General features: G+C 71.3%; 50 protein-coding genes and 1 pseudogene (2 of these 51 cut by a window edge). 37 read left to right on the forward strand and 14 right to left on the reverse strand.

Translation table 11 applies throughout. The features are described 5' to 3' along the window. The 6 genes from ACH4S9_RS18095 to ACH4S9_RS18120 all read left to right on the forward strand — a co-directional run. A protein-coding gene (locus tag ACH4S9_RS18095; protein WP_398372847.1) for a lonely Cys domain-containing protein crosses the window boundary here: on the forward strand, window positions 1-52,372 show its 3' portion. Its footprint begins 9,209 nt before the window's first position; only the last 52,372 of its 61,581 coding nucleotides appear in the window; its start codon lies off the left edge, out of view; its stop codon occupies window positions 52,370-52,372. A 50-nt stretch (window positions 52,373-52,422) separates the two neighbouring features. Continuing rightward, window positions 52,423-53,130 carry a type VII secretion system-associated protein gene (locus tag ACH4S9_RS18100; protein ID WP_311721711.1) on the forward strand — a complete coding sequence of 236 codons (708 nt, stop codon included), beginning with the start codon at window positions 52,423-52,425 and terminating at the stop codon, window positions 53,128-53,130. Continuing rightward, window positions 53,127-56,345 (forward strand): hypothetical protein, encoded by a 3,219-nt coding sequence (locus tag ACH4S9_RS18105; protein WP_398372850.1) that lies wholly within the window; start codon window positions 53,127-53,129, stop codon window positions 56,343-56,345. The genes ACH4S9_RS18100 and ACH4S9_RS18105 overlap by 4 nt, the downstream gene beginning before the upstream one ends. A 48-nt stretch (window positions 56,346-56,393) precedes the next feature. Further along, complete coding sequence (locus ACH4S9_RS18110) at window positions 56,394-57,740, forward strand: RICIN domain-containing protein (protein WP_398372852.1); 1,347 nt, start codon at window positions 56,394-56,396, stop codon at window positions 57,738-57,740. Between the two features lie 94 nt (window positions 57,741-57,834). Further along, window positions 57,835-58,482, forward strand: coding sequence for a HEAT repeat domain-containing protein (locus tag ACH4S9_RS18115; RefSeq protein WP_398372854.1), 648 nt, complete (start codon window positions 57,835-57,837; stop codon window positions 58,480-58,482). Window positions 58,483-58,485: 3 nt separating this feature from the next. Then, window positions 58,486-59,490 carry a HEAT repeat domain-containing protein gene (locus ACH4S9_RS18120; RefSeq protein WP_398372856.1) on the forward strand — a complete coding sequence of 335 codons (1,005 nt, stop codon included), beginning with the start codon at window positions 58,486-58,488 and terminating at the stop codon, window positions 59,488-59,490. A 25-nt stretch (window positions 59,491-59,515) separates the two neighbouring features. On the opposite strand, the gene ACH4S9_RS18125 is transcribed toward ACH4S9_RS18120, so the two are convergent. Genes ACH4S9_RS18125 through ACH4S9_RS18135 form a run of 3 tightly spaced genes read right to left on the reverse strand, consistent with a single transcriptional unit; the run spans window position 59,516 to window position 64,194 of the window. Then, entirely contained in the window at window positions 59,516-60,115 is a 600-nt protein-coding gene (locus tag ACH4S9_RS18125; protein ID WP_398372858.1) for a YdcF family protein, read from the reverse strand. A gap of 27 nt (window positions 60,116-60,142) precedes the next feature. Beyond that, window positions 60,143-62,128, reverse strand: a complete 1,986-nt coding sequence (locus ACH4S9_RS18130) for a hypothetical protein (protein WP_398372860.1) — start codon at window positions 62,126-62,128, stop codon at window positions 60,143-60,145. A gap of 56 nt (window positions 62,129-62,184) precedes the next feature. Then, window positions 62,185-64,194: a beta-galactosidase gene (locus ACH4S9_RS18135; RefSeq protein WP_398372862.1), complete on the reverse strand. Its 2,010-nt coding sequence runs from the start codon at window positions 64,192-64,194 to the stop codon at window positions 62,185-62,187. A gap of 563 nt (window positions 64,195-64,757) precedes the next feature. Between ACH4S9_RS18135 and ACH4S9_RS18140 the strand changes: the two genes are divergently transcribed. From ACH4S9_RS18140 to ACH4S9_RS18180, 9 genes are all read left to right on the forward strand, one after another. Beyond that, window positions 64,758-66,425 (forward strand): ABC transporter substrate-binding protein, encoded by a 1,668-nt coding sequence (locus ACH4S9_RS18140; protein ID WP_398372864.1) that lies wholly within the window; start codon window positions 64,758-64,760, stop codon window positions 66,423-66,425. Between the two features lie 44 nt (window positions 66,426-66,469). Beyond that, window positions 66,470-67,474 carry an ABC transporter permease gene (locus tag ACH4S9_RS18145; RefSeq protein ID WP_361182093.1) on the forward strand — a complete coding sequence of 335 codons (1,005 nt, stop codon included), beginning with the start codon at window positions 66,470-66,472 and terminating at the stop codon, window positions 67,472-67,474. 6 nt (window positions 67,475-67,480) lie between these two features. Beyond that, window positions 67,481-68,380, forward strand: a complete 900-nt coding sequence (locus ACH4S9_RS18150) for an ABC transporter permease (protein WP_311721721.1) — start codon at window positions 67,481-67,483, stop codon at window positions 68,378-68,380. Between the two features lie 73 nt (window positions 68,381-68,453). Next, window positions 68,454-69,512: an ABC transporter ATP-binding protein gene (locus ACH4S9_RS18155; RefSeq protein ID WP_398372867.1), complete on the forward strand. Its 1,059-nt coding sequence runs from the start codon at window positions 68,454-68,456 to the stop codon at window positions 69,510-69,512. 50 nt (window positions 69,513-69,562) lie between these two features. Continuing rightward, window positions 69,563-70,651 (forward strand): ABC transporter ATP-binding protein, encoded by a 1,089-nt coding sequence (locus ACH4S9_RS18160; RefSeq protein WP_398373023.1) that lies wholly within the window; start codon window positions 69,563-69,565, stop codon window positions 70,649-70,651. After that, window positions 70,648-71,691, forward strand: coding sequence for a LacI family DNA-binding transcriptional regulator (locus ACH4S9_RS18165; protein WP_311721723.1), 1,044 nt, complete (start codon window positions 70,648-70,650; stop codon window positions 71,689-71,691). The genes ACH4S9_RS18160 and ACH4S9_RS18165 overlap by 4 nt, the downstream gene beginning before the upstream one ends. 215 nt (window positions 71,692-71,906) lie before the next feature. Next, window positions 71,907-73,508 carry an FAD-dependent oxidoreductase gene (locus ACH4S9_RS18170; RefSeq protein ID WP_398372869.1) on the forward strand — a complete coding sequence of 534 codons (1,602 nt, stop codon included), beginning with the start codon at window positions 71,907-71,909 and terminating at the stop codon, window positions 73,506-73,508. Window positions 73,509-73,620: 112 nt separating this feature from the next. Further along, window positions 73,621-75,792: a glycoside hydrolase family 3 N-terminal domain-containing protein gene (locus ACH4S9_RS18175; protein ID WP_398372871.1), complete on the forward strand. Its 2,172-nt coding sequence runs from the start codon at window positions 73,621-73,623 to the stop codon at window positions 75,790-75,792. Window positions 75,793-75,974: 182 nt separating this feature from the next. Further along, window positions 75,975-77,666: a right-handed parallel beta-helix repeat-containing protein gene (locus ACH4S9_RS18180; protein ID WP_361181810.1), complete on the forward strand. Its 1,692-nt coding sequence runs from the start codon at window positions 75,975-75,977 to the stop codon at window positions 77,664-77,666. Between the two features lie 71 nt (window positions 77,667-77,737). On the opposite strand, the gene ACH4S9_RS18185 is transcribed toward ACH4S9_RS18180, so the two are convergent. From ACH4S9_RS18185 to ACH4S9_RS18200, 4 genes and pseudogenes are all read right to left on the reverse strand, one after another. After that, entirely contained in the window at window positions 77,738-78,712 is a 975-nt protein-coding gene (locus ACH4S9_RS18185; RefSeq protein WP_385338632.1) for an acetylxylan esterase, read from the reverse strand. 51 nt (window positions 78,713-78,763) lie between these two features. Further along, window positions 78,764-79,822: a hypothetical protein gene (locus tag ACH4S9_RS18190; protein ID WP_398372874.1), complete on the reverse strand. Its 1,059-nt coding sequence runs from the start codon at window positions 79,820-79,822 to the stop codon at window positions 78,764-78,766. A 255-nt stretch (window positions 79,823-80,077) separates the two neighbouring features. Further along, window positions 80,078-81,184: pseudogene (locus tag ACH4S9_RS18195) on the reverse strand (polysaccharide lyase family 1 protein); the annotation flags it as partial. Window positions 81,185-81,443: 259 nt separating this feature from the next. After that, a complete protein-coding gene (locus ACH4S9_RS18200) occupies window positions 81,444-82,367 on the reverse strand; it encodes an LLM class F420-dependent oxidoreductase (RefSeq protein WP_311721729.1) in 924 nt (307 codons plus the stop codon). Window positions 82,368-82,665: 298 nt separating this feature from the next. On the opposite strand from ACH4S9_RS18200, the gene ACH4S9_RS18205 reads away from it, so the two are divergent. Together ACH4S9_RS18205 and ACH4S9_RS18210 are read left to right on the forward strand one after the other, a co-directional pair. Next, window positions 82,666-83,880, forward strand: coding sequence for an acyl-CoA dehydrogenase family protein (locus ACH4S9_RS18205; RefSeq protein WP_398372877.1), 1,215 nt, complete (start codon window positions 82,666-82,668; stop codon window positions 83,878-83,880). A 53-nt stretch (window positions 83,881-83,933) separates the two neighbouring features. Beyond that, window positions 83,934-84,419 carry an RrF2 family transcriptional regulator gene (locus tag ACH4S9_RS18210; protein WP_398372879.1) on the forward strand — a complete coding sequence of 162 codons (486 nt, stop codon included), beginning with the start codon at window positions 83,934-83,936 and terminating at the stop codon, window positions 84,417-84,419. Between the two features lie 89 nt (window positions 84,420-84,508). Here ACH4S9_RS18210 and ACH4S9_RS18215 read toward each other — a convergent pair whose 3' ends face one another. Continuing rightward, the gene (locus ACH4S9_RS18215) at window positions 84,509-85,717 is read right to left on the reverse strand and encodes a S8 family peptidase (protein WP_398372881.1); all 1,209 of its coding nucleotides are present in this window, start codon (window positions 85,715-85,717) and stop codon (window positions 84,509-84,511) included. A 504-nt stretch (window positions 85,718-86,221) separates the two neighbouring features. On the opposite strand from ACH4S9_RS18215, the gene ACH4S9_RS18220 reads away from it, so the two are divergent. From ACH4S9_RS18220 to ACH4S9_RS18230, 3 genes are all read left to right on the forward strand, one after another. After that, entirely contained in the window at window positions 86,222-86,305 is an 84-nt protein-coding gene (locus ACH4S9_RS18220) for a putative leader peptide (protein WP_385338848.1), read from the forward strand. 124 nt (window positions 86,306-86,429) lie between these two features. Next, a complete protein-coding gene (locus tag ACH4S9_RS18225) occupies window positions 86,430-87,632 on the forward strand; it encodes an LLM class flavin-dependent oxidoreductase (protein WP_398372883.1) in 1,203 nt (400 codons plus the stop codon). A 21-nt stretch (window positions 87,633-87,653) separates the two neighbouring features. Next, entirely contained in the window at window positions 87,654-89,027 is a 1,374-nt protein-coding gene (locus tag ACH4S9_RS18230; protein WP_398372885.1) for an NtaA/DmoA family FMN-dependent monooxygenase, read from the forward strand. A 25-nt stretch (window positions 89,028-89,052) separates the two neighbouring features. Here ACH4S9_RS18230 and ACH4S9_RS18235 read toward each other — a convergent pair whose 3' ends face one another. Continuing rightward, a complete protein-coding gene (locus tag ACH4S9_RS18235; protein WP_311721735.1) occupies window positions 89,053-89,982 on the reverse strand; it encodes a WYL domain-containing protein in 930 nt (309 codons plus the stop codon). Window positions 89,983-90,038: 56 nt separating this feature from the next. On the opposite strand from ACH4S9_RS18235, the gene ACH4S9_RS18240 reads away from it, so the two are divergent. Together ACH4S9_RS18240 and ACH4S9_RS18245 are read left to right on the forward strand one after the other, a co-directional pair. Continuing rightward, a complete protein-coding gene (locus ACH4S9_RS18240; protein ID WP_311721736.1) occupies window positions 90,039-90,506 on the forward strand; it encodes a hypothetical protein in 468 nt (155 codons plus the stop codon). Next, window positions 90,503-91,084: an NIPSNAP family protein gene (locus ACH4S9_RS18245; RefSeq protein WP_398372888.1), complete on the forward strand. Its 582-nt coding sequence runs from the start codon at window positions 90,503-90,505 to the stop codon at window positions 91,082-91,084. Before ACH4S9_RS18240 ends, ACH4S9_RS18245 begins: the two co-directional genes overlap by 4 nt. A gap of 22 nt (window positions 91,085-91,106) precedes the next feature. On the opposite strand, the gene ACH4S9_RS18250 is transcribed toward ACH4S9_RS18245, so the two are convergent. Next, window positions 91,107-91,631 (reverse strand): hypothetical protein, encoded by a 525-nt coding sequence (locus tag ACH4S9_RS18250; RefSeq protein ID WP_311721738.1) that lies wholly within the window; start codon window positions 91,629-91,631, stop codon window positions 91,107-91,109. 456 nt (window positions 91,632-92,087) lie between these two features. Here ACH4S9_RS18250 and ACH4S9_RS18255 point away from each other — a divergent pair, with 456 nt between their 5' ends. Further along, complete coding sequence (locus ACH4S9_RS18255; RefSeq protein WP_311722335.1) at window positions 92,088-92,645, forward strand: adenine phosphoribosyltransferase; 558 nt, start codon at window positions 92,088-92,090, stop codon at window positions 92,643-92,645. A gap of 179 nt (window positions 92,646-92,824) precedes the next feature. On the opposite strand, the gene ACH4S9_RS18260 is transcribed toward ACH4S9_RS18255, so the two are convergent. Then, on the reverse strand, window positions 92,825-93,661 hold the full coding sequence (locus ACH4S9_RS18260; RefSeq protein ID WP_311721739.1) for an alpha/beta hydrolase: 837 nt from the start codon (window positions 93,659-93,661) through the stop codon (window positions 92,825-92,827). 381 nt (window positions 93,662-94,042) lie between these two features. Here ACH4S9_RS18260 and ACH4S9_RS18265 point away from each other — a divergent pair, with 381 nt between their 5' ends. From ACH4S9_RS18265 to ACH4S9_RS18290, 6 genes are all read left to right on the forward strand, one after another. Continuing rightward, the gene (locus ACH4S9_RS18265; protein ID WP_398372891.1) at window positions 94,043-94,768 is read left to right on the forward strand and encodes an alpha/beta fold hydrolase; all 726 of its coding nucleotides are present in this window, start codon (window positions 94,043-94,045) and stop codon (window positions 94,766-94,768) included. 280 nt (window positions 94,769-95,048) lie between these two features. Continuing rightward, window positions 95,049-97,856 (forward strand): helix-turn-helix transcriptional regulator, encoded by a 2,808-nt coding sequence (locus tag ACH4S9_RS18270; protein WP_398372893.1) that lies wholly within the window; start codon window positions 95,049-95,051, stop codon window positions 97,854-97,856. A 90-nt stretch (window positions 97,857-97,946) separates the two neighbouring features. After that, window positions 97,947-98,717 carry an alpha/beta fold hydrolase gene (locus ACH4S9_RS18275; RefSeq protein ID WP_385338600.1) on the forward strand — a complete coding sequence of 257 codons (771 nt, stop codon included), beginning with the start codon at window positions 97,947-97,949 and terminating at the stop codon, window positions 98,715-98,717. Window positions 98,718-98,866: 149 nt separating this feature from the next. Further along, window positions 98,867-100,120 carry an ABC transporter substrate-binding protein gene (locus tag ACH4S9_RS18280; RefSeq protein WP_398372896.1) on the forward strand — a complete coding sequence of 418 codons (1,254 nt, stop codon included), beginning with the start codon at window positions 98,867-98,869 and terminating at the stop codon, window positions 100,118-100,120. Further along, window positions 100,113-100,916 (forward strand): carbohydrate ABC transporter permease, encoded by an 804-nt coding sequence (locus ACH4S9_RS18285; RefSeq protein WP_398372898.1) that lies wholly within the window; start codon window positions 100,113-100,115, stop codon window positions 100,914-100,916. Before ACH4S9_RS18280 ends, ACH4S9_RS18285 begins: the two co-directional genes overlap by 8 nt. A gap of 81 nt (window positions 100,917-100,997) precedes the next feature. Continuing rightward, window positions 100,998-102,008, forward strand: a complete 1,011-nt coding sequence (locus tag ACH4S9_RS18290) for a helix-turn-helix domain-containing protein (protein ID WP_398372900.1) — start codon at window positions 100,998-101,000, stop codon at window positions 102,006-102,008. Between the two features lie 64 nt (window positions 102,009-102,072). On the opposite strand, the gene ACH4S9_RS18295 is transcribed toward ACH4S9_RS18290, so the two are convergent. Genes ACH4S9_RS18295 through ACH4S9_RS18305 form a run of 3 tightly spaced genes read right to left on the reverse strand, consistent with a single transcriptional unit; the run spans window position 102,073 to window position 105,381 of the window. Continuing rightward, entirely contained in the window at window positions 102,073-102,810 is a 738-nt protein-coding gene (locus ACH4S9_RS18295; RefSeq protein ID WP_398372902.1) for a YoaK family protein, read from the reverse strand. Beyond that, on the reverse strand, window positions 102,791-103,963 hold the full coding sequence (locus ACH4S9_RS18300; protein ID WP_398372904.1) for a low temperature requirement protein A: 1,173 nt from the start codon (window positions 103,961-103,963) through the stop codon (window positions 102,791-102,793). The genes ACH4S9_RS18295 and ACH4S9_RS18300 overlap by 20 nt, the downstream gene beginning before the upstream one ends. A gap of 50 nt (window positions 103,964-104,013) precedes the next feature. Beyond that, on the reverse strand, window positions 104,014-105,381 hold the full coding sequence (locus ACH4S9_RS18305; protein ID WP_398372906.1) for a dihydrolipoyl dehydrogenase family protein: 1,368 nt from the start codon (window positions 105,379-105,381) through the stop codon (window positions 104,014-104,016). A 238-nt stretch (window positions 105,382-105,619) separates the two neighbouring features. Here ACH4S9_RS18305 and ACH4S9_RS18310 point away from each other — a divergent pair, with 238 nt between their 5' ends. The 8 genes from ACH4S9_RS18310 to ACH4S9_RS18345 form a co-directional block, all read left to right on the forward strand. Further along, complete coding sequence (locus ACH4S9_RS18310) at window positions 105,620-106,198, forward strand: DNA starvation/stationary phase protection protein (RefSeq protein ID WP_311721750.1); 579 nt, start codon at window positions 105,620-105,622, stop codon at window positions 106,196-106,198. 149 nt (window positions 106,199-106,347) lie between these two features. After that, the gene (locus ACH4S9_RS18315) at window positions 106,348-107,421 is read left to right on the forward strand and encodes a LacI family DNA-binding transcriptional regulator (protein ID WP_398372909.1); all 1,074 of its coding nucleotides are present in this window, start codon (window positions 106,348-106,350) and stop codon (window positions 107,419-107,421) included. Window positions 107,422-107,677: 256 nt separating this feature from the next. Beyond that, window positions 107,678-108,910, forward strand: a complete 1,233-nt coding sequence (locus tag ACH4S9_RS18320; RefSeq protein WP_398372911.1) for an extracellular solute-binding protein — start codon at window positions 107,678-107,680, stop codon at window positions 108,908-108,910. An 8-nt stretch (window positions 108,911-108,918) separates the two neighbouring features. After that, window positions 108,919-109,872 carry a sugar ABC transporter permease gene (locus ACH4S9_RS18325; RefSeq protein WP_311721753.1) on the forward strand — a complete coding sequence of 318 codons (954 nt, stop codon included), beginning with the start codon at window positions 108,919-108,921 and terminating at the stop codon, window positions 109,870-109,872. A gap of 5 nt (window positions 109,873-109,877) precedes the next feature. Further along, complete coding sequence (locus ACH4S9_RS18330) at window positions 109,878-110,693, forward strand: carbohydrate ABC transporter permease (protein ID WP_311721754.1); 816 nt, start codon at window positions 109,878-109,880, stop codon at window positions 110,691-110,693. Between the two features lie 105 nt (window positions 110,694-110,798). Beyond that, window positions 110,799-112,217 carry a GH1 family beta-glucosidase gene (locus tag ACH4S9_RS18335; protein ID WP_398372914.1) on the forward strand — a complete coding sequence of 473 codons (1,419 nt, stop codon included), beginning with the start codon at window positions 110,799-110,801 and terminating at the stop codon, window positions 112,215-112,217. 1 nt (window position 112,218) lies between these two features. Beyond that, the gene (yicI, locus tag ACH4S9_RS18340) at window positions 112,219-114,537 is read left to right on the forward strand and encodes an alpha-xylosidase (protein ID WP_311721756.1); all 2,319 of its coding nucleotides are present in this window, start codon (window positions 112,219-112,221) and stop codon (window positions 114,535-114,537) included. A 185-nt stretch (window positions 114,538-114,722) separates the two neighbouring features. Beyond that, window positions 114,723-115,343 carry the start of an ABC transporter substrate-binding protein gene (locus ACH4S9_RS18345; RefSeq protein ID WP_398372917.1) on the forward strand. 660 nt of this gene lie beyond the right edge of the window, so 621 of the gene's 1,281 nt are visible here — the first part of the coding sequence; it begins with the start codon at window positions 114,723-114,725; its stop codon lies beyond the right edge, outside the window.

The raw sequence follows: 115,343 nt of genomic DNA on the forward strand, positions 1-115,343 counted from the left end.
GAAGGTCATCAAGATGGCCTATGAGGCCAAGCTGAATCCGCCGCCGGGCGTCGATCCCTTCGATGTGGAGTGGCCGGACGGGATACGGCGGGACCTGAATGGTGTACCGGCCGAAAACTATTCCTCGACGAACGAGTTCGAGTATTTCGCTCAGGCTGTCTGCGCGTATCTGGGGGTGAACGCGGGGACGGACGCGTACACCGGGCGGCCGCGGAACAACGGGGCGGCCTGGGTGCGGGAGCACGAGCCGGCGCTGCTGCCGATTCTGGAGCGGCTGTTCGGCCGGGATCCGCAGGATCCGGGTCCCGCGAATCCGGTGGAGTACACGCGGGAGGAGCGGCTGTGGGAGGGGTTCCGCGCCTTCTGGGACCAGGTGGAGGGGGTGTACCGGCCGCAGCCGCACGCTCTGGCCCCGGTGGCACCGATGGCCCAGGTGGTCCACCAGCGCACCGCCACCGCCCCGGCACCCGGCGGCGAGTTGCCGGACCTGGAGCCGGACGCGGAGTCCGGCACCAGCGACACCGACATGTCCAGCGACACGTCCAGCGAGGGGGGCGTGCCGCTGCCCCCGCCCCCCGCCCCGGCGCAGGACGTCGAGGACCTGTGGTCGCTGCACCTGTTCTTCGGGACCGGCGCCATGGACCACCACTCGTTCGACACACTCATGGCCGCGGCCGGGGCGCTGCGGCGGCTCGCCCTGGCGGGCGCGGAGCGGCCGGGCACGTCCCCGGACCCGCTCAACAGGATCCACGGCCTGGCCCGGCGGGTCCTGAACCTCGGTGCCGACGGCGAGGTGGACGTCGAGCACCTCCGCCGCCTCGGCTCGCTGGCCCTCGCTGTCCCCTCGGATCAGCTGACCAGTGAGGCGGTCCTCGCGTCGCGCCGGGCGGACATGGACACCGCGCTGGGCAGCGAAAGCGACGCGGATGGCGACAGGAACAGCGACGCGGACATCGAGGACCCCGCTCCCCGCGACGGGATCGACGCGCGCCGGGCCAGGCCGCTGACGACCAGGGACTACACCGTCGTGGACAACCGCGGCGACGGCGTGCTGTTCCGCAGGCCCGGGGAGACCCGGGGGGACTGGCGCACGCCCCGCGCGTTCGACCGGCGAGCGGATCCCCCGGAGTTCGCGGTGTCGGTGCAGGACCACGCCGAGATCCTCGCCACCGAGCGGCCCGCCCTGCGGATCTCCGCCGACCGTACGCTCGCCGTGGAGGACGGCGCGCTGGGACAGCAGGTCTTCGCGACGGCCGAGGCCGTCGCCCGCTCCTCGGTCAAACTGGCGCGCGCGGGCAGCGGGGTACGGCTGGAGACCGACGAGAACCTGAGCATCATCCTCCCCACCCCCGACGGGGGAAGCAGGCAACTGTTCCGGGTCACCCCCGTGTTCATGACCCGCACCGGGGAGTCCGGGGAGTCCACCAAGGAGGTGTGCCGGGACTTCGCCGACCAGGTGTCCGGTGGTCACCCCACATCGCATCTGGTCCTCTCGGATCCCCGGAGCGGTGAGGTGGCCACCGCTCCGGTCGATGCCTCCGACGGCGGGGAGACCACCGGGACCCACTACCTCGCCGAAGCCCTGGCACGGGTGGCGGACGGCGAGACCCCGCCGGACGCGGTGCGTCCGGAGTGGGCGGCCGGCCTGCTGCGCCGGGACGACCGGCCCATTGGCGGGTACGACGGTCCGCTGCCCGGTCAGTCGTACGGCAGCGCGCTGAGTCTTGCCGAGCCCGCGGACCCGCGACGGGATGCCCTGTCGGACGCCGGACGGCGTATCGGGGTCAACGAGCACGCCTGGGCCGATGTCGGCGACGGGTATGTGGTGCAGTCCATCGCCGCGCCCGGGGCAGACGGCCGGCCGAGCCTGGAGCACAACCACGCCAAACCCGGCGAACAGCCCGGCGGCGGCCGTTTCGGCTACCACTTCCTGAGCGTGGTCCTCGCCAGCGAGGACGGCACCCACCAGATCTCTCTGGAGAACCGCGCACGGAGGTCGGCGCGGGCGGACCGGCGCCGCGCGGCCATCGGGGCGAACCTCAACAGCCTGGGTCCTGACAAGCTGCGGGAGACGGCGGCGGAACTGCGCCAGGAGATCGAGCGGCAGGAGGCCGCCGGTATCGACGAGTACCTCGCCGAGGTGCGCGACTACCGTGATCTGACGCTGGCCCTGATCGGGGCGGAGCAGGCCCAGGAAGCGGTGAGCGCGGCGCCCGAGGGCTCTGAGGAGCGCGCGCGTGCGGAGCTGGCGCTGGAAGTCGCCATCAACAGGGCGGCGTTCTGGCTCGGGAAGGTCGAACCGGTCATCCCCGGCGAGCGCCAGTGGTACATGCGGATGTACGCACAGCGTCCCGGCGAGTCCGTGCATGACGTCTACGCGGGCCTGTTGAGCGAGGCCCCCTCGCGGATGGTCAACCCGATCACCGGCGTGGTGCTCCGCGGCCACGAAACAGACCCGGTGCCCATCACCTTCGCCAGTGGGGTCACGGAGGCGCCCGCCGACGCCGCCAACATCGTCAGGTACCCGGCGAGCGTGGCGGCAAGGGCCGGGGTGTGGAACACCGATCACCAACTGCCGCTGCCGAGACTGGAGATCACCTACGAGAGGGGCGGCCGCGGGTCCGTCAAGGCCGGGAAGGCGCGCGCCGCGGCGATCGAGGCGTTGTACAGGAGCCATCTGGACGCGGAGTTGGAGCGGCTCCAGGAGGGTTCGCCGGGACAGCGCATCACCGCCGACGACTTCACCGTCGAGGTCGTCGAGCACCGGGGCGGCCGGTCCGGTACCGGACCGGGCCTGGACACGCTGACCCTCACGCTCGACGACCGGCGCGGCGGCCCGCGCCAGGTGGCCACCCGCGGCCCCGGCCGCCCGGGCATGAGCGCTGCGGACGCCGTCCCCCCGGCCCCGGCTCCGGCCCCCGCCCCGGCCCTGGTTCCGGACGGCGACCGGCCCGGGTCCACGTCCGTTCTCACCGGCCCGTCGACGGACAGCCTGCGCGCGATCCGCCCGTACGACCGGGAGTCGGGCGGCCTCGACCGGCCGTCGGAGGCCGACGAGCGGCGGCTGCACGACGTCTTCCCGGTCGATCTCGACGGCGCGTACCAGCGCTTCCCCGACCCGCGCGGCGCCCACTTCGGGCTGGCCGCGCCCGTCCGCAAGCTGAACCGCAGGCTCCCCTACAACACCCTGTTCACCGACGCCGGCGGCGCACCGTGGGTGCGGCGCCTCAACGGCGGCTGGGCCGACCCGGCGCGCCAGCTCAACTGCCTCGACGTGGCCCGCTCGGCACTGGTGTCCTGGTTCGGCCGACCCACCGCGGCCGCGCCCGTCCAGGCCCCGGGGCCCGGACGCAGGCTTGAGGTCGAGCGGGACAGCATGCAGCGGACCGCGCGCTGGCTGGGCACCGGATGGCGGTTCCACGCCGAGGACCCGGGCACCAGCGCCCACACGGCCACCGCGAACGCCGTCCGCGCCGTCGAGCGGCGGCTCGGCCGGGGCGACGCCGAGCGCCACGGCTCGGCGGCGATCCTCCGCTTCCAGCGGCCGAACGGCACCGTCCACGCGGTCAACGCCTTCAACCACGAGGGCCGCATCGACTGGGTCGACGGCCAGTACGGGCGCGTGAGCGACCGCCCCCTTTACGAGGGCCACAACTTCCTGTCGATCGAGTTCGGCCCCGACGGCCGGCCCATCGACCCGGTGCCACTCTCCGACGGTCCCGGCCATCAGACGACCGTGCGCACGCCCCGCGGCCCGGAGCGCCTGCCGCTGCCCGGCGCGCTCACGGCGCCGTCCTCCCCGGCGTCCACCCCGGAAGTGACCCCGCCGTCCACCCCGCCGTCCACCCCGGCAGTCGCCCCGACGGCCGCCGGGCGGGCCGGGCCCTCCACCGCCCGCCCGCCCCGGCAGTCCGAGCTGTTCCTCGACACGCCGTCGCCCCACAAGTCGGCCGTCGAGGGAGACCGGCCCGCCGTACGCCGCCGCTCCGCGACGATGCCCGCCCCCCGTAACACGATGACCTTCTCCGCCGACCAGAGCCCGTCGCACGTCAAGGCGGACCGGGACGCCGGGAGATGGCGGAACCCCCTGCGGCGGATCGACACCTTCGGGGTCTTCGGGCGCCCCGGCTCCGCCGCGTCCCCGACGAGGGACTCGGCGCCCTCCCCGCGCCCCGGGAGCGACCAGGCCCGCGAGGGTTTCGAGCGCGTGAGCTCCGGATCCTCCCTCTCCGGCTCTTCCAGCCAACGGGCCGGGCTGGCCCATGTCCAGCAGCCGACCCCGCCGTTCCCCGGGGCACAGATCGACGACGAGCTGATGGACCGCCGCCCGCCGCGGGTGGACCGCGCCCTGCTGCCCCCTCCGGTCGTCCAGCGGGTCAGCAACTTCGCCGACGACAGCCGCATGCCCGCGTACGTCGACGGCCTGCTGCCGTTCTCCACCGACGGCACACCGGAGGAGGCCGAGGACGCGCTGCTCGCCTTCGGCCAGGGCCACCCCTACCTGCGCGGCCCCGACACCGCCGCGCGGGCCGTCACCGACCTGCTGCGCGGCGAGGACGAGGAGACCCGGCCCGTCGACACCAAGGAGCCGCGCCACCCGGCGCGCTCCGGCGACATCGACGTGGGCGTCGAGCACCGGCTGCTGCGGGCCATGCGGGAACAGCCGCGCACCTTCGCCGGCGACGGCCGGGAGTTCACCTACCGCGCCGAGTCCGGGCGGCTGCGCACGCTGCGCGTACGGATCCGCAACTACGGCGCCTGGGAGAGGTTCGCCGACAGCACCGGGCCGACCAAGATCGACAACCAGTACCGCGCCAAGACCACCGTCGGCGGCAGCAAGGTCCTCAGCACCACCCGGCAGATCGGCCCGGCCGTGCCGATCGGCCCGCTGCCGTTCGCCTTCGCCGCCTTCGGCCGGCTGGGGATGCGGTTCGCCCGCTCCCACGACACCGCCTACACCATGCAGGACGACGTGGTGAGCCAGGGAGAGACCAAGGCCGACGACCACTCACACGTCCACATCGACGACGTGTACTACGAGGTGACCGTCACCGACGCCCTGCCCCCGCGCCCCGCCAAGGAGGGCGTCCTCGGCACCCGGTGGCGCGCCAGGCCCGCCAGGACCAGCGCCCCGGACTTCACCTCCGGCGTGCCCCTGCGCGACGGGCTCGGTCTGCGACTGGCGGACACCCTCACCGAAACGCAGGAGACGGTCCGCACCCCGCAGCGGATGCAATTGGGCCCCGAGTCCGACTACCGGGTCGTCACCACCGTGGGCTACGGGCCCGTGGAGGAGATCCGGGACTGGGCGGTCAACCGGGTCGGCGCCGAACCGGGCACCACCGCCCACGACGAACTGTCCGCGTTCTTCTCCACCGGCAACTTCGACCAGATGGCGGAGCGGCTCTCCCGATCCGTGGTGCCGGGCAAGCCGCTGTTCGCCGACGACAAGAAGCGCACCCCACTGGGCGCGTTCGTCATCCCGCGGGTCGTGCCGGGGAGGGCCGTCCTGGCCAACGAGAGCGACAAGGCCAAGCTGGCCCAGACCGGGCAGCTGACGAAGCAGAACACCCGCAAGCAGACGAGGGCGCACACCCTGGAGTTCTTCGGCGTCGTGGGGCCGACGTTCAACCTGCCGGTGGTGGACGTGCTGAACCTGATCCCCGGCTTCATGGAGAAGATCAAGCCGCGCTTGCAGTTCGGCCCGGGCGGACGCCGGGGACACACCCGCGGGCGGTACCTGACGGTCGGCGGATCCGGCGCGGTCAAGTCCGCCATCCAGACCACGAAGACCGCCACCGATCTGTACCGGGTCGAGAAGACCGTGTACGTGCTGAAGACCGGGGACGCCGAGCCGACCGCGTTCCGCACCTGGAGCCTGGACTGGATGACGCACCGGGAGGCGCGCCGCCTGGCCGGCCTGGACGACGGCACCACCCTCGCCAAGCGCGACGGCCGGGAGCCGTACGCCCCGGCCTATCTGACCGAGGACCACCCGCCGACCCTCGGCATGAGCCGGGTGGTGCAGTTCCTGTACCCCGACGGCCGGTACACCGACCGTACCGCGTCGGGCGACAGCCCCGCGGACACCCGGCTGGCCACGATCACCCGGCAGGTGGTGGCGGCCCTCGCCCGCGAGTTCCCCGGGATGATCGCCCCGCTCGAAGACCTCGGTGACCCCGACGACAGCAGGTGGCGCAACCACGCGCACTACCAGATGGTGCTGCACAACGTTCTGACGGTGTACAACGCGCTGTCCTCCCACCACGCCATGGAGGGAAACCTGGACGCGATGAGAACCACCGGCCTGCGCGTCCCCCTGCAGGACCCGGGCCGGTTCACCCGCGGCCACCGCTACATCCGGCTCTACGCCGACATGACCGGCCGCCGCTTCGAGGGCACCATCGACAACCTGCTGACGCGCAGCTCCCCCGGCGTCACCAACGCCGACGGCGGACGGTACGGAGCGCGGAGCACGGAGGCCACGTTCGAGGCCCTGTTCTCGACCATCGACGCCGGCGCCACCGACGAGCGCGGCGCCCCCGCGCACTCCGTCACCGCACAGTTCGGCTACCGGGGGAACTGGCAGGAACGGGCGGAGACCCCCTTCGGCTCCACCGCGTCCGCCGAACCGTCGGCGGACACCACCGAACCCGCGCACCTCTACAGCTACGACCTGTCCATCACGGTGAGCACGGGCGGCTACTGGCGGTTCCGCAGCCTGCTGCGCGGCATCACCTCGCTCGGCCTGCTGGGCACCCAGCTGTTCGTCTTCCGCGCCCCGCGCCGCGGCCTGGTCCCCCCCATACGCGCCAAGGTGCTGCTGGCCGTCCCCGCCGAGCACAGCCCGGACACCGACCCGCACGCCCCGGGCGCGGCCAACCCCTACCGGGGCCCCGACCGGGTCACCCAGGGCACCCTGTCCGTCCGCGAGACCAGGGACCTGGTGGACCGCGCGCCCACCGCCCCCGTCCACCCCCAGGAGCCGGGGCCGCTGGACGGGCAGCCGCACCAGACCGTCTCCGTCCTGGCGCCGCCGCACGGCGAGGGCATCATGGACGCCGTCCTGGAGGAGGCGTCCCAGGGGCGGTGGCACCTGACCTACGAGGGGGCGCCCGCGCACGACGCCGCGGTCCGCACGCACCAGCCGCAGCTTCTGACGGCCAACTTCGACCAGACCGCGACACCGCTGGGGCTCCGCGCCACGGGCCTGTTCAGCAAGGGGCCGTACCTGGACTGGCTGGCGACGGTCGTCCACCGGATCCGGGTCACCGGGCTGCGCGCCCTGGGACGGCCCGAGCCGGTGAAGGCCTCGGTGACGGTCGGTGCAAGCACCGCGATGACCGGCACCCAGACCAAGTCCTCCAGCCATTCCGCCGGTGTCAGCTTCGTCTACGGCCAGTCCCACTCCGCGGGGCCGGGCCTCACCGGCAACTACGGGGCGGTCTGGCGCCCGTGGGTGCGCTCGGAGAGCGAGACGGAGACCGTCACCCGGACCGTCACCACCGACACCTCCTGGTCGAACTCCGACTACCAGGTGCTCACCGCGGGCGACGCCGAGCACCAGGTCGCGGCCTATGTACGCTCCATCGGTCTGCTGAAGCCGGTCGGCAGGCTCCTGCTGCAGAAGGGACGCCACCGGGCCGGACGGTGGCAGCGGATCACGGGCGGCTGGCTCGGCCACATCCCGGAGCGGACCGCCGCCGAGATGGGCCTGATCCGCGACGGCCTCGGCGCCGGGCCGATGTACGCGGACCGGACGTGGTCCCTGCCCGGCTGGCTGCGCCGCCACCCGTTCGCCCAGTACCCCGTCGACTCCCTGAACGTCACGGAAGCCCTGACCGCCTTCGACCAGAAGCTGGACGACCTCGGCCACGACCTCGACAGTGCCGGCCGGGAGGCGGTCCGCCGGCTGGTGTCGGGCCGCGTCGCGCGCGCACTGCGCCGGGAGATGACCGGAACCGGCTCCGCACTCCCCGCCAGGATCGGCGGCCCGGGGTGGAAGAAGGTCCGGATCGGCAAGCGGGACGTACGGGTACGGGCCCGGCTCATACCGGTCGAGGACGGGCAGGACTTCGACCGGCTGTGGCCCGGCGCCGAGCTGGGGGAGTCCCGTACGGCCGTGGAGACCCGTACCCGCGCGTTCGAGCAGGGCCGCGGCTCCGACGCGGGCACGACCATCACCGAGGGCGTGCGCACCGACAACCCGTCCGTGCCGACGGCGGGCCCGTCCCTCGCCGAGTTCGGCTCCAACCGCCAGATCATCTCCGGCTCCTCGGGCATCTCCCTCACCCGGTCGCGGAAGGCGACCACCAAGGGGCCGCACGCCCAGTTCACCACCCGCTACCGGCTGGAGCTCACCCTGGAGATCGGGCGCACCCGCGGGGACATGCCGCGCGACTCGGACGCCTCCCGGATCTCCCACGAGCAGGACGTCGGCACGCTGAAGGACATCATCCCGCTCAGCCTGCTGCGGCCCGACCCCGCCGACGACGGCCAACCCGGCGCCGCACCGGACCCGTTGCGCCCGCCGGAGCCGGTGGACGAGCCGCCCGCGGTGAACGTGCTGACGTCGGCCACCAGCCGTATCCCGTCCGAGGAGCTGTGGGACCGGGTGCGCGCCTGGCGCTCCGTCCCGCAACCCGACGGCGGCGAGGCGCCGTTCGAGATGCCGTCCAACGGCTTCGACGTCCGTGCCGTCATCGGCGCCGAGGGGGTCGAGGCGGCGGGGCTCCTCGCCCTGGCCAAGGCGTACGACAACCGGCTCGCCCAGGTGTCGGGGCAGCTGACCGGTGACGCGCTCGAAGAGGCCCTGCGCTGGGCCCGGCTGACCCCGCTCACCGCCGAGGGCACCGGCGCCGCGCAGGTGCTGGAGGACTCCTCCGGCAACGTGGCGCTCAGCACGTTCGCCGAGGACGCGACGGGGGACAGCGGCTACCACACCGCGGGTATCACGGAGAACAACATCCTGGACTCCGCGACCGGCAACCTCGCCCGCTACATGCGGCCGGACCTCAGTGGCGCCCAGCTGCTGACGGTGGCCGACGGCAGCGACATGGAAGCCGCGCAGCAGCACACCCACAACGACACCGCGAACACCAACTACGGCGGCGTCACGGACACCGCCATCGGCGGCTTCCCGCTGATCAAGACCCAGCCGCTCGGTACGGTCAACCTGGGTGTGAGCGGCACCGGCGCCAACGCGCAGGACTCCGACGGCCAGGCCATCACCAACGAGCAGGTGCACCAGACGAAGGTGAAGCCCACCACGGGCCGGATGTTCGCGTTCGCCATCCCCACCGCCTGGCTGACCGTCGCCGAGGTCGACCGGCAGCTCAAGGACAGCCCAACCGCCGCCTGGGTCCGTGAGCACCTGATGGGCCCGTTCGGCGGGGTCAAGCCGGGCATCCAGGCCGTGGAGACCCAGACCCAGATCATCGCCTGGGTACGCGAGGACATCGCACGCCAGCTCGGACTGATCACCGACGAGAACTTCCCCGAGCAGGTCGCCACGGCGTGGGACAAGGTCAGCGAGGCGGCGAAGGCCCTGACCGAGGCGGACCAGGAGTACTGGCGCCTGCGCCGGGACGTCCCCGACCTGGACAAGGCCGTGAACGAGGCCGAGGCGGAGTACGCCCGGGCCCGGCGGAACCGCTCCGCGGCCGAGCGCGCCGAGCGGGCCGCCAAGCGCAGCGCCCGCCACCACTACCGCGCCGCCGAGGCGGCCGCGGACGAGGCGGCGAGGGGGCCCGCGGCGGAGTTCCGCGAGGGGGTCCGGGACCGCCTCCTGGCCGCCGAGGAGGAGGCGGCGGCGAAGGCCCAGGCCGTCCGCGACGCCCTGTGGGCACAACTCCTGGAGACCACCGCCGGGCAGCCGGAGACCGGGCAGACGCAGCCGGAGGCCGAGCAGACCGAGGAGCGGTGGACCGCCGCGGACCAGCGGCTCGCCGAGGCCCGCGAGGAGCAGGCCGCCGCCGACCGCCTCGTTGCCCGCATCCGGCAGGACGAGCGGGACTGGCTCGTCACCGAGGCGCGGCGGGTGCACGACGAGGTCACCGGCGGGGCGGCCCGGCGCGTGGTGAGCGCTGACGACGCCGTCCAGGCCGCCCACCACACCCTGCGCACGGCCGAGCGCGCCCGGGACACCCGGCTGGCGGAGCTGGCCAAGCAGCGCACGACCGCCGAGACCGCCGCCGACACCCTGCACCGTCTGCACGGCGAGACCATCCGGCTGACCCGCTGGCACCAACTGCCCGACGACCCGCGCAGCGGCGAGGAGGGCGCGGTCCGCACCCGCGCCGGGGTGCCCGAACCCCGGCTCACGAGCGGAGAGCTGACCGGCGGAGAGCTGACGGGCCGGACAGGGACCGCAGTCCTGGAGACGGTCACCGAGGAATCCGAGGAATCCCCGGTCTACACCCCCGCCACCGTCCTTGATGACGGCTCGCCCGCCCTGACCTCGCCCGAGGGCACCACCCACCCGCTGCGCGACGTGCCCGAGGACGGCAAGTCCTTCTACCACGCGTTCATCGCCGCCCACGGCGGGATCACCGACGACGCCGACACCCTCCGCGGCCGGTTCGCCGAAGCACTGGCCGCCCTCCCCGACGACTCCCCGCTGCTTGCCTACCTAGCCCCGGACGAGAAGGACACCTTCAGCGCAGCCGAGGTCGAGGCCGCCGGGCTCGACCTGGGCACCGACACCCCCGAGCGCCGCGAGTTCGACGCCTTCGGCGTGATCCCGCACTCCGCCGGGGACCAGCCCACCCCCGACCGGCGCCACCAGCCGCTGACCCCGGCCCAGCGCCGCGGCCTGGCGGCCGCGCAACTGCGCCGCCTGGCCGCCCACGTCGACAAGCAGACCTGGGACAACGCCGCCGCCGACCTCCTGCCCGCGCTCGCGGCCCGGATCCACGACACCGTCGTCCGCGTCGTCCGCGAGGACGGCAGCTTCCTCGACTACGCCCCGGACCCCGAACCCCTGCCCGACGACGCCCCCGGCGTCGTACTCCACCTCGCCGACGAGCGCTTCCGCGCCGTACTGCCGGACGAGGTGGAAGCGGGACCGGCCGCCCCCGCCCCGGCCACCCCCGACGAGCCCCCGGCGGACGACGCGCTGCCCGCCCACGCCCACCGCCCGTGGACCTGGGAGGGCCTGACCGACGACGAGTCCGAGCCGGAGCCCAAGTACGACGCGGCATCGGACCTCAACCGGCTGACGGACCCCGACGGTTACGCGCACCGGCTCGTCGTGCCACCCGGCGACGGAAACCGCTTCTACGCCGCCCTGGCCATGGCCATGAACGCGGCCGGGCTGCGCCTCCCCGACGGCGGCGAGTACCAACCCGACCACCTGTCCTGGTCGGCCTACCTGCCGCTGCCCAGCACGGCGCGGCTCGACCCGCGGGCGACCTTCCGCGCCGAGGAGCTGGCGGGGGCCGGGATCGAGGGAGCCGGGATCGCGCTGACGGACGCCCAGCGGCGCGAGTTCGAGCGCGGCGGCGGCCGGCTGCCCCTGCTGCCTCTGCCGCTGACCCGGCGGCAGGAGGAAGGCCTCATCAGGGCCCAGCTGTTCGCGGCCCGGCGGTGGAACCGCCCCACCGCCCTGCTCGCGGCGGAACTCCTCGCCCGCCACGCGGACCTCCACCTGACCCTGGTGCACGAGAACGGCACGATCGACACCTTCGGGGTGGCGCTCGGTGAGAACGCCAGGAACGCCGTGACGGTGTACGAGCGCGGCGACGAGTACCTCGCCGCGCTGCCCGAGGGCGACCGCAACCCCGGCGCCCCGCGCAACCACCGCACCACCAGGCCCCCGCAGCCGCCCCGCAGGAACACGCCCCCGGCGATCGTGGTCCTCGCGCCGGACGGGCCGGAGGGCGCGAAGGGCGAGCCGAAGGCGCCGCCGGCCGACGACGCCCTCGGCCCCCGGAACGAGATCCCTCCCGTCCAGGACACCGCTGCCCCGCCTGCCCGGTCCGTCGAGTCCGCAGAGCCCGCAGAGCCCGCGGCAGTGCCGACGCCGGACGGCCCCCCGGCGTCGGCCGAGGACCCGGCCCGCGACGACAACCTCTACGACAGCGACTCGTACGACGGCGATCCGTACGCCGCCGCCCTTGCCGAGTTCGACGCCCTGTCCCGCCTGCACGGCCTGTCCGGCCTGTACGCCGCACACGGTCCTGACACCGCACGGGAGGTCCTGCGCAGGCTGGACACCCTGCGGGCGAAGGTCCCGGAACTGGCCGACGGGCCGCTGGACCTGGACGCGCTCACCCGTCACGTGCTGGACCCGGACGGGTACGGGCCCGTGACCGCCGACGAGCGCGCCGAGCTGTTCCGCCTGGCACTGGACGCGGCGGACAACACGCCCAGCCTCGCGGTGCTGGCCGGGCTCCACCTCGCGCGCCAGGGCGTCTTGGGCGTCTGGGACCACGGCGGCGACGCCGACGCCTTCGCCGCCCGCGTCCTGCATCTGGACCGCCCCGACCCCGAGCGCCGCGGGGAGCTGTACCGGCTGGTGAACCGGGCACGGGACGCCGGCCGCGACATCGGCAGCACCGTGGAGCTGGGCGCGTTCCATCTGGAACGCGAAGGGATGCTGGGCTCGCACACCCTCCTGCGGGACACCGGGGACCGGGCGTTCGGCCGTCACCTGGACGGACCGGGCAGGGACGGACTGGACTTCGACCCGAGCCGGGTCACCCTGGTCCGGCACCGGCCCGACGGCACGATCGACCACGCCTCCTTGGGCTCCGCGCCCGCGCCCTGGCACCGGCCCGGCGGCCCGGCGCCCTGGGTGATCCGGGCGCGCGGCGACCTCGGCTCGGACCTGCTGTCCGGAGTGGTGCCGGCGGAGGACGCCGCCGCCCTGCTCTCCCACGACCCCCAGGTGCGCGCGCTGCCGCCGGGCGCCGAGATCGTCTGGCTGCTCCCGGACGCGGATCCCGCCGAGGCAGGGGACGCCGTTGACGGCCTTCTCCTCGCGACCAGCCTCGCGACGGGCCACCTGGCGCGGACCGCGTACGGCGAGGCCGACATCTACCAGGACCGGGACACCGGCAGGCTCACCCTCGCCCTGGGGCGGGGCGCGGCGGGTCGGCCGCACACGGCCGAAGACTGGGTCTCCATCGCGCCGGTCACGCACCCCGCCCCGGCGCCCGCGCCCCGGGTGTGGAGCCGCGCGGAACTGACGGTCCTTGTGGATGGCATGGCGGAGGGGCTGCCGCCCGGGGGTGTGTCGGAGCGGCGGTGTCTGGAGCTGTTGGGCGCGTTGCGGGATGAGTTGCATCCGGACGTGTTGCTTCCGTCGGGTGTGCGGGCCGGGGGTGTGGTGGATGAGTCGGTGCTGGACCAGGGCCCGCGCTCCCGTCTGGTGCGGGGTCCTGGGTGGGGTCGGGTGGGGTCGTGGGGTGCGGTGGAGGAGGCGCTGGAGAAGGCGCGGCTCGCGGGGCCGGGTTCGGTGGCGTTGGTGTTGGCGCGGCGGCCGGGGTCGGTGTCGTTGGAGCGGGGGCGGCGGCCGGAGGACGGGCTGGGGCATGCGTTCGCGGCGTATCACACGGCGGATGGTGTGGTGTGGGTGGATCCGTCGAAGCCCGAGGGGAGCCGGGTGTCGGATGTTCCGCCGAAGGTGGGGCTGTTGTTTGACGCGCGGGCGGTGGTGGTGGGCCCGTCCGGGCGGGTGGTGGTGGACGCGCTGCAACCGTTCGCGGAGTCGTCGTCGGTGGCGCACGCGATGCTGGACGGGGCGGTGCGTGATGAGTACGGGGCCAGTGGCCCTGAGATCGAGTACCGCTATCCGCTCGCTATCGCCCCCCTCCCCGCTGAACTTATGCGGAGGCTCAACATCCCCGTCTCGGAGGCCACGGGCAGGCCCGATCTCACGAAGGTGGTGCTGGCGTACGGCCCCGGGATCAAGATCGTCGTCGACAAGGCCCCCCTGTGGCGCCACCCCGACTTCCCGATGCCCTTTGACATGGCGGCCCAAGTGCCCCCGCAGAGCGTACGGGGCTCTGGCGCCATCACGGAGGTCGTCGGTGATCCGGCGGCCTTGGTCCCGGGTGAGCGGTGGCAGTCGCTGGAGGAGGCGAGGGCCCGGCGGAGGCTGGTGCGTGACCGGCTGGCGCGGTTGGGCACGATCGAGCGGGGCGGGCGGCCGAGGCCGCTGGTGGAGCTTCTGGGTGATCTTCCCGGGTGGGAGATCACCGAGGTCGGCCGGGCGACCACGATCTATCCCCTTGCCCCGGGCCACAACGGCCGCTCCTACGCGCAGTTCTCCCTGGGTACCCCCGCGGTGGGCCTCAGGATGCTCCATGACCACGCCCTGGATCGGGCATGGCCCAGAGAACTGCTCCTTCTGACCACGACGGGGAGGGACTTCGGGCGGCGGGTCGCCGGGGAGCTGGCGAGCAGGATCACTGGCCGTGGTGAGGTGCCGGTGGAGCTGGTCGCGTTCTTGTCGGCCATTCCGGATGTGGACGAGGTCTGGGGGTACGCGTGGCGGGCGTTCACCCACGTCGCTGCCAGGCCGCTCACCGTCACGCAACCGCAACTGCTCAAGAACTGGCTGGCGGTGGCGTCGCGGCACGCGTTCGACAGTGACCGGCGGGCTCTGCGGCCTGGTACGCGGGGCTTCCTTGAAGAGCATCATGACGGGCTCAGCGCGGTCGCCCACGACATGCTGAAGGTCGAAATGGAGCGCCATTTCCGGCTCTTCAGCCCGGGCGGAGTCGTTTCGGACGGGTTCTTCGACTTCGTGGTCCGCGATCCCGGGGAGACCCGCGATGTGCCGTCCCCGCGCGAGCAGCTGACCGCCGCGCTGACGGGGCGTACGTCCCAGGGGAGGCGGATCGGCTCGCACGAGTCGGTCGGCATGGACGAGTTCCCGGCCCTGGACACCAGCGGCGGCCGGCTGCTGGTCGCGCTGATGGTGGACGAGTTGCGGGGGTACGGGTTCGACGACAGGACCATGACCGAGGAGCAGATCGAGCAGGCAGACGCCGAGTTGGCGGAACTCGGCAGGGCGATGTACGAGCGGGCGGTGGCGGCCTCGGTTCCGCTGTCTCCCGACGTGCTGAGCCGGTCGGTGGAGCGGATTCTGGACGATCCGGTGGTCCGGGGGTTCGCCCCGTTCATGTCCCTGCTCGTCGGCGGCGTCCCGCAGGTGGAGGGCCCGAACCAGCGCGTGCTGACCATGGCGAACGGGATGGTCGTGGCCGGCGCCCTGGGCCGTTATGCCCTGGGACACATCCGGTTGTCCCCGGACAGTCCGGTGTATCGGCTGGCGGCCGAGGCGGTGGAGAAGGTGGCCGTTCTCCTGAAGACCGGGACCGTGCCTGTCGGGGAGCGTGCGCGCGTCGACGAAGCCGTCATGAGCGCGGAGATGGCGTTGACGGCCGTCCGCGAGTTGCCGGCACCGGCCGTGATCGAGTGGCCGGCGGAGATCGAGGCGCTGGACGGGACCCGGGTTCCGGTGGATCAGGTGTCGCAGGTGCAGCACCGGAACGCCTCGGATGTGCAGGTGGGGGTGGAGCTGCGGGGGGATGGAGCAGCCGGATCGTGGCGGCGTCGGCAGGGGTCCTACGGTCTGCTGCCGGAGGTGGATCACTTTACGGAGGTGCGGTGGGATCCGGAGGAGGGCAACGGACACCGGGCATCGGCGGTGGTGGCGGAGGGCCCGCGGAAGGAGGCGCCGTTCCGCAAGGTGTTCCTGGTCGGTGTGGCCGGGGACAGGACCGCGGCACAGTTGCCGATCCAGGATGGGTCGATTGTGTCGTTCGGCTACGAACGGGTGGTGGACTATCTCTTCGCGCGTGTCCCGGCGTTGACGGCGGCGTCGAGGGATACGGCTGTGTGGTGGGCGGGTGCGGATGTGGCGGGTCCGTATGCGCGTGGTCGTGATCCGCTTCAGTGGCCGGTGGCGGGTCAGGTGCTGTCCAACCGCTTTGACCGGTGGTTGTGGACCTCTGCTCTGGGTGGGGAGCCCGGGTTCGCCTCGCGCAGGGAGGCGGACGGCCACGGTGGGCAGCGGCGGGTGACGTGGCTCCGGCTGGAGGAGGGTGACTCGCCGGCGGGGTTCCGTCCGGAGCCGTCATCGGTCCAACTGGCCGTGTGGGCCGAGCGAGTGACCGGTGATCGGGGGCGGGCTGGGGATGTGGCGCGGTGGTGGCGGGCGGTCCGGCTGGTGTACGGGCCGCTGCTGGAGGACGCCGAGGCGGCGTTCGAGGCTCTGCTGCATGGTTTCCACGCGTTGGATCAGTGGCGGGCGCGCAGGGGGGATGCTTCCCCGCTGACCTGGAGTGGTCTGGTGGATGTGGTCAACCCGTACATGGAGGCGGTCAACGCGCACGTCTCCGAGTCCGGGCAGGCCCCGCTGAAGTGGTGGCAGGCGCTGCTGTTCACTCTGGTGTCGGCCGCGGGTGAGATCGGGATGGAGCTGGAGCTGTCCCGCCTCGGCCTGACGCCGCAGTATGCCCCCGTGCGGGCGTGGGAGCAGGCCCCGGAGTCCACGGTGAGTGGCCGGGCGGCGGGCACCGCCCATGAGCCCCCTGGCAGCCCCGAGCCCGGGGCTGCCAGGGGGGTCGAACAGCTCCCCGCCGCCCGGCCACTCACCGTGGACTCCGCCGACTCCGCCGACCAGGTCTTCGTCCCCGCGTGGAACGCGCACGCGGGGGCGCGGACCGCGTTCGCCGAGGCTGCCGCGGGGGCCGCGTCGGCGGAGCGGGCCGGGCGGGCAAGCGGCGAGGACACGCTGATGGCGGACCCGGACCCGGACCCGGACCCGGACCTGGAACCGGACTTCTGGGCCGGGGTCGAGCGGGCGCGCGAGCGGCTGGAGGACGCCGAGGCGCGGCTGCGGGCTCTGGGTGTCCCGCTGGATGTCCTGGCCGGGGCGCGGGGTGCCGCTACCGGTGACGTTGCCGAGGCCCCGGTCGTGCTGCGGGACGACGCGCAACGCCGGTGGATCGCGGGGGAGTTGACCGAGGGGGATGTGGATCCCGTCGCGGAGCGGCTCGCCGCGAGCGCCGCCACCGGCCTGGACGAGGCCGACGTACGTGCCGCGGGCGTCACGCCGGTCTACGACCAGCAGGCCCAGATCCAGATGGCGCTCCGCGGGGACAGTGGAGACAACCGGGTGCCGGTGCACGCGCTCCCGCCGCTGGAGCTGGCCCGGGTGCTGATGATGCGGCCCGGCCCCTGGACGGACGCACTGGACGACGTGGCGGCGAACGCGTCGCGGCGGCTGTGGGCGTCGGCGTACGCGGACTTCGCGGGCGCGGCACCTGGTACGGCACCCGGTGGTGCCATGGAGACGGACGTCGCCCGGGCCTGGGCCGCCGCCGTCTCCTTGGTGCTGCCGGTGGAGCCGCACGCGGTGCTCGCCGACTCGCGGTACGCCGGGGACGGCTTCCGCAGCGCGGTGCGCCAGGTCGCCGATCACCTGCTGATGTGGGGACCGGACACGGAGGCCGCGCTGGGGTCCGCGGCGGGGCTGGCCGACATCCTGCGGCTCGATCTGGGTCTGCGGCGGCGCTGGGACGTGCCCGCCACGGACGGTGCCGGGCCGGGGGGCTCCGCTTCGCGGGTGTTCGCCGCGCCGGTCGCCGCGCGGGCGCCGGCCTCGTCTGCCCCGCTCGCCTCGCAGGCGCCCGCCCCGTCTGCGGCCGCGCCGGCTCCCGGGTTGCCGCCGTTGAGCGTGGTGGAGTTCGCGCCGGACGGGACGGGCCCGGCGGAACTGGAACGGCAGGCGACGGCCGGGATCACCCCCTCCCGGGACACGGTGGCCATAGAGCGGCTGGCGGCTCTGCACGACCGGGACCGCCGACTGCGGGAGAGCCCGTTCGATGTGGATGCGGCGGCTCGTCGTGTGCTGCACCTGCCGGCGAATGCGCCGGTGGACCAGGCGGTGCGTGCGGAGTTGTTCGGGCTGGTGTGGGCCGCCGAGGCGGCTGGGCGTGCGGACAGTCTGACGGCGCTGGGCGCGTTCCACCTCGACCGGTTGGGGGCGGTCGGGCCGGACCACAGCAGCTACTTCACGATGGGGTGGAGCCAGATCCCGGGTGTCAGCTGGCTGGGTCCTGACGTCATGGGGGCGCTGGGCGTCCTGGAGCTCAACATGGACTGGAGCGATGTCCTCGTCCCGCAGCCGGATGGTTCCCTGGCGGTCGGCGGTCCCCGGCGGGCGACGCCGTGGCCGAAGGAGACGCTGCCGTGCGTCATCGCGGGTAACGGGCCTGGCGACATGGTGGCGGTGCGGCTGCCGGATGATTCGACGCGGGACGCGGATGTCGAGGAGCTCATCGAGCTCATGGCGATCGCCGTGGCTCGGGCGGGTCTGCCGCCGGGCACTCCGATCGTGGTGGCCGTTCCCTTCCTGGGTCAGTACGGCGTGTTCCTCCAGCAGTTCGCGGACCGTACCGGTCTGGAGGTGTGGGCGCACAGCGGTGAGGTGACGGTCAGCGCGTGGTCCGATGGGACGGGCAGCATCGACACGGTTGCCGGACGGCCCGGAGTTCCCACGGGCGACTGGGCCTCGTTCCGGCCGGGCCAGGGGCCCGTTCTCGACGAGAGCGTGCCCGACTGGTACCGCGATGTGCTGATGTGGCCGGTGGTCAGCGAAGCGACCGGAGAGGAGACCGGCTACGCCTCGTTCAAACCCGACAAGTACGCGCGGAATTTCGAGGAGACGGAGCGCGTCAGCGACCGGATGACGACGTTCATCCACTACAGCTTCCCCACGAACACCGAGGGGCCGGAGCTGGAGCTGCCGCGTCCGGGTCCCGAGGCCAGTCCGTTCTCCCAGGCCGACGGGTTCCGCCTCAGCGCGCATGCCATCCCGGGCTACATGGTGCTGGCGGTGCGGAGCGGGAACGGCGTGGTCAACCGCTATGTCGGCGAGGGTCAGGTGGTGGCGTGGGTGAAGTGGCTGGTGTCCCGGCGGCCCAAGGTCCGCTGGATCGACTTCTCCGACTGCTGGCTCGGCTCCCCCAAGGACAGCGACAGCCGGGGTCCCACCATGAGGAGCGTCTTCGACCCCGAGGTGTTCGTGGCCGATCCGCTGCGGGAGATCTCTGTGGCGCATCGCACCGCGAACGCGACGCGACTCTGGGCGCGTGCCTCCTACGGCCAGCTGTCGGATGGGGAGCGGCCCGGGACCAACGGGCGGAGGTGGGCCCTGTACTCCGATTCTCAGGGGCGGCCCCGGGGGTTTGCCCTGGAGCGGCCGGATCCGGAGGGTGCGGAGCTGGACCGGCTTGCGGTGGTGGCCGGGCTGCACTCGGGGAGTGGCCCGGTGTCGGCGGAGGAGCGGGAGCGGACGCTGATAGCGGTGCGGGCGCTGAAGGTGATGTTCGGGGTCTGGGTGGAGGACCGTGCGGATTTCGGGGAGCTGCTGTGTGGGGTGGCGGCGGTGGACGAGATGTGGCTGGCCGACCCGGAGTTCCGGCAGGTGGGCCCGCTGACGTTGGATCTGCTGCGGCGGGTGATCGCGGCGCATGCGGGGGCCGGGGTCGAGGTGGATCAGGAGGTCGCCCGCCGGGCGTTGGTCGCGGCGGCGACGGCGTGGGAGGCACGGCCCCGTGGCCCGCGGGGCGAACGCGTGGACATGCCGTGGGACTTCGTGGACCTGCCAGTGGTGCGGCTGGGCGCGCAGTGGGTGCTGGGCGATGAGGCGAGGTCCGAGGCCGCCATCGCCCTGAACCTGTCCAGCCCCGGTCCGTTGGGTGAGGCGGAGCGGTTGCGGATGCTGTGGGCGTGGGTCAAGGCCATGGACCTGCTGACCGCACCCGGTGTGGACGTGGACGCGCTCGCCCGGCGGGTGCTCCACCTGGACCCGGACTTCGACGTCGACCCGACGGAACGTGCGGAACTGCGGGAGACGCTCACCCGGGCGTTCGCCGTGGGGCGGGACGCGTCCGACACGGACGTTGCGGCCGCGTACGACCGGGAGGTGTTCGGGGCGTTCGACGACACCGGCAGCGCCACGGTCCTGGACGGGGTCCGGGGGAACGGCCGTGACTTCACGGGGGAGTCGTGGCCGGGGGTGAACCTGGCGCAGATCCATACGCCGGGCGGGCTGGTGGACGCGCCGTGGCGGAACCGGAACCGGAACCGGCGGGCGCCCGCGTTCCTCCCCTACCTGCTGCGGGCCGATCTGGACCAACGGGATCCGGACACCATCCGACTGACCGTCCACGACCAGGTGTTCGAGCTGCCGGTCGGTGAGTTCTCGGAGCTGACAGCGGTAGACCCCGTACTGACAAAGCGGATGAATGGCGCCGAGGTCATCTTTTCGCACGCCGAGTGGGCTCCCGACGTCGGCGCGGTGGCGAAGCGGCTGGCGCAGCGGCTGGGCCGTCCTGTGTGGTGGACCGAGGACCCGACGGACCTGTCCGACACGGACGACCAGGGCGCGCCGGTGCTCACCGCCTTCGCCAGTGCGGACTCCGGCCCCGTCTGGCACCTGGCGGTGCCGGAGGCCCCGGCGGCACCCGTCCCGCCCGCCCCGCACCCGGTCCCGCGGCCGTACCCGGTCCCCGGGTCCACCGGGCCTGCCGCTCCCACGACGACCTCGGCTACGCCGGCTCTGCCCTCGGCGGTTTCGGCCTCGGCCGCGCGGGCTCCGTACGGGCCGGACGAGGACGGGACGGTGGCGCTCCACGGCGGCCAGGCCGCCGCCCCGGACTCCGCTCCCCGGGTGCTGAGCCGTGGGGAGCTGACGGACCGTGTGGATCGTGTGGCGGTGCGGGTGCCGCCGGGTGCGTCGGAGCAGCGGTGTCTGGAGTTGTTGGGTGCGTTGCGGGATGAGTTGCATCCGGGCGGGTTGCTTGCGTCGGGTGTGCGGGCGGGGGGTGTGGTGGATGACTCGGTGCTGGACCGGCCGGGTGCGGCGTCCCGTTTGGTGGTGGGTCCTGGGTGGGGCCGGGTGGGGTCGTGGAACGCGGTGGAGGAGGCGCTGGAGAAGGCGCGGCTCGCGGGGCCGGGTTCGGTGGCGTTGGTGTTGGCGCGGCGGCCGGGGTCGGTGTCGTTGGAGCGGGGGCGGCGGCCGGAGGACGGGCTGGGGCATGCGTTCGCGGCGTATCACACGGCGGATGGTGTGGTCTGGGTGGACGCGTCGAAGCGCAAGGGGCGCCGGGTGTCGATGGATCCGCCGGATGTGGCGCTGTTGTTTGACGCGCAAGCGGTGGTGGTCGGTCCGTCCGGGCGGGTGGTGGCGGACGTGCTGGAGCCGTTCGTGGAGTCGTCGTCGGTGGCGCACGCGATGCTGGACGGGTCGGTGCGTGATGAGTACGGGGCCTTCGGTCCCGAGATCGAGTACCGGTATCCGCTCGATATCGGTCCCCTCCCTGATGACGTTCTGCGGAGGCTCGGCATCCGCATTCCGGAGCCCCCGGACGAGCCCGATTTCATGAAGGTGGTGCTGGCGAAAGGCCCTGGGGTCAAGATCGTCGTCGACCAAATCCTCCAATGGCGCCACCCCGACTCCCCGATGCCTTTTGATTCTGCGTCCCAAGCGCCCCCAGGGAGCGAACGGGTCGTTATCTACATCCCGGAGGTCGTCGGTGATCCGGCGGCCGTGGTTCCGGGTGAGCGGTGGCAGTCGCTGGAGGAGGGGCGGGCCCGGCGGAGGCTGGTGCGTGACCGGCTGGCGCGGACGGGCATGGCCGGGCGGGGCGGGCGTCCGATGCCGCTGGTGGAGCTTCTGGGTGATCTGCCGGGGTGGGAGATCACCGAGGTCGGCCAGGTGACCACGGTCTTTCCCCTCGCCGTGGGCCACAACGGCCGCTCCTACGGGCAGTTCTCCCTGGGTAACGCCGCGGTGGGCCGCACGATGCTCTGGCACCACTCCCTCGATCGGACGTGGCCCAGGGAACTGCGGCATCTGGCCTGGGCGGGGAGGGACTTCGGGCGGCGGGTCGCTGGGGAGCTGGCGAGCAGGATCACTGGCCGTGGTGAGGTGCCGGTGGAGCTGGTCGCGTTCTTGTCGGCCATTCCGGATGTGGACGAGGTCTGGGGGCACGCGTGGCGGGCGTTCACCCAGGTCGCCGCCAGGCCGCTCAACGTCACGTACCCGCAACTGCTCAAGAACTGGCTGACGGTGGCGTCGCGGCACGCGTTCGACAGTGACAGGCGGGCTCTGCGGCCTGGTACGCGGGGCTTCCTTGATGAGCGCCATGATGGGCTCAGCGCGGTCGCCCACGACATGCTGCTCGTCGAAATGGAGCGCCATTTCCGGCTCTTCAAGCCAGGCGGGGGGGTTGTTCCGGAGGGGTTCTTCGACGTCGGGGTCCGCGATCCCGAAGCCGGTGATGTTCCGTCCGCGCGTGAGCATCTGACTGCCGCGTTGACGGGGCTGACGTCCCAGGGGAGGCGGATCGGCCCGTACGAGGCGGTCGGCATGGACGGGTTCCCGGCCCTGGACACCAGTGGCGGCCGGCTGCGGGTCCCGCTGATGGTGGACGAGTTTCGGGCGTACGGGTTCGACCACCGGTGGATGACCGAGGAGCAGATCGACCGGGCCGAGGCCGAGTTGGTGGATCTCGGCAGGGCGATGTACGAGTGGGCGGTGGCGGCCTCGGTTCCGCTGTCTCGTGACGTGCTGAGCCGGTCGGTGGAGCGGATTCTGGGCGATCAGGTGGTCCGGGGACTCGCTCCGTTCCTGACCCTGCTCGGCGAGGGCATCCCGCGGGCGGACGGCCCGAATCTGCACATTCTGACCGAGCTGGACGGGATGGCCGTGGCCGTCGCGCTGGGCCGTCATGCCCTGGGGCATGTCCGGCTGTCCGCGGACAGTCCGGCGTATCGGCTGGCGGCCAGGGTGGTGGAGACGGTGTCCGGGCTTCTGGCGGCCGGGGCCGTGCCTGCTGGTGAGCGTGCGCGTGTCGAGGTGGCGGTCCAGGGCGCGCGGGAGGCGTTGAGGGTCCTGCGTGAGGGGCCGGTGCCGCTTGCGATCGAGTGGAAGCGGGAGATCGAGGCGCTGGACGGGACCGGGGTTCCGGTGGATCGGGTGCTGCATGTTCAGCACCGGAATCCGCAGGATGAGCCGGTGGGGGTGTCGCTGCGGCGGGACGGGGTGTGGCTGGGGGATCAGGAGTCCTACGGTCTGCTGCCGGGGGTGGAGTACGTCACGCAGGTGCGGTGGGGGCCGGGGCTCGACGGCGCGGCCGGGACTCCGGCGGTGGTGGCGGAGGGGCCGTGGGAGAGGGCGCCGTTCGGCAGGGTGTTCCTGGTCGGTGTGGATGGGGATGGGACCGCGGCTCAGTTGCCAGTGCGGTCCGAGGACGGTTCGAGTGTTTCGGGTGTGGCGGTCGGCTACGCGGCGCTGGTGGCCTGTCTCTTCGATCGTGTGCCGGAGTTGACGGGGGCGTCGTGGGACACGGACGTGCTGGTGGCGGGTGCGGATGTGGCGGGTCCGCATGCGCGTGGCCGTGATCCGCTGGAGTGGCCGGTGGCGGGTCAGGCGCTGGCCAATGGCACCGGTTTTGACCGGGGGGTGTGGACTTCTGCCCTGGGTCTGGAGTTCGGGTTCGCCTCGGGTGTCGAGGAGGTGGCGGACGAGGACGGTGTGGTCCGGCAGAAGCGGGTGGTGCGGCTTCAGTTGGAGGAGGGTGACTGGCTGGCGGGGTTCCGTCGGGAGCCGTCGTCGGTCCGGCTGGCCGTGTGGGCCGAGCGGGTGACCGGTGACCGGGGGCGGGCTGGGGATGTGGCGCGGTGGTGGCGGGCGGTCCGGCTGGTGTACGGGCCGCTGCTGGAGGACGCCGAGGCGGCGTTCGAGGCTCTGCTGCATGGTTTCCGTGCGTTGGACCTGTGGCGGGCCGGCCAGGGCGATGTCTCCCCGCTGACCTGGAGCGCTTTGCGGGACCTGGTCAGCGCGTACTCCTTCGGGACCGGGCAGGCCATGCCGCTGGCGCAGGCGCTGCCGGTGTTCCTGTCGTGGGCCGCGGGTGAGGTCCGGGTGGTCCTGGAGCTGCGCGGCTTGGATCTGACGCCGCGGTATGTCGCTGAGCGGGCGTGGGAGGAGGCTCCGGAGTCCGCGGTGGCGGGCCGGGCGCTCGCCGCCCCGGAGGCGGCCGAGGGCTCCAGCGAGGTCGTGGCCCGGGGTGCGGTCGGGGTTTCCGGTGCGGACGGTGCCGGATCGCGGGCATTGGCGCCGAAGCGGGTGATGTCCATGCGGGGGGGCTGCATTTCGCGGTTCACCGCGCCGGTTGATCCGCAGACGGCCACACCACCCGTTCCGCTCGCCGTGCGGATTGCCGTGTCTCCGGCGGAGCGGCTGTTGGAGGCTCTGCACGGGCGGGACCTGCGGTTCCGGCGCGGCCGGTTCGACGTGGACGTGGTGGCCCGTCATGTGCTGCGTCTGCCGGAGGGCGCGCAGGTGGATCAGGCGGTGCGTGCGGAGTTGTTCGGGTTGGTGCGGGCCGCCGAGGCGGACGGGCGTGCGGGGAGTCTGGCGGCGCTGGGCGCGTTCCATCTGGAGAGGCTGGGGGCGAGCGGGTCGGCCCAGAGTGGCCACTTCACGCGGGGGGGACACCGGGTTCCGGGTCTGAACTGGCTGGGGGCGGACGCCCTGAAGCTGAACACGGACTGGAGCGATGTCCTTACGCCGCAGGCGGACGGATCCCTGGCGACCGGTGGCCCCGGGGGGATGACGCCGTGGCCGAAGAGGGAGTGGCCGTACGTCGTCGGGGCCGACTGGCGCGAGGACAAGAAGAAGGTGGTGGTGCGGCTGCCGGACGGTTCGACGCGGGACACGGACGTCGAGGAGTTCGTGGAGCTGGTGGCGGCGGATGTGGCGCGGGCCGGTCTGCCGCCGGGCACTCCGATCGTGGTGGCCGTTCCGTTCCTGGGCCGGTATGGCCCGTTGTTGCAGGAGCTTGCGGATCGTACGGGTCTGGTGGTGTGGCCGCACAGCGGTGAGGCGAAGGTCAGCCCGCTGCCCGGCGGGAAGGGCCGTATCGTCACGGTTGTCGGGCGGCCGGGGGTTCCCAAGGGTGCCTGGGTTCCGCTCCGGCCGGGCCAGGGGCCGGTGTTCGATGAGAGCGTGCCCGACTGGTACCGCGACGTGGTGATGTTCCCGATCGTCAGTGAGATGACCGGGGGGCGGATGGGCGACGCCTCGTTCGAACCCGCCGAGTATGCGGAGGACTTCGAGGAGGGCGACCGCCGCCTCGACCAGATGACGACGTACGTCGACTACAGATTCGCCTTGAAGCTCATTTCGCCGGAGCAGGATTTGCCGCGTCCGGGTCCCGAGGGCAGTCCGTTCCCTGAGAGCAGCGCGTACCGCATCAGCCTGCATGGCGTGCCGGGCTACATGGTGCTGTCGGTGTGGAGCGGGGACCGCGTGTACAACCGCTTCATCGATGAGAGTGAGGCGGTGGCCTGGGTGAAGTGGCTGGTGTCCCGGCTGCCCTGGAACCGCTGGATCGACTTCGCCTGCTGCTCCCTCGCGTCCCCCAAGGACAGCGACACGCCGGGTCCTCTCGCCCACGGATCCCTCTTCGACCGCCAGGTGTTCGTGGCCGATCCGCTGCGGGAGCTGTCTCTGGGGCAGCACATGGTGAACGGGGCGCGGCGCTGGGCGCGTGTCTCCTACGGCCAGCAGACGGAGACAAAGCTGTCGGCGAACGGCAAGTACGTGCGCACCCTGTTCGCCGATCCCCAGGGGCGGGCTCGGGATTGGGAGCTGCCGCGGCCGGAGCCGGAGGGTGCGGCGCTGGACCGGCTTGCGGTGGTGGCCCGGTTGCACTCGGGGAGCGGCCCGGTGTCGGCGGAGGTGCGGGAGCGGACGCTGATTGCGCTGCGGGCGCTGAAGTCGATGTTCGGGGTGTATGCGGAGGACCGTGCCGATTTCGGGGAGCTGCTGCGGGGTGTGGCGGCGGTGGACGAGATGTGGCTGGCCGATCCAGAGTTCCGGCGGGTGGGCCCGCTGACGCTGGATCTGCTGTCGCGGGTGATCGAGGCGCGTCCGGAGGCGGCGTCCGGGGTGGATCAGGATGTTGCCCGCCGGGTGCTGGCCGCGGCGGCGGCGTGGTGGGACGCACGGCCTCGTGGTCCGCGGGGCGGGCGCGTGGACATGCCGTGGGACTTCGTGGATCTGCCGGTGGTGCGGCTGGGCGCGCAGTGGGTGCGGGGGGGTGCGGCGAGGTTCGAGGCCGCCAACGCCCTGAGCCTGTTCAGCTCCGCTCCGTTGGGTGAGGCGCAGCGGTTGCGGATGCTGTGGGCGTGGGTCAGGACCATGGACCTGCTGGGCAAACCCGGTGTGGACGTGGACGTACTCGCTGTACGGGTGCTCCACCTGGACCCGAGCCTCGCCGTTGGCCGGTCGCAGCGTGAGAACCTGCGGACCCTGCTCACCCGGGCGTTCGCCGTGGGGCGGGACGCGTCCGACACGGACGTGGCGGCCGCGTACCACCTGGAGGTGAACTGGGCGTTCGCCGTCACCGACAGGGACACGGTCCTGGACGGGATCCGGGGGAACGGCCGTGACTTCACGGGGGAGTCGTGGCCGCGGGTGAACCTTGCGCAGATCCGTACGTCCGGCGGGCTGGTGGACGCGCCGTGGCGGAACCGGAACCGGAAGCGGCAGGCGATCGAGCTGGACCTCTACCTGATGCGGATCGAACTGGACCCGCAGGACCCGAACATCATCCAGCTGGACATCGACGGCGACGTGTTCTGGATACCGGTCAGTGAGTTCCTGGAGCTGATGGCGAACGACTCCATCCTGCTAGCCAAGGGAAGGGGCACCGAAGTCGTCTTTTCGCACGCCCGGCCGGCTCCCGGCATCGACGAGGTGGCGAGGCGGCTGGCGCAGCGGTTGGGCCGTCCTGTGCGGTGGACCGACGACCCGACGGACCTGTCCGGCAAGGACGACCAGGGCGTGCCGGTGCTCACCGCGTCCGCCAGTGCGGCCTCCGGCCCGGTCTGGCAGGAGGCGAAGGTGGTGTTCCCGACGCTGCCCGTCCCGCCCGCCCCGCGCCCGGTCGCGGAGCCGTTGCCCAAGTCCGCCGTGGCTGCTGCTCCCGCGACGACCTCGACTGCGACGACATCGGCTCCGCCCTCGGCGGCTTTGGCCGTGGGGGCTCGCTACGGGGCGGGCGCGGCGGGGACGGTGGCGCTTCACGGCGGCCAGGCCGCCGCCCCGGACTCCGCTCCCCGGGTGCTGAGCCGCAGGAAACTGACGGACCTCGTGGACGGCATGGTGGCGGTGTCGGTGCCGCCGGGGGGTGTGTCGGAGCGGCGGTGTCTGGAGTTGCTGGATGCGTTGCGGGATGAGTTGCATCCGGGCGGGTTGCTTGCGTCGGGTGTGCGGGCGGGGGGTGTGGTGGATGACTCGGTGCTGGACCGGCCGGGTGCGGCTTCCCGTTCGGTGGTGGGTCCTGGGTGGGGCCGGGTGGGTTCGTGGGGTGCGGTGGCGGATGCGCTGGAGAAAGCGCGGCTCGCGGGGCCGGGGTCGGTGGCGTTGGTGTTGGCGCGGCGGCCGGGGTCGGTGTCGTTGGAGCGGGGGCGGCGGCCGGAGGACGGGCTGGGGCATGCGTTCGCGGCGTATCACACGGCGGATGGCGGTGTGGTGTGGGTTGACGCGTCGAAGCGCAAGGGGCGCCGGGTGTCGACGGATCCGCCGGAGGTGGGGCTGTTGTTTGACGCGCAAGCGGTGGTGGTGGGTCCGTCCGGGCGGGTGGTGGCGGACGCGCTGGAGCCGTTCGTGGAGTCGTCGTCGGTGGCGCACGCGTTGCTGGACGGGGCGGTTCGCGATGAGTACGGGGCCCTCGGCACCGAGACCGAGTACCGCTATCCGCTCACCGTCCCTCTCCTCCCCGACCTCCTGCGGAGGCTTGGCGTCCTCATCCCGGAGGACCCCGGAGAGGCGCCCGATATGCGGGGGGAGATCCTCGCCGAAGGTCCCGGCATCAAGATCGCCCTCGACACGACGCCCTTCTGGCGCGACCCCGCCACCCAGCGGCTCTATGACATCGGTGCGCCTCAAGTGCCCCCGGGGAGTGAACTCGTCACCAGGTATATCCCGGAGGTCGTCGTCGATCCGGCGGTCTCGATTCCGGGTGAGCGACGGCAGACTCTGGCGGAGGCGGAGGCCAAGCGGAAGCTGATCCGTGACCGGCTGGCGCGCACGGCCGAGCGGGGCGGTCCGATACCGCTACGGGAGCTTCTGGAAGACCTTCCGGGGTGGGAGATCGCCGAACTCGGCCAGGGAGTCATCGTTGATCCTCCCGGTCTGGGGTATGACGGCCGCTCCTACCACCAGCCCACTCTGGGCACCCCGGCGTTCGGGTTCAGGGCGGCCCAGGACCACGCTCTTGGGCGGCTGTTGGCGCCGTACCAGCTGGATCTGTTCCTGGCGGGGCGGCAGGCCGGGCAGCGGTCCGCCCGGCGACTCGTGACCCGGATCATGGGTGGCGACAAGGTACCGGCGAGGTTCCTGCCGTTCCTGTCGGTCATCCCGGATGTGGACGAGGTCTGGGGATACGCCTGGCAGATGTTCAACCAGGCCGCCGCCCAGCCGGCGAGCAAACCCCCGCAGCTGTTCAAGAACCTGCTGCCGCTGCCGCTGCGGCACGCGCTCGACAGCGCCCGCCGGGCTCTGCGGCCGGACACGCGAGGTTTTCTCGACGAGGATCACGACGCGCTCAGCAAGCTGGTTCACGACGAGCTGACGGCGGTGATGAGGCGTTATTTCCGGCGGTACAAGCCGGGCGAAGCCGTCCCGGACGGGTTCTTCGACATGGCGTTCGGCGACGCGCCCTCCCCACGTGAGCAGGTGACCGCCGCGCTGACGGGGCGTACGTCCCAGGGAGGGCAGACCACCCCGTACGAGACGCTCGGCATGGTGGAGTTCCCGCTGGACACCGACAGTGCCCGGCTGTCGGTCGCGCTGCTGCTGGGCGAGTTCCGGGCGCTCGCGGTGAACGGCCAAGGCCCCACGATGACCGAGGAGCAGATCGAGCAGACCGACGCCGAACTGGCGGCCCTCGGTGAGCGGTTGTACCGGCGGGCGGTGGCGGCCTCGGTCCCGCTGCCCCCCGAGGAGCTGCGCCGGTCGGTGCAACGGATTCTGGACAACCGGGTGGTGCGGGACTTCTCCCGGTTCCTGCGGCTGGCCGTCGAGGGCGTGCCGCACGTGGACGGCGCGCCGCGGCGGCTGCTGACCGTGAGGGGCGAGCAGGAATCGGCCGAGGCGCTGGGTCTTTACGCCCTGGGCACCCCGTTGCCCACAGCCGATCCGTTGTATCGGCTGCTGGCCGAGGTGGTGGGGGAGGCGTCCGCTTTCCTGGCGAACCGGACCGTGCCCGCCGGCGAGCGCGAGGACGTCAGTAAGGCTGTCAGGGGTGCGGAGAAGGCGCTGAAGGTTCTCCGCGAGGCGCCGACGCCGCCCGCGATCGGGTCGCTGGCGGAGATCGTGGCGCTGGACGGGTCCAGGGTTCCCGCGGCCCGGGTGTGGCACGTGAAGCACTCGAACCGTTCGGGCGCGCCGGTGGGGGTGTCGCTGCGCGGGGGCGGGGTGTGGCTGGGGCGGCAGGAGTCCTACGGCCTGCTGCCGGAGGTGGGCCACGTCACGGAGGTCCGGTGGGAGCAGCCGGACGGCAGCGCGGAGACGCCGGTGGTGGTGTCGGAGGGCCCGTGGGAGAAGGCGCCGTTCGGCAGGCTGTTCCTGGTCGGTTTGGACGGGGACGGGACCGCGGCGTGGTTGCCGGTGCGGTCCGAGGACGGTTCGGGTGTTTCGGGTGTGGCGTTCGGCTACAAGGGGGTGATCGATTATCTCTTCGCGCGTGCGCCGGAGTTGACGGAGACGTCGTGGGACACGGATGTGCTGGTGGCGGGTGCGGATGTGGGGGGCCCATATGCGGCTGGTCGTGATCCGCTGGAGTGGCCGCTGGCCGGTCAGGCGCTGGCCAACGGCACCGGTTTTGACCGGGGGGTGTGGGCTTCCGCCCTGGGTCTGGAGTTCGGGTTCGCCTCGGGCGTCGAGGAGGTGGTGGGCGAGGACGGTGTCACCCGGCAGGTGCCGGTGGTGCGGCTTCAGTTGGCGGAGGGCGACCGGCTGGTGGGGTTCCGTCGGGAGCCGTCGTCGGTGCAGTTGGCGGTGTGGGCTGAGCGGGTGACCGGTGATCGGAGGCGGGCTGAGGATGTGCGGCGGTGGTGGCGGGCGGTCCGGCTGGTGTACGGGCCGTTGCTGGAGAACGACGGGGCGGCGTTTGACGCTGTGCTGCGTGGTTTCCGCGCGCTGGATGAGTGGCGGGCGCGCCGGCGTGACGCTTCCCCGCTGACCTGGCGCCGTCTGCGGGCCCTGACCGACGAGCACTTCGCCTCCCCCGGGCAGTCGGCCCCGCCACTGGCACAGGCTTTGCCGCTGTTCCTGGAGCGGGCCGCGGACGAGGTCGGGACGGACCTGGACCTCCTTGGCTTCGATCTGACGCCGCGGTATGAACCCCGGCGGGCGTGGGAGGAGGCCCCGGAGTCCTCGGTGGCGGGCCGGGCGGGTACCGCCGGTGGGCCGGGAGGCCCCGGGCGCCGTGGCCTTCCACGGTGGTCGGATGTGCGGCGGCTGGGTTCGCGTCTGGGGGGCTTGCGGGGCGGTTCGCCGGATGCGGGTGTGGATCCGCTGGCGGCGCACTGGCCGATCGGGCGTGTGGTGACGGTGGCGGGGCCGCGGTCTGCCGCGCCGGTGGAGGTGCCTGCCGCCGAGGCGTCTGCTGAGGCGTCTGCTGGGGTGTCCGCGGGCAAGGGGAAGGGCCGGGAGGAGTGGTTTGGTTTCGAGCGTCGGGCGGATTCTCGTTCGGAGCCGCTGGGTTACGAGGTCAGTGACGCGGGCCGGGTCCGGCTTCCCGGCGGTCCTGATGGTGTGGGGCGGGTGCTGGAGCCGGAGGGCTGGCGGCGGTTCGGTGCCGATTTCCTGCATGAGCCCAGTGGTGCGCTGCTGTACGGGGACAGCGGGTGGATCGGGCGTGCGGCCAACGCGGCCGAGGTGCTGGAGGCTTTCCCGACGGTGCCCTACACGCTGTCCGCGGATTCCTCGGGTCTGCTGCTGGTGCCCGACGAGCGGGAAACCGGTGCTACAGCGGTCCGTATCCCGCTGACGGAGGCACCGCCCACACCAGCCCTCCCGGCCCCGGCCTCCCCGCGGCAGTCCGAGGCCCTCGACGGGGCTGTCAGGGGGGTCGCACAGCTCCCCGCCGCCCGGCCACTCACCGGGGAGGCCACCGACTCCGCCGACCGAGTGCTGGGCGCGCCGGTCGCCCCGCCGGCGTCCGCGTCACCCGCCCCGGAGACGGCCGAGCCACCCGCCCCGGACGAGGCGGCGGCAGAGCGGTTGTTGGAGGCTCTGCACGGGCGGGACCTGCGGTTCCGGAGCAGCCCGTTCGACGTGGATGTGGTGGCTCGTCATGTGCTGCGTCTGCCGGAGGGCGCGCAGGTGGTTCAGGCGGTGCGTGCGGAGTTGTTCGGGTTGGTGAGGGCTGCCAAGGCGGATGGGCGTGCGGGGAGTCTGGCGGCGCTGGGGGCGTTCCATCTGGAGAGGCTGGGGGCGGCCGGGTCGGACCGGAGCCGTCACTTCACGCAGGGGGGACACCGAATTCCGGGTCTGAACTGGCTGGAGTCGGACGCCCTGGATCTGGACACGGACCGGAGCGAGGTCCTGGTTCCGCAGGCGGGCGGCTCCCCGGCCCCTGGCGGTGGCCCCGGGCGGGAGACGCCGTGGCCGAAGGGGACGCGGCCGTATGTCGTCGGGGGCGACGGCAGCAAGGACGGCAAGGTGGTGGTGCGGCTTCCGGACGGTTCGACGCGGGACGTGGACGTCGAGGAGTTCGTGGAGCTGGTGGCGGCGGATGTGGCGCGGGCGGGTCTGCCGCCGGGTACCCCGATCGTGGTGGCCGTTCCGTTCCTGGGCCGGTATGGCCCGTTGTTGCAGGAGCTGGCGGATCGTACGGGTCTGGTGGTGTGGCCGCACAGCGGTGAGGTGGAGGTCAGCCCGCTGCCCGACGGGAAGGGCCGTATCGACACGGTCGCCGGACGGCCCGGAGTTCCCAAGGGTGTCTGGTTCCCGCTCCGGCCCGGCCAGGGGCCGGTTCTCCATGCCGGCCTGCCCGACTGGTACCGCAGCGTGGTGATGTGGCCGATGGTCAGCGAGGCGATTGGCGAGCAGATGGGCCACTCCTCGTTTCGCCCCACCGAGTACGCGGAGACATTCGAGGAGAACGAACGCCACAGCGACCGGATGACGACGTACGTCGACTTCCGCTTCGCCTCGGAGACCGTTTCACCGGAGCGGGAGTTGCCGCGTCCGGGTCCCGAGGGCAGTCCGTTCCCCGAGGCCGACGCGCTCCGCATCAGCGCGCATGGCATCCCGGGCTACATGGCCGTGGCGGTGCGGAGCGGGGACCGCGTGTACTACCGCTCCCTCGACAAGGACGAGGCAGCGGCGTGGGTGGCGTGGCTGGTGTCCGGGCTCCCCAAGGACCGCTGGATCGACCTCGCCTGCTGCTGCCTCGCCTCCCCCAAGGACAGCGACAGGCCGGATCCCGACGTGGGATCCCTCTTCTACCGCGAAGTGTTCGTGGCCGATCCGCTGCGGGAGCTGTCTCCGGGACAGCACATCGTGAACAAGGCGCGGCGCTGGGCGCGTGTCTCCTACGGCCCGCAGTCGGAGATGAAGCTGCAGAGGAACGGCAAGTACGTGCGGACCCTGTTCACCGATCCCCAGGGGCGGGCCCGGGACTGGGAGCTGGGGCGGCCGGAGCCGGAGGGTGCGGCGCTGGACCGGCTTGCGGTGGTGGCCCGGTTGCACTCGGGGAGTGGCCCGGTGTCGGCGGAGGTGCGGGAGCGGACGCTGATTGCGGTGCGGGCGCTGAAGTCGATGTTCGGGGTGTATGTGGAGGACCGTGCGGATTTCGGGGAGCTGCTGCGGGGTGTGGCGGCGGTGGACGAGATGTGGCTGGCCGATCCAGAGTTCCGGCGGGTGGGTCCGCTGACGCTGGATCTGCTGTCGCGGGTGATCGAGGCGCGTCCGGAGGCGGCGTCCGGGGTGGATCAGGAGGTTGCCCGCCGGGTGCTGGCCGCGGCGGCGGCGTGGTGGGAGGCACGGCCTCGTGGTCCGCGGGGCGAGCGTGTGGACATGCCGTGGGACTTCGTGGAGCTGCCGGTGGTGCGGCTGGGCGCGCAGTGGGTGCGGGGGGATGAGGCGAGGTCCGAGGCCGCCACCGTCCTGAATCTGCCCGAACCCCGCCCGTTGGGTGAGGCGGAGCGGCTGCGGATGCTGTGGGCGTGGGTGAAAACCATGGACCTGCTGAGCAAGCCTGGTGTGGACGTGGACGATCTCGCCATACGGGTGCGCCACCTGGACCCGGCCGTCGGCGTCGGCGCGTCGGAGCGTGAGAACCTGCGGACCTTGCTCACCCGCGCGTTCGCCGTGGGGCAGAACGCGTCCGACACGGACGCGGCGGCCGCGTACCACCTGGAGGTGAACCTGGCGTTCATCGCCACCGACAGGGACACGGTCCTGGACGGGGTCGAGGGGAAAAGCCGTGACTTCACGGGGGAGTCGTGGCCGCGGGTGAACCTCGCGCAGATCCGTACGTCCGGCGGGCTGGTGGACGCGCCGTGGCGGAACCGGAACCGGAAGCGGCAGGCGACCGAGCCGGTCCCCTTCCTGCTGCGGATCGAACAGGACCCGCAGGACTCGTACATCATCGAGCTGGACATCGACGGCAGTGTGTTCCGGATATCGGTCATTGAGTTCCTGCAGCTGATGGCGAACGACCCCATCCTGACAGCCAAGGGAAAGGGCACCAAGGTCGTCCTGTCGCACGCCAGGACCGCTCCCCGCATCTACGTCGTGGCGTGGTTGCTGGCGCAGGGGCTTGGCCGTCCTGTGCTGTGGACCAACGACCGGACGGACCTGTCCGGCACGGACGACCAGGGCGCGCCGGTGCTCACCGTGCCCGCCGGAGCGGCCTCCGCCGCCGTCTGGCAGGAGGCGCTGCCGGAGCCCCCGCCGCCGGGCACTCAGAACGCCCCGCGCCCGGTCCCGCGGCCGCTCCCCAGGTCTTCCGGGCTTCCCGCTCCCGCGGCGGCCCTGCCCGCGGCTACGACGACTACGACGGCGGCGACCGTGCCCTCGGCGGCTCCGGCGAAGCTCCACGGCGGTCCCACCAGGAGCGCGCCCCCCGGGCCGGCCGACGGGACCGGCGCGGCCGGTGCGGTCGCGGCCCCGGGCGTGCCGTGGGCTTCGGGCGCGGACGGTGCCGGGTCGCGGGGGTCGGTGCGGGAGTTGTCGGTGCCGTCCACGCCCGTGTCCGGGGACTCCGAGTCCGCTGCGCGGGTGTTCGTCGCGCCGGTCGCCCCGCAGACGTCCGAACCGCCCGCCCCGCTCGCTCCGCAGCCGGCCGCGCTACCCGCGCCTCCCGCCGCGCTCGCTCCGCAGGCGCCCGCCCCGGTTGCACCGCTCGCTCCGCAGCCGGCCGTGTTGCCTCCCGAGTTGCCGCCGTTGAGCGTGGTGGAGTTCGCGCCGGACTGGACCGGCCCGTCCGGGGACGGGCAGCGGGCCATCAGGGCGCTGGCGCTCAAGGTGGCGTCTGCCGGTCTGCGGAACCGGGAGGTGGGCGCGGCGCTGCCGCGGATTGTCATCACCGGGTACGGTGTCGATGTCGCCGGCGGTGGCGAGTGGCGGGCGCGGGCTGCGTACGCGGTGTTCATGGGCCATCTGAAGCAGGTGCTGGACATCCTCCAGGTGTTGTCCGAGGGGGAGGAGCGGCTGGCCGCGGAGGACTTCCCGTTCTTCGTGCAGTGGGCTCCCGGGGAACCCTCGGACGAGGTGGTCGCGCTTGCCGGTGTGCCGCGTGAGGTGCTGGGGCGGCAGGCGACGGTCGGGTTCGCCCTCCCCCCGGACGCGGCGGCGGCGGAGCGGCTGGAGGCTCTGCACCGGCGGGACCGGGCGCTGCGGGGCGATCCGTTCGATGTGGACGTGGTGGCCCGTCGTGTGCTGCACCTGCCGGAGGGTGCGCCGGTGGACCAGGCGGTGCGTGCGTGGCTGTTCGGGCTGGTGGTGGATGCCGCGGCGGCCGGGCGGGCGGGGAGCCTGGCGGCGCTGCGCGCGTTCCACCTCGAGAGGCTGGGGGCGACCGGGCCGGCCCAGAGCGGCTACTTCACGGTGGATGGACACCGGGTGCCGGGTCTCAACTGGCTGGGACCGGACGTCATGGGGGACATGGATGCCCTGGAGCTGGACACGGACTGGAGCGATGTCCTCACGCCGCAGGCGGACGGTTCCCTGGCGATCGGCGGCCCCGGACGGCAGACGCCGTGGCCGAAGGGGACGCGGCCGTACGTCGTCGGGGCCGACTGGCGGGACGGCAAGGTGGTGGCGCGGCTGCCGGACGGTTCGACGGTGGACGTGGACATCGAGGAGTTCATCGAGCTGGTGGCGGCGGACGTGGCGCGGGCGGGTCTGCCGCCGGGCACCCCGATCGTGCTGGCTATTCCTTTCCTGGGCCGCCACAGCCCGCTGTTGCAGAAGCTCGCGGATCGTACCGGTTTGGTGGTGCGCACGCACAGCGGTGAGGTGAAGGTCAGTCCGCGGACCTACGGGACGGGCGGCATCGACACGGTCACCGGACGGCCGGGAGTCCCCAAGGGCGACTGGGTCCCGCTCCGGCCGGGCCAAGGGCCCGTTCTCGATGACAGCGTGCCCGACTGGTACCACGACGTGGTGATGTGGCCGGTCGTCAGCGAGGCGATCGAAGAACAGATCGGTTACACCTCGTTCGGAGCCGGCGAGTACGCGAAGGACTTCGAGGAGCCGAGCCGACACGCGGACCGGATAACGACGTTCACCCACTACCACAGCGCCTTGAACGCCCATGGCCTGGAGCAGGAGCTGCCGCGTCCGGGTCCCGAGGGCAGTCCGTTCCCCGAGAGCGGTGCGTACCGCATCACCATGCATGGCTTGCCGGGCTACGTGGTTCTGACGCTGTGGGACGGGAACGGCGTGGTCGAACGCTTCCTCGGCGAGGATGAGGCGGTGGCATGGGTCAAGTGGCTGGTGTCCCGGCTGCCCAAGGACCGCTGGCTCGACCTCCCCTGTTGCTGGATCGCGTCCCCCAAGGACAGCAACAGCACGGGGCCCGTCCACAGGAGCGTCTTCGCCCCCGAGGTGTTCGTGGCCGATCCACTGCGGCAGATCTCTCTGGCACAGCGCATCGTGAACGCGACGCGATTCTGGGGGCGCATTTCCTACGGCCCGCAGGGGCTGGGAGTGTTGGACGGCAAGTACGTGCGGTCCCTGTTCGTCGATCCCCAGGGGCGGCTGCGGGAGTTCGACCTGGGCCGGCCGGATCCGGAGGGTGCGGAGCTGGACCGGCTTGCGGTGGTGGCCAGGCTGCACTCGGGGGATGGCCCGGTGCCGGCGGAGGTGCTGGAGCGGACGCTGATAGCGGTGCGGGCGCTGAAGTCGATGTTCGGGGTCCATGTGGAGGACCGTGCCGACTTCGGGGAGCTGCTGCGGGGGGTGGCGGCGGTGGATTCGATGTGGCTGGCCGACCCGGACTTCCGGCGGGCGGGTCCGCTGATGCTGGATCTGCTGCGGCAGGTGATCGCGGCGCGTCCGGAGGCCGCGTCCGGGGTGGACCAGGACGTCGCCCGCCGGGTGTTCGCCGCGGCGGCGAAGGCATGGGAGACACGGCCCCCTGGCCCGCAGGGGGAGCGCGTGGAGCTGCCGTTGCGGCACTTCGTGGACCTGCCGGTGGTGCGGGAGGCCGCCCAGTGGCTGGACGGGGATGAGGCGGCGGCCGAGGCCGTCACCGTCCTGAAACTGTCCGGCACCCGTCCGATGGCTGAGGTGGAGCGGTCGCGGATGCTCTGGGCGCGGGTCAAGACCATGGAACTGCTGAGCACAACCGAGATGGAGGAGGACGACCTCGCCCGGCAGGTGCTCCACAAGGACCCGGACTTCGACGTGGACGAGTTGGACCTCAACGAGCTGCGGGCCGTGCTCACCCACGCGTTCGCCGTGGGGCGGGACGCGTTCGACACGGACGCGGCGGCCGCGTTCAACCTGGAGGTGTACGGGGCGTTCGATGACACCGCCACCGCTATGAACACGGTCCTGGACGGGGCCAAGGGGAGCGGTCGTGACTTGACGGGGGAGCCGCGCCCGCAGAAGAGGGTGAACCTGGCGCAGGTCCGTACGCCCGATCTGGTGGACGCGCCATGGCGGAACCAGGATCCGAACCAGCAGGCGGCCGCGAGCGTCCCCCACCTGGTGCGGGCCGAACTGGATCCGCAGGACCCGGACACCATCCTGATGACCATCGGAGGCAGTGGCTTCCGGGGGCCGATCGGTGAGTTCCTGGAGGTGGTGGCGAGCGACCCCACCCTGACAGCCAAGGAAAGGGGCACCGAGGTCCTCTTTTCGCACGCCGGGCTGGGTACCGACGCCGGCGAGGTGGCGTGGGCGCTGGCGCAGCGGCTGGGCGCTCCCGTGTGGTGGATCGACACCCCGACGGACCTGTCCGGCAAGGACGACCAGGGCAATCCGGTGCTCACCGTGTCCGCCGGAGCGGCCTCCGGCGCCGTCTGGCAGAAGGCGGCGGTGGAGCTCCCGCCACCGAATGTCCAGCACGCCCCGCGGCCGGTCCCACGGCCGCTCCCGCTCCCGCTCCGCGGGCCCTCCGGGACTGGTGCTCCCACGACTGCTCCGCCCACGACGACTACGACTCTGCCCCCTGTGGCTCGGTACGGGGCGGAGGCGGCGGGGATGGCGGCGCTTCACGGCGGCCAGGCCGCTGCCCCGGACTCCGCTCCCCGGGTGCTGACCCGTGGGGAGCTGACGGCCCTTGTGGATGGTGTGGCGGTGGGGCTGCCGTCGGGTGGTGTGTCGGAGCGGCGGTGTTTGGAGTTGTTGGGTGCGTTGCGGGATGAGTTGCATCCGGGTGTGTTGCTTCCTTCGGGTGTGCGGGCCGGGGGTGTGGTGGATGACTCGGTGCTGGACCGGCCGGGTGCGGCGTCCCGTTTGGTGGTGGGTCCTGGGTGGGGCCGGGTGGGGTCGTGGGGTGCGGTGGCGGACGCGCTGCGGGACGCGGAGGGTGTGGGGCCGGGCTCGGTGGCGTTGGTGTTGGCGCGGCGGCCGGAGGACGGGTTGGGGCATGCGTTTGCGGCGTATCACACGGCGGATGGTGTGGTGTGGGTGGACGCGTCGATGCGCAAGGGGCACCGGGTGTCGATGGATCCGCCGGATGTGGCGCTGTTGTTTGACGCGCAAGCGGTGGTGGTCGGTCCGTCCGGGCGGGTGGTGGCGAACGCGCTGGAGCCGTTCGTGGAGTCGTCGTCGGTGGCGCACGCGATGCTGGACGGGTCGGTGCGTGATGAGTACGGGGCCATCGGCCCGGAGATCGAGTACCGCTATCCGCTCGACATCTCCGTCACCCCCGACCTTCTGCGGAGGCTCGGCATCCCGGAGCGCCTGGGGGAGCGGCCCGATCTGCGGAAGGAGGTGCTGGCGCATGGCCCCGGAATCAGGGTCACCGTCGATGCGACGGAGTTCTGGCTCGACCGCGCCACGGACCGGCTCTTCGATCCGACGGCGCAACAGCCCCCGGGGGCGAGGTTCGAGGGGGTCGTGCATTTCATCCCGGAGGTCGACACCGATCCGGCGGCCGTGATTCCGGGTGAGCGGCGGCAGTCCTGGGCGGAGGCGGAGGCCAAGCGGAAGCTGGTTCGTGACCGGCTGGCGCGGACGGGCACGGCCGAGCGGGGCGGGCGTCCGATGCCGCTGGTGGAGCTTCTGGGGGATCTTCCGGGGTGGGAGATCACCGAGATCGGCCAGGCGACCACCGTCCATCCCCTCGCCCTGGACTACGACGGCCGCCCCTACGCGCAGTTCTCCCTGGGTCCCCCCGCGGTGGGCCGCATGATGCTCTGGGATCACGCCATCAACCGGCTGTGGCGCAAGGACACGCTTCCCCTGTTCGTCGCGGGGAGGCGTTTCGGGGGGCAGGCCGCCCAGGAACTGGTGGGCCGGCTCGGCTACCGCGACCCGGCGGTCGCGGACCTTCTGCCGTTCCTGGCCGCCATTCCGGATGTGAACGAGGTCTGGGGATACGCGTGGATGACGTTCAACCAGGTCGCCACCGGACCGGTCAACGCCGCGTTCACGGATACCTCGGACCTGCTCAAGAACCGGTTGGCGGTGGTGTCCCGGTCCGCGCTCGACAGCGTCAGGCGGGCTCTGCGGCCTGACTCGCGGGACTTCCTCGACAAGCGTCACGACCAGCTCAGCGTGATCGCCCACGCCGCACTGACCAAGGAGATGGAGCGCACCTTCGCGCGCCACCGGCCGGGCGAGGCCGTCCCGTACGGGTTCTTCGACGCCGACGAAGTGCCGTCCCCTCGCGAGCATCTGACCGCCGCGCTGACGGGGCTGACGTCCCAGGGGAGGCGGATCGGCCAGTACGAGTCGGTCGGCATGAACGAACTCCCGGGCCTGGACACCGGCAACGGCACGCTGGCGGTCCCGCTGGCGGTGGACGAGCTGCGGGGGTACGGGTTCGACGGCAGGACGATGACCGAGGAGGAGATCGAGCGGGCCGGCGCCGAGCTGGTGGAACTCGGTCGGCAGATGTACGAGGAGGCGGTGGCGGCCCGGGTCCCGCTGTCGCCCGAGGTGCTGATCCGGTCGCTGGAACGGATCGTGAACCATCCGGTGGTCCGGGGATCCCTCCCGCTCATGTGGCTGGCCGCCAATGGTGTGCCGCGGGCGGACGGCCCGCCCCGGCCGCTGCTGACGGCGGCGGAGGGGATGACCGTGGCCAAGGCGCTGGCCCGCTACGCCCTGGGGCACATCCGGCTGCCCGCGGACAGCCCGGCGTATCAGCTGATGGCCACGGCGGCGGGGCGGGCGTCCGCTCTCCTGGGCAGCGGGACCGTTCCCGCCGGGCTGCGTGCGCGTGTCGAGGGGGCCGTCAGGAGCGCGGAGCGGGTGCTGACGGCTGTCCTCGAGGGGCCGCCGCCGCCCGCGATCGAGTGGAAGGCGGAGATCGAGGCGCTGGACGGGACCCGGGTTCCGGTGGACCGCGTGTCGCACGTGCAGCACCTGAATGCGTCGGGTGTGCAGGTGGGGGTGTCGCTGCGGGGTGGCGCAGTAGCCGGACCGTGGCTGTATCGGCAGGGGTCCTACGGTCTGCTGCCCGGGGTGGAGTACGTCACGCGGGTGCGGCGGGGGCCGGTGCCCGGAGGTGTGGCCGGGACTCCGGCAGTGGTGGCGGAGGGCCCGCGGAAGAAGGCGCCGTTCGACAGGGTGTTCCTGGTCGGTATGGACGGGAACGGGACCGCGGCGGAATTGCGGGTCCGGGACGGTTCGGGCGTGGCGGTCGGCTACCCGCGGGTGGTGGATTATCTCTTCGCGCGCGCACCGGAGTTGACGGCAGCGCCGTGGGATACGGCTGTGCTGGTGGCGGGCGCGGATGTGGCGGGTCCGCATGCGCGTGGCCGTGATCCGCTGGAGTGGCCGGTGGCCGGTCAGGTGCTGGCCAACGGTACGGGCTTCGACCGGTGGGTGTGGACCTCCGCCCTGGGCCTGGAGTTCGGGTTCGCCTCGGATGTCGAGGAGGTGGCGGACGAGGACGGTGTGGTCCGGCAGAAGCGGGTGGTGCGGCTTCAGCTGGCGGAGGGTGACTGGCTGGCGGGGTTCCGCCGGGAGCCGTCGTCGGTTCAGCTGGCCGCGTGGGCCGAGCGGGTGACCGGTGACCGGGACCGGGCTGGGGATGTGGCGCGGTGGTGGCGGGCGGTCCGGCTGGTGTACGGGCCGCTGCTGGAGGACGACGAGCCGACGTCCGAGGAGGACGACGAGTCGATGTCCGAGGAGGACGACGAGTCGATGTCCGAGGAGGACGACGAGACGGCGTTCGAGGCCCTGCTGCGTGGCTTCCGCGCGCTGGACCAGTGGCGGGCCGACCAGGGCGATGACTCCCTGCTGACCTGGAGCCGTCTGCGGGCCCTGACCGACGAACACTTCGTCTCCCTCGGGCAGCCGGTCCCGCCACTGGCACAGGCGCTGCCGGCGCTCCTGGCGTGGGCCGCGGACGAGGTCAGGACGGACCTGGACCTGCGCGACTTCGATCTGACGCCGCGGCATGCCCCTGAGCGGGCGTGGGCGCAGGCTCCGGAGTCCCCGGCGGCGGACCGGGCGGGCGCCGCCCCGGAGGCGGCCGGGGGCTCCGGCGCGGACGGCGCCGGGTCGCGGGCGCCGTCGGGGCCGTCGACATCCGTGCGGGGGGAATCCGGTTCGCGGGTGTTCATCGGGCCGGTCGCCCCGCCGACGGCCGCGCCCCCCGCCCCGCGGACGGCCGCGCCGTCTTCCGAGTTGCCGACGCTGAGCGTGGTGGAGTTCGGGCCGGGTGAGACGGGCCCGTCCCCGGATGGGCAGCTGGCCATCAGGACGCTGGCGGTCAAGGTGGCGACCGCCGGTCTGCGGAACCGGCCGGCGGGCGCCGCGCTGCCGCGGACCGACATCATCGGGTACGGCGCCGGGGTCGCTGATGGTGGCGAGTGGCGCGCGGGGGCTCTGCGCGCGGTGTTCACCTGGCATCTGAACCAGGTGCTGGACATCCTTCAGCAGAGCCTGCCCGAGGGGGCGGGGCGGTTGGCCGCGGAGGACTTCCCGGTCTCCGTGCGGTGGGCTCCCGAGGGACCCTCGGAGGAGGTGGTCGCGCTCGCCGGTGTGCCGCGTGCGGTGCTGGAGCGGCAGGCGACGGTCGGGTTCGCTCTCTCCCCGGACGCGGCGGCGGTGGAGCGGTTGGAGGCTCTGCAGAGGAAGGACCGGGGACTGCGGAGCCGTCCGTTCGACGCGGACGCGGTGGCCCGTCAGGTGCTGCACCTGCCGGGGGGTGCACCGGTGGACCAGGCGGTGCGCGCGGAGCTGCTGGGGCTGGTCCAGGCGGCCGAGGCGGACGGGCGGGCGGGGAGTCTGGCCGCGCTGGGGGCGTTCCATCTCGAACGGCTGAGGGCGACCGGCCCGGATCAGAGCGGCTACTTCACGGTGGGGGGCCACCGGGTTCCGGGTCTGAACTGGCTGGGGCCGGAGGCCATGGGGGCCCTGGACGCCCTGGAGCTGGACATGGACTTCAGCGACGTCCTGATGCCGCGGCCGGACGGTTCCCTGGCCATGGGCGGCGCTCCCAGGCGGGAGACGCCGTGGCCGAAGGAGCGGGTGCCGTATGTCGTCGGGGCCGACTGGCGGGACGGCAAGCACGGCAGTAACGGCAGGTTGGTGGTGCGGCTGCCGGACGGTTCGACGCGGGACGCGGGCATCGAGGAGTTCGTGGAGCTGGTGGCGGCGGACGTGGCGCGGGCGGGTCTGCCGCCGGGTACCCCGATCGTGGTGGCCGTTCCCTTCCTGGGCCGGTATGGCCCGTTGTTGCAGGAGCTGGCGGATCGTACGGGTCTGGTGGTGTGGCCGCACAGCGGTGAGGTGAAGGTCAGCCCGCGGCCTGACGATAAGGGCGGCATCGACTTGGTCGTCGGGCGGCCGGGGGTTCCCGAGGGTGCGTGGTTCCCGCTTCGGCCGGGCCAGGGGCCGGTTCTCGATGACAGCGTGCCCAGCTGGTACCCCGACGTGGTGCTGTGGCCGATGGTCAGCGAGGCGACCGGGGAGCAGATCGGCGACGCCTCGTTTGCCCCCGCCGAGTACGCGCGGGACTTCGAGGAGACGGATCGCCACATCGACCAGATGACGACGTACGTCAACGACTATTTCACCCTGCGCGCCGCTGGGCGGGAGTTGGAGCTGCCGCGCCCGGGCCCCGAGGGCAGTCCGTTCCCTGAGGCCGACGCGTACCGCATCTCCATGCATGGCGTGCCGGGCTACATGGTGCTGTCGGTGTGGAGCGGGAACGGCGTGGTCAACCGCTTCGTCGGCGGGAGTGAGGCGGTGGCGTGGGTGACGTGGCTGGTGTCCCGGCTGCCCAAGGACCGCTGGCTGGACCTCCCCGCCTGCTGGATCGGGTCTCCCGAGGACAGCAACAGGCCGGGGCCCGCCGGGAGGGACGTCTTCGCTCCCGATGTGTTCGTGGCCAATCCGCTGCGGGAGGTGTCTGTGGGACAGCGCATCGTGAACGGGGCGCGGCGCTGGGCGCGGGTCTCCTACGGCCCGCAGGGGAAGGGGCGGAAGAACGGCAAGTACATGCGGAGCCTGACCACCGATGCCCGGGGGCGGCCGCGGGAGTTCGCCCTGGAGCGGCCGGAGCCGGAGGGCGCGGAGCTGGACCGGCTGGCGCGGGTCGCCAGGCTGCACTCGGGCCCCGGCGCGGTGCCGCCGGCGGTGCTGGTGCGGACGCTGGATGCGTTGCGGGCGCTGAAGGCGATGTTCGGGATCTATGCGGAGGACCGCGCCGACCTCGGGGAGCTGCTGGCTGGGGCGGCGGCGGTGGATTCGATGTGGCGGGCCGACGACGACTTCGAGCGGGCGGGTCCGCTGACGCTGGATCTGCTGGGACGGGTGATCGCTGAACGTGCGGAGCCCGGGGTCGGCGTGGGTCAGGATGTGGTCCGCCGGGTGCTGGCCGAGGCGGCGACGGCGTGGGCGGCGGGGGAGTCGTTCGGGGACTTCGTGGTCCTGCCGGTGGTGCGGGAGGCCGCGGGGTGGCTGAACGGGGATGGTGCGCGGGCCGAGGCCGTCGACGCCCTGAAGCTGTCCGGCCCCGGTCAGGTGCGGGAGGCGGAGCGGTCGCGGATGTTCTGGGCGCGGGTCAAGGCCGGGGAGGTGCTGGACGCGCCCGGTATGGACGAGACCAAGCGCGACGCGCTGGCCGTGCGGGTGCTCCACCTGGACCCGGCCTTCGACGTCGACCCGCGGGAACGTGAGCGCTTGCGGGTCGTGCTCACCCGGGCGTTCGCTGTGGGGCGGGACGCGTCCGACCCGGACGCGGCGGCCGCGTACGACGTCGAGGAGTACGGGGCGTTCGATGACACCGCCATGGACACGGCCTTGGACGGAGTCGAGGGGAGCGGTCGTGACTTCACGGGGGAGTCCTGGTCGGGGGTGAACCTGGCGCGGATCCGTCAGCCCGCCGGTCTGGAGGACACGCCGTGGCGGCACCAGCGTCCACCCCAAGGCCGCAACCAGCAGGCGACCGTGCCGGTCCCCGACCTGGTGCGGATCGAACTGGACGAGCGGGAGCCGGACATCATCACGCTGTTCATCGGCAGCCGCGTGTTCCGGATGCCGGTCGGTGAGTTCGTGGAGCTGATGGCGAACGACCCCACCCTGACGGACAAGAGGCCGGGCAGCACCGTCGTCCTGTCGCACGCCCGGCCGGCTCCCGGCATCGCTGAGGTGGCCAGGCGGCTGACGCAACTGGGTCGTCCCGCGTGGTGGACCGAGACCCCGACGGACCTGTCCGGCACGGACGATCAGGGCGCGCCGGTGCTCACCGTGCTCGGCGCCTCCCGTGCCGAATGGCAGAAGGCGGAGGTGGAGTTCCCGCCGCCGCCCGTCCCGCCCGCCCCGCTCCCCGCCCCGCGGCCGTACCCGCTCCCGAACTCCAGGCCCCCCGGACCTGGTGCTCCCACGATGACTCCGGCCACGACGGCTCTGCCGACCCTGTCCTTGGCGGCTCCGGTCGTGGCGGACGCGGAGGGGACGGCGGCGCCCCACGGGGGCCCCACCGCCACGGTCACGGACACCTCCACGGACCTCGCTTCCGAGAACCCGGCCACCGGGCCGGTGCCGGCCCCCCGGGAGCTGGGTCATGGGGAGCCGGCGGGACCTGCGGACGGGGTGGTGGCGTGGGAGCCGCGGGGGGACGTGGTCGAGGCGCGGCCGGTGGCGCGGGCGTCGTCGGGGCAGGAGATGCCCGGTCTGGAGGGGTCCGCCCCGCGGGTGTTCACCGCGCCGGTTGATCCGCGAGCGGCCGAGCCCCGAGCGGATGGGCCGCTTCGGGCGCTGCCGGTGCTGACCCCGGTGGTGTTCTGGGCCCAGGGAACGGAGCATCTGCTCGGAGAGCAGCGGGAGACTCTCAGGAAGCTGGCGTTCGAGGTGGCGCTGGCCGGTTTGCGCAACCGGCGGGCGGGTGTCGCGCTGCCGAGCGTCCAGATCACCGGATACGGCACCGGTGGTGAGGACGAGGTGCGTGCGCGGAACGCGCACCAGGCGTTCACCGGCTTCCTGGACGATGCGCTGCGCACTCTTCAGCAGGGGCTGCCTTCGGGTGAGCGACGGCTGGGCGTGCGGGATTTCGCGCTCTCCGCGCAGGCTTCGGGGTGGCCGTCCGAGAATGCGGCTGTGCTCGCCGGTGTGGAGCGGGAGGACCTGGCGCGGCGGGCGACGGTGGGGGTGACCCTGCCCGGGGACGCGGCGGCGCTGGAGAGGCTGGACGTTCTGCGGGGGCGCGACTGGCGGTTCCGAAGCGGTCCGCTGGATGTGGACGTGATGGCCCGTCATGTTCTGTGTCTGCCGGAGGGCGTGCCGGTGGACGAAGCCGTGCGTGCGCGGTTGTTCGAGTGGGTGCGGGACGCCGAGGAGGCTGGGCGGGCGAGGAGCCTGGCGGAGCTGGTGGTGTTTCGCCTCGCCGAGTTGGGGGTGATCCATCCGGGCCGGAGTGACCACTACACGGTTGACGGTGACCGGGTTCCGGGCCTGAACTGGTTGGGGCCGGCGGCTATCGAGCTGGACACCACCCGGAGTCAGGTCTATGTGCCGCAGCCGGGCGGTTCCCTGGCCATCCGGGGCCCCGGGCGGGAGACGCCGTGGCCGAAGGGGAGGGTGCCGTACGTCGTCGGGGCCGACTGGCGTGACGACAAGGTGGTGGTGCGGCTGCCGGGCGGCTCGACGGTGGACCTGGACGTCGAGGAGTTCATAGAGCTGGTGGTGGCGGACGTGGAGCGGGAGGGTCTGGCGCCGGGCACCCCGATCGTGCTGGCCATTCCCTTCTTGGGCCGCCACGGCAAGCTGCTGCAGAAGCTCACGGACCGCACGGGCCTGGTGGTGTGGGCGCACAGCGGTGAGGTGGCGGTCAGTCCGCGACCCGGTGGGAAGGGGGGTATCGACACGGTCGTCGGGCGGCCGGGAGTCCCCAACGGCGCCTGGGCCCCGCTCCGGCCGGGCCAGGGGCCCGTTCTCGATGACAGCGTGCCCGACTGGTACCACGACGTGGTGATGTTGCCGATCGTCAGCGAGGCGACGGGGGAGCTGATCGGCGACGCCTCGTTCGAGCCCGACGAGTACGCGGAGCACTTCGAGGAGGGCGACCGCCATCTCGACCAAGCGACGACGTTCGAGCACTACAACCTTGCCGTGAACGCGGTCACCCCGGATTACGCGCTGCCGCGTCCGGGGCCTGAGGCCAGTCCGTTCCCAGAGGACAAGGCGTACCGCCTGAGCACGCACGGCAGACCGGGTTACCTCTCGCTGGTGGTGCGGGACAGGGCCACCGGCAGCCTCGGTATTCGCCTCGTCGACGAGGACGAGGGGGTCCCGTGGGCGATCTGGATGATGTCCCGGTTGCCCAAGGACCACTGGATCGACCTCCCCTGCTGCTGGGCCGGGTCTCCCAAGAACCGTGTCGTGCCGAACCCCGGCCGGGTGACCAACGCCCTGCCCGGCGTGTTCGTGCCCGATCCGCTGGGGGAGGTCTCTCTGGGGCAGCACATCGCGAACCGGGCGCGACGCTGGGCGCGCGCTTCCGACGGCCCACAGGGGATGGACACGGTCGGCGGCAAGTACGTGCGGTCCCTGTTCGCCGATCCCCAGGGGCGGTACCGGGTGTGGGTTCTGTTCCGGCCGGAGCCGGAGGACGCGGAGCTGGATGTGCTGGCGCGGGTGGCCGGGCTGCACTCGGGCGGTGGCGCGGTGCCGGCGGCGGTGCGGGTGCGGACGTTGCGTCTGGTGCGGGCGCTGAAGTCGATGTTCGACGTCTGGGTGGAGGACCGTGCCGACTTCGCGGAACTGCTGCGGGGGGCGGCGGCGGTGGATGAGATGTGGCTGGCCGACGCGGACTTCCGGCAGGCGGGTCCGCTGACGCTGGATCTGTTGTCGCGGGTGGTGGAGGCGCGTCCCGAGGCCGCGTCCGGGGTGGACCAGGAGGCCGCCCGCCGGGTGCTGGCCGCGGCTGCGGCGGAGTGGGACACATGGCGCGATGCCGGACTGCACGAGGCCCGGTTCAGTAAGTTCGTGGCGCTGCCCGCGGTGCAGGAGGCTGCCAGGTGGGTGCGTTCGCCTGGCATGAAGGCCGCGGCTGTCGACGCTTTGCGGCTGTCCGGTTCCGGCGAGGTGCATGAGGCGGAGCGGTCGCGGATGTTCTGGGCGCGGGTCAAGGCCGGGGAGGTGCTGGATGAGCCCGGTGTGGCCGTGGACGAACTCGCCATACGGGTGCTCCACCTGGACCCGGACTTCGACGTCGACCCGTCGGAACGTGACGACCTGCGGCTGCTGCTCACCCGGGCGTTCGCAGCGGGGTGGGACGCGTCCGACCAGGACGTGGCGGCCTCGTACGACCTGGCGGAGCACGGGGTCCTCGAATTCATCGCCGTGGACACGGACATGGACGGGGAGCCGGGGAGCGGCCGTGACTTCACGGGTGAGCGGCCGGAGAAGGTGGATCTGGCGGAGATTCACACGTCCGCTGGTCTGGTGGACGCGCCGTGGCGGGAGGACGAGTGGCCCCCCTATCTGGTGAGTGTCAAGCCGCACGGGCAGGACCCGGACCTTCTTGAAGTGGTCCTCGGGGACCGGACGGAGGTGATACCGGTCGGTGAGTTCCTGGAGGTGATGGCGAACGACCGCGGTCTGCTCTCCTGCGCCCTGGACACTCGCGTCGTCCTTTCGTTCTCCGGGCTGGGGCCTGGCATGGGCGCGCTGGCGCAGCGGCTGGCGCAGCGGCTGGGCCGTCACGTGTGGTGGACCGATCTCCCGACGAGCCTGTCCGAGACGGGCGACGAGGGACTTTCGGTGCTCACCGCGCCCGCCGGATCCGACCCTGACGGAGGCTGGCGGGAGGCGGTTCCCGTTCCGCCGCGGTACCTCCACGACGCCCCGTTCTCGGTCCCGCAGCCGCTCCCCAAATCCGCCGGGCGCGACGCGACCGCGCCCGCGGCCCTGGCGGGTGTGGGTGGGACGGTGGTGTCCCGTGGCTCCGGCGAGGGCGCGGACCCGGGTGCTTCCGGCGCGGACGATGCCGTGGCGCGGGTGGCGGCGCGGGCGCCGTCGGGGCCGTCCACATCCGCGCCGGGGGACTCCGTTTCGCGGGTGTTCGTCGCGCCGGTCGCCCCGCAGACGGCCGAGTCCCCAGCCCCGCTCGCCCCGGAGACAGCCGCCGCGTCGCAGTCCCCGGACGAAGCGGCGGCAGAGCGGCTGTTGGAGGCCATGCACGGGCGGGACCGGCGGTTCCGGAGCGGTCCGTTCGACGTGGACGTGCTGACCCGTCATGTGCTGCGTCTGCCGAAGGGCGCGCCGGTGGACCAGACGGTGCGTGCGGAGTTGTTCGGGCTGGTGCGGGATGCGGAGGCGGATGGTCGGGCGGGGAGTCTGGCGGAGCTGGGGGCGTTCCATCTGGAGAGGCTGGGGGCGACCGGGTCGGCCCAGAGCGGCCACTTCACGCTGTGGGGGCGCCGGGTTCCGGGTCTGAACTGGCTGGGGCCGGACGCCTTGGAGCTGGACACAGACTGGAGCGAGGTCCTGACGCCGCAGTCCGACGGTTCCCTGGCCCCCATCGGCCGCCCCAGGCGGGAGACACCGTGGCCGAAGGGGAAGTGGCCGTACGTCGTCGGGGCCGACTGGCGCGAGGACAAGAAGAAGGTGGTGGTGCGGCTGCCGGACGGTTCGACGCGGGACGTGGACATCGAGGAGTTCGTGGAGCTGGTGGCGGCGGACGTGGCGCGGGCGGGTCTGCCGCCGGGCACCCCGATCGTGGTGGCCGTTCCCTTCCTGGGCCGTCACAGTGCGCTGTTGCAGAGGCTTGCGGACCGTACGGGTCTGGTGGTGTGGCCGCACAGCGGTGATGCGAAGGTCACCCAGCGGGGCGGTATCGACACGGTTGCCGGGCGGCCGGGGGTTCCCACGGGCGACTGGTTCCCGCTCCGGCCGGGCCAGGGGCCGGTTCTCGATGGCAGCGAGCCCGACTGGTACCCCGACGTGGTGATGTTGCCGACGGTCAGCGAGGCGAGCGGAGAGCGGATCGGCGACGCCTCGTTCGACCCCGCCGAGTACGCGGAGGACTTCGAGAAGCCGGGCCGCCACAGCGACCGGATAACCACGTACTTCGACTACCACTTCGTCTTGGACGATCTGGGGCCGGAGTTGGAGCTGCCGCGTCCCGGTCCGGAGGGCAGTCCGTTCCCGGAGGCCGACGCGTACCGCATCACCCTGCATGGCGTGCCGGGCTACCTGGTGCTGACGGTGTGGAGCGGGAGCGGCGTGGCCGAACGCTTCATCGACGAGAGTGATGCGGTGGCGTGGGTGACGTGGCTGATGTCCCGGCTGCCCAAGGATCGCTGGCTGGACATCTCCTGCTGCTGGATCGGGTCCCCCAAGGACAGCAACAGGCCGGGTCCCGCCCCGAGGGGCTACTTCGCTCCCGAGGTGTCCGTGGCCGATCCGTTGCGGGTGGTGTCTGTGGGGCAGCACATCGTGAACGGGGCGCGGCGCTGGGCGCGTGTCTCCTACGGCCCGCAGGGCTTCGGGAAGGAGAACGGCAAGTACATGCGGGCCCTGTTCGCCGATCCTCAGGGGCGGGCCCGGGGGTGGGATCTGCTGCGGCCGGAGCCGGAGGGTGCGGAGTTGGAGCGGCTGGCGCGGGCGGCCGAGTTGCACTCAGGGGATGGTCCGGTGCCGGCGGAGATGCTGGAGCGGACGCTGTATGGGTTGCGGGCGCTGAAGTCGATGTTCGGGGTCTATGCGGAGGACCGTGCCGACTTCGGGGAGCTGCTTCGGGGGGTGGCGGCGGTGGAGGGGATGTGGCTGGCGGACGACGACTTCAAGCAGGCGGGTCCGCTGACGCTGGATCTGCTGCGGCGGGTGATCGTTGCACATGCCGGGCCCGGGGTCATGGTGGATCAGGACGTCGTTCGCCGGGTGCTGGCCGCGGCGGCGACGGCGGGGAAGGCGGGGGTGCCGTTCCGGGACTTCGTGGAGCTGCCGGTGGTGTGGCTGGCCGCGGGGTGGCTGAACGGGGGTGGTGCGCAGTCCGAGGCCGTCGACGCCCTGAAGCTGTCCGGCCCAGATCAGCAGTTGGGCGAGGTGGAGCGGTCGCGGATGTTCTGGGCGTGGGTGAAGACCATGGATCTGCTGAGCGCACCCGGCATGGACGTGGATGAAGTGGACAAGCTGGCCGTGCGGGTGCTCCACCTGGACCCGGACTTCGACGTTGAGCCGCGCCATCGCGAGCGCCTGCGGGCCAGGCTCACCCAGGCGTTCGCGGTGGGGCGGGACGCGTCCGACCCGGACGTGGCGGCCGCATACGACCTGGAGGAGGAGTACGGGGCGTTCACGGGCACCGGCTTGGACACGGTCCAGGACGGGGCCCGGGGGAGCGGTCGTGACTTCACGGGGCAGCCGCGGTCAGGGGTGGTGAGCCTGGCGCAGATCCTTGCGCCCGGCGGTCTGAAGGACGCGCCGTGGCGGCACCAGGGCCCGAACCAGCAGGCGACCGAGCCGGCCCCCTACCTGGTGCGGATCGAACTGGACGAGCTGGATCCGGACAGCATCATGCTGATCATCGGCGATAGTGTGCTCCAGATGCCGGTCCGTGAGTTCTTGGAGCTGATGGCGAACGACCTCACCCTGACCGACAAGGAAGAGGACACCCTGATCGTCTTGTCGCACGCCTGGCCGGCTCCCGGCATCGGCGAGGTGGCCAGGCGGCTGGCGCAGCGGGTGGGCCGTGACGTGGGTTGGACCGACACCCCGACGGACCTGTCCGGCACGGATGATCAGAACCGGTCGGTGCTCACCGTGCTCGCCGCCTCCGACGCCGTCTGGCAGAAGGCGGAGGTGGAGGCCCCGCAGCCGCCTGTCCCCAACGCCCCGCGCCCCATCCCACAGCCGTACCCGCGCTCCGGGCCCCCCGGGCCTGCTGCCCCCACGGCGGCTCCGCCCACCACGGCCACGACGACCAGACCGACGGCTCTGGGCTCGGCAGCTCCGTCAGGGCTCGCTGCCGCCTCCTCCGCCACACCGCCGGGTGAGAAGCCGGAGGCGACGACCGCCCCTGTGGCGCCGCTCGTGTTGTCCCCGGACCCGGCGTCGTTCCCGGACTTCGAGTCGTTCCTGAACGCCGGGATGCCTTCCGCGCCCGGGGAACCCGAGGCGCCTGGGGGATCCGCGCCGGCCGAGGCGTCCCCTGCGTCGCCCTGGGACATGGCGCGTATCCGCTACGCCGAGGAAGCCTTCGACTACGAGCATCGGCTGGCCACGTACCTGGCGGCCAACGAGCGGATCAACGCGGAGCTTGCGAAGGTGGTGCGGGCGTTCTGGGTCCTTGCCCTGCACAACGGGGCGGACTACCGGAAGTTCGGCAGCGACAATCCGGCGGAAGTCGGGGCGGTCGGGGCGTCCTTCGAAAGCCTGGCAAGGGTCGTGGAGTCAGGGAATGTGCGCGAGAGGGTGGACTTCATCTTCTCCGGGGCGAAAAACGGGCTCATCCCCGACCTCACGGGGGGCAAGGTGCGCAGGCATCCCGTGATCAAGGCGGAGCGCGACGACCGGCGGAACACCGAGGCGTACACGCGCTACAAGGAGATGCAGGCGGAACTCCGCGCGGCGGGCCTTGACGAGGAGGACATAGCGGAAGAGATGGAGGACCTGGTGGCGATGGTGTCGACGCCGCTGCGGCCGGAGGACGTCCGGCCCCCGCTGAGCCAGGACGAATGGCTGCTTGGGGTGAGGGATGGGAAACTGCGCTGGAGGCCCGCCGGGCTGTCCCAGGAACTGCCGATGTCCGCCGAACTCCAGGCGCGTGCCCAGGAGAGTGGCGGTCTGGTGCTGACCGGTACTTCGGGCAGCTCCTACTTCATCCTGGTGTGCGTCGCCCGGATGTCGGGCCTCACGGGCCTCCCTGTGGACCTCGGCCTGATCAGGGCCGGGCTGGTCAGCGTCATGGGGGCCGCGGACCACCACAGCTTTCACGAGGTGATGGCCGGCGCCCAGCTCCTCCTGGACGAGGTCGCCCACCCGGAGGTCCCGGACTACGTGGACGGCTGGTACCGGTACCGGAACGTCTATCCGCTGACCGAGGAGGAGCTGCGGGCCCATGTCGCGCGCGACGGGCTCTTCCCCGACGAGCACGCCCTGGCGCTGTTCGCCGAGCTGGACGACGGAGACGACGGGGCCGAGGAGGGGGCGGAGAGCGACGACGGCGATGACAGCTCAGACCGGTGAAGGGACGCCCACGCGGGCGTCAGAACAGCACGACAGTAAGCGAGGACACGATGAGTGAGTCCAACGGCGAGGCCACTACCCCCGCCACGGTTGACCCCGCACCGCCGGAGGAGTTCGTCCAGGCCGCCAAGGCGGCGCCGAACCACTGGCTCTACCTGACCGACCCCACCTGGCGCGGGGAGGCCCCGCCGCCCGAGTTCGCTGTGGTCGGCCAGTGGCGCTCCGACGACAACGGCGAGATCGTCGAGTGGCAGGCCAACGAGGACTACGTGCCATCGCCGGGGGCGCGGGGCTGGCCCGAGCCCACCGACGACGTGGACCGCGCCGTCCAGCTCGCCACCACCGGCTACGGCCCGGCGGACGACGTCACCGCCGCCCTGGCCAAGGCCGAACTGGCGATGCTGGTCACGGCGGACGGCCGGCCGGTGAGCGCGTCGGCAGCCGACGGCACGGCAGTGGTCCCGATCTACACCTCGGCGCGCCACCTCCACAAGACCGGCCCGTTGGGGTTCGAGCGGGTGCGGATCGCCGACGTCCTCGACCGGATCCCCGAGGGCCACAACCTGTCCGTCAACAGCTCCGCCGCGGTGAGCATGGTGCTGGTCACGGACAAGCTGGTGGCGGCGCTGGCGGCCGTGGAAAGCGCCCCGGCGGAGGAGACGGACGGGGGCGAACGGGCCTATGCGGATCAGGCCGAAGCGGATCAGGCCGAAGCCACATCGGCCGGTGCCCGGGAAGAACGAGGAGGACAGGCGTGAGCCGTTCCGGGGGCGCCCGAGCCCGCTGGTTCAGCGGGCGGGGTGCCCGAGCCCGTACCGGGCCCGCCGCCGACCCCGCGCCGTCCGCGCCCGTCACGACGCTGGACACGCTGGAGCGTCCCGAGAGCCGCGGGCGGGGCGGGGCGCTGCTCGTCGAGGAGCACGGCGGTGTCATGCTGCTCCGCTCTCCCGCGGATGACACGCTGTCCACCTCCGACGTCGCCGACCTGGCCCGGGCCCTCTCCGCCGACCCGGAACACACCGTGACGGTGGTCGCCGGAGCCGACGCGTCGTCGGCCGGTGAGCTGTGGCCGCGGCTCGGCAGGGTGCTCGACTCGCTCCGCTCGGACGGCGTCGGAGTGGTCCGGCTCGTCCTGGCGGCAGCGGGCGACGACCGGCCGGACGAGCCCGCCGTGGCCCGCCGGATCGCCGACGCCTGGGAGATCGAGGTGATCGCCCCCGATGGCGTCGCCGTCGTGGTGCCCGGCGGCAGTCTGTTCGTACCGGAGCGGCGCCCGGGCCGGGGCGGCCGGCGCGGCGGTGGCGAGCGCGGCGGATGGTGGCGCTTCGCGCCGGGGGCGGAACCGGTGCGGATCGGCTCGCGCCAGCCGGCCCCCGCGTGGCAGCCCGCGGTCGAGTACCTGCCGGTCGGCACCTCCGGCGGATACGCCGTCGAGCAGATCCCGGCGGGCGTGCTGGTCCGGTCCCGGGACGCGATCCCGCCCCACCCCGACGACCTCTGCTACGCCGTACCGGCCGACCCGCGCGGCCCCACCGTGCTGCTGGGCGCGCCACACGACGAGGACATCCCTGCGGGCGACCTCACCGAACTCCTCACCGCCCTCCCCGAGGCCGTCAGGCCCCGCGTCCGGCTCGCACCCGGCGGCCCTCGGGACATCCTGCGCACCAGCCAGTCGGTTGCCGACTCGCTCGGCGTCGAACTCCTCGTCCGCACCGGCATGCCGCTGATGTCCTACGGCATCCCGACCGAGCCCGGCACGGTGCGGTCCGTGCTCGTCGGCGCCGATGGCGCGCCCCGCTGGCAGCCGTTCGTGGACACGGTGGTGTGCGCCCCGGCGCGCGAGGGCGAGACCGCCCCGAGCCCCCGCCTGTCGCGCTGGAGCCCGCCCGTTCCGGGCCGCGGCAGCGCGGAACACGGTGCCATACGCCTCTCCGAGCAGTGGCGGGTCACGGTCACCCGGGCGGGCCTGTGGATCACTGACACCGAGAGCGAGCCGCCACCGGCCACCGCCCGCGCGGTGGACCCCGAAGGACCGGCGATCGAACTGGGCCATCCCGGGCGGCCGATCGACGCGACGCTGTACCCCGTGCTGGCCAAACTGCTCGGCGGACTCGGCGCCGACGTGTGCGGCCGGGCCAGGCTGTTCGTGCTCGGTACGTGCGCGGACGGTGGCCGCGAACTGCGCCGCACAGCCGCGGAACACGGCCTGCGGACGCTCCGCTTCGGGGCCGGCCTCGCGCCCGCCAGGCCCGAGGTGCGGCGCCCGGCCCCCGCCGAGTCCGCCCAGGCGCCGACGGAGTCCGGCCCGGCGCCGGTCGCGTCCGCCCCGGCCGCGGAGGCGGAGCCTGAGCCGGACCACGAGCGCGATCCGATGTCCCTGGGAACGCTCCCGGAAGCAACGCCACCGGAAGCCACCGAGGATCCGCGCCCCGCGCTCCCATCGACGCGACCGTCGATGGTCAGCGCGGCCCCGGCCCCGGCCGCGCGCGACACCTCCGCCGCGCCCGACGAGCCTGCCGCGTCCGCCACATCCGGGGCAGGGGCAGGATCCCCGGAGCCCCCCAGGCCGCGAACGGGGGGCTCTGGCCTGAGCAAGGCGCCGGGCTCCGGCCGCGTACGGGACCCCGAGCGGCCCGAACCCCCGGGAGCGGGACGCCCCTTGCGGACGGGGAGCAACACGCCCCCACCCCCGATGGAGCCGGACCAGCCAAGCCAGTCGCTGCCCCCGATGGGACTGGACGCGATGCTGGACCTGCTCCGGTCGCAGAGCCCGCCCGACGGTGCCGGAGACGGGGACAGCGCCCCGTCGGCATCCCCCCTGACCCGTCGGCCCACCCAACCGGGTACCCCGCTGTCGCGCCCATCCCAGGGCCAGGCCCCCCAGACGGCGCGGAACACCCCCGCGACCCCGGCCACGCGGACCCCGTCGGCGAGCCCGGAGTCCTCGGAGCCACCGGCGCTTGCCGAGCCACCGGCACCCCCCGTACCCCCGGCGGCCCCACTGTCCACCACGGTGTCGCAGTCCACGCAGGGGCCCCCGTCGGCCACGGCGCCCGGGCCCACGACTCCCGTGACCCCCGCGACTCCCGAGCCCCTGGCCGCTCGTACGCCGTCCGTGCCCCTCCGGCCGTTGCCGCCGGTTCCGTTCCTGCCGGGACATGTCAGTACGGAGGCCGAGCGGACCGCCTTCCGGGCGCTCGCGGACGCGGTGTGGGAGCGGCACAGCGCCGCGGTCACCCGCGCCCTCACCCGGATGCCCGCGCTGCGCGGGGCGGAACAGGAGGCGGCGCGCATCGACCTGATCGCGCTCCACGTGTACCTGGAGACCTCGTACGACCCCGATGCCCCGGACACCCCGGCGGCGCGGCTGAGTCATGCCGCGCTCGCCCGCGGCTTGCGTACGGGCGACGAGCGGCTGCTGCCGTACGCCGCCTGTGTGGCCTCCGCGCTGCGGCGCCTGCCGTCCTACCGGGGCCTGGCGTGCCGCCGTACCCACGAGGCGGACGGCGGGCTGGTCCCCGGAACCCTGCTGCGCGACCCGGGGCCGGTGTGTGCGCTGCCGCTGGGGGCCGGGGCGCCGCGCCCGGCCGGCGCGCAGTACGCCATCTGGTCGGTCACCGGGCGCCGCACGCGCCAGCTGACCGGCCGCCCCGGCTCCGCTTCCGGCGGGGACGAGGTCGTCTTCGCCCCCGGGACGCTGCTTCGGGTGCTCGATGTCCGCGAGACCGACGGCGCCCCGCTGGTGCTGCTGCGAGAAGTACCCGCCACCGCGTCCTCCCCGTCCGCCGCCGGGGCGGTACCGCAGGACGCGCGGCTCGATGACCACGACCGCGCCGCGCTCGACCGCCTGGACGAGGCGCTGCGCCGTCACCCCGTCGCACCGGGGCTCCTCCCATGGCCGGAGATGTGCGACGGACCGCTGGGGGAGAGCGGGGACCCCGCCGCCCGACCCCGGCCCGGCGTCGGCCGATGACCGGTCGGCCGCCACGCATGGACAACACGAACGGATAAAGGAGACATGATGTCCAGTCAGGAACCCACGAACCCCAAGGGGCCCGTGGTGCGCCGCGCCGTCACCCTGCCGGGTACCGCCGGTGCGCCGGATCCCTCCGCGCTGACACCGCTGGGTACGGTGAGCACGGCGAGCACGGAGACCGGCGCGACCGATCCGGTCGGTAAGGCGGGCGCGGCCGGCGCTGCCGGTGCCGTGGGCGCCGCGGCCGAAGCGGACACCGCCGAGCAGCCGAAGGTCTCGTCGAGCGAGTCCGCGTCGGCTGGTGAGTCCGCCCCGTCCGTGACACCAGGCGCGGCCGGGGCCACCACGGCGTCCGCCGGGGCCACCACGGCGTCCGAGGCCGGGGCGCCGGACACTCCCGCGGCTCCGGACGTACCGCCCGCCGAGGCCGACGGCCACGCGGACGGCCGCGGATCCGCCGACGCCATGGCGTCGGCCGTGGGTGATTACCCCCCGGGCGCCGACACCGGGGTCGGCGAGGAGGACGAGCCCCCCTCGGGCCGTCCCACCAAGGCGCTGCTTGCCGCCGCCGCCATCGCGGGCGCGCTGCTGATAACCCTGCCGTTCCTGGCCTTCGGGGCCGATGACGACGATGACAAGACCGAGGCGGCGCCCGAACGCACCTCGGGCATGACGGTCCCGAAGCTCGAGGAGAAGGGCCCCGGTACGTACACCGCCCAGTCGCCCGCCCCGCCCACCGCCAAGAAGAGCGAGTCCCCTTCGCCGACGGCCAAGCCCCGGACCGAGCCGAGCAGCGAGCAGCCGAAGTCCCGGCCCGAGCCCGAGCCGAGCAGCGAGACGCCGAAGCCTCGGGCGAAGAAGGTGGTGACGGCCGGCAAGCCCTATGTGATCGCCCCGGACCAGCGTACGAACTTCCAGCTCAAGAACGTCTCGACCGGCCGGTGCGCGGACCTGCCCGGCTCGGGCACAGGCAAGCTCGACGGCGTGGTCCTCCAGCACGACTGCCTTGACGACTGGGACGCGGACAACCAGGTCTGGGACTTCGTCCTGGCACAGAAGGGCAAGGGACCCAACGGCCGCAATCTCGTCGTGATCAAGAACAGGAAGAGCGGCCTGTGCCTGGACCTGCCCGGCCGCGGCAGCCAGCCGAGCAGGACCGGGCTCAACCAGACCCACTGCAACCTCACGCTCCAGGACAACCAGCTGTGGTGGGTCGAGAACCTGGGCGGCAACCGGACGTTCTGGATCCACAACTACGCCAGCGACCAGCGGTGCCTGGAGGTCTGGGGCGAGAAGCCCGACTTCGGCGGCAACGACGCACGTCTGGGCATCTACAAGTGCTCTCCCACTGATGACCACGAGTGGCGGCTGATCTCCAAGGGCGAGTCATGACGGCCACGCGTCGCCCCTGACGCCGACGCACCCCTGGCTCCGCTTGACCTTGACACAGTGACAAGGCCTTCACTGTGTCAAGGAGGTGGTCCTCATGACCTCGCAGGCTCTCCAGGCGCTGGAGAACAACAGCCCGTCGGTCCGGCTACAGGCGGCGCTGGCGGTCGGCACGACCCCGGACCCGGGGTTCATCGGTGCGCTCATCGGGCGATGCGCGGTCGAACCCGAGTTCTCCGTGCGTGAAATGCTGACGTGGGCACTCACCCGCCATGCGGCATCGATGACGGTCCCGCTGCTTCTCGACGAAGTCCGCTCGGAGCGTGTGCAGGCGCGGAGCCAGGCGTTGCACACGCTGTCCAAGATCGGGGATCGGCAGGCGTGGCCGGCGATCACACCGGCGCTGCTGTCCGACGCCGACGACGAGGTGGCCCGGAGCGCCTGGCGGGCGGCGGTCGTGCTCGTGCCCGAGGATGAGGAGCACGAGTTGGCCGTAGCGCTGGCGGCACAGCTCGGGCGCGGCGAACGCGAGACGCAGCTGAGCCTCAGCCGGGCGCTGATCGCGCTCGGGGAGGTGATGCTGCCGACACTCGGCGCCGCGACGAAGGATCCCGACCCTCGCGTGCGCGCGCACGCGATCGCCACGGAACGGCTGTGGCGCGACCCGGACGCCGGATTCGAGTTCGCGATCGAGGAGGCGAAGCGCACCGTAGCGCTCGGTGGGCCCGGCCAGGAGGGGCGGTAGGCGGTGCTGATCGGTGATGTCGCGCGGCGGTCCGGGGTCAGCGCCCGCATGCTCAGGCATTACGAATCGCTCGGCCTGGTGCGGCCAACGGGTCGTACCGAATCCGGCTATCGGGAGTACTCCAGCGACAACATCCGGCGAATCTTCCACATCGAGAGCCTGCGGTCATTGGGGCTGTCGCTGGGCGACGTCAAGCGCGCGCTCGATGACCCCGGCTTCGCGCCCGCGGAGCTCGTCGACGACCTCATCCGCCAGACGCGAGACCGCATCGTGGCGGAGACGGAGCTGCTCACACGACTCCGTCGGATCGGTGCCGCGGAACCCGCCGGCTGGGAGGGCGTCCTCCAGATCGTCGCGCTCCTCCAGGCGCTGGGGTCATCGAGCGCGGGGGTGCGGCAGCGCGCGGCCCTGTCCGCGGTCGAGGAGGTTCCCGTGCCGGTGGAAGCACTGGTCGAGGCCGTGCTGAGCGAGTCGGACCCGAACGTCGCCGGAGCCCTTCGCTGGGCTCTGGCGCAATCGGGCGAGGACGGGGCGGCACTGCTGGCGAAGGGCCTCGGTTCACCCGCGGCCGAGGTGCGGAAACGTGCCGTCCAGTCCATCGCCGAGATTCCGAACGGTGAGGCGACCGCGCTGCTGCGGGGCGCGCTCACGAACCCCGACATCGTGGTCCGCGGGTACGCCGCTCTGGCGCTCGGGACACGTGGCGTGGCCGACGCCGTCCCGACGCTCATCGACATGATCGTCGAGGAGAGGAGCGACGCCGACGCAGCCGACGCACTGAGCACGCTGGCGACTGATCCCGCCTTGGCGGATCAGATCGCCACCGGGCTCGTCGACCGTCTCGCCCACGCCACCACTGGATCGTCCGTACGCCGACGGCTGACACAGGCGCTCGCGGACATCCCGGGGAACGCGACGGCACGTGCCCTCGCGGATCTGTCACATGACGAAGACCGTGCCGTTGCGCTTACCGCGACATACATTCTCAAGCTGCGCAACGGACGATAGCGAACCCCGACGCGACAGCGGCTGTCTAGAGCGAGACCTTCCGTTCGTCGGCCTTGAGACCGCGGAGTGTCCGCAGCCCGTACAGAGCCAGCAGCGGTTTGACGACCATCCACTCACCCGGGTGGTAGTCATCCGCGCGCACCAGCTTCTCGGCAAGATCAGGGCGCTGTCGCCGCAAGTACGCGCGGGCCTTGAGGGCGTGAGCCGGCTGGGAGGCGATCTTGATGCGGTCGACGTCCTCAAGCAGTGGGATCACGTTCGTGATGTTCTCCCAAGTCGTCCTGGACTGGTCTTCGAGGACCACTGTGCCGTCGAACGCGAGCACCGACTTCGCGTAGTCGGCCATCAACTGGGCCTCCGCGGCCCCACCGCTGGTCGCACCGCCGCTGAAGATCACGCGAGTGCCGTGCGCACGGTCAGCGTCGACGGAGCGGATCGCAGCACGGACTCGCCAGCGGTTGATGAGGTTCGCTGTCGCCTGGGGGTTCCGGTAACCCAGCACGACCACGGCCTCGACAGCGCCCCCACTGTTCCCCACGAGAGCGCGCGACCAACGGCAGTTCAGCCACTCGCCCCAGGCCAGGGCCGCTGCCCCAGCCACCGCCACCCCTGTCCACAGTCTCATGCGGCGACTTTAGGGCACCTCACGCATTCATTGAGGGCCCGCCCCGGCCACCGTGAAGGAGTACGACACCGCGAATGGCCCATGGCCGTACGTCACGGTAATGGCATCGCGCGGCTTTGCACCCAGTGTCGCCAGGTTGACGGTGGCGCTGAACGTCTTCGAGTTCTTCTCTGTCTGTGTGACGGTCAGACGCTTGGTGGCGCGGTCGCCCACGCGCACATCGACCGTGCCCTGGCCGAGGGTGTCGGCGTCCAGGTTCAGGGGTGCCGCCAGGTCGATTCGCACCTCCGTATCTCCCGGTACGACACGTGCGGGGACCCGGCCCCGGGTGCTGACCTTGAGTTGTGTCTGGTCGGCTGCCCGCCAGGCCAGTGATTCGTTCCATGCGGTGTTGAAGGCGACCCAGCCCTCGGTGTGGCCGATATTGCCTTGCTCGGGATTGAAGGGATAGTGCCCGTTCTTGGGACTCCCGTCGAGCACGCCGGGAACATTCTCCAACAGTCCCGCGCCGCCGTAATATTCGGAGAACCATCCGTGCTCCACACCCTCGAATCCCACCGTCTTGCTGGGCGCGTCGTACGAAGCGTGCCGCCCGGTGGGGTTGCGGCCGAAGATGTTGTCCACCTGTGCCGTGGCGATCTCGCGGAGTCGGCCGGTCAGTGGATCGTTCCCCAGCAGCCGCGCAGCGGCGAGTGCCGGCGCGGAGAAGCCGGCTACGTTTCCGACCTCGTTGGGGTCGTCGGCGCCGCCCCCGTTGAAGGCTGGAATGGTCCAGCGGTCGTCGGAGTACCGGCGGAAGTCCCAAAGATTGTCCGAGCGGTCGACGGCAATGCGAGCCCAGTCCCTGACGAACTCCTCGATGCCGTGGGGAGCCTTGTCCGGATACGTCTCGGCGAACTGCACCAGGCCGGTGATCAGCACGTACTCGCTCTGCCGCTGTCCCTTGCTGACGCGCGGATCCTTGACGTCCAGATTGTTGATCAGCCAGTCGGCCTGGCTCCGAGCGGCATGCAGGTAACGGCCGGCATCATCGCGGCCTTCGCGCTTCGCCACCTCGTACATCATCAGGTTCGGCCACACCGAGTGCCCCGGTGCGAGCTCTCCCTTACCGGTTCCCACCTGTGTGTACACCTGGAACAGGTCCCCGGTGTGGGGGGTGAAAGCCTGCCAGTGGTACCGATCGCGAGCCGGGTCACCCCACGAGTCGAAGAGGTGATCGCGAGCGCGCTGGTAAACCGAGGCCGGAATATACTTTTCCAGCTGCGGATAGGCGTATATGAACGCGGCCAACTGCTCCTTGAGCTGCGGATCGTTGACCTTCTCCTGCAAAAGCAGCTCAACGCCCCAGTAGATGAGACGCACAATGTCCGGAGTGCCTTCCGGCAGTGTCACCGGAAGCCCCTTGTCATCGGCGTCTACATGGATCTGGTCGAATGCGCTCGGGTTGGCCAGGTACATGTCGACCAGTGTCTGGATCTCCCTTGAATAGTGAGCCGAATCACGCCAGGTCACTCCCTTCATGCAATCGCGCGCGCCGTATTCGTCGCTGGCGGGATCGGCCGTCTTGCGCGTGTAGTCACCGAAGTAGCACCGGCTGCCCGCCATGAACTCGATGGCGCGCCGATAGGACACCCGGTCAATCCAGTACGCACCGATCCCGAAGGGAACCGACGCGCCCGTGCCGGCCGCCCCTGTGACGGTGACGACAAAGTCCCCTGTGTCGCGCGGATTGAACTTGGTGAAATCTCCTATGCTGCCCTTGACCTTGCCCCGGTATCTGACCCGCCCGGATGTGTCGGTGATGGTGAACGTGGCACCGTCCTCGGCCCGCGGTGCAGTGAACCGCTTGGACTCGCCGAGGTTGAAGCCGCTCTGGTTGAGCAGGACTGGCTGTGCGGCCGTGGGGTCCCCTGCCACCGCTCTGGCGGAAGCGGAATCAGTCACCGCAGCGGCCGTGCCTGGAACCGCTCCCAGGACAAGCGCGCCCACAGCTGCGAGCAAACGGACCTTCATGGGTCACCTCACTGTTTCGATGTGATGGTTGAGATGCGGCGACTCGGCCGGCGAGGTCACTGAGGACCCTCTGCCAATACGGCGACTTCGCCCGCCGGAATGGTGATCACGCCCGGTGAAAGGGCGCCCGATATGACGTCGACCCCTGCCGCGGCCACCTGCGCGGGGTGACTGGTGTGGTTCACGGCGAAGAGCCAGGTCCTGCCGTCGGGGGTGGATCGGCGCGTGACTTCCACTCCATGGCCGGCCCCCTGGACCGGGGTCGCGCAGCCGGCGGCCGCTGCCCACTGGGGAAGGAGCCGTAGCAGGGAGGAGATGTCCGGGCGAGTGGCCAGGTACCGGATGTTGCCGCGGCGGAGGACGGCCGGGCCTCCTTGCGCGGGCCCGTCGACGAATCGGCTCTCCACCTCGGTTCCCGGGTCGGGCAGCACACGCTCGGCCCACAGGTGGCCGGTCGAGCCGTCGTCCAAGCCGACCGATTCACCGGCAGCGAGCGGAAGGTACTCGTCCACCCGCAGTCCGAGCAGGTCACGCAGCGCGCCGGGATACGGGCCGGGGTGGACCCGGTCGTGTGGGTCGACCAATCCGCTGAACGGGCCGATGACCAGGTGGCCGCCGCGTGCCGCATAGTCCTCCAGCGCCCGGGCCGCCTCGGTGGACAAGGCGTAGAGCGAGGGCACCAGCAGGAGGCGCTGTGCTCCGGGGGCCGGTACGAGATCGCAGGACAGACCGAGATCCCACAGAGCGCGGTGCCAGTCGCGAAGAATGCCGGAGGATGTCATGTCGCCGCTGGGCCGGTGGGGCAGTTGCAGGGCCCACATGGCCTCGTAATCCAGCAGCAGGGCGATGTCGGCCGGCGGACAGGTGCTGCCGGCGATCTCGGCGAGGGCGGCCACGGTGTCGCCGAGGGCTTTGGTCTCCTGCCAGATTCTGGTGTCCTCACCGCCGTGGGGAACCATGGCCGAATGCCACTTCTCCGGGCCGTAGGTGGACTGGCGCCATTGGAAGAACATGGCGCCGTCCGCTCCGCGGGCAAGGTGGGTCAGAGTGTTGCGGGCCATCTCCCCGGGGGTTTTGGCGACGTTGCGGGGTTGCCATTGCACCGCGGAGGTGGAGTGTTCCATGAGCATCCAGGGCTGTCCGTCCGCGAGACCGCGGGTGAGGTCAGCGGCGAAGGCGAGGTCGGCGGCGCGATGGGGGTCCTCGGACGGCAGATAGTGGTCGTTCGAGACGATGTCGACCTCCGGCGCCCAGCGCCAGTAGTCGCTCCAGCGGAGCGCGCTGGCCATGAAGTTGGTGGTGACGGGGCGGCCGGGGGAGTGGGTGCGCACGATGCCGCGCTCGGCGCGGAAGCAGGCCAGATGTTCGGCGTCGCTGAAGCGATAGAAGTCCAACCACAGCCCCGGCGAGAGGCTGCTGGTGCTGGTGCGCGGTGGAATGACCTGCTCCCAGTCGCTGTAACGCACGCCCCAAACGGTCGTGCCCCAGCGGTCATTGAGGGCATCGAGGTCGTCTCCGTACGTGGCGCGCAGCCAGTCGCGGAACGCGTCGGCCGAGGTCGCGCACCAGCAGTGAGGGTTGCCGTTTGCGTACTCGTTGTTGATGTGCCACATCACCACGGCTGGGTGTTCGCCGTAGCGTTCGGCGAGGCGGCGGGTGACCAGCGCGGCGCGTTCCCGATAGGCCGGTGACGATGGGCAGTACGCCTGACGGGAGCCGGGCGCGAGCGTTCGCCCGTCGGCTGTGACAGGCAGCGATTCGGGGTGAGCGTGGGAGAACCACAGCGGCGGTGCCGCGGTGGGAGTGGCCAGGTCGACGGCGATGCCCGACTCGTGCAGGAGCGCGATGATCTCGTCCAGGCCGGAGAAGTCGAAGGCGTCCGGTCCGGGTTCGATCCAGGACCAGGCGAAGACACCGAGGGTCACCAGGTTGACGTTGGCCTCGCGCATCAGGCGGACATCGTCCTCCCAGGTGGCTCTGTCCCACTGCTCCGGGTTGTAGTCGGCACCGTAGGCGGGGCGCGGGATTCGGCTCCATGCGAGGTGCGGGTGGTCGGATCGCGGCATGGCGAAGCTCCTGAGCTCTGAGCTACGAGGTGTGGGGTCGATGGGGCAGCCGTCGGCGCGGGCGGGCCGAGGTGGGGGACCGATGGGGAACCCGCTTGTCCACGAGAACGTGCGGGATCGGACGATTGGACGTCAGCGGGGAGAGGCAGGCATGCACGACGTCCCGTCGTGATGCGCAATGCGGAAGCTGGGAGGCGGCAGTTGACGCTGCGCACCGGAAGCGCGTTCAACTTAGGCTGGCCGCACGGGGGTGTCAATGCGGGCGCACGTGCCGGCAGCGGCCCTTCAGAACGGTCTCTCGACGTCAAGCGGCCCTGCGATCAGCACGGTTGACCAACTGATCGCTCACGTCACCGCCAACAACCCTCCGTTGAGCTGTCCGTAGTGGATCAGTGTCCTAAAAACCTCTTCACGTCACACTCTTGACGCACTCTCGTAACGTCCGTACGTTCCCTGGTCATACGTAGAAGCAGAGGCCCGGGAGCCCTTCCTGCTATTGCTCATACGTATGAGCACGTCTTTTTGCGTCCTGCACCGCCCTCACGAGGAGCCAGGAGTCAGCCATGTCCACCAGAAGAGCCTTCATCGTGCGGGCCGCCGCGTCGGCCGTGGCCGTACCACTGGGAGCGAGCGCCTGCACGGCCGGGACGGGCGCCGGCGGAGCCGGGACGAGCGGCAAGGGCGCGCAGGCGCTCGTGTTCGGCAAGACCGACGGCGGGACGATGTTCGTCCGCAACTACAACATGTTCGGCCCCGCCACCCAGAAGTCCCCCAACAGCGAGTTGATCTACGAGCCGTTGGCGCGGATCGACTACAGCGACGGTGCGAAGGTCAAGCCCTGGCTGGCCAAGAGCCTGGAGTTCGACGAGTCCGGCACCACGCTCACGGTGAAGCTGCGCGACGATGTGAAGTTCTCGGACGGCAAGCCGATGACCGCCGACGACGTGGTGTTCTCGCTGGGCATCCCGCTGAAGGACTCCTCGTTCAACACCGGTGGCACCACCTACGAGCGCGTCGCCAAGAAGGACGCCACGACCGTCACCCTCCACTGGAAGCAGCCGGCCTTCAGTGAACTGGGTCAGCTCGCCTCGATCCAGGTTCCGATGGTGCCCAAGCACATCTGGGCGGGGAAGGACCTCAAGAGCTGGACCAATCCCGATCCGGTGGGCACCGGCCCCTTCACCCTGGAGCGGTTCGCAGCTCAGCAGGTGACCCTCCGCGCCAGGGACGACTATTGGGGCGGCAAGTTCGCCCTGAAGGAGCTCAAAGTCGTCCCGACCAGTGGCGACGCCGTGCAGGCGCAACTGCTGCGCGGTGACGTGGACTGGGCGCTCATCGCCTGGAACGGCGCGGAGAAGGAGTATGAGGCGAAGGATCCCAAGCGCCACCTGTATCAGAAGTACGCAACCGGTGGCACCTACGCTCTCTTCTTCAACACCGCTCAGGCTCCCTTCGACAATGTCCATCTGCGGCGGGCGCTGGCGATGACGATTCCGCGCAAGGACATCGTCACCATGCTTCAGCGTCCCGGTACGGAGGCGGGTCCCACGGGACTGGTCGACGAGGTCTTCGGCGATGTGATCCTGCCCGAGTACCGCCACAAGGTGCAGCCGGTGGACGCCGCCGGAGCGCAGAAGGAACTGGCGCTGAGCGGCTTCAAGGTCCAGGGGGGCAAGCTGGTCAAGGACGGCAAGTCCTACGCTCCGAAGCTCTCGTTCAACCAGGACTACGGCTGGGACCCGTACGCCAACAGCATGATCCGCAGCTGGCAGAAGCACCTCGGAATCACGGTGAAGCCGGTCGGTGCCCCCGGTGCCAACCTGTACGAGCAGCAGCAGGCCGGCGACTTCGACCTCACCATCAACTTCACGCTCGGCGGCGGCGTCGGCGGCATCTACAGTGGGCTGAGCGGCCGGGCCTACCGCCCGCTGGGGGAGAAGGCCGCCACCAACTACGGGCGCTGGAAGGACCAGGCCACCGATGCGGCGCTCGGCAAGCTGCTGGGGTCGAACGAGCCCGCGGTGACGAAGAGCGCCGGGGAGGAGCTCCAGAAGATCGTCGCGCAGCAGGTTCCGTACAGCCCCATCTACAACAGCTACTGGTTCATCGCCATCAACGCCTCGCACTGGGAAGGCTGGCCCACCCCCGAGCACTTCTCCCACGTGCCGTTCCCGGGCCTGGGGCCCGACACCACGCTGACCCTGATGAACCTGAAGCAGGCCGGCAAGTGACTGCGGCGACCGTGTCCGCCGCGCATGCCGCGCGCCCGGCCAGGGTGCCCCGCCGCTGGCGGTTCCTGGGGCGTCGCCTCGGCTTCTATCTGGCCGCCGCCTGGTCGGCGATCACCCTGAACTTCTTTCTGCCCCGGTTGATGCCGGGCGACCCGTCGGCCGGCATCGTCGACAAGTTGCAGCGGGTCAGTGGTCAGCAGGTGTCGCCGAGCGCCCTGGAGTCGATCCAGAAGGTCCTCGGCGAGCCGGATGCCAATATGGGCCGCCAGTACCTCGAGTACCTGGGCCAGCTGGCGCACTTCAACCTCGGTGTCTCGGTCAGCAACTACCCCGTGCCCGTGAGCGACCTGCTGTGGCAGGGCCTGCCCTGGACCCTGCTGCTGGTCGGCTCGACCACGGTGATCGCGTTCGTGCTGGGCACCGGCATCGGCGCCGTGGCCGGCTGGAAGGCCGGCGGCCGCTTCGACACGGTGGTCACCCCCCTCACCACATTCGTCTCGGCCATCCCGTACTTCTGGATGGCGCTGCTGGGGCTGTGGCTCTTCGCCTTCCAGCTGGGCTGGTTCCCGCTGTCCGGCGGATACGACGCCGACCTTTCGATCGGCTTCTCCCCGTCATTCGTCCTGAGCGTGCTGCACTACGGGGCGCTGCCCGCCGCCACCATCGTCTTCTCCGCCTTCGGCGGCTGGCTGCTCGGCATGCGCAACATGACGGTGACCACCGTCCGGGAGGACTACATCCTGCTCGCCCAGGCCAAGGGCCTGTCCGGCCGCCGGGTCATGCTCCGCTACGCGGCCCGCAACGCCGTCCTGCCGAACTTCACCGGCTTCGCCCTCGCCCTCGGCCATGTCGTCGGCGGTGCCCTGCTCACCGAGGTCGTCTTCAACTACCCGGGCATCGGCTATCTGCTCTACACCTCGCTCCAGCAGCGCGACTACCCGGTGATGCAGGGGGTCTTCTTCCTCATCATGCTGACCGTCCTGCTGGCCAACCTGCTGGCCGACTCGGTGTACGCCCTGCTCGACCCGCGCATCAGAGAAGGAGGGTGACGGGCGTTGAGCACCACATTCCTGACCAGCTGGAAGGTCCGCATCGGCCTCGGCATCCTGGCCTTCTTCTGCCTGCTGGCCCTGTTCGGCCCCTGGGTGGTGGACACCCTGCTGGGTCTCGACCCGCGCGCCAACGACATCAGTGTCATCGCCCAGCCTCCCAGCGGTGAACACCTGCTGGGGACCAATCAGTTCGGGCAGGACATCCTCGCGCAGATCGTCGAGGGCGCCCGCGGCTCGATGTACGTCGGGCTGGTCGGCGCGGTGGTCGGCACGGCGATGGCCATCCTGGTCGGTGTACCCGCCGGGTACTACGGCGGCCGGGTGGACGCCGCCCTGAACTTCCTCACGAACCTGTTCCTCGTCATGCCGGTGCTGCCGCTGATCCTGATCGTGGCCGGTTATCTGGAGGGCACCGGGCTGACCACCATCGCCCTGATCATCGGTTTCTTCGGCTGGTCCGGCGGGGCGCGCACCCTGCGCGCTCAGGCGCTCTCCATCGCCAACCGTGACTTCGTACGGGCCATGCGCATGCTCGGCGAACGCGGCCGCCGACTGGTGTTCGCCGAAGTACTGCCCCATCTGACCGGGCTCATCGCGTCGATGTTCCTGCACGCGATGATCGGCGCGGTGATGGCCGAGGCCGGACTCGCCTTCCTCGGCATCTCCGACTCCTCGGCGATCAGCTGGGGGACGATGATCCAGTCGGCGCAGCAGCAGAGCGCCGTCCTGCGCGGCCTGTGGTGGTGGTTCGTCCCGCCCGGCCTGTGCATCGCCCTGATCGGTACGGCGTCGGCCCTGGTCAACTTTGGCGTCGACGAACTCGCCAACCCCAAGCTGCGGGCCGCCCGTCCGGCGTCGGTCCGGCGCGCCAAGCGGCTGGCGCGAGCCGGAAGCGGGGCGTGATCACCGTGTGTGCCCCGCCACCGCCTCCCATGACCTCGCGCACCACGACTTCTCGGCCCGGAGGGGGATTCCGATGACCGTACAGGTTGAGCAGCACAGGCCGTCCGTGGCCGCGGCCGGGCAGGCCGTTCTGGAGGTCCGCGGCCTGACTGTCGAGTACGCCACGCGCAGCGTCCCCGTGCGCGCCTGCTCCGATGTCTCCTTCACCCTGCGCCGAGGCGAGATCCTCGGGGTCGCGGGGGAGTCGGGCTCGGGGAAGTCCACTCTGATCACCGCTCTGACCCGGCTCCAGCGCCCGCCCGCCGTCACCACCGCCGGGGAGATCCTCTTCCACGGCCGGGACGGCGCCCCGCCCGTCGACCTCGTCGCGCTCGACGGCAAGCAGTTGCGTCGCTACCGGTGGACGGCGCTGTCCATCGTGCTCCAGTCGGCGATGGACGCGCTGAATCCGGTGATGCGGATCGGCGCCCAGTTCGCCGACGTCCTGCGGGCCCGCGACCGCTCGATGAACAAGCAGGACGCCTGGGCGCGGGCCGCGGAGCTGCTCGCCCTGGTCGGGATCTCCGCCGACCGGGTCCGGGACTATCCGCACCAGCTCTCCGGCGGGATGCGCCAGCGCGCCGCCATCGCCCTGGCCCTGGCCTGTGGTCCCGAACTGGTGGTGATGGACGAGCCGACGACGGCCGTCGACGTCGTCATGCAGCGACAGATCCTCGCTCAAGTACTGCGTCTGCGACGTGAGTTGGGCTTCGCGGTCATCTTTGTCACGCACGACCTGTCGCTGCTGCTGGAGCTGGCGGATCGCATCGCCATCATGTACGCCGGCCGCATCGTCGAGGTGGGCGGGGCGGCGGCCCTCTACAGCGCGCCGAAGCACCCCTACACCCAGGGCCTGCGGGACTCCTTCCCGCCGTTGCGCGCCCCGCTGCGCACCCTGCGGGGCATCCCCGGCACCCCGCCCGACCTGGCCCGCCCACCATCGGGCTGCCCGTTCCATCCGCGCTGCGCGCGGCGGACGGAGGGCTGCGACGAGCGGCTGCCCGCACTGCTGCCCGTGGGGCCGGAACCAGGGCACGAGGCCGCGTGCCTGCTGAACGAGACCGACGGCGAGACGGGAGGGCAGAACCGGTGAGCAACCCCCTACGCGAGGCGACATCCTCGGCAGGCCGGCGGGCGGCGCGGGTGCCCAAGGCGCCCGCGGAGACGGAGACGGAATACGTCCTGGAAGCACGGAATGTCTCCAAGCACTTCACCGTCCGCGGTCCGCTCGGCCGCACCTCGGTCGTCCGTGCCGTCGAGGACGCCACCGTCCGCCTCAAGCCCGGTCAGATACTGGCGCTGGTGGGGGAGAGCGGCAGCGGCAAGACGACCCTGGCCCGGATACTGGCCCGCTTCCACGAACCGACGCAGGGCGAGATCGCCCTGCGCGGCGAGCCCGTGAACGGCAGCCGGCGGGCACAGCGCTCCTACCACTCCGAGGTGCAGCTGATCTTCCAGGACCCCTTCGGGTCGCTGAACCCGCTGCACCGCGTCCGCTACAACCTCGACCGGGCGTTGCGCCTGCACCAGCCCCACCTCACCGCCACCGGGCGCCGGCAGCGGATCACCGAGCTGCTGGAGCGGGTCAGCCTCACCCCGGCCGAGGACTTCGCGGCGAAGTTCCCGCACGAGCTCTCCGGCGGGCAGCGTCAGCGCGTCGTGATCGCCCGCGCGCTCGCCGTGGAGCCCAAGGTCCTGCTCGGCGACGAGCCGATCTCCATGCTGGACGTGTCGATCCGGCTGGAGATGCTCAATCTGCTCCAGCGGCTGCGGACCGAGGACGGACTCGCACTGCTGTACATCACACACGACATTGCCAGTGCCCGCTATCTGTGCGATGAGATCGCCGTGATGTACGCCGGGCAGATGGTGGAATCCGGCCCCAAAGAGGATGTGATCGCGTCACCGCAGCACCCGTACACCAAACTCCTCATAGAGTCCTCCCCGGACCCCGAGCGGGGAGTGGGCGACCGCGACGCGCTCTTCGCGGGCGCCGACGAGCTGGGTGAGCCGCCCAGCCTGATCGACCCGCCGGCAGGCTGCCGTTTCCACCCCCGCTGCCCGTTCGCGATGGAAGAGTGCGTCACCGATGCGCCGCCGCGCACCGAGCTGGGCGACGGGCACTGGGCGACGTGCTGGCTGCACGTCAAGGGCCGGGCCCGGGAACTGGCCGAGACGACACACGCCGCGGCCACCACAGCCCGGCGGGAGACGCTGCGAGGAGCATCGTGACAGGACGACGGCGCGACAAGGCGCCCAACCAGGCGGACGTGGCTCGGCTGGCAGGCGTGTCCCAGTCAGCGGTGTCCCGGGTGATCAGCGGCAACGCGGCGACGGCGCGGATCCCGGAGGAAACCCGGCAGCGAGTCTTCGAAGCGGTGCGCGAGCTGGGATACGTTGCCAACCCCGCCGCCCGGGCCATGCGCAAGAAGCGGAACAACCTGCTGGGCGTGCACACCTTCGAGCGCGTCTTCCCCCGCGCACACGAGGACTTCTACTTCGAGTTCCTGCTCGGGATCGAGGAGCGGGCCGAGGAGACGGGCTTCGACCTGGTGCTGTTCACCTCCACCGGGTCCGGCAACGACGGCGGACGGAAGGTCTACCGGAACGGCACCAATCGGCTCAACCTGGCCGACGCCAGCATTCTGCTCGGTGTCTCCACCGACCGCGGCGAGTTGGCCCGGCTCTGGTACGAGGGCTATCCCTTTCTCCACATCGGCCGCCGTGAGGTGCCCGGCGCGGAGATCCCGCAGATCATCCCCGACTACCGGTCGGCGAGCGGGCAGATCGTGCAACGGCTCGCGGAACACGGCCACCGGCGGTTCGGCTACGTACGCGAGTGGATGGAAATGGAGCCGTACGAGGACCGCCGCGCAGGCTACGCGGAGGCCGTCCAGCGGCTCGGCCTGACGGACACCTCCCCAGGTTTCCATGGCACACCGGACATCGAGGGCTCCTGGCTCGACGAGGTCGCGCGTGGCGCGGTGACCGCGATTGTGGCGGAGAGTGTGCGGCTCGCGGAGTCGCTGCGCGAGCAACTGGGGGCCCGTGGGCGGAAGATTCCCGATGACGTGTCCGTCGCCGTGCTGGAGCGGGCGCCCGCGGACCTGTCCGGGCAGTGGGACTCCCTGGTGATTCCCCGCATCGAGATCGGGCGCCTCGCGGTGGACCGGCTCCAGGCCACGCTCGACGACCCCGAGCAGCGGACGGGGAGCCTGCTGGTGCCGTGTCCGCTGATCAGGGGCACCACCATCGCGGCGGTGAGCGAGTAGGGCCGAACGCCCGGGGTCGCCGGACGAGCCGAGAGATGAGCGGCGCCGTCCGTAGGTCCCGGCCTGTCCTGAAACCCGGCGGACGGCGGGCGGGAGCCGCCCGCACACCGTCTCTCCACGGATACCCGAACCTAACCCACACCCACCGGCGAGGCCGGCCCTTCGGGTACGCCCCCGAACTGGCCACTTCGACCGGCAGAAGGAGCCCCGAGCCCATGAGAGAAATACGAACCGAGTTCCTCGTCGTCGGCGGCGGACTCGGCGGCGTGGCCGCGGCGCTCACCGCCGCCCGGCTCGGCCGGACGGTGGTGCTCACCGAGGCCACCGACTGGCTCGGCGGACAGCTCACCGCACAGGCCGTGCCGCCCGACGAGCATCCCTGGATCGAGGGCCCGGCCGCGCCACCCGGCTACGCCGAACTCCGGCGTCGCGTACGCGACTACTATCGCCGGAACTACCCCCTCAGACCGGAGGCCGCGCAGGACCCGCTCCTCGACCCGGGACTCGGCATCGTGAGCCGGATGTGCCACGAACCGCGGGTGGCCGTGGCCGTCATCGAGGAGATGCTCGCCCCGTGGCGGTCCTCCGGTGCGATAACCGTCCTCACCGGGTACGAGCCCGTCGCCGCACACACCGACGGCGACCGCGTCGAGGCGGTCACGCTGACCGACCGGTACGACGGACACGAGATCACCGTCCACGCCTCCTACGTCGCCGACGCCACCGAACTCGGCGACCTGCTGGAACTGGCCAACGTGGAGCATGTCTTCGGCGCGGAGGGCCGCGACGAGACCGGGGAGCCGCACGCGCCCGACACCGCCGACCCCCTCGACCAGCAGGCCGTGTCCTGGTGCTTCGCCCTGGAGCACCGGCCCGGCGAGGACCATGTGATCGACCGGCCCGCCTCCTACGACCACTGGCGCACCACCGTCGCCCCGTTCTGGCCCGGCCCGCAACTCTCCTTCACCGACATCGTCCCGATCACCCTCCAGCAGCGCACCTGGCCGCTGATGGGAGGCGGCCGGGAGGCCGGCGAGCACTTCGGCCTGTGGGAGTTCCGCCGCATCCTGGCCCGCGAGCAACTGGCTGCTGAAGCCTCCGGCTCCGACCTCACCGTCGTCAACTGGCCCCAGATCGACTACTGGGAGGCGCCGTTACTGGGCGTCGACGCCGAGCAGCGGCAGGCGGCGCTCGCGGCCAGCCGCGACCTGTCGCTGTCCTTCCTGCACTGGTTGCAGACCGAGGCTCCTCGCCCCGACGGCGGCACCGGCTGGCCGGGGCTGCGTCTGCGGCCCGACGTCACCGGCACCCGTGACGGCCTGGCCAAGACGCCGTACATCCGCGAATCCCGGCGTATCCGGGCCGAGTTCACCGTCCTCGAACAGCACGTGGGCGTCGAGGCACGTCCGCCGGGCGCCGGAGGCGAGGTGTTCCACGACAGCGTGGGCCTCGGCAGCTACCGCATCGACCTGCATCCCAGCACCGCGGGCCGCACCTACATCGACATCGAGTCCTACCCCTTCCAGATCCCCCTGGGTGCCCTGATCCCCGTACGCGTCGACAACCTCCTGCCGGCCAACAAGAACATCGGCACCACGCACATCACCAACGGCTGCTACCGGCTGCACCCCGTGGAGTGGGCCATCGGCGAGGCCGTGGGGGCCCTCGCCGGGTTCTGCCTCGACCGGGCCCTGCCGCCCCGCAAGGTCCGCTCGGACCAGGCCCAGCTCGCCGACTACCAGCACCTGCTCGGCCAGACGCTCGGGATTCAACTGGCCTGGCCGGAGGAGATCCGCAGCCGAGCGCACCACTACTGAGGATCAGTCGCACCCCACGAGCCGTGATTCCGACGGCACGTTTGTCTCCCGCGTCCTCGGTCCCCTGACAGCCGGGGGCGCGGGCTCTATTCACACCTGAGAGGAATCCGCCATGAGCGGCCATGACCACCAGTCCCGTATCGAGGAACTCCTGGGGCAGATGACCGTCGACGAGAAGCTGGGCCAGCTACAGCAGCTGGCCTGGGCCTGGGGCACCGGTCCTGGCGGCGCCGACACGGAGCAGGCCGAGGCCGCCGCGCGCAAGGGACTGCTCGGCTCGGTGCTCAACATCGTCGGCGCCGAGACGAGCAACGCTCTCCAGCGCATCGCCGTGGAGGAGTCCCGCCTGGGCATTCCGCTGGTCTTCGGCCTGGACGTGATCCACGGCTACCACACCACGTTCCCGATCCCGCTCGCCCAGGCCGCCGCCTTCGACCCGGCGGTGACGGAGAAGGACGCCGAGGTCTCCGCGCGCGAGGCCCGCTCCAACGGCACCCACTGGACGTTCTCCCCGATGATGGACGTCACCCGGGAGCCGCGCTGGGGCCGGATCGCGGAGAGTATCGGTGAGGACCCGTATCTGACCGCCGGCTACGCGGTGGCCAAGGTGCGCGGCTACCAGGGCGCCGACCTGAGCGCGCCGGACCGGATCGCCGCCTGCGCCAAGCACTTCGTGGCCTACGGCGGCGCGGAGGGTGGCCGCGACTACAACACCGTCGACGTGTCCGAGCAGCGGCTGCGCAACCTCTACCTGCCGCCGTTCCGGGCCGCCGTCGACGCCGGCGCCGCCACGGTCATGGCGGCCTTCAACACCATCAGCGGCGTCCCGGCCCACGCCAACCCGCACACCCTGACGGACATCCTCAAGGAGGAGTGGGGCTTCGACGGCGTCGTGGTCAGCGACTGGACGGGCGTCCAGGAACTGATCCCGCACGGCAACGCGGCGAACGAGGCCGAGGCGGCACGGCGGTCCCTGACCGCCGGAGTGGACATGGAGATGGTCTCCACCACCTTCGTCGACCACGGCCGGGACCTGCTCGCCTCCGGGGCGCTGAGCCAGGAGCGGCTGGATGACGCCGTCGCCCGGGTGCTGCGCCTGAAACTGCGACTGGGCCTGTTCGAGAGCCCGTACGTCGAGGAGTCCGCGGCGCTGACGACGCCGACCCCCGAGGCGCGGGCCGCGGCGCGCGAGGTCGCCGGGCGCTGCATGGTGCTGCTGAAGAACGACAACAACGTCCTGCCCCTCGACGCGCAGGCCCTGCGCTCGCTCGCGGTCGTCGGCCCCTTCGCCGACTCCGGTGACCTGCTGGGCACCTGGACCCTGCCCGGCGCGCCCGCGGCGGTCCCGGTTCTTGCCGGCCTGCGCGCGGCACTGCCGGACACCGACATCCGCCACGCCGTCGGGGTGCCCTCGGACGGGTTCGACACCGGTGGCATTCCGGAGGCCGTGGCGGCTGCCGAGGCCGCCGACGCTGTCGTGCTCGTGGTGGGCGAACCGCCCGCGATCAGCGGAGAGGCGGCCGTACGCAGCGAACTCGGCCTGCCCGGCGCCCAGGAGGAGCTGATCGACGCGGTCGCCGCGGCCGGCAAGCCCTGCGTCGTGGTGCTCGTCGGCGGGCGCCCGCTCACGATCGGCGGCTGGGCGGACAAGGTGTCCGCGATCGTGATGGCCTGGCACCCGGGCATCGAGGCGGGCCCCGCCGTCACGGACGTCCTGACCGGAGCCGTGGTCCCGGGCGGCAAGCTGCCCGTGACCTTCCCGCGCACGGTCGGCCAGCTCCCGCTCTACTACAACCACGAGCGGACCGGCCGCCCCTCTGACCCGGCCGCGCCCGACGTGAAGTACGTGTCGAAGTACCTCGACCTCGCCGACGGACCGGAGTTCGCGTTCGGCCACGGCCTGAGCTACACCACCTTCTCGCTGGGCGACCCGGTGCTGAGCCGTGAACGGATCGGGGCGGAGGAGCTGGGGGCAGGCGCGACGGTGGAGGTGTCCGTCGTCGTCCGCAACAGCGGCGACCGCGAGGGCGACGAGGTGGTCCAGCTCTACGTCCAGGACCCCGCCGCGAGCATCGCCCAGCCGGTTCGCCGACTGCGTGGCTTCCGCAGGATCCGGCTGGCGGCGGGGGAGGAGCGGGAAGTGCGCTTCACCCTGGGCGCGGATGACGTCGGCTTCTGGACCAATGACCCGGCCGGAGTCTTCACGGTGGAGCCGGGCGAGATCCACATCCACACGGGCAACAGCTCACAGACCCGCGCCCGGCGCACCCTCCTGATCACCTGACCGCCGGCGGGGCGGTCTGTCGTCCGGTCGAAGGGAGTGATGCAGCGAGTCGGTACATCGCGTCCGACGCCACGTCGGCTGCGCCGTGCGTGGTGCGTCGGACATGCCTCATCCACGAGTCGTCATCTGCGTGTCCGTGCGTCGTCATGGTCACTCAGTGGGGAGTAAGCATGAGAGCAAGAATGTGTGCAGCAGTGGTGGCCCAGGGAATGCTGGGCCTGCTGCTGGCGGGTGCCGCAACCGGGACCGCGCACGCCGCCACCACCACGTACTATGTGTCGACGTTCGGCAGTGACAGCAACAGCGGAACGTCGCCGGACCAAGCATGGAAGTCGGTCGGCAAGGTCAACGGATTCGCCTTCCCGCAGGGCAGTACCGTGGCGTTCCAGGGCCAGGAGTGGTTCTCCGGCTGCCTGGTCTTCAACTCGACGAACGTGCCGGTGTCGTCGGCGTCCACGCCGTTCAAGGTGACGTCGTACGGCACCGGAAAGGCCACGCTGAAGTCCACCTGCACGGGGGAGTACTCGGCGGCGGTCACCGCCGATGCCGTGAGCGGCTTCGAGCTGAACAATCTGACGCTGGTCAACGGCACCACGACCGCGGCCGGTGTGCTGCTCCAGAACCAGAAGTCGTCGACGGCGACCAAGGGCCTGAAGGTGACGGGTTCGGACATCTCCGGGTTCGCGACGCCCAGTGGCAGCAGCAGTACCTTCGGCGGACAGATCATGGTCCTGGGCTACGCGGTCAACGGCAACAGCGGACCGTTGGACGATGTGCAGATCCTCGACAACAAGCTGCACGGTTCCAGCGTGACCTCGACCGCCGGCCCCGGCCTCTACGGTTGGGGCTCGGGGGTGAACATCACCAATGTCCGGGTCGCCGGCAACTCCGTCTACAACCTGGGTATGTCCCCCCAGAGCGTCGGGGCCGGGCTGACCGGGAACGGCTGGAACGGCGCGGTCATCGAGCGCAACGTGGTCCATGACATCGGGGCGAACGTCACCTCGTGCGGCGGGGCCAGCGGCATCATGACGTACACCTCCAATGATGTGACGATCCGCCACAACGAGGTGTACAACGTGCAGCCGTCGCCGGCGTACACCGCCGGCTGCGACTGGGACGGCATCGACCTCGACGGCGGCACCACGAACTCGGTGGTGGAGTACAACTACACCCACGACAACGCGGGCAGCGGCTACCTGGCCTACACCTCGACCGCCAGTTCGAGGGTGTGGGGGCCGAACACCTACCGTTACAACATCTCCGAGAACGACGACTGGGCGAACGCCCAGGGCGGCCTGTTCGACGTGGTGCCCAGCGCTCCGAAGAACGCTCTGTCGATCTACGGCAACACCTTCTTCACCAACAAGGACCAAAGTGCCAACAAGAAGGCCGGCGCGAGCGCGTGCTTCCTGTTCGGCTATGCCTCGGGCACATGGGCCAGCGGTTCGCAGATCAAGGACAACATCTGCCACATGGCCAACAAGGGCACGTACGGCAAGACCGGCCAGATGTACTACAACCCGTACGGGCAGACCGGCATGACCCTGTCGAACAACCTGTACTACGGCACGAACACCGGCGGTTGGCGCTGGAGCGGCACGACCTACGCCGACTTCGCCGCATGGAAGGCAACGGGGCTCGAGTCGGGCGCGGTGTGGGGTGACCCGCTGTTCACCTCGCCCGGCGGAGGCGGCACCTGCTCGTGGTCTCCGACCTCGGGCACAGGGCCGCAGCCGTGTCCGCAGGCCTACACGCTCAAGTCGGGTTCCCCGGCCCTCGGAGCGGGAACGGCCGTGTCCGGCAACGGCGGTGTGGACTACTACGGGGCCACCATCCCCAGCCCGCCGAACATCGGGGCCGATGCCTCATAGGCCCTGACTGACCCGCACTGGCGATCGGCACCGGTCTCCCACGCCCACGGCGAGGGAAACCGGTGCCGATGTCATGCCAGGTGCTTGGCGAAGAACTCCGTCGTGGCCGCACGCAGCGCCTGTGCCTCGACGTCCTCCCCGTCATAGGGGAAGTGGCCGGCTTGCAGGACGTGCAGTTCACGCGGGTCCGAGAGAGCGTTGTACACCGCGAACTGGCCCGGCGGCGGCACGACCGGATCGAAGAGGGCGGGGGCGGCAAGCACCGGGATGTCCATCCGTGTCGCCGCGGTGGCCGCGTCGTAGTAGGCGAGGACATCGACGACGCCGGGGTGTTCTCGGTGGTGGCGACGCACGGCCTCGCCGCTGCCGACGCAGGGAAGCGTCAGGCGCAGTGGGTGGTTGCCGAAGGTGGGGACCCGTAGCTGTGCCGCCGCGAAGCGCTCGTCCCACGGCAGCCCGAGGGCGCCAAGACCGCCGCCGAAGCTCTCCCCGAGGTACCCGAGTCCGCGGCCGGCGAGCGCCGGGACCAGCTCGGTGAGTGCCGAGGCCGCGCACCACAGGTCCGCGACACAGTCGCCGATGACATAGCCGTCACGTGAGTCGATGCCGTGCAGCACATGGTCGTCGGCGACGCTCGGCACGCCCGGAAGCAGTCCCTTGCTCGGCATGCCGGTCACGCACGGCAGGATCGCCGCCGAGGCGGGCAGGGGCAGCGGGATGTCCTGGCCGACCTGGGCCCGGCCGCCGTAGCCATGGCCGATGACGAAACCGTGGCGCACCGATGCCACGTCGACAGGGAAGACCAGCCAGCCGCCGCGCCGGCCGCGTGTCGACGCGTAGGACACGTCGAAGATCCGCACACCATCGCGCTCTTCCACGAGTGCGCCGATGCGCGACTCCGGCTCGACCCGGCGGGCTTCCTCGTATCTGTCGCGCCAGAACCTGTCGAAGTCGGCGGGGGCGGCCGGTGCCGCAATCCCCAGCAGTTCGTCGAGCGCTCGGCCGTAGGACGGATCGAATGGAAAGTCGTGTGCGAAGCGCGGCATACGGTGATCGTAGATCACCCTCGACAACATGGGCGCAGCCAACGAATTCGCTCAGCGGCAGGTCCAGACGGTCGGCTCGTCCCGGCCACCGGGAATCTTCCAGCTCTGGCCGGCGATCGTGCCGTCGTCACTGGAAACCGTGAGTTCAAGCCCGCGATCGGGGGCGTAGCTCAATGTGGAACCGGGCGTCGTCAGCTGCCACACGCCGAATTCGTGCCAGCTCGGATCATCGGTGCGACCGACGATCTGACCGTCGCGGTTGATGCCCCGGACATCCTCGCCCCGCTCCACAACGCGCGGCTGTCCGTCGCGATCCCACAGTACGCTTCGCCCGTCGTCACCGGAATCGTAGGAGACCTGGCCGATGACACGGCCGTTCGATATTCCGCGCGTGATGACGTCATAAGCTCCGTCGGGCAGGGGCAGTTGGCGCGCCTCGCCGTTCTTCCACAGATATGGCACCCGGTCGCCGTCGAAGTCCGCCTCGACCAGCACGGTGCCGTCCTGGTCGATGCCGGTGGCGATAGCCTCCGTGTCGGGCGATCCGGTCAGTTCCACCACGGTTCCGGGCTTGTCGGCGGGCCAGATGACCGGATGCCAGTACAGCGCGTCGCCGTCCGCCGTCCCGACGGCGCCGACGATATCACCGTGGTCGTTGACGCCTTCCGCCGTCGAAGCATAGGCATCGGGCAGTTCGGGCAGGCGCTCCAGTTTGCCGTTGCGCGAGCGGACGGCGCCGGGAAGTCCGTCAGCCTCCCGGTAGGCGGCTCCGACGACCGTCCCGGCGTCGTTCACCCCTGCGACGTTGACCCAGTTCTGGTATTCGGGATCGTCCAGGTTGCCGTAGTCGGTGAATTCTCCGTTTTTCCACAGCACGGCGCGGCCGCCCTGTGCGGAATTCGCGCCATAAGAAATCGTGCCCGCGTAACCACCACTTCCGTCAGCCGCGGCCACGTCGCCGGTGAGCGCGCCGGCGGGCAGCGGCAGGATGGCCGGTGTCCACGCGCAGGCCCTCGGCTCGGCAGCGGCGGTGGGTGCCACGGCGCCGACCAACGACGCCATCAGCGCCGCCGAAAACAGGACGCGAGCGCTGCCAGGTGTGCGTCTCATCATTCTCTCCGGTTTGTGGTGATTCGAAGACTCCGGGCAGCGTGGTGCCCGTCGCCGCCCCCGCACACTGTGTGACGGAGCGGGGGCAAGGGCAACGTCTTTCGTCCCTGCCTGAAATAGCGTGCCCGGGCGGCGCGGATCGTCCTCGAGGTAGCCGGAGAGACCCTCGTCATCGTCGGTGTTGGCGCGCTGCGGACCTGGCAGGTCCTCGCGCACGGCGTCGGTGCAGGGGGCTACGGGGAGCAGCTGCCGTCAGCAACTGCCGTCCGAGACTCGTAGGCCCTTGTTGGCGCCGGCCGTCGTGCTGACGACGCTCGGCACGCAACTGGCCGCGTCGAGACTGTAGGAGTACGGGATGGTGACGGTGGTGTTGGACTTCGGGTCGGGGCCGGCCGGGTTGTTCTCGGTGCCGGGGCTGGACCATGTCACGTTGTCGTAGATGTTGCCGCTGACCTGCCAGTAGCCGGCCGCGTCGGTGTAGAAGGTGCCGAGGACGTCCTTGGAGTCCTCGAAGTAGTTGTTGTCCACCTTGGCGCGGGCTCCGGCGCGGGAGTTGATACCGGATTCGTTGAGGCCGACGTAGTGGTTGTTGTAGATGTGGGCGATGCCGCCGCGCAGCAGCGGCGTGCGGGAGTCGATGTTCTGGTACAGGTTGTGGTGGTAGGTGATGTAGCCGTTCGACGTGTCGCTCTCGCTGGATCCGACGAGCCCACCGCGGCCGGAGTTGCGCAGGATGCTGTAGGACAGCGTGACGTACTGGGTGTTGTTCTTCAGGTCGAAGAGGCCGTCGTAGCCCTCCGACTCCCCGCCTGACGCCTCCAGGGTGGTGTGGTCCACCCAGACGTTGCGGACGTTGCTCTCCATGCCGATGGCGTCACCGCCGTTGGAGGTGGGGGAGCCCGACTTCTTGACGTTCCGGACGGTCACGTTCTGGATGATGATGTTGCTGGCGTTGCGGATGTGGATGCCCAGCTGGTCGAAGACGGCTCCGCTGCCGACCCCGATGATCGTGACGTTGCTGATCTCCTTGAGCTCGATCTTGTCGTCGGCGGTGTTGCAGCTGTCGCCCGACACCTTGCTGGTGTTGCCGTGGTTGACGGTGCCCTCGACCTGGATGGTGATGGGTGTGCTGCTGCTGGCCCGGTTGCACAGTGCCTCATGGATCGCGGTTCCCGTGGTGGCCCGCACCGTCTGCCCGCCCGCTCCGCCGGTGGTGCCGCCGTTCTGGGTGGCGTAGCCGGTGGCGCTGCCGGTCGCGGCCGACGCCTCTGGCGTCGGCAGAACCGCGCCGGTCGCGGCGGCGGCCGCAAGGGCCGTCGTGGCCAGTGCGACGTGGAGCCGCGCTGCTCGTGATCGTTTCATCCTCGGCCTGCCCTTTCGTCGTCGAACGCAGGTGATGTGCTGCCTGCCGGACACCCCTCGCGGTACGGCCATTGAGGCGCGGATGCGGCTCCTGCGCCGGGTGAATGGCGGTTCCCGCAGGTGCTTCCACACGTACAGAAAGCGCTTTCCGTGCGGGAGGCTAGGGCGGTACCCGTGAAACGGCAAGGCTTTGCGCAGGCGAGGTTCGCCGGCGGCCCTCGGGCCGGCGCCCGTCAGGCCGGCGGCCCGACGGGCGCTGTCAGCCGGCCAGTTCGCCGAGGAGCGCCCAGGTGCGTCGGCGGTCCGCTTCTCCCGCGATCTCGGTGCTCGAGAACACCACCTCGGTGGCGCCGGCGTCGCGGTACCGCCGTACCTCGGCTTCGACGGTCTTCTCGTCGCCGATCACGGCCACGTCGGCAGCACGCCGGTGGCCGGAGCGTTCGATGACCCGCGCGTAGGACGGGATCTGTTCGTAGAACGCGAGGCTCTCGGTGGCCTTCGCCCGCACCGCGTCCACATCGTCCGTGACCACGCCGGGCACCAGGGCCACGATCCGGGGTGCGGGACGGCCGGCGGCCTCGGCCGCGGCGGTGAGAGCGGGAACGATGTGTTCCGCCAAGGCGCGCGGCCCCGCCAGATAGGGCAGGATCCCGTCCGCCAACTCACCGCTGACCCGGAGCGCCTGCGGCCCCATCGCGGCGACCAGCAAGGGGACCCCGCTCTCGGCGCCCGGTACGCGCGCCGGGATCGGGGTGGTGGCGGTGAGCAGCTCACCGTGGAAGTCGGCCGTGCCGTTCTGCGTCAACTGCCGCAGTGCGGTGATGAATTCACGCAGGCGAGCGATGGGGCGGTCGAAGGGCAGGCCGAAGCCGGTCTCCGTCAGCAGTTTCGTGCCCAGGGCCAGGCCCAGGTGGTAGCGGCCGTGTGTCGCGGCCTGGGCGGTCTGGGCCTGGCTGGAGACGAGCAGCGGGTGGCGTCCGAAGACGGGGATCGCGGAGGTGCCCACATGCAGTCCGGGTACCGCGCGCCCGACGAGCGCGGCGAGTTGGGGTGAGTCGGCGCCGAAGGTCTGGCCGAACCAGGCCGACCGCAGGCCGGCGGCCGCGGCCTCCTGGGCCAGCAGCACGGTGGCGTCGACCTGGTTCTGCGCGTCGGAGGCGTTGAGCGCTACTCCAATAGTCATGCCAGTCAGAACGGGCTCGGCCGAACCCGCATTCCGGTTCGTGTGTGACAGGTTTTTGTCAGTCATATGTACAGGGGCCGTGCCCGCCACGACCGCGCGTTCGCCGCAGCTGTACGCCTCGCACCGTCGAACACCCGGTGAAAATCGGCCAAGACGCCGCAGTTTCCCCAGTTTTCCTATCGATTTAGTAGGGAAATGTTGACGCCGGTCGCCAGGGCGGGTGAGCATGGTCTGCATGTCCGCCGGGCACCGCCCGCGGTGGGTTCTCATCCTCCTCGGCTCCGCAAGGAAGACCCCCATGACCACCGCACTACCTGCCCAGAAGACCGGACACGACCACTGGCTGCGCATAGCCCGGGAGATCGCGGACGATCTGGCCACGGACGCGGTCGACCGTGAGCAGGCCGGGAAACCACCGCTCGACGAGGTTGCGCGGCTGCGCGAGGCAGGGCTGCTCACGGTGCCGGCGCCGGCCGGACATGGCACGGGAGGCCCGGACTGGCGTACGGCCTACGCGGTCGTCCGGACGATCTCGGCGGCCGACGGGGCGATCGGCTACCTCCTCGGCTGCCACTACTTCCTCTCCTCCAGCGCCCGGTTCTTCGCCGGCCCCGCCCTCGCCACACGAGTCGAGCAGGAGTCCGCGGCGAGGCAGTGGTGCTGGGGAGGCGGTCTCGTTTCCTGCGGACCGCCTCCCCGGCTGACCCCCACCGCGCACGGCTATGTGCTGGACGGCCGGCAGAGTTGTGTCACCGGAGTCGGAATCGCCGATCGCCTGGTCGTCCGCGCCACTGGGTCCGGTAGCGGTGATCCCCTGGCCGTCCTCGTCGATCCCGCCCACCCCGGCGTCGTGTACGTCGACGACGAGGACACCTTCGGCCAGCGCCTGGCGGCCGGCGGCAGCGTGGAGTTCGACTCCGTACCGGTCACGGAAGACGACGTGCTCGGCTCCCTCTCCGCGGACGAGGGCGCACTGACCCCCTTCGCCGGCTTGGCAGCACCGACCGCACGCCTGGTGTCCGTGCAGTTCTGTCTCGGCGTCGCCGAGGGGCTGCTCGCCGAAGTGCGCGAGTACAGCAGGGTGGTGCACTCTTCCTGGCAGCTCTCCACGGAACAGTCCTGGCCTGGTGGTCCGTCGCGGGACCCGTACGTGCTGGGCGTGTACGGGGAACTGACCGTTGCCGCACGTTCCGCGTCCGCTCTCGCCGACCAGGCGGTCGAGGCCCTGGGGCGTGGCTTCGCGCGGGGCGAAGACCTCGACGACGACGAGTGCGCGGAGATCGCCGTACTCGCGAGTGTGGCCGAGTCCGCCGCCTCCCGGGCCGTGCAGGAGATCACCGGACGTGCCCTGGACGTCATCGGCGCGCGTGCCGCCCTCCTGCGGCATGGATTCGACCGCTTCTGGCGCAACGCCAGGACACACACCCTGCGCGAGCCCGTCGCCGACAGACTCCGCGAGGTCGGGGACTACTTCCTCAATGGTGCGCACCCTCCGTTCACCATCCCCTCCTGACGGCGTGCGCAGCCGGTAGCGGGGTGGGCGCGACAGTGGCGGATAATCTCGGCATGCAGATCTCGGCGAGGGCGGACTACGCGGTGCGTGCGGCGTTGGAGCTTGCGGCGGCAGGACACGACGCCTCGCTCAAAGCCGAGGCGATCGCGGCGGCGCAGGGCATTCCGCACAAGTTCCTGGAAGGCATCCTGGGTGATCTGCGCAGGGGCGGGCTGGTGACCAGCCGGCGCGGTGGGAACGGCGGCTACCGGCTGGCCCGCCCGGCGGACGAAATCGCCATCGCCGACGTGATCCGGGTGGCCGACGGACCGCTGGTGTCGGTGCGGGGCGTGCGCCCACCCCAGCTTTCCTACACCGGTCCCGCGGAGTCGCTGCTCCCGCTGTGGGTCGCGGTACGCGCCAATATCCGCAAGATTCTGGGCGAGGTCACGCTGGCCGACGTGGCCACCGCCACGTTGCCCGATGAGGTCCTGGTCCTTGCCGAGGACCCCGAGGCCTGGACGAACCCCCGGCCGACGCCCCTGTCCACCGACCCCTGATCTCCCGCCGCGGTCGTACTGCCGCCCGCCGGTGGGATCCGGCGGGCGGCAGTGTGCGATCACCGGTGTCCGGCGTCGCGGTCAGCGTGTCACTGGACGACCTTGAGCAGCTTGTTGGGGGAGCCCGAGCCGATACCGGACAGGACGCCCGGGGTGGCGCCGTTCACCAGCGCGCTCCCGACCTCGGAGGGAGAGGCGGTGGTGTGGCCGGAGAGATAGATCGCCGCGGCGCCGGACACATGCGGGGCGGCGAAGGAGGTGCCGGAGCCGGTGTAGGTGGCGGTGTCGGAGGTGTTCCAGCCGGCCGTGATGTTCGAGCCCGGCGCGAACAGGTCCACCACCGAACCGTAGTTGGAGTAGCTTGCCCTCGCGTCCGTGCTGGTGGTGGCGCCGACGGTGAGGGCGGTCGGTACCCGGGCGGGGGAGTAGTTGGCGGCGTTGGCCCCCGAGTTGCCGGCGGCGATGGAGTAGGTCACACCGGAGGCGATCGAGTTGCTGACGGCCGTGTCCAGGGAGGTGCTTGCGCCGCCGCCCAGCGATACGTTGGCGACGGACGGGCCGGAGTGGTTGGCGGTGATCCAGTCCACGCCCGCGATGACGCCGGCCGTGGTGCCGGACCCGTCGTTGCCGAGGACGCGTACCGCCACGATCTTCGCGTTCTTGGCCACGCCGTAGGTGCTGCCGGCGACGGTCGTGGCGACGTGCGTGCCGTGGCCGTAGCCGTCCTGCGCGGTGGTGTCGTTGTCCACGAAGTCATAGCCGTAGGACGCCCGGCCGCTGATCTGGGAGTGGGTGATCCGCACCCCGGTGTCCAGGACGTAGACGGTCACACCGCTGCCGGCGCTGTCCGGGTAGGTGTACGTGCCGCTCAGCGGCAGGTTGGTCTGGTCGACGCGGTCCAGGCCCCAGGGGGCGCCTGTCTGCGTCGCGTCGGCGTGGACCCTCCGGTCCTGTTCGACGGAGGCCACGGCCGGGTCGGCGGCGAGCCGTCTGGCCTCGGTGGGGCTGAGCTTGGCGGCGTAGCCGTTCAGCGCGGTGGTGAAGGTCCGCTCCACCGCGCCGCCGTAGCCGGATATGACCTCCTTGCCGCGGGCGGAGGCGGCCTTGAGGCCGGCCGTCTTCTTCAAGGTGACGATGTAGCTGCCGGGGACCGCGTCGGCGGCCCCGGCGTGCAGGACCGTGCCTTCGGCCGGTGCGGCGTGGGCGGGGAGCGTGGTGCCTGCTCCGATGCACGCGGCGGCGGCCGCCGTGGCGATTGCCGCGGCGATCCGCCGCTTGGTGGTACGCATCACTGCCATCGCGAGGGATTCCTCCTCGATCGGTGGCGCGCTGTGGTGCGTGCGCGCTCTACGGGGTGTGCGGGCTCGCACAGTTCACCGGGAGCGCACGGTTGCGCCCCCGGCCTGATGAGGATTTGCCGGGGCGCGAGCCACCGGCAAGGCATGCCATATGCATGACATGAACTCGCCATGGAAACCGGTGTGCCGTGGCGGGAGGCCACGCTCGCGTAACCCTGCGTACGTACAGGGCACACAATGGGGAAGGCGCCTTTGGCGACTGCGGTTGTTGACGTGCAAACGGGGCGCGGCTAGCGTCGCCGACATGCGGATCTCTTCGCGGTTCACCCAGCGGCGCCCTGTCGATCTGATGCGTGTCGCCACCGCGCTGTGTAGCTGACCGCCACTGCCACCGTCCCGCCCGCCCCGGCCGGCGTGCACACCCGCTCGGCGGACGCGGCCGGCCTTCTCCTCGGCAGGCGCATCGCGGCGCACAGACCGCACAACGCAGCGCTCCTGTACGGCATGGGGTGTGAGGCGCCACCACGAGGCGCCGCCCGGCCGCACATCGATCTGCGGCGCCTGGCCGGCGCGCTCTGTCGCGCCTGACCCACCCCCACCCCCCGCCTTCGGCCGGGGCCCCTCCCACCGCGCTCGCCGGCCGCCGTGCCGCCCCCCGCTCTTCACATGAGGGCCGGCGACCCCGTACGGACCTCAAGGAAGGCACCCACTCGTGTCCTCGACGCCCTCTTCCCCACTGCATCTCGCCGTCGCCCTCGACGGCACCGGATGGCACCCCGCCTCCTGGCGCGAGCCGGTGGCCCGCCCCCGGGACCTGTTCGCCGCCCGGTACTGGGCCGATCTGGTCGCCGAGGCCGAGCGCGGCCTGCTCGACTTCGTGACCTTCGAAGACGGCCTCGGCCTACAGTCCTCCCACCTCCTCGAGCCGGACGGTCGCACCGACCAGGTCCGTGGCCGCCTGGACGCCGTCCTTCTCGCGGCTCGCATCGCCCCGCTGACGCGGCACATAGGCCTGGTCCCGACCGCGGTGGTCACCCACACCGAGCCCTTCCACATCTCCAAGGCCATCGCCACCCTCGACTACGTCAGCACCGGCCGGGCGGGCCTGCGGGCACAGATCACCGCGCGCCCGAACGAGGCCGCCCACTTCGGCCGCCGCGCGATCCCCCACATCGACGCCTACGAGAGCCCGGCCGCGCAGGAGGTGGTGGCCGACCTCTTCGACGAGGCCGCCGACTACGTGGAGGTCGTCCGCAGGCTCTGGGACAGCTGGGAGGACGACGCGGAGATCCGGGACGCCGCCACCGGCCGTTTCATCGACCGCGACAAGCTGCACTACATCGACTTCGAGGGCAGGCACTTCAGCGTGAAGGGCCCGTCCATCACCCCACGCCCACCGCAGGGCCAGCCCGTCGTCAGCGCCCTCGCCCACTGGACCGTCCCGTACCGGCTGCTGGCCCGCCAGGCCGACATCGGCTACGTCACCCCGCGCGACGCCGATCACGCCCGCGCGATCGTCGCGGAGATCCGCGCCGAGCAGGAAGCGGCAGGCCGCGCCGACCAGCCCCTGCACATCTTCGGTGACCTGGTGGTCTTCCTCGACGACGACCCGGCCGCCGCGACGGCCCGGCGCGCACGCCTCGACGCCCTCGCCGGAACCCCGTACACCGGCGACGCCCGCATCTTCACCGGCGCCCCGGCCCAACTCGCCGACCTGCTGGAGGAGTGGCAGTCGGCCGGACTGAGCGGGTTCCGGCTGCGTCCCGCCGTCCTCGGCCACGACCTTGCGGCGATCACCCGCGGCCTGGTCCCCGAACTCCAGCGCCGGGGCGCCTTCCGCCGCGCCTACGAGGCCGACACCCTGCGCGGACTGCTGGGCCTGGCCCGCCCCGCCAACCGCTACGCCGCCGCCTGAGCACGAAGGAGACGTACGACCATGAGCAAGCCGCTGAAGCAGATCCACCTGGCAGCCCACTTCCCCGGCGTCAACAACACCACCGTGTGGAGCGACCCCGAGGCCGGCAGCCACATCGAGTTCAGCTCCTTCGTCCATTTCGCCCGCACCGCCGAACGTGCCAAGTTCGACTTCCTGTTCCTCGCCGAGGGACTGCGGCTGCGCGAACAGGACGGTGAGATCTACGACCTGGATGTCGTCGGCCGCCCCGACACCTTCACCGTCCTCGCCGCGCTCGCCGCCGTCACCGAGCATCTCGGCCTGACCGGCACCATCAACTCCACCTTCAACGAGCCCTACGAGGTCGCCCGCCAGTTCGCGAGCCTCGACCACCTCTCGGGTGGCCGCTCCGCCTGGAACGTGGTCACCTCCTGGGACGCCTTCACCGGCGAGAACTTCCGCCGTGGCGGCTTCCTCCCGCAGGACGAGCGCTACTCGCGCGCGAAGGAGTTCCTGGCCACCGCGGGCGAGCTCTTCGACTCCTGGCACGGCGACGAGATCCTCGCCGACCAGGCCACCGGCACCTTCCTGCGGGACGCGAAGGCCGGGGCCTTCGTCCACACCGGCCGCCACTTCGACATCCACGGCCGGTTCAACGTCCCGCGCTCCCCGCAGGGCCGCCCGGTCATCTTCCAGGCGGGCGACTCCGACGAGGGCCGCGAGTTCGCCGCTTCGAGCGCCGACGCGATCTTCAGCCGGCACGCCACCCTGAAGGAGGGCCAGGCCTTCTACGCGGACGTCAAGAGCCGGCTGGCCACCTACGGCCGCCGCCCCGACCAGCTTCTGATCCTGCCCGCCGCGACCTTCGTCCTCGGCGACACCGACGCCGAGGCCGAGGAACTGGCCAAGGAGGTGCGCCGCCAACAGGTCAGCGGGGCCACGGCCATCAAGCACCTGGAATTCGTCTGGAACCGGGACCTGTCCTCGTACGACCCCGACGGCCCGCTCCCCGACATCGACCCGGACCCTGGCGAGCACCACATCGCCCGCGGCCGGGCGCAGGTGCGCATGTACCGCGATCCGCTGGCCATCGCCCGCGCATGGCGGGAGCTCGCCACCGCCAACAACTGGTCCATCCGCGATCTCGTCATCGAGACCGGCAACCGGCAGAACTTCGTCGGCTCCCCGGCCACCGTCGCGAAGACCATCGACGACTTCGTCCAGGCGGACGCCGCCGACGGCTTCATCCTCGTCCCGCACATCACCCCCGGCGGCCTCGACGCTTTCGCCGACGACGTCGTCCCGCTGCTCCAGGAAAGGGGCGTCTTCCGCACCGAGTACGAGGGCCCGACCCTGCGTGACCACCTGGGCCTCGCCCACCCGGACGACGTACGCAGCGAGCGGGTGGCGTCGTGAAGCCAAGAGGTCCCTCTGCCCGGGGTCACCCCTCGTAGCGGGTCGCGAGGGTCCGTACCGTCTCGGCGATGCGGTCGCGGAGTTCCGCCGGTGCGACGACCACGACGTCGGTGCCCAGCCGCAGGAACTCTCCATGGGCGTGGCCGATCGATTCGATGGGCACCCGGGTCTCCGTCCATCCGTCACCCGCGGGTGTCACGCCGAGGCGGCGGGCTCCCTCCGGTGTGAGCCGTACCAGAGCCTCCCCGGTGTGCAGCCGGGCTCGGAAGTCGGCCAGGTAGCTGTTCCAGTGCGCGGACAGGTCGAACCCGTCCGGGATGACGAACTCCTCTTCCAGGGAGTGGAGTTCGACGATCTGGTCGACCCGGTAGGTGCGGACTCCGGACGGCCCGCCGGCGACCACGTACCAGCGGCCGGCCTTGAGCACGAGCCCGTACGGCTCCACCCGCCGCTCGATCTCCTCCGGCGCGCGCCAGCGCCGGTACCGCAAGAGCACCGCCCGCCGCGCCCACACCGCGGCGGCGACCGCGGCCAGGTGAGGCGTACGGTCGGCGTCGCCGTACCAGCCGGGGGCGTCGAGCAGGAAGTGTTCCTGGATCCGCCCGGCGTGCTCGCGCAGCTCCGCCGGAAGGGCGGCCCGCAGTTTGAGCTGGGCGGTGGCGAGTGCCTCGCCGAGGCCGAGGTCGGCGGCGGTGCCGGGGAGCGCGGCGAGGAACGCGGCCTGTGCCTCGTCCGCGGTCAGTCCGGTGAGGCGGGTCCGGTAGCCGTCGACCAGCCGGTAGCCGCCCGCGTGTCCGGCGGCGCCGTACAGCGGGATACCGGCGGCGCCGAGCGCCTCGACGTCCCGGTAGACCGTACGGACGGAGACCTCCAGTTCCTCGGCCAGCTGCTGGGCCGTCATCCGGCCCCGGTTCTGGAGCAGCAGAAGCAGGGTGACCAGTCGGCTCGCGCGCATGCCGCCCAGTATCCACTGACAGTGGATGTCAGGGGAGTGTCCCTAGCCTGCGGCGCATGGACGACTTCGACTTCCTGCACGGCTCCTGGGACGTGGCCAACCGCCGTCTCACCGCACCGCTCGGCCCGGGCCCCGCCACCTGGGTGGAGTTCCCCGGTCACGCGGTGGTCCGGCCGCTGTTCGGGGGTGCCGGGAACATCGACGAGATCACCTTCCCCACCCTCGGCCGCCAGGGCGTGACCCTGCGACTGTTCGACCGCGAGACGGAGCGCTGGTCGATCCACTGGTCCGACAGCCGGACGGGGCGACTGGATCCCCCCGTGACCGGCAGCTTCACGGGCGACCGCGGTGACTTCCACGGCGAGGACACCTACGACGGCCGCCCGATCCGGGTGCACTTCACCTGGTACCGCCTCGGCCCGGACGCCGCCCGCTGGGAGCAGGAGTTCTCCGCCGACGACGGCCGAACCTGGGAGCTCAACTGGACCATGGACTTCACGCGCACCGGGCGGGCCGGCGCATGAGCATCGTCGAACTCCGGCAGTACACCCTGCATCCCGGCGCCCGGGAGACGCTGATCGAGCTGTTCGAGCGCGAGTTCGTCATCGGCCAGCATGCGGTCGGCATCACTCTCGGCGGCCGTTTCCGCGACCTCGACGACCCGGACCGCTTCGTCTGGCTGCGCGCGTTCCCCGACATGGTGCACCGCCGGCGCGCGCTGGAGGCGTTCTACACCGGCCCGGTCTGGCGGAAGTTCCGCGACGAGGCCAACGCCACCATGGTCGACAGCGACGACGTCCTGCTGCTGCGTGGGCCGTGCTTCGCCGCGGAGCCGGGCACCCGCGAGGTGGTCGCGACGATCTGCCGGCCGTCCGACGCGGCTGCCTTCGACGCCTATGCCGCCCGGCACCTGGGCTCGGGCCATGCGCTGCACCGCACCGAGCACGCCGAGAACGACTATCCCCTCCTGCCCGTCCGCACCGGGGAGGACGTCCGGGTCTGGTTCGGCCCGGCCGAGCCGCCACCGTGGCCGATTCAGCGGCTGCGGCTGGAACCCGTGACGACGCCGGCGAGGTCGGCAAGCCCGCGTGCGTCGTCGTGACGCACCGGTCTGCCCGACCCCGTCAGGCGGCGGAGCAGAGCGCCCCCGGGTCGGCCGGGGCCGAGACGCGGGCCACGGTGGCGTGCACGGGACGGGCGGTGTGGATGGTGGCCGCGGCCTGCGAGCGGTTCCGCGCGAAGACGACGAGGCGCAGCACCGCGAACCGCGCGACACCGGCGAGTGCGGAGGCGGACAGGTAGACCACCTGCTCGAGCACCGCGCCAGGCGCCGCCACCAGCTGGTGCAGGCCAAGCATCGCCACGCAGGTCACCGCGTACGCGGCGGCCGCGGACCCAGTCGACTGCGCATGCTGGCGCCAGGTCGCGCGCCCGCCCGCGCCGAAGGTGAAGCGGGCGTGCAACTCGGTGGCGAGGAGCGTGGAGACCACGGTGATGAGGGCGTTGGCCAGGGCCCAGGGAACCCAGGAGGCGAGGGCCGCCACGGCGAAGCTGGAGGCGATCCCCACCCCACCGCCACAGAGCACGAAGCGGGCGAAGGCGGTGAAGGCGCCGGGCGCCGCCTGCTCCTGGCTCTGCGCTGTCTCCATGATCCGACCCCTTTGATGGCTCACTCCGCGAAACGCGCACCCCTCGGCCCGTGAGGCCGAGGGGTGCGCTGCCGTGATGCCATCATGGCACATGAATGGCGCCATGGTGGGCCGTATTTGGCACTATCCGTGGCGCCGGTGGTGCCACGAGGTGGATGAAGTCGTGAAGGTGCAGGTCAGCGACGAACGTGCGGCACCTGCCACCCGCCGAGTCGGCGCGCCGCTGGCCCACGCCAACAACCGTGGCTACGCCGGCGTTCGGCCGGAACCATGAGAACTTCCTCGCCAAGTGGCCGATTTCCCCTGGCAGCCGGATCTTCGTGCGGGCCGTAGAGTTGTGACCTTCGCCGCCCCACCCGCATCGCACTGACACCGCCGTCTCCGGCATCGGCCCGCCCGTTGCCGGAGACGATCTTCTGTCCTGCTCTTCCCTCCTTTGAGGAGCCTGTGATGACGATGACGAGTCCCACCGACCAAGAGGCCGCGATCGCTCTGCTGCGCGAGCGGATCCGGGACGTGCCCGGCCATCCGAACCCGGACGTGGTGTTCAAGGACATCACTCCCCTCCTGGCCGACCCCGTGGCCTTCGGGCATCTCGTCGAGTTACTCGCGGACGTGTGCGTCCGGCTCGGAGCGACCAAGATCGTCGGCGTGGAGGCGAGGGGCTTCATCCTCGGTGCGCCCGTCGCCGTGCGGGCGCGCGTCGGCTTCGTGCCCGCACGCAAGGCCGGCAAGCTTCCCGGGCCGGTTCTGTCGCGTCCCTACGACCTCGCGTATGGGAGCGGGGTCATCGAGCTCAAGGACGACGCTCTCGCTCCACACGACCGGGTCCTGGTCATCGACGACGTCCTGGCCTCGGGCGGGACCGCGGAGGCCGTCCTGCATCTGATCCGAGCCACCGGAGCGACGGTGGCCGGACTGGCCGTGCTGCTGGAACTGGGCTTCCTCGACGGACGGGCACGGCTCGAGCCGACGCTCGCCGGCGCCGCGCTGCACGCCCTCATGTCCGTATGACGCACGCACGGAACCCGCGCCGCTCGGAAACGCGTCGCCGCGGGTTGTAGGCGGCATGGCGGGATCCGTGGGCGCGTTGGCGTCAGGGTCACCACGCATGGGCGCCGTAGGGATCGCTGGGGCGGGGATCCCTACGGCGCTCGCGCGTCGCAGGCCCGCCGGGCGGACCTGCGACGGGGTCACTTCGCCAGGAAGGTGAGCAGCGCGGTGTTGACCTCCTCCGCGTGGGTCCACAGCAGGCCGTGCGGAGCGCCCTCGATCTCCACGTAGTCGGCGGACGGGAGCGCCTTGTGGAACGGCCGCGCGGTCCCCTCGACGGGCAGGATCCGGTCGCCCGTACCGTGCAGGATCAGGGTCGGCACGTCGATGGCCGGGATGTCGGCCCGGAAGTCGGTGTACCAGGTCGACGGTGCGGCGGCCGCGGCGAAGAAGCCGCCACTCGCCGCGACGTTCCAGCTGTTGCGTACGGCCTCCTCGCTGATCCTGGTGCCGAGGTTCTCGTCGAGGTTGTAGAAGTCCTTGTAGAAGGCCGTGTAGTACGCGTAGCGGTCCGCCTTGACGGCCGCGACGACGCCGTCGAAGAACTCCTTCGGGGCGACCCCGTCGGGGTTGTCGTCGGTCTTGAGCAGGCAGGGCTCCAGTGAGGCCAGGAAAGCGACCTTGGAGACCCGCGCGGAGCCGTAGGCGGACACGTACCGGGCGACCTCACCGGTGCCCATGGAGAAGCCGACCAGGACGGCGTCCCGCAGGTCGAGGGTCTCCAGCACGGTGTTCAGGTCGGCCGCGAAGGTGTCGTAGTCGTACCCGGTCGTCGGCTGGCTGGACTGTCCGAAGCCGCGGCGGTCGTAGGTGATCACGCGGTAGCCCGCGTCCAGCAGCACGGCGCTCTGCCGCTCCCAGGAGTGGCCGTCGAGCGGGAACCCGTGGATGAGGACGACCGGCTGCCCGGTGCCGTGGTCCTCGTAGTAGAGGTCGATGGTGGTGGAGTTTTCCTGACCCACGGTGATGTACGGCAAGCTCTCGTTCCTTCGTGCGGAGTGACTGACGCCCGCAGTGCCAGCGTCGGGGTGTTCGCGGCACCGGGAGTCATCACGCTAGGGCGAATGTCTCGCCGCCTGTTGTCCTCGAGTGCATCGCTTGTTGCCTGGGAGTGTCAGGAAGAGGGAAGGGGGGTCCCTCACCGGCACCCCTCGGTGGCGCGGTCGGACAACACGTGGTGCATCGACAGACAAGGCGGCTCCACCGGCCGCCCGTACTGTGCTGCTGTTCACGCCTGCGGCCGGTGGTCCGGTTCGGACACCGCCTGTGCCGGTCCGGCCCCACGAAGAGCCTTGGGCTCCGCCCCGGCCTCCCCCCCGCATCGGCCGATCGCGAATACATCAACAGGGAGTTGTGCCTTGTCTCGTTCCGACAGCCCGACCGTCGTATTGATCCACGGCGCCTTCGCCGACGCGTCCAGCTTCGGCCGTGTCATCCCCGAACTGATCGCCCGTGGCCTGGACGTGGTGGCGCCGGCGGTGCCCAACCGCAGTCTGCTCGGCGACTCCGCCTACATCGCCTCGATCGTCCGTGAGATTCCCGGGCCGGTCGTCCTGGTCGGACACTCCTACGGCGGTGCCGTCATCACCGTCGCCGGTGCGGAGGACAACGTCAAAGCGCTGGTCTACCTGGCCGGTTACGCCCTGGAGGAGGGCGAAAGCCTGGGCGAGTTGCAGGGTCGCTTCCCGGATTCCGACCTCGCCACCGCGCTCGTCTACACGCCCTTCCCGATCGAGGGCTCCACCACTCCCGGCACCGATGTGTCCGTCGAGATCGACAAGTTCCCGTCCATCTTCGCTGCCGACGTCGACCCGCGAATCGCGGCCGTCCTCGCCGTCTCCCAGCGTCCGTTGGCCGCGCAGGCCTTCGCCGAGAAGGCGCCGGAGGCGGCGTGGAAGACCAAGCCCTCCTGGGGCCTGGTGGCCACGGCCGACCACACCATCAACCCCGACGTGCAGCGTTACGGCTACGAGCGGGCCGACATGGCCACCGTCGAGGTCGACTCCTCGCACCTGGTGATGCTCGCCCACCCGGAGCGCGTCATCCAGCTGATCGAGGATGCCATCCGGGCCACCGCCCACTGAGCGCGGCGCCCCCGGCCGGCGCTCATCGGCGCGGCCATCCCCGGCTGACGCTGGGCACCGGGCCGGCCACGTAAGGTCATGCCGCGGTCGGGGGGTGGTTCGCCGACGACGCCGGTGAGGTCGGCTGTCGTCGGCGCGCCGTAGGTCCTGCCGCCCGGGGTGGCTCTCGCGTGCGGAGCGGGTGCCCGGCGGTGGGGGAGATGTGACCCGGTAGGCTGCCACTGATCCCGCCGCAGGCATTCCGGCGCTCTTCCGGACACGCACCGACACAGGACCCCACTTGGACCGTTCTCAGCAGCCATGGCCGACGGACGGAGCCGGTGGCGTACAGCCGCCGGGATCCGCCGCCCGGCGTGGGCGGCTGACCCGTAGCGGTCTGCGCGGCCGAGAGGCCGAGCTCGAAGCGCTTCAGGCGCTGATCGCCTCGGTGGCCCGCACAGGGAGCGGCGGGTTGGCCCTGATCCAGGGGGAACCGGGCATCGGTAAGACCACGCTGCTCGCCGAGGCCGTCTCCGGAGCCAGGGCGGCGGGATTCTCGGTCGGCGTCGGCAAGGCCGATGAGCTTCATCACATCGTGCCGCTCTCGTCGTTGGCGGCCAGCGTCCTGCACGGCGATCAGCCGCTGCTGTCCGGCGATGCCTTTGCCGATCTCGCCCGCAACCATGATCAGCGCATCTGGCTGGTGGAGCGCCTGGCGGAGGCGATCGAAGCCAGAGCGGGCAGCATGCCGGTGCTGATCGGCCTGGACGATGTGCAGTGGGCCGATCCGCTGAGCCGGTTTGCCCTGAAACAGCTTCCGACACGCCTGCGGACCTCGCCGGTTCTGTGGTTGCTGACCGCGCGACGGGAGCCCGCGGGCCCGGCGGAAGAGGTCGTCGCCGCCGCGACCGGCAACCTCCCGACGGTCACTGTGCCCTTGGGGCCACTGTCCGGCGCGGCCATGGATCAACTGGTCGGCGACACCCTCGGGGCAGCGGCTGACGAGCAGGTGCGGGACCTGCTCGAGGGGGCCGGCGGGAACCCGTTTCTGGCGGTCGAGATGCTCGCGGGCCTGCGGACCGCCGAGGCCTCGGACGAGCTTGTGCCCCCCGGGCTCGTGGTGGGTGTGCGTGGCAGGCTCAGGTCCCTGGACCCCGACACCCTGCGCTTCCTCCAGATGGGAGCGGTGCTGGGACGCAGCTTCGGTTTCCATGACGCCGCCGCGCTCTGCGGCCGGCCGGCCGCCACGCTGATCCCGGCGCTCGAGGAAGCCGTGCGCGCCGGACTCCTGGACGACGACGGCGACCATCTGGTGTTCCGGCATGATCTGCTGCGCCAGGCGGTCTACGTCGACATCCCGCCGTCGGCCCGGAAGGCACTTCACCGAGAAGCTGCCCGCCACCTTGTCTCCACGGGCCACCAGCCGATCGACGCGGTGCCGCACATCCTCAGGGGAGCCCTGCCCGGAGACGAGGAATGCGTAGTGCTGCTACAGCGAGTGGCCGACGACGTGCTGTCGGTCATGCCGGGCCTCGCGGCCGACCTGATGACACGCGCGCTGGATCTGGTGCCCCCGGCACTGCCGCTGAGGTTCACCGTGGGTGAGCGGACGATCCTCTCCTTGACACGGGCCGGCCGGAACCGCGAGGCGCTGTCGACAGGCGACCGGCTACTGGCCGGCCAACCACCGCTGGAGGCGTTCAGCCGGCTTCAGGCTGCCCTCGGTGGGGCGCTGTGGAACATGGATCTCGCCGGCGACCTGCGCCGCCGGACCGAAACCGCCCTCGCCATGGGGGGCGCCGCCCCGGAGATCGGGGCGAGGCTGGCCGCCCTGCACGCACTGGCCCTGTCCCGGGACCATGATCTCGTAGCGGCGCGTGAGATCGGCGAGTCCGCGCTGCGTGCCGCCACCGCGGTCGGTGATCGGGAGGCACACATCCTGGCCCTGTCCGGGCTCGGCGAGATCGCGCAGAACGCGGGCGAGAACGCGGGCGCGCTGGAGCGCTTTGCCGCGCTGAGCGCCATCGATTCCGCCTTCCTTCCCGAAGAGATCGTCGCGCACCTGCACATGGACGACTTCGCGTCCGGCGAACGGCTGCTCTCGCAAGCGGCGGAGCAAGCCGGGGGGATGCGTCAGGCGATGATGCTGTGGGCGCAGGGCCAGTACGATCTGGGGCTCGGCCGGCTCGACGACGCCGACGCAGGCTTCATGACCATGGAGCGCCTGGAGGACGAGGTGCAGACGCCCGTCCAGCAGGTGAACGGCCGCGTGATCCGCTCCCGGATCGCCCTGCTGCGCGGCGACCGAGAGGCGGCGCGGGAGCACCTGGCCGCGGCGCGGGAAAGACTGGCGGCCAAACCGAACCCGGGCAACACGGCCGCGGTGCGCTTCCTGGAGGCGGTCCACGCCGAGGCCGACGGGGACATCGGGCGTGCCGTCGACAGGATTCGGCAGGTGCAGCGCGAAGGTCGCTTCATGCGGTGGCGGCTTCTGCGTGACTGGGTCGACTCCGCGATACGCATAGCCCTGCGCGGCGCGGAGCACGAGCTGGCCGAGGACCTGGCCGCACAGGCCGAAGCCCACGCCGAACGCAACGCCGCGGTGCCGACGGCCACGGGCATCGCGGCGCAGGCCCTCGGGCTCGTGAAAAACGATCTCGCCATGCTCGAACACGCCGCGGAGCTGCTGAAGGCAGGCCCTCGCCCGCTGGTGCGGGCCGCCGCACACGCCGATCTCGGACAGGCGCTCCTGGCGGCAGGCCGGAAACGTCAGGCAGCGGCCGCGCTGACGCAAGCCCGTGACACGTTCGCCGAGTCGGGTGCCCACGCCGAGGCGGCACGCGTACGGCGTGCTCTGGAGGGTGCGGGAGCCGGCAGCCGCGGGGCGGTGACCAAGCAGCGCCCCGTCCAGGGATGGGAGGCGCTCACGGCCTCGGAGAAGAAGGTCGCACGCCTTGTCGCCGAGGGTCACACCAACCGGTCGGCCGCCGACCTGCTCGTCGTCTCCCCGCACACGGTGAACACCCACCTGACGTCCGTCTTCCAGAAGCTGTCGATCAACTCCCGGGTTCAGCTCGCCAACGTGGTCATGGCCTTGCCCGACAACTGAGCGGACCAGTTGGTACGTTCACGCGATGCGCTGCCACGCCTCGACGGGCTTGGCTGGCGCATCGCTCACACTCAGTCGGAGGTCACCGGCATGCACCGATCCACCCCCGCACCGCCGACCATCGTGCTTGTCCATGGGGCGTTCACCGATGCCTCGTCGTGGGCGGGGGTCATCAGCCGCCTGCACACCGCCGGACTGCCCGTGCGCGCCGTGGCGAACCCGCTGCGTGGTCTGGCGCAGGACGCCGCCTACATCGGAAGCGTGGTGCGGGAGATCGATGTCCCTGTCGTCCTGGTCGGCCACGACTACGGTGGCGCGGTCATCACACACGCCGCCACCGACGCCGACAACGTCGTGGCCTTGTGCTACGTCGCCGCGTTCGGACTCGACACGGGCGAGTGCGTCCTGGACATCGTGAACCGCTTCGCCCCCGCGCCGGGGGCCGACGCGACCTTCACCGCCGCCCTCCCCGCCCCGATCCCCGGCGGCCCGGACCGCGAGCTCTACATCCGTAAGGAACAGTTCCCGCAGGTGTACGCCGCCGACCTGCCGACCAGCGTCAGGGAGGTGCTGTCCGTGGCGCAACGCCCGATCGCCTGGACCGCGCTGACCAGTAGATCGGGCCCGCCGGCATGGGCCTCCAAGCCGTCCTGGTACGCCATCGCGACCGCCGACCGGATACTCAACCCCACCGCTCAGCGCTTCATGGCACAACGCATGGCGGCCACCGAATACGCGCTGGACGGCTCACACGCCGTGGTGCTGTCGCAGCCCGACGCCGTGGTGGCGATGATCCGGGAAGCCGCCGAACAGGGCGATGACGGTAGCGCCACCGGGGGCCTGCCGATGTCGCTCTTCTGAAACTTCCCTGCCATCGGCCGGTCAAGGCCGCCCTGTAACATGCTTTCGAGCGGAAGATGCCGGTATGGGTCATCTTGACGGCGCCCTGGAGTCCGCCATCCTCGCGCTGCCGACTCCAGCCACAGACGTCACTCGGTAAAGGCATCAGAATGATCTCACCGGCCAGTCCGCCGGCGCGGCGGATCGCCGCCCTCCTGACCGGAACCATCATTCTGATAGCGGGCGCCACCGGGTGCGGTGGCGGAACCGGTGGCGGGTCCGCCACCGGCAAGGTGACCTCCATCACCGCGCTTGACTACTACACCGACGAACCTGAGCACACCCAGTGGGACGAGATGCTCACCGCCTGTGGCAGGACCGCCGGGGTGAAGGTCGAGCAGAGGAGCGTGCCAGGGGCGTCGCTCATCCCCACGGTCCTGCGGCAGGCGTCGTCGCGGACCCTTCCCGACCTGCTGATGCTGGACAACCCCGACCTTCAGCAGATCGCCCGGACCGGCGCGCTGACCCCTCTGGACCAGTACGGCATCGAACCCGGCGGCCTCGCCCCGGGCATCCTGTCGGCGGGCACATATGAGGGAAAGGTGTACGGACTGGCCCCCTACGTCAGCACGGTCGCCCTCTTCTACAACAAGGACATGCTCGCCAAGGCCGGTGTCGCCGTGCCGAGGACCTGGAGCGAACTGAAGACGGCCGCGGCCGAGCTGACCCGTCCCGGGCGCTACGGCATGGCGGTCGACGCGAACGCCACTTTCGAGGGCGCCTGGCAGTTCCTGCCGTTCCTGTGGTCCAACGGCGGGGACGAGAGGCGGCTGGACACCCCGCAGGCCGCGCAGGCACTCCAGCTGTGGGTCGACCTGGTGAAGAGCGGATCCATGTCGAAGTCGGTGCTGAACTGGACACAGGCCGATGTCCACGATCAGTTCGCCGCCGGAAGGACCGCCATGATGGTCAATGGCCCCTGGCGGATCCCCGCCCTGAACAAGGACAAGAACCTGCGCTGGGGGGTTGCCCCCATCCCCGTCCCCCGGACGGGCCAGACCCCGGTCACCCCGCTCGGCGGTGAGGTGTGGACGGTCCCGCAGAGCCCTTCCAAGGCCCGGCAGGACAAGGCCGCCAAGGTTCTCGCCTGCCTGAACAACTCCTCGAACATGCTCACCCTGGCCGAGCAGCACTTCACCGTGCCCTCCCGCACCGCGGTGGCCGCCCGGCACGCGGAGCGGGTTCCGTCGATGGCTGCCTTCGTCAGCAGCCTGGAAGCGGCACGCGCCCGCACCAGTGAGCTCGGCGTCAGATGGCCCAAGGCGGCGACCGGGATATACACCGCGATCCAGTCCGCGCTGACGGGCGAGCAGACACCGGAGGAAGCCCTCAGGCGTGCGCAGCGGTTCGCGACCGGTGACTGACCCGTCCCCGGCCCTGCCGAAGCCCCGCACCGGGCAGGACGACGGCGCCGTCGTCGCGGGGGACCGGGCCGCGGCCCGGGCACGCTTTCGGGAGCGCACGGCCCAGTGGATGTTCATCGCGCCCGCCGCGGCGTACCTGCTGCTGTTCTTCGGCTACCCGATCTTCAGGAACGTCGTGATGAGCTTCCAGCAGTACACGACCACGACGTTCTACACGGGCTCCGCGCCGTTCGTGGGGCTGCGGAACTACTCGGCGATCCTCTCGTCGGACCTGTTCTCCCAGGCCCTGCTGACCACCCTCCTGTTCACCGCCGGATCGATCATCGGGCAGTTCGCGCTCGGCCTGGCCTTCGCCCTGTTCTTCCAGCGCCGCTTCCCGCTCGGCGGCGTTCTGCGATCGCTCCTGCTGCTGCCGTGGCTGTTGCCGCTGGTCGTCTCCGGAACGACGTGGAAGTGGACGCTCGACCCCGACACGGGAGTCGTCAACGCGGCGCTGCGCGGCCTCCATCTCTCGTCGTCCGGCGTCCCCTGGCTCACCGGGACCTCCCAGGCGCTCGTGTCGGTGATCCTCATCAACATCTGGGTCGGAATTACTGACCACCACGGACACCGTTCGACCGATCACTCTGGGCATCTACCAGTACATCGGGGCCCACACGAACCAGTGGAACGCCATCATGGCCACGACAGTCATGGCGTCCGTCCCTGCCGCCGTACTGCTCGTCGTCGCCCAGCGCCATGTCACCGCCGGCGCCACCACGGGAGCCGGCAGGTGAGGGCGGTCCCGCAGCCGTGATCTAGCGGATTCACGCGATGTGCCGCTCCCGGGCCGCTGGCACGGTGATGCAGCAGGCTCACCGGTTGAAGGACAGGGATCATGTTGCTGGATTCATCGAGGCCGGAACGTGTGCGGCTCGAACGAAGCGCCTCCGGCAGCTTCCACACCACCGATTCGCTGCCCGTCCCGCGCAGACGGTCGTACTGGCGTGAAGCCCTGTCGCAAACGTTCGGCGCCGTGGACATGACCGTCCCCGACGAGGTGTATTCCGGCACGATCCGTACGGCACCGCTCGGCCCGCTTCAGGCCGTCACCGTGGACGGCGACTGCCTGTCCGCCCTGCGCACGCGCCGACTGGTCACGCAGGGTGTCGAAGACCAGTACGTGGTGGTCAAACTGCTGGACAGGGGAGTCGCCCGGCTGGAGCAGGACGGCCGTGAAGCGGTCCTCGGGCCGGGAGACATCTTCGTCTACGACATGGCGCGCCCCGTCCGGCTGAATCTTCCCCAGTCCTTCCGGACGAAGTCCCTCGTCGTGCCGAGAGAGATTCTGGGCCTGAGCGAGTCCGACATGGCTCATGTCACGGCCTCCCCGCTCGGCCCCGACACGCCCCTCGGCAGTCTGCTCTCGCCCTTCCTGGCCGGGCTCGTGGACGGCGCGGGAACCTACTCGCCGCGCACCAGCGAGCTGATGGCCCGCAACGTCGTGGACATGCTCGGCGCGCTGGCCGGAGAGGTTCTCGGCCGATCGAACGAGGACACGCCCGGCGGGAACCGGGCACTGCTGCTGCGGATCCAGGCGTTCATCGACCGTCATCTCGCAGACCCCGATCTCACCCCACAGTCCATCGCCCGAGCCCACCGCATATCCCTGCGCTATCTGCACAAGCTGTTCGAGAGCGAAGACGTCACGGTCGGCCGGTGGATCCAGCGGCGTCGCCTGGAGGAGTGCCGACGCGACCTTTCGCGCCGCGCGAGCAGCTCCACGATCGCCGCGGTGGCGCACCGATGGGGCTTCACCAGCGCCGCGCATTTCAGCCGGGCTTTCCGGGCCGCCTACGGGATGGCCCCCCGCGAGTGGCGCGACACCCAGGGCTTGTTGGCGTCGTAGCCCCCGCCGGATACGCCTGAGCCCTCTGGTGCAGGGGGGGCTCAGACATGTCCGGTGCACCGCGTCAGGACGGCGGCCGGGTCCAGTCCGGGTCGTCGGCCGAGAGGCGGTGGGTGGCCACGGAGGTGAGGCCGAGGAGCAGCAGGGCCAGGCTCAGGGTGAGCACGAGGTGGCCGTGCAGCACCAGCTGGGCTCCGACGAGGGCGCCGAGGAACATCGCGAGTACGGACAGGATCCGGCGGCCGGGCCGTGGCGCCGCGCCGCCGGCCGGAGTGGAGTCCGCGGCCAGCCCCGTCAGGGTCAGGGTCAGTACGGTCGTGGTGAGGTCAGGGACACCGAGGCGCCGGGCGACCGCGTTCTGTAGCCCCATGCCGAGCCCCAGGAACACGATCAGCGTGTACTGGACGCCCGTGGTGACCCGGCCGTCCGTGACCGCGGCGGTGGCCACGCTGACGGTGACCAGCACCGTCTGCACGGCGGTGGCCGTCTTCAACAGCTTGCCGCGGTGCGTGGCGAACCGGGTGCCGATCCTGCCCCCGGCGAGCGCGCCGGCGAGGAACGCCGCCAGGGAGACGAGAGAGGCGACCGCGGACAGGCTCGCGGCGCCCACCAGAGCGAACCCCAGGAACACCACATTGCCGGTCATGTTGGCGACGAACACATGTCCGAGTGTCAGATAGCTCACCGCGTCGACCAGCCCCGTGACCACCGTCAGCGTCAGCAGCAGGGGAGGCAGCGGGCCATGGCGATCCTGGCCGGGCGGTGCGAGCGTGTGTAGCGCGTCACTCAGCAGCCTGCGCATACTGCTTCCTTTCCCTTGCGGCGGGTGGGTGGCGCGGCACCGTAACCACCACGACCAGGCCCGCCAGGAGCACACCGGCGACAAGCGCGGGTGCCGGGGACCAGGCGGCCGCCAGGACACCGACCGCGGCGAGGGGGAACGGAACCCGTTCGGCCAGGCTCCTCTGGTGTGGCCGCAGGTGCACGAGCCAGACCGTGATCAGGAAGATCGCCGCTGGAACGGTGACCGCGGCGCCGGCGGCAGTCGGCGAGGACCCGGTGTGACGCGTGACGTGATCGGCGTACGCGGCCAGACCGGCGCCCTCCGCGGTCGCCGAGGCGAAGATCAGGTAGTGGCCGTAGGCCCACGGGAATCTCCTGCGGCGCGCCTGGTGCGTCGTGGCGAGCAGCGTGTGCGCGGGGCGGGCGAAGTACAGCCACCACATGGCGTAGGCCATGAGCAGGCCGCCCGCCGCCAGCGCGTACAGCGAACCGGTGCCGTGATGCCGCTCGAAGGCGCCCCGAACGGCGACGGTGGCGGCCGCGACCGACTCGCCGAGGACGATGAGGGTGAACAGTTCGTAGCGCTCGGCGATGTGGTGCGGATGCCAGGGGGTCCTCCCGGCGGACTCCGCCCACACGGGAACGGACAGCTCGGCCACGATCATCACCACGATGCCCGGCAGCCGCGCCGGAGCGGGCACGAGAAGCAGCCCCAGCCAGCCGAGCTGGCATATCGTCACCCCCGCGGCGAAGCGCAGTGCGGTCCTCCGCCGGGCGGCATCGGACAGCGCGGCGCGCAGCCACAACGCGGCCAACGCCGACCGCAGCACGACGTACCCGAGCGTGATGATGTGCAGATCGCCGTCTTCGAACGCGCGCCCGACACCGGCGGCGAGGATGAGCGATCCCGTGATCTGCACCAGCACCGTCAGCCGGTACGTGACGTCGTCCGGGTCGTAGGCGGAGGCGAACCAGGTGAAGTTCATCCACGCCCACCAGATGGTGAAGAACACCAGCGCGAAGCGCAGCGCGCCGCTGCCGTGCTCCCCTTCAGCGAACGCTTCATGCAGACTCATGGACGCCTGCGCCACCGCGACGACGAAGCACAGGTCGAAGAAGAGCTCCAGCGAAGTGGCGGACCGATGCGGCTCGCCGGGATTGCGGCCCACCATGGTGCGCCACCGCCCGGCGCCCGGGTCCGCCCGCGTGGTCGGGGTGGCGTTCAGCGGAGGGCTCCCAGGGCCGCCTCGATCGTCCGGTGGAAGGTCGGATAGGTGTAGATCATGTGCTGGAGCCGCTCGACGGGTACCTCGGCATGGACGGCCACGTTCAGCCCGTACAGCACCTCGCCGCCCACCGGTCCTGCCGAGGTCGCCCCGATCAGCACGCCCCGGTCGGCGTCCTCAACGAGCTTGATGAACCCCTCGTTGCCCGGCCCGTGAATCCAGCCGCGCGTGGAGGAGGCGACGGCCACCACGCTGGTGCGCACACGCAGCCCCCGCTCCCGCGCCTGGCGCTCCGTCAGCCCCACGGCCCCGATCTCCGGATCGGTGAACGTGACGCGGGGCAGCGCCCGGTAGTCGGCTTCGGGACCGGGCTGCCCGAGGATGTCCCGGACGGCGATACCGGCCTGGTACATCGACACATGGGTGAAGGCGCCCCGGCCGGCGATGTCGCCGACCGCCCACAGCCCTTCCCCGGCCCGCATCCGCCCGTCCGTGGGAACGGCTCCCGCTGCCGGATCGAGCCCCACCGAGTCGACCCCCAGCGGACTGAGGTCGGCCACGCGTCCGGTGGCGACCAGAAGCCGTTCGGCACTCAGCGGCTGTTCACTGCCCTCGAGACGGACGGTGAACTCGGTGCCGTCATGGCCGACCCGCCGCGCCCGGGCGCCCGTGAGAACGGTGACACCGTCCGCGCGCAGCGCCTCCGCGGCCAGCTTCCCCGCTTCCGGCTCCTCCTGCGACAGCAACTGGTCCTGTCCCTCGACCACGGTGACCGCGCAGTTGAAGCGGGCGAAGACCTGGGCGAGTTCGACGCCGATGGCGCCCCCGCCGAGTACCACCATGGACGCCGGGAGCTCCTTGGCGGCCATGGCGTCGCGGTTGGTCCAGTACGGCGTTTCCTCCAGCCCCGGCACCGGGGGGATCCGGGGCCGGGTACCGGTGGCCAGCACGACACCGCGCCGGGCCTCGAAGGTGCGTTCACCGACGGTCACCCGGCGCGGCCCGGTCAGGCGCCCCGTCCCCCGGACGAGCCGACCGCCCTTCGCCACGAAGCGGTCCGCGGCCACCTGGTCGTTCCAGTCGTCGGTGGCCTCGTTCCGGATCCGTTCGGCGACTCTGGTCCAGTCGGGAGTCACCACCGCCGCACCGGCGAGGGCGGGCACCCTGCCCGCCTCGGCGAGCAGGTTCCCGGCCCGGATCATCATCTTGCTGGGCACACAGGCCCAGTACGGACACTCGCCGCCGACGAGCCCCGCCTCGACCCCCACCACATCCAGTCCCGCTTCAGCCAGCGTGCCGGCGACGTGTTCACCGCCCGGCCCCAGCCCGACGACCACCACATCCGCCTGCTCGTTCACGCTCATGCCTCTCCTCGTTCCGCCGGCTCTCCGGGCATGGACCGTCCCGCTGACGCTAGAGCGCCGGGAGAACGGCCCGAGTCCGCCCGTGCACGGAGGCTTGCCCGAGAGTGAACGCCGAGGACGAGGACGGGGCACAGTGCGCTGGTGGGCACCACCGCATGCACTGCCGGTCAACACGGCCCCCGGCCGGACACCTAGCGTCACCGGGGTACGCACCACACGGCACCGCAGGAGGCGGCCCATGACCACCAACGCGACATCCCCGCACGGCAGCCAGCCCTGGCTGCACCAGAAGGGCGAGGTGATCCAGGAGTTCGGAACCGTCAAGCAGTTCCCCGTCGCCCTGTCCTACGAGGCACGGATGTACTCCTGCCAGCGCCTGAACAAGGCCCTCGCGGACACGCAGATCCTCTACGGCCTCTACAAGAAGCACCACTGGCTGATGCGCGGCGCGACCTTCTACCAGCTGCATCTGGTCCTGGACAAGCACGCCGGTGAACAGCTCGAAATCATCGACACCATCGCCGAACGCGTCCAGTCGCTGGGCGGTGTCGCGGTGGGAGATCCCCGGCACGTCGCCGAGATCACCTCGATCCCGCGGCCCCCGGATGGAGTGGAGGAGGTGCCGGCCATGCTGTCCCGACTGCTGGAGGCCCACGAGACCATCCTCATCGACGCCCATGACGCCGCCGCCCGGACCGCCGAGGGCGGTGACGACGGCACCAACGATCTGCTGGTCTCCCAGGTGATCCGGACCGGCGAACTGCAGGCGTGGTTCCTCGCCGAGCATCTGGTCGACACCCCCCTGGTCCGCGCCTGAGGAATGGCACCTCCCACCGGGGCAGACGGGTTCCTCGGCCGGCGCGACGCGGCCTGACCTGCCGCGACGGGTCTCCGGGCGTCCCTTATATGATGGGGTTCGCCGCTCAGGCCTTTCGTCGTCGTGCCCGCATCACCGAGGGGTCGAGGTTGCCTACCATCAGGGATGTCGCCCAGCACGCAGGGGTCGCGCCGAGCACCGTCTCCTACGTGTTCAACGGCTCCCGGCCCATTTCCGATGAGACGCGCCGACGCGTGCAGGAGGCCGTGGACGCACTCGGGTATCACCCGCGGGCCAGCGCCCGGACCCTGCGCAGCAGCCGCACCCATGTGATCGCTCTCGCGCTGCCCCGCCCGGCCGGCCGGCGGAACGCCGTGGACGGCCCCTTCGCGATCGAGGTCAGCGACGCAGCCGTGAGACTCGGCTACGACCTGCTGCTCACCACGTCCCAGGACAAGGCCGAGGGGCTGCGCCGCGTGGCGCTGAGCGGCCTTGCCGACGCGGCGGTGCTGATGGCCGTCGATATGGAGGACGCCCGGATCGATGTCGTGCGGGAGCTGGAGTTTCCCGCCGCGCTCATCGGGCGGCCGGCCGACGAGGACGCCTTGCCGTGGACCGACCTGGACTGGGAGGAGGCCGCTGCCCTGGTGGTGCGGGAGCTGGCCGCCGCGGGACACCGCGAGATGGTGTACCTCGCACCCACCGAGGCGGAAGTGGCGGCCAGGCGCAGTTACGCGCTCCGGGGTATCGCCGGTGCGACCCGCGGCGGCCGGAGCGCCGGCGCCGCCGTCACGGTGGCCCATGCGGTGAACGATCCGGCCGGACTGGCCCGCCGGCTCCGGGCGCTGCTCGCGGAGCGCGCGGACGACGGGGCGGGCGGGCGGCCGACCGCGCTGATCGTGCAGCACCCCTCCGCGCATCACCACATCCTGACGTCCGTGACCGATGCCGGGCTCCGCATACCCGAGGATCTCACCGTCGTGGTGATCGGCGCCCTGCCCGGAGACCCGGCCGGCCGTCGGCTGCCTCGTGTCGAACTGCCGGTGGAAACGCTGGCCGGCGAGGTGACCCGGCTCGCCGTGGCCGCCGCCACGGCGCTGCGCGAGACCGTCGAAGGGGACGCGGAGGCCGGTCCCCGGCTGCTCGCCGACACCGTCGGCCACCTTCTGATCGCTCCGGTCCTGCTGCCGGGGGACGCGCCGCTCACCGCCCCGCGGGCCTGAACTCCGCGAGCCTTCCCCGCGCGCCTGCCCGACGCTGCCGTGGGCCTGCCCGGCGCAGCCGTGGCTGTTTTCTTCTCCTGAGACTCTTGTCGCCATCGGATACATGCCTTTAACATCACTGCTGGCCACTTCGTCGAATCGATTCGATGCGACGTTCCAGGACAATGAAGTGGCATGGGGCTGTCCCCCGGAACGCCGATCTCGCACGACCTCCGTCTCCCCTTGCAGAGCCGTAGCACGAACTGAGAGACACCACATGCCATTGCTTCGCCGCCGCCCGCCGGCGCCGGTCCTGCTCCTGACCCTCGTTGTGGCCTCGGCCGGCCTCACCGGGTGCGCGCGCGGGGCCGACCCCGACACCATCACGGTGCTGAACTCCGCCACGGACCAGCATGAGCACGACCAACAGCAGAAGTTCTTCGACCGGTGTGCCAAGCCCCTCGGGGTGAAGGTCGAGCAGACCAGTGTTCCCGCCGCCCAGGTGGCGACCAAGGCGCTGCGGATGGCGTCGTCACACTCGATGACCGACATCCTGGAGCTGGACGGATCGGAGCTGCCGCAGTTCGCCGACACCGGCGGCCTGGTCCCGCTGAAGACGGCGGGCGTGAGTGTGGACGGGCTCTCGCCAGGGGCCGTGAGCATGGGGAGTTTCAAGGGCACCGCGTACGGCATCGCCCGCTCGGTCAACACCCTGGCGCTGTTCTACAACACGGACGTGCTGAAGGAGGCGGGGGTGGCACCGCCCACCACGTGGGACGAGCTGAAGGTGGCGGCCAAGAAGCTCACCCGGGGCAAGACGTTCGGGATGGCCTTCAGCGCGACTCCCGACGCGGACGGGGTGTACCAGTTCCTTCCCTTCTTCTGGTCCGCGGGCGGTGACGAGGCCCACATCGACAACGGCAAGGGCGAACAGGCGCTCAAGCTGTGGAAGGACCTGGTCACCGCCCGGTCCGCGTCAAGCGCCGTGGTCACCTGGAACCAGCAGGACGTCAACGATCAGTTCATCGCGGGCCGTACGGCCATGATGGTCAACGGCCCCTGGCAGGTTCCCGTGCTCAGCCAGCACAAGTCCCTGCACTGGGCGGTCACCACCATCCCGGTGCCCGTGGCCGGCAAGGCTCCGGTGGCCCCGATGGGCGGAACCGTGATGACCCTGCCCCGTACCGACGACACCGGGCGCCAGGCCACCGCCGCCAAGATCCTCAACTGCCTGAACAAGAGCCAGAACCAGGTGGGCTGGGGTGCGGGCGTGAACAACATCCCCACCAGGGACTCCGCCGCCGCCCAGTACAAGGCCGACAATCCGAAGCTCGCGGGCTTCGCCGACACGGTCGCCACCGCCCGTTCCCGTACCGCCAAGGTCGGCGCCCGGTGGCCGGCCGTCTCCAGCGCCCTGGCGGGCGCCTTCCAGTCTGTTCTGACCGGCAGCGCCTCGCCCGAAGCGGCGCTGAAGCGTGCCCAGTCGCAGGCCACGGCCGGCGGAGAGTGAGAGCCACCATGAGTACCACCACTGCCGCGCCCGCCAAGTCCGTGGCGGCGAGCACCGCGGTCCCGGGCCGGCGAGCGTCCCGCGCCACGCTGACACGCTGGCTCTTCGTGGCGCCCGCCGTCCTCTACATGCTGGCCTTCTTCGGGTATCCGCTCGTACGCAACGTCGTCATGAGCTTCCAGCACTACACACCGCGTACCTTCTTCACCGGCGAGGCACCCTTCAACGGCCTCGACAACTGGACCGCGGTGTTCGGCAACGAGCTGTTCACCAAATCTCTCTGGCACACGGTCCTCTTCACGCTGGGCTCACTGCTCGGCCAGTTCGTGCTGGGCCTGGCGCTGGCCGTGTTCTTCTCCCGGCGCTTCCGGCTGTCCGGCTTCGCCCGCGCGGTGCTGCTGCTTCCGTGGCTCATCCCGATGGTCGTCTCGTCGGTCGTCTGGCGGAAACTGCTCGACCAGGACACCGGGGTGCTCAACACCCTGCTGATGAACCTGCACCTCACCTCGGAGCCGGTGCCCTGGCTGAGCAGTCCGAGCGTCGCCCTGCTGTCGGCGATCCTGGTCAACATCTGGGTCGGCATCCCGTTCAACATGGTGATCCTCTACGGCGGGCTCCAGGAGATCCCGCGTGAGATGTACGAGGCCGCCTCGCTCGACGGCGCCGGTCCCTGGCGTACGTTCCGCAGCATCACGCTGCCGCAGTTGCGGCCGGTGATCACGGTGGTCCTGGTCCTCGGTTTCATGTCGACGATCAAGATCCTGGACCTGATCCTCGCGCTGACCGGCGGCGGGCCGGCCGACTCCACGCAGACCCTGGGCACCGCCACCTACCAGCTCTCGTTCCAACAGCTCGACTTCGGGCAGGGCGCCGTGGTCGGCAACGTCCTCATCCTCATCAGCGCGGTGTTCGCCGTGTTCTATCTCCGGGCCAACCGGTCCGACTTCGGTCAGGGGAAGTGATCACCATGTCCGCCCGCACCCTGCGACGGGGCAGCAACACCGTCATCGCGCTGGTCGTTCTGCTCATCCTGCTCTTCCCTCTGTACTGGATGCTCAACATCGCCCTTCAGCCGGGCGAGAGTCTCGCCTCGACCAGCTGGTTCCCCACCTCGCCGGGCTGGTCGAACTTCGAGCGGGCGCTGGACAGCCAGGGCGGCTCGCTCGTGACCAGCCTGGTCGTCGCGCTCGGCGCGGTCGTGGTCTGTCTCGCGATGGCGGCGCCCGCCGCCTACGGCCTGGCCCAGCTCGGCCTGCGGGGCGGCCGGTCCATCGTGTTCGGCACCCTGATCACCCAGATGGTGCCCGGCATCGTGATAGCCAACGCGCTCTACAGCGCCTATGTCGACCTGAACCTGGTCAACTCGCTCCCCGGGCTGATCCTGGCCGACGCCTCGCTCGGGCTGCCGTTCTCCATCGTGCTGCTGAGGGCGTTCATGGTGTCGATCCCGAAAGAGATCGTGGAAGCGGCGATGGTCGACGGGGCGAACCGATTCACCGCCTTCGTGCGCATCGTGCTCCCGATCAGCCGTAACTCGCTGATCACGGCCGGGCTCTTCACCTTCCTCTTCGCCTGGTCCGACTTCATGTTCGCGCTGACGCTCAACACGACGGACGACGTCAAGCCGATCACCCTCAGCATGTACGAGTACATCGGCGCCCACGTCAGCGACTGGGGCGCGGTCATGGCCACGGCCGTCGTCTCCGCCGTCCCGGCGGCGATCCTGCTGATACTGGCCCAGAAGTACGTCGCCGCCGGAATCACCGGCGGTTCGGTCAAGTAGTACGCGGACGACCCCCTGGCACGAGCGGCCGGACCGAGCCGCTCGTGCCCGTTCCCCGAGTACGCCACGCACACCTCTCAAGACCCGGAAGGTCCGCTTTACAGCATGAGCAGCACGTCACCTCACTCACCGGACATCGCGCGGTTCCCCGTCCTCCCACCCGGCTTCGTCTTCGGGACCGCGACCGCGAGCTACCAGATCGAGGGCGCGCACGACGAGGACGGCCGCGGACCGTCGATCTGGGACACCTTCAGCCACACTCCCGGCCGCACCCAGGGCGGTGCCACCGGTGACATCGCATGCGACCACTACCACCGCTACCCGGAGGACGTCGAACTGCTGCGGCGCCTCGGTGTCGACTCCTACCGCTTCTCCGTGGCCTGGCCGCGGATCCAGCCGCAGGGCACCGGCCCGGCCCATGCGAAGGGGCTGGACTTCTACGACCGGCTCACCGACACGCTCCTCGAAGCCGGTGTCTCCCCTGCCGTCACGCTCTACCACTGGGACCTGCCGCAGGCGCTGGAGGACCGGGGCGGCTGGCGGGTCCGGGAGACCGCCGAGGCCTTCGCCGAGTACACCCGGCTGGTGGTGGAGCGACTGGGCGACCGGGTGGGCCGGTGGATCACCCTCAACGAGCCCTTCTGCTCCGCCTTCGTGGGATACGCGGAAGGACGGCACGCTCCCGGCGCCCGCGAGGGCACCGGAGCCCTGGCCGCCGCGCACCACCTGCTGCTCGCCCATGGAAACGCGGTGCGGGTCCTGCGGGAGGCCGGCGCCTCCCAGGTCGGCATCACACTGAATCTCGACCGTATCCATGCGGCCAGTTCCTCCCCGGCCGACCTGGCCGCGCTACGGCGCGCCGAGACGCTGCACAACGAGGTCTGGACGGAGCCTCTGTTCAACGGCCGGTACCCCACCGACGAGTCCGAAACCTGGGGCGAGCTGGCCGACGGCTCGTACCGCCGCGACGGTGACCTGGACACCATCGGCACACCACTGGACTTCGTGGGGCTGAACTTCTACCGCCCGCTGACCGTCTCCGACGCACCGTACGCGGAGGCCGACGCGTCCCGGCGTACCGCCATGGACATCCGGGTCGCCGAGAGCGACCCGTACGGCACCCGGCACACCACCATGGGCTGGCCCGTCGTCCCCGAGGCCTTCACCGAGTTGCTGGTGGACCTGTCCGCGCGGTACCCGAACCTGCCGCCCGTCTACATCACGGAGAACGGTTCCGCCGAGGCCGACACCGTCTCGCCGGACGGAGCCGTGCGGGACACCGACCGGGTGGCGTACCTGCGCGACCATGTGGCGGCCGTGTCCGCCGCCGTCGACGCGGGGGTGGACGTCCGCGGCTACTACTGCTGGTCGCTCCTGGACAACTTCGAGTGGGCCCGGGGCTACGGTCAGCGCTTCGGGATCGTACGGGTCGACTACGACACCCAGGAACGCACGCCCAAGGACAGTTACCACTGGTTCCGCGAGCTGATCACCGTCAACCGCGCGTCCACGCAGGAGCACTGAGATGAAGTTCACCGACGGCTACTGGCAGATGCGGCCGGGCGTGACGGCCCGCTATGCCACCTCCGTCGCCGACGTGGACGTCGCCGACGACCGCTTCACCCTCTACGCGCCGGTCACCCGCGTCCGGCACCGCGGCGACACGCTCAACGGCCCGCTGGTGACCGTGGAGGCGTGGTCACCCGCCGAGGGCGTTATCGGTGTACGGGTGTGGCACCACGGCGGCACGCGCCCCCGCACCCCGGCGTTCCCCCTTAACCCCGACCCGGACGGCGGTCATGCGAAGACCGCTCGCGAAGGCTCGACGGTCGAGCTCGTTTCGGGCGCGCTGTCCCTCGAAGCCGACACCGAGGGCTCCTGCACCCTCAGGTTTGTCTCCGGCGGCAAGGTCATCACCTCGCTCGGCCCCCGCGACCTGGGCTTTGTCACCGACGCCGACGACCGCCACTACATGCTGGCGAAGATGTCGCTCGGCGTCGGCGAGACCGTGTACGGCCTCGGCGAGCGCTTCACACCGTTCACCAAGAACGGCCAGAGTGTCGACATCTGGCAGGCCGACGGTGGCACCAGCAGTGAACAGGCCTACAAGAACGTGCCGTTCCACCTGAGCAGCGGTGGCTACGGCGTTTTCGTCAACCACCCGGGCAAGGTGTCCTACGAGATCGGCTCCGAGAACGTCGGCCGGGTCCAGTTCAGCGTTGAGGATCAGTCCCTCGAGTTCTTCGTCATCGCCGGACCCGCCCCGAAGGACGTGCTGCGCCGCTACACCGGTCTCACCGGCCGGCCCGCGCTGCCGCCGGACTGGTCGTTCGGGCTGTGGCTGTCGACCTCCTTCACCACCTCCTACGACGAGGAGACAGTCGCCCGGTTCGTGGCGGGCATGGCCGAGCGGGACATCCCGCTCAGCGTCTTCCACTTCGACTGCTTCTGGATGCGGGAGTACCAGTGGTCCGACTTCATCTGGGACCCGGCGGTCTTCCCTGATCCCGAAGGGACGCTGTCCCGGCTGAAGGAGCGGGGGCTGCGCGTCTGCGTCTGGATCAATCCGTACATCGCGCAGAAGTCCCACCTGTTCGCCGAGGGCATGGCAGCCGGCTATCTGCTGAAGCGGCCGAACGGTGACGTCTGGCAGTGGGACAAGTGGCAGGCCGGAATGGGCATGGTGGACTTCACCAATCCCGCCGCCCGCGAGTGGTACGCCGCCAAACTGCGACACCTCCTCGGCCAGGGAGTGGACGCCTTCAAAACCGATTTCGGCGAGCGGGTGCCGACCGAAGACGTCGTCTGGTTCGACGGCTCGGACCCGGAGCGCATGCACAACTACTACACCCAGCTCTACAACGAGACCGTCTTCGACCTGCTGGTCGAAGAGCGCGGCGAGGGCGAGGCGGTGCTCTTCGCCCGTTCCGCCACCGCCGGCGGCCAGCGCATGCCGGTCCACTGGGGTGGCGACTGCGAGTCGACGTTCGAGGCGATGGCCGAGTCGCTGCGCGGCGGCCTGTCCCTCGGCCTGTCGGGCTTCGGCTTCTGGAGCCACGACATCGGCGGCTTCGAGGGCACCCCGCCGCCGGCCGTCTTCAAGCGGTGGGTGCAGTTCGGCCTGCTCTCCTCGCACAGTCGGCTGCACGGCAGCAAGTCCTACCGGGTGCCGTGGGACTACGGCGAGGAGGCGGTCGAGGTCACCCGTGACTTCACCCGGCTGAAGCACCGGCTGATGCCGTATCTCTTCCACGCGGCGGTCGAGGCCAAGGAGTCCGGCACACCGGTGATGCGGGCCATGCTGCTGGAATTCCCCGAGGACCTGAGCACCCACTCGCTCGACCGTCAGTACATGCTCGGCGCGGATCTGCTGGTGGCCCCCGTCTTCAGCGAGGACGGCACGGTCGAGTACTACGTGCCGGAGGGCAGCTGGACCAATGTGATCACCGGCGAGCGGGTCAGCGGTCCGGGCTGGAGGCGCGAGCGGCACGGTTTCCGGACGCTGCCGCTGCTGGCCCGGCCGGGCTCGGTGGTCCCCTTCGGCGCGGTGGACGACAGCCCGCGATCCGATTGGGCGGACGGCGTGACACTCCATGTGTACCCGGGCGGGGCCGACGGCTCCGTGACCGTCACCACCATCCCCGCACGGTCGGGCACCGCGGCCGCGGTCTTCACCGTCCGGCGTTCGGGCGGCGAGACCGTCATCGAGACCGAGAGTGAACTGCCCTGGAACGTCGTGGTCGTGGGGGCCACCCCGGCCGATGACGCCGGGGCGCACCCGGCCGGGCCACTGTACGCGGCCCCGCCCGGTACGCACCGCCTGGTCGTTCCGGCCGCCATGTGAGCATGGGCCGGGCCCGGCTGACAGAGCGGGCCCGGCCATGATCGCGGAGGCCTCCGTGGCGCGGCGAGGGTGATGTCCAGCCGGCCGTCAGCGACCTGGAGTCGTGTCGCGGCCGGTTCGCCGTACCCGTGGGCGAGGGTGGGTGCGACGGACACGCTGCGCGCGGAGGATGGCGGAGGAATCTCATGGTCACCATCAGAGCACTGCGGCGCTCGGCCGGGTTTGTCGCCGCCGCGCTCGTCCTGACCGCCTGCGGCTCCTCAGGGGGCAGCGACTCCGGGGAGCAGGCCGGGGACCCGTCGTTCGAGGGCCGGGGCCCCATCACGTTCGTGGCCGGCAAGGACACGACGGGCACAGTCCAGGCGGCGCTCGATCGCTGGAACAGGCTGCACCCCAAGGAGCAGGTCAGCTTCATCCAGCTGCCGACGGACGCCGACTCGCAGCGCCGGGAGATGATCCAGAACGCGGAGACGAAGTCCGACGCCTACACGGTGCTCTCCCTCGACGTCGTGTGGACCTCGGAGTTCGCCGCCCACCGGTGGATCGAAAAGCTGCCCGAGAACCAGTTTCCCCTGCGGAAGATGCTGAAGCCGGTGGTGGAGACGGCTGAGTATCGTGGCGCCCTGTACGCCGTGCCGTTCAGTTCGGACGGCGGTCTGCTGTACTACCGCGCCGATCTTCTGAAGAAGGCCGGCATCGCGGGGCCCCCGACGACCTGGTCGCGGATGAAGGCGGACTGCGCCAAGGTGAAGAGGCTGCCCGAGGCCAAGGACATGTCCTGCTACGCAGGGCAGTTCCGGAAGTAC

This window comes from Streptomyces sp. NPDC021225 (assembly GCF_044332865.1).
In the GTDB taxonomy this organism is placed as follows: domain Bacteria; phylum Actinomycetota; class Actinomycetes; order Streptomycetales; family Streptomycetaceae; genus Streptomyces.

Bases quoted from the DNA above. Each gene is read 5' to 3' on its own strand.
- ACH4S9_RS18110 (WP_398372852.1), top strand. From the start codon at position 56,394: ATGTCCAGTCAGGAACCCACGAACCCCAAGGGGCCCGTGGTGCGCCGC.
- ACH4S9_RS18235 (WP_311721735.1), bottom strand. From the start codon at position 89,982: ATGCGCGCGAGCCGACTGGTCACCCTGCTTCTGCTGCTCCAGAACCGG.
- ACH4S9_RS18300 (WP_398372904.1), bottom strand. From the start codon at position 103,963: ATGGTGGGCCGCAATCCCGGCGAGCCGCATCGGTCCGCCACTTCGCTG.
- yicI (WP_311721756.1), top strand. From the start codon at position 112,219: ATGAAGTTCACCGACGGCTACTGGCAGATGCGGCCGGGCGTGACGGCC.
- ACH4S9_RS18330 (WP_311721754.1), top strand. From the start codon at position 109,878: ATGTCCGCCCGCACCCTGCGACGGGGCAGCAACACCGTCATCGCGCTG.
- ACH4S9_RS18230 (WP_398372885.1), top strand. From the start codon at position 87,654: ATGAGCAAGCCGCTGAAGCAGATCCACCTGGCAGCCCACTTCCCCGGC.
- ACH4S9_RS18175 (WP_398372871.1), top strand. From the start codon at position 73,621: ATGAGCGGCCATGACCACCAGTCCCGTATCGAGGAACTCCTGGGGCAG.
- ACH4S9_RS18305 (WP_398372906.1), bottom strand. From the start codon at position 105,381: ATGAGCGTGAACGAGCAGGCGGATGTGGTGGTCGTCGGGCTGGGGCCG.
- ACH4S9_RS18215 (WP_398372881.1), bottom strand. From the start codon at position 85,717: ATGGCAGTGATGCGTACCACCAAGCGGCGGATCGCCGCGGCAATCGCC.
- ACH4S9_RS18325 (WP_311721753.1), top strand. From the start codon at position 108,919: ATGAGTACCACCACTGCCGCGCCCGCCAAGTCCGTGGCGGCGAGCACC.
- ACH4S9_RS18125 (WP_398372858.1), bottom strand. From the start codon at position 60,115: ATGAGACTGTGGACAGGGGTGGCGGTGGCTGGGGCAGCGGCCCTGGCC.
- ACH4S9_RS18290 (WP_398372900.1), top strand. From the start codon at position 100,998: ATGTTGCTGGATTCATCGAGGCCGGAACGTGTGCGGCTCGAACGAAGC.
- ACH4S9_RS18295 (WP_398372902.1), bottom strand. From the start codon at position 102,810: ATGCGCAGGCTGCTGAGTGACGCGCTACACACGCTCGCACCGCCCGGC.
- ACH4S9_RS18255 (WP_311722335.1), top strand. From the start codon at position 92,088: ATGACGAGTCCCACCGACCAAGAGGCCGCGATCGCTCTGCTGCGCGAG.
- ACH4S9_RS18310 (WP_311721750.1), top strand. From the start codon at position 105,620: ATGACCACCAACGCGACATCCCCGCACGGCAGCCAGCCCTGGCTGCAC.
- ACH4S9_RS18205 (WP_398372877.1), top strand. From the start codon at position 82,666: ATGACCACCGCACTACCTGCCCAGAAGACCGGACACGACCACTGGCTG.
- ACH4S9_RS18275 (WP_385338600.1), top strand. From the start codon at position 97,947: ATGCACCGATCCACCCCCGCACCGCCGACCATCGTGCTTGTCCATGGG.
- ACH4S9_RS18220 (WP_385338848.1), top strand. From the start codon at position 86,222: ATGGGGTGTGAGGCGCCACCACGAGGCGCCGCCCGGCCGCACATCGAT.
- ACH4S9_RS18320 (WP_398372911.1), top strand. From the start codon at position 107,678: ATGCCATTGCTTCGCCGCCGCCCGCCGGCGCCGGTCCTGCTCCTGACC.
- ACH4S9_RS18140 (WP_398372864.1), top strand. From the start codon at position 64,758: ATGTCCACCAGAAGAGCCTTCATCGTGCGGGCCGCCGCGTCGGCCGTG.
- ACH4S9_RS18210 (WP_398372879.1), top strand. From the start codon at position 83,934: ATGCAGATCTCGGCGAGGGCGGACTACGCGGTGCGTGCGGCGTTGGAG.
- ACH4S9_RS18200 (WP_311721729.1), bottom strand. From the start codon at position 82,367: ATGACTATTGGAGTAGCGCTCAACGCCTCCGACGCGCAGAACCAGGTC.
- ACH4S9_RS18100 (WP_311721711.1), top strand. From the start codon at position 52,423: ATGAGTGAGTCCAACGGCGAGGCCACTACCCCCGCCACGGTTGACCCC.
- ACH4S9_RS18335 (WP_398372914.1), top strand. From the start codon at position 110,799: ATGAGCAGCACGTCACCTCACTCACCGGACATCGCGCGGTTCCCCGTC.
- ACH4S9_RS18240 (WP_311721736.1), top strand. From the start codon at position 90,039: ATGGACGACTTCGACTTCCTGCACGGCTCCTGGGACGTGGCCAACCGC.
- ACH4S9_RS18280 (WP_398372896.1), top strand. From the start codon at position 98,867: ATGATCTCACCGGCCAGTCCGCCGGCGCGGCGGATCGCCGCCCTCCTG.
- ACH4S9_RS18130 (WP_398372860.1), bottom strand. From the start codon at position 62,128: ATGAAGGTCCGTTTGCTCGCAGCTGTGGGCGCGCTTGTCCTGGGAGCG.
- ACH4S9_RS18135 (WP_398372862.1), bottom strand. From the start codon at position 64,194: ATGCCGCGATCCGACCACCCGCACCTCGCATGGAGCCGAATCCCGCGC.
- ACH4S9_RS18250 (WP_311721738.1), bottom strand. From the start codon at position 91,631: ATGGAGACAGCGCAGAGCCAGGAGCAGGCGGCGCCCGGCGCCTTCACC.
- ACH4S9_RS18180 (WP_361181810.1), top strand. From the start codon at position 75,975: ATGTGTGCAGCAGTGGTGGCCCAGGGAATGCTGGGCCTGCTGCTGGCG.
- ACH4S9_RS18245 (WP_398372888.1), top strand. From the start codon at position 90,503: ATGAGCATCGTCGAACTCCGGCAGTACACCCTGCATCCCGGCGCCCGG.
- ACH4S9_RS18170 (WP_398372869.1), top strand. From the start codon at position 71,907: ATGAGAGAAATACGAACCGAGTTCCTCGTCGTCGGCGGCGGACTCGGC.
- ACH4S9_RS18185 (WP_385338632.1), bottom strand. From the start codon at position 78,712: ATGCCGCGCTTCGCACACGACTTTCCATTCGATCCGTCCTACGGCCGA.
- ACH4S9_RS18115 (WP_398372854.1), top strand. From the start codon at position 57,835: ATGACCTCGCAGGCTCTCCAGGCGCTGGAGAACAACAGCCCGTCGGTC.
- ACH4S9_RS18190 (WP_398372874.1), bottom strand. From the start codon at position 79,822: ATGAGACGCACACCTGGCAGCGCTCGCGTCCTGTTTTCGGCGGCGCTG.
- ACH4S9_RS18155 (WP_398372867.1), top strand. From the start codon at position 68,454: ATGACCGTACAGGTTGAGCAGCACAGGCCGTCCGTGGCCGCGGCCGGG.